At 42.0% G+C, this 115,343-nt stretch carries 91 protein-coding genes, 1 tRNA gene and 1 rRNA gene (1 of these 93 running past the window's edge); 37 read left to right on the top strand and 56 right to left on the bottom strand.

The genetic code is table 11. The features are described from left to right. From I5M19_RS14205 to I5M19_RS14195, 3 genes are all read right to left on the bottom strand, one after another. Positions 1-1,373 carry the 5' portion of a xylulokinase gene (locus I5M19_RS14205; RefSeq protein ID WP_200067022.1) on the bottom strand. Its footprint begins 112 nt before the window's first position, so the window shows 1,373 of its 1,485 coding nt (coding positions 1-1,373); the start codon lies at positions 1,371-1,373; its stop codon lies beyond the left edge, outside the window. A gap of 232 nt (positions 1,374-1,605) precedes the next feature. After that, positions 1,606-4,158 (bottom strand): hypothetical protein, encoded by a 2,553-nt coding sequence (locus I5M19_RS14200; RefSeq protein ID WP_200067021.1) that lies wholly within the window; start codon positions 4,156-4,158, stop codon positions 1,606-1,608. Between the two features lie 31 nt (positions 4,159-4,189). Continuing rightward, on the bottom strand, positions 4,190-4,447 hold the full coding sequence (locus I5M19_RS14195) for a hypothetical protein (protein WP_200067020.1): 258 nt from the start codon (positions 4,445-4,447) through the stop codon (positions 4,190-4,192). Between the two features lie 534 nt (positions 4,448-4,981). On the opposite strand from I5M19_RS14195, the gene I5M19_RS14190 reads away from it, so the two are divergent. The 4 genes from I5M19_RS14190 to I5M19_RS14175 are packed head-to-tail and all read left to right on the top strand — an operon-like array spanning position 4,982 to position 16,221. Continuing rightward, positions 4,982-12,883 carry a gliding motility-associated C-terminal domain-containing protein gene (locus I5M19_RS14190; RefSeq protein WP_200067019.1) on the top strand — a complete coding sequence of 2,634 codons (7,902 nt, stop codon included), beginning with the start codon at positions 4,982-4,984 and terminating at the stop codon, positions 12,881-12,883. Positions 12,884-12,918: 35 nt separating this feature from the next. Then, positions 12,919-13,920 carry a PorP/SprF family type IX secretion system membrane protein gene (locus tag I5M19_RS14185; protein WP_200067018.1) on the top strand — a complete coding sequence of 334 codons (1,002 nt, stop codon included), beginning with the start codon at positions 12,919-12,921 and terminating at the stop codon, positions 13,918-13,920. An 11-nt stretch (positions 13,921-13,931) separates the two neighbouring features. Then, positions 13,932-15,890 carry an OmpA family protein gene (locus I5M19_RS14180; RefSeq protein WP_200067017.1) on the top strand — a complete coding sequence of 653 codons (1,959 nt, stop codon included), beginning with the start codon at positions 13,932-13,934 and terminating at the stop codon, positions 15,888-15,890. 1 nt (position 15,891) lies between these two features. Next, the gene (locus I5M19_RS14175) at positions 15,892-16,221 is read left to right on the top strand and encodes a hypothetical protein (protein ID WP_200067016.1); all 330 of its coding nucleotides are present in this window, start codon (positions 15,892-15,894) and stop codon (positions 16,219-16,221) included. A gap of 62 nt (positions 16,222-16,283) precedes the next feature. Here I5M19_RS14175 and I5M19_RS14170 read toward each other — a convergent pair. The 5 genes from I5M19_RS14170 to I5M19_RS14150 all read right to left on the bottom strand — a co-directional run bounded on the left by I5M19_RS14170 (position 16,284) and on the right by I5M19_RS14150 (position 22,046). Beyond that, positions 16,284-16,357 (bottom strand) — tRNA-Ala (locus I5M19_RS14170). Between the two features lie 124 nt (positions 16,358-16,481). Beyond that, positions 16,482-18,635, bottom strand: a complete 2,154-nt coding sequence (locus I5M19_RS14165; RefSeq protein WP_200067015.1) for a xanthine dehydrogenase family protein molybdopterin-binding subunit — start codon at positions 18,633-18,635, stop codon at positions 16,482-16,484. 42 nt (positions 18,636-18,677) lie between these two features. Then, entirely contained in the window at positions 18,678-19,316 is a 639-nt protein-coding gene (locus tag I5M19_RS14160) for a hypothetical protein (RefSeq protein WP_235985853.1), read from the bottom strand. Between the two features lie 11 nt (positions 19,317-19,327). Beyond that, the gene (locus I5M19_RS14155) at positions 19,328-19,798 is read right to left on the bottom strand and encodes a (2Fe-2S)-binding protein (RefSeq protein WP_200067013.1); all 471 of its coding nucleotides are present in this window, start codon (positions 19,796-19,798) and stop codon (positions 19,328-19,330) included. Between the two features lie 115 nt (positions 19,799-19,913). Then, the gene (locus I5M19_RS14150; RefSeq protein ID WP_200067012.1) at positions 19,914-22,046 is read right to left on the bottom strand and encodes a xanthine dehydrogenase family protein molybdopterin-binding subunit; all 2,133 of its coding nucleotides are present in this window, start codon (positions 22,044-22,046) and stop codon (positions 19,914-19,916) included. A gap of 490 nt (positions 22,047-22,536) precedes the next feature. On the opposite strand from I5M19_RS14150, the gene I5M19_RS14145 reads away from it, so the two are divergent. The 4 genes from I5M19_RS14145 to I5M19_RS14135 all read left to right on the top strand — a co-directional run bounded on the left by I5M19_RS14145 (position 22,537) and on the right by I5M19_RS14135 (position 24,535). After that, a complete protein-coding gene (locus I5M19_RS14145; protein ID WP_235985852.1) occupies positions 22,537-23,748 on the top strand; it encodes an MFS transporter in 1,212 nt (403 codons plus the stop codon). A 233-nt stretch (positions 23,749-23,981) separates the two neighbouring features. Next, a complete protein-coding gene (locus I5M19_RS14140) occupies positions 23,982-24,158 on the top strand; it encodes a hypothetical protein (protein WP_200067011.1) in 177 nt (58 codons plus the stop codon). Between the two features lie 32 nt (positions 24,159-24,190). Then, on the top strand, positions 24,191-24,322 hold the full coding sequence (locus tag I5M19_RS18745) for a hypothetical protein (RefSeq protein WP_262895513.1): 132 nt from the start codon (positions 24,191-24,193) through the stop codon (positions 24,320-24,322). Positions 24,323-24,376: 54 nt separating this feature from the next. Beyond that, positions 24,377-24,535, top strand: coding sequence for a hypothetical protein (locus I5M19_RS14135; protein WP_200067010.1), 159 nt, complete (start codon positions 24,377-24,379; stop codon positions 24,533-24,535). A gap of 70 nt (positions 24,536-24,605) precedes the next feature. On the opposite strand, the gene lpxB is transcribed toward I5M19_RS14135, so the two are convergent. The 10 genes from lpxB to I5M19_RS14085 all read right to left on the bottom strand — a co-directional run bounded on the left by lpxB (position 24,606) and on the right by I5M19_RS14085 (position 34,379). Then, positions 24,606-25,718, bottom strand: coding sequence for a lipid-A-disaccharide synthase (lpxB, locus tag I5M19_RS14130; RefSeq protein WP_200067009.1), 1,113 nt, complete (start codon positions 25,716-25,718; stop codon positions 24,606-24,608). Beyond that, the gene (locus I5M19_RS14125; protein WP_200067008.1) at positions 25,715-25,993 is read right to left on the bottom strand and encodes a hypothetical protein; all 279 of its coding nucleotides are present in this window, start codon (positions 25,991-25,993) and stop codon (positions 25,715-25,717) included. Before I5M19_RS14125 ends, lpxB begins: the two co-directional genes overlap by 4 nt. Beyond that, positions 25,990-26,763, bottom strand: a complete 774-nt coding sequence (surE, locus tag I5M19_RS14120; protein ID WP_200067685.1) for a 5'/3'-nucleotidase SurE — start codon at positions 26,761-26,763, stop codon at positions 25,990-25,992. Before surE ends, I5M19_RS14125 begins: the two co-directional genes overlap by 4 nt. A gap of 101 nt (positions 26,764-26,864) precedes the next feature. Further along, on the bottom strand, positions 26,865-27,209 hold the full coding sequence (locus I5M19_RS14115; protein WP_200067007.1) for a hypothetical protein: 345 nt from the start codon (positions 27,207-27,209) through the stop codon (positions 26,865-26,867). 86 nt (positions 27,210-27,295) lie between these two features. Then, positions 27,296-28,162 (bottom strand): aldose 1-epimerase family protein, encoded by an 867-nt coding sequence (locus tag I5M19_RS14110; RefSeq protein ID WP_200067006.1) that lies wholly within the window; start codon positions 28,160-28,162, stop codon positions 27,296-27,298. Positions 28,163-28,192: 30 nt separating this feature from the next. Further along, the gene (locus tag I5M19_RS14105) at positions 28,193-30,637 is read right to left on the bottom strand and encodes a bifunctional YncE family protein/alkaline phosphatase family protein (protein ID WP_200067005.1); all 2,445 of its coding nucleotides are present in this window, start codon (positions 30,635-30,637) and stop codon (positions 28,193-28,195) included. Between the two features lie 103 nt (positions 30,638-30,740). Further along, complete coding sequence (locus tag I5M19_RS14100) at positions 30,741-31,544, bottom strand: 5'-nucleotidase, lipoprotein e(P4) family (protein ID WP_200067004.1); 804 nt, start codon at positions 31,542-31,544, stop codon at positions 30,741-30,743. A gap of 24 nt (positions 31,545-31,568) precedes the next feature. After that, positions 31,569-32,120: a peptide-methionine (S)-S-oxide reductase MsrA gene (gene msrA / locus I5M19_RS14095; RefSeq protein WP_200067003.1), complete on the bottom strand. Its 552-nt coding sequence runs from the start codon at positions 32,118-32,120 to the stop codon at positions 31,569-31,571. 418 nt (positions 32,121-32,538) lie between these two features. After that, positions 32,539-33,303, bottom strand: coding sequence for a LytR/AlgR family response regulator transcription factor (locus I5M19_RS14090; protein ID WP_200067002.1), 765 nt, complete (start codon positions 33,301-33,303; stop codon positions 32,539-32,541). Next, positions 33,300-34,379 (bottom strand): sensor histidine kinase, encoded by a 1,080-nt coding sequence (locus tag I5M19_RS14085; protein ID WP_200067001.1) that lies wholly within the window; start codon positions 34,377-34,379, stop codon positions 33,300-33,302. The genes I5M19_RS14090 and I5M19_RS14085 overlap by 4 nt, the downstream gene beginning before the upstream one ends. Positions 34,380-34,635: 256 nt before the next feature. Here I5M19_RS14085 and I5M19_RS14080 point away from each other — a divergent pair, with 256 nt between their 5' ends. Both I5M19_RS14080 and I5M19_RS14075 read left to right on the top strand, forming a co-directional pair. Further along, entirely contained in the window at positions 34,636-37,476 is a 2,841-nt protein-coding gene (locus tag I5M19_RS14080) for a TonB-dependent receptor (protein WP_200067000.1), read from the top strand. Positions 37,477-37,618: 142 nt separating this feature from the next. Further along, positions 37,619-38,020 carry a hypothetical protein gene (locus tag I5M19_RS14075; protein ID WP_200066999.1) on the top strand — a complete coding sequence of 134 codons (402 nt, stop codon included), beginning with the start codon at positions 37,619-37,621 and terminating at the stop codon, positions 38,018-38,020. Between the two features lie 144 nt (positions 38,021-38,164). Here the strand turns inward: I5M19_RS14075 and I5M19_RS14070 are convergent, their stop codons facing one another. The 7 genes from I5M19_RS14070 to rpmB form a co-directional block, all read right to left on the bottom strand. Beyond that, on the bottom strand, positions 38,165-39,238 hold the full coding sequence (locus I5M19_RS14070; protein WP_200066998.1) for an Ldh family oxidoreductase: 1,074 nt from the start codon (positions 39,236-39,238) through the stop codon (positions 38,165-38,167). Positions 39,239-39,274: 36 nt separating this feature from the next. After that, on the bottom strand, positions 39,275-40,891 hold the full coding sequence (bshC, locus tag I5M19_RS14065) for a bacillithiol biosynthesis cysteine-adding enzyme BshC (RefSeq protein WP_200066997.1): 1,617 nt from the start codon (positions 40,889-40,891) through the stop codon (positions 39,275-39,277). 102 nt (positions 40,892-40,993) lie between these two features. Beyond that, entirely contained in the window at positions 40,994-42,328 is a 1,335-nt protein-coding gene (gene rimO, locus I5M19_RS14060; RefSeq protein WP_200066996.1) for a 30S ribosomal protein S12 methylthiotransferase RimO, read from the bottom strand. 57 nt (positions 42,329-42,385) lie between these two features. Then, complete coding sequence (gene ftsY / locus I5M19_RS14055; protein ID WP_200066995.1) at positions 42,386-43,351, bottom strand: signal recognition particle-docking protein FtsY; 966 nt, start codon at positions 43,349-43,351, stop codon at positions 42,386-42,388. Positions 43,352-43,502: 151 nt separating this feature from the next. After that, positions 43,503-43,676 (bottom strand): DUF4295 domain-containing protein, encoded by a 174-nt coding sequence (locus I5M19_RS14050; protein ID WP_200066994.1) that lies wholly within the window; start codon positions 43,674-43,676, stop codon positions 43,503-43,505. 70 nt (positions 43,677-43,746) lie between these two features. After that, positions 43,747-43,929, bottom strand: coding sequence for a 50S ribosomal protein L33 (gene rpmG, locus I5M19_RS14045; protein WP_121246452.1), 183 nt, complete (start codon positions 43,927-43,929; stop codon positions 43,747-43,749). Between the two features lie 78 nt (positions 43,930-44,007). Further along, positions 44,008-44,241 (bottom strand): 50S ribosomal protein L28, encoded by a 234-nt coding sequence (gene rpmB, locus I5M19_RS14040; RefSeq protein ID WP_200066993.1) that lies wholly within the window; start codon positions 44,239-44,241, stop codon positions 44,008-44,010. Positions 44,242-44,402: 161 nt separating this feature from the next. Between rpmB and acs the strand changes: the two genes are divergently transcribed. Together acs and I5M19_RS14030 are read left to right on the top strand one after the other, a co-directional pair. Beyond that, positions 44,403-46,304, top strand: coding sequence for an acetate--CoA ligase (gene acs, locus I5M19_RS14035; protein WP_200066992.1), 1,902 nt, complete (start codon positions 44,403-44,405; stop codon positions 46,302-46,304). Between the two features lie 103 nt (positions 46,305-46,407). Then, the gene (locus I5M19_RS14030) at positions 46,408-46,593 is read left to right on the top strand and encodes a CsbD family protein (protein WP_200066991.1); all 186 of its coding nucleotides are present in this window, start codon (positions 46,408-46,410) and stop codon (positions 46,591-46,593) included. Between the two features lie 43 nt (positions 46,594-46,636). On the opposite strand, the gene I5M19_RS14025 is transcribed toward I5M19_RS14030, so the two are convergent. Both I5M19_RS14025 and I5M19_RS14020 read right to left on the bottom strand, forming a co-directional pair. Then, on the bottom strand, positions 46,637-49,387 hold the full coding sequence (locus I5M19_RS14025; RefSeq protein WP_200066990.1) for a DNA gyrase/topoisomerase IV subunit A: 2,751 nt from the start codon (positions 49,385-49,387) through the stop codon (positions 46,637-46,639). Between the two features lie 102 nt (positions 49,388-49,489). After that, positions 49,490-50,002, bottom strand: a complete 513-nt coding sequence (locus tag I5M19_RS14020) for a YdeI/OmpD-associated family protein (RefSeq protein ID WP_200066989.1) — start codon at positions 50,000-50,002, stop codon at positions 49,490-49,492. Between the two features lie 136 nt (positions 50,003-50,138). Between I5M19_RS14020 and I5M19_RS14015 the strand changes: the two genes are divergently transcribed. Then, entirely contained in the window at positions 50,139-50,567 is a 429-nt protein-coding gene (locus I5M19_RS14015) for a nuclear transport factor 2 family protein (protein WP_200066988.1), read from the top strand. 56 nt (positions 50,568-50,623) lie between these two features. Here I5M19_RS14015 and I5M19_RS14010 read toward each other — a convergent pair whose 3' ends face one another. The 5 genes from I5M19_RS14010 to I5M19_RS13990 form a co-directional block, all read right to left on the bottom strand. After that, positions 50,624-51,286, bottom strand: coding sequence for a GDSL-type esterase/lipase family protein (locus I5M19_RS14010; protein ID WP_200066987.1), 663 nt, complete (start codon positions 51,284-51,286; stop codon positions 50,624-50,626). Beyond that, complete coding sequence (locus tag I5M19_RS14005; protein WP_200066986.1) at positions 51,283-51,777, bottom strand: cytidine deaminase; 495 nt, start codon at positions 51,775-51,777, stop codon at positions 51,283-51,285. The genes I5M19_RS14010 and I5M19_RS14005 overlap by 4 nt, the downstream gene beginning before the upstream one ends. Positions 51,778-51,819: 42 nt before the next feature. Next, complete coding sequence (locus tag I5M19_RS14000) at positions 51,820-52,218, bottom strand: hypothetical protein (protein ID WP_200066985.1); 399 nt, start codon at positions 52,216-52,218, stop codon at positions 51,820-51,822. A gap of 2 nt (positions 52,219-52,220) precedes the next feature. Next, positions 52,221-54,113 (bottom strand): DNA topoisomerase IV subunit B, encoded by a 1,893-nt coding sequence (locus I5M19_RS13995; RefSeq protein ID WP_200066984.1) that lies wholly within the window; start codon positions 54,111-54,113, stop codon positions 52,221-52,223. 102 nt (positions 54,114-54,215) lie between these two features. Beyond that, the gene (locus I5M19_RS13990; RefSeq protein ID WP_200066983.1) at positions 54,216-54,866 is read right to left on the bottom strand and encodes a hypothetical protein; all 651 of its coding nucleotides are present in this window, start codon (positions 54,864-54,866) and stop codon (positions 54,216-54,218) included. Between the two features lie 112 nt (positions 54,867-54,978). On the opposite strand from I5M19_RS13990, the gene I5M19_RS13985 reads away from it, so the two are divergent. The 3 genes from I5M19_RS13985 (at position 54,979) to I5M19_RS13975 (ending at position 59,616) form a co-directional block, all read left to right on the top strand. Beyond that, positions 54,979-56,322, top strand: a complete 1,344-nt coding sequence (locus tag I5M19_RS13985; protein WP_200066982.1) for an APC family permease — start codon at positions 54,979-54,981, stop codon at positions 56,320-56,322. 3 nt (positions 56,323-56,325) lie between these two features. Next, a complete protein-coding gene (locus tag I5M19_RS13980; protein ID WP_200066981.1) occupies positions 56,326-57,492 on the top strand; it encodes a trans-sulfuration enzyme family protein in 1,167 nt (388 codons plus the stop codon). A 204-nt stretch (positions 57,493-57,696) separates the two neighbouring features. Continuing rightward, the gene (locus I5M19_RS13975; RefSeq protein WP_200066980.1) at positions 57,697-59,616 is read left to right on the top strand and encodes a glucosamine-6-phosphate deaminase; all 1,920 of its coding nucleotides are present in this window, start codon (positions 57,697-57,699) and stop codon (positions 59,614-59,616) included. 33 nt (positions 59,617-59,649) lie between these two features. Here the strand turns inward: I5M19_RS13975 and I5M19_RS13970 are convergent, their stop codons facing one another. Both I5M19_RS13970 and ftcD read right to left on the bottom strand, forming a co-directional pair. Further along, positions 59,650-60,213, bottom strand: a complete 564-nt coding sequence (locus tag I5M19_RS13970; protein ID WP_200066979.1) for a DUF4142 domain-containing protein — start codon at positions 60,211-60,213, stop codon at positions 59,650-59,652. 46 nt (positions 60,214-60,259) lie between these two features. Continuing rightward, positions 60,260-61,294 (bottom strand): glutamate formimidoyltransferase, encoded by a 1,035-nt coding sequence (ftcD, locus tag I5M19_RS13965; protein WP_200066978.1) that lies wholly within the window; start codon positions 61,292-61,294, stop codon positions 60,260-60,262. A 60-nt stretch (positions 61,295-61,354) separates the two neighbouring features. On the opposite strand from ftcD, the gene I5M19_RS13960 reads away from it, so the two are divergent. Beyond that, positions 61,355-62,026: a basic secretory protein-like protein gene (locus tag I5M19_RS13960; protein WP_200066977.1), complete on the top strand. Its 672-nt coding sequence runs from the start codon at positions 61,355-61,357 to the stop codon at positions 62,024-62,026. Positions 62,027-62,105: 79 nt separating this feature from the next. On the opposite strand, the gene atpG is transcribed toward I5M19_RS13960, so the two are convergent. From atpG to I5M19_RS13925, 7 genes are all read right to left on the bottom strand, one after another. After that, positions 62,106-62,996, bottom strand: coding sequence for an ATP synthase F1 subunit gamma (atpG, locus tag I5M19_RS13955; RefSeq protein WP_200066976.1), 891 nt, complete (start codon positions 62,994-62,996; stop codon positions 62,106-62,108). Positions 62,997-63,083: 87 nt separating this feature from the next. Beyond that, on the bottom strand, positions 63,084-64,661 hold the full coding sequence (gene atpA / locus I5M19_RS13950) for a F0F1 ATP synthase subunit alpha (protein ID WP_200066975.1): 1,578 nt from the start codon (positions 64,659-64,661) through the stop codon (positions 63,084-63,086). Positions 64,662-64,693: 32 nt separating this feature from the next. Next, positions 64,694-65,242, bottom strand: coding sequence for an ATP synthase F1 subunit delta (gene atpH / locus I5M19_RS13945; protein ID WP_200066974.1), 549 nt, complete (start codon positions 65,240-65,242; stop codon positions 64,694-64,696). Positions 65,243-65,309: 67 nt separating this feature from the next. Further along, on the bottom strand, positions 65,310-65,804 hold the full coding sequence (atpF, locus tag I5M19_RS13940) for a F0F1 ATP synthase subunit B (RefSeq protein ID WP_200066973.1): 495 nt from the start codon (positions 65,802-65,804) through the stop codon (positions 65,310-65,312). Positions 65,805-65,895: 91 nt separating this feature from the next. Beyond that, entirely contained in the window at positions 65,896-66,105 is a 210-nt protein-coding gene (gene atpE / locus I5M19_RS13935; protein ID WP_067062340.1) for an ATP synthase F0 subunit C, read from the bottom strand. 46 nt (positions 66,106-66,151) lie between these two features. Next, positions 66,152-67,222, bottom strand: a complete 1,071-nt coding sequence (gene atpB / locus I5M19_RS13930) for a F0F1 ATP synthase subunit A (RefSeq protein WP_317193234.1) — start codon at positions 67,220-67,222, stop codon at positions 66,152-66,154. Between the two features lie 415 nt (positions 67,223-67,637). Beyond that, entirely contained in the window at positions 67,638-67,868 is a 231-nt protein-coding gene (locus I5M19_RS13925; RefSeq protein ID WP_200066971.1) for an AtpZ/AtpI family protein, read from the bottom strand. A gap of 71 nt (positions 67,869-67,939) precedes the next feature. On the opposite strand from I5M19_RS13925, the gene porW reads away from it, so the two are divergent. The 3 genes from porW (at position 67,940) to uvrC (ending at position 74,903) form a co-directional block, all read left to right on the top strand. Continuing rightward, positions 67,940-70,753, top strand: coding sequence for a type IX secretion system periplasmic lipoprotein PorW/SprE (porW, locus tag I5M19_RS13920; RefSeq protein ID WP_200066970.1), 2,814 nt, complete (start codon positions 67,940-67,942; stop codon positions 70,751-70,753). Next, the gene (locus I5M19_RS13915; RefSeq protein ID WP_200066969.1) at positions 70,753-72,993 is read left to right on the top strand and encodes a penicillin-binding protein 1A; all 2,241 of its coding nucleotides are present in this window, start codon (positions 70,753-70,755) and stop codon (positions 72,991-72,993) included. The genes porW and I5M19_RS13915 overlap by 1 nt, the downstream gene beginning before the upstream one ends. A gap of 95 nt (positions 72,994-73,088) precedes the next feature. After that, complete coding sequence (gene uvrC / locus I5M19_RS13910) at positions 73,089-74,903, top strand: excinuclease ABC subunit UvrC (protein ID WP_200066968.1); 1,815 nt, start codon at positions 73,089-73,091, stop codon at positions 74,901-74,903. A gap of 52 nt (positions 74,904-74,955) precedes the next feature. Here the strand turns inward: uvrC and porN are convergent, their stop codons facing one another. From porN to I5M19_RS13880, 6 genes are all read right to left on the bottom strand, one after another. Beyond that, a complete protein-coding gene (gene porN, locus I5M19_RS13905; protein WP_200066967.1) occupies positions 74,956-75,810 on the bottom strand; it encodes a type IX secretion system ring subunit PorN/GldN in 855 nt (284 codons plus the stop codon). Positions 75,811-75,817: 7 nt separating this feature from the next. After that, the gene (gene porM / locus I5M19_RS13900; RefSeq protein ID WP_200066966.1) at positions 75,818-77,350 is read right to left on the bottom strand and encodes a type IX secretion system motor protein PorM/GldM; all 1,533 of its coding nucleotides are present in this window, start codon (positions 77,348-77,350) and stop codon (positions 75,818-75,820) included. A 36-nt stretch (positions 77,351-77,386) separates the two neighbouring features. Continuing rightward, positions 77,387-78,193 carry a type IX secretion system motor protein PorL/GldL gene (gene porL, locus I5M19_RS13895; RefSeq protein WP_200066965.1) on the bottom strand — a complete coding sequence of 269 codons (807 nt, stop codon included), beginning with the start codon at positions 78,191-78,193 and terminating at the stop codon, positions 77,387-77,389. Between the two features lie 42 nt (positions 78,194-78,235). Further along, positions 78,236-79,561 carry a T9SS ring complex lipoprotein PorK/GldK gene (gene porK, locus I5M19_RS13890; protein WP_200066964.1) on the bottom strand — a complete coding sequence of 442 codons (1,326 nt, stop codon included), beginning with the start codon at positions 79,559-79,561 and terminating at the stop codon, positions 78,236-78,238. A gap of 261 nt (positions 79,562-79,822) precedes the next feature. Beyond that, positions 79,823-80,587, bottom strand: coding sequence for a uroporphyrinogen-III synthase (locus I5M19_RS13885; RefSeq protein WP_200067684.1), 765 nt, complete (start codon positions 80,585-80,587; stop codon positions 79,823-79,825). An 8-nt stretch (positions 80,588-80,595) separates the two neighbouring features. Beyond that, the gene (locus I5M19_RS13880; RefSeq protein WP_200066963.1) at positions 80,596-81,579 is read right to left on the bottom strand and encodes a DUF4271 domain-containing protein; all 984 of its coding nucleotides are present in this window, start codon (positions 81,577-81,579) and stop codon (positions 80,596-80,598) included. A 109-nt stretch (positions 81,580-81,688) separates the two neighbouring features. Between I5M19_RS13880 and hemW the strand changes: the two genes are divergently transcribed. The 4 genes from hemW to I5M19_RS13860 all read left to right on the top strand — a co-directional run bounded on the left by hemW (position 81,689) and on the right by I5M19_RS13860 (position 85,516). Further along, positions 81,689-82,810, top strand: coding sequence for a radical SAM family heme chaperone HemW (gene hemW / locus I5M19_RS13875; protein ID WP_200066962.1), 1,122 nt, complete (start codon positions 81,689-81,691; stop codon positions 82,808-82,810). A 123-nt stretch (positions 82,811-82,933) separates the two neighbouring features. Beyond that, entirely contained in the window at positions 82,934-83,482 is a 549-nt protein-coding gene (locus I5M19_RS13870) for a fasciclin domain-containing protein (protein WP_200066961.1), read from the top strand. A gap of 162 nt (positions 83,483-83,644) precedes the next feature. Next, positions 83,645-84,526, top strand: coding sequence for a cupin-like domain-containing protein (locus tag I5M19_RS13865; RefSeq protein WP_200066960.1), 882 nt, complete (start codon positions 83,645-83,647; stop codon positions 84,524-84,526). 108 nt (positions 84,527-84,634) lie between these two features. After that, a complete protein-coding gene (locus I5M19_RS13860; RefSeq protein WP_200066959.1) occupies positions 84,635-85,516 on the top strand; it encodes a cupin-like domain-containing protein in 882 nt (293 codons plus the stop codon). Here I5M19_RS13860 and I5M19_RS13855 read toward each other — a convergent pair. Both I5M19_RS13855 and I5M19_RS13850 read right to left on the bottom strand, forming a co-directional pair. Further along, positions 85,513-89,328 (bottom strand): hybrid sensor histidine kinase/response regulator, encoded by a 3,816-nt coding sequence (locus I5M19_RS13855; protein ID WP_200066958.1) that lies wholly within the window; start codon positions 89,326-89,328, stop codon positions 85,513-85,515. The genes I5M19_RS13860 and I5M19_RS13855 overlap by 4 nt on opposite strands. A 132-nt stretch (positions 89,329-89,460) precedes the next feature. Further along, positions 89,461-89,880 (bottom strand): YybH family protein, encoded by a 420-nt coding sequence (locus I5M19_RS13850; protein WP_200066957.1) that lies wholly within the window; start codon positions 89,878-89,880, stop codon positions 89,461-89,463. 147 nt (positions 89,881-90,027) lie between these two features. Here I5M19_RS13850 and I5M19_RS13845 point away from each other — a divergent pair, with 147 nt between their 5' ends. From I5M19_RS13845 to I5M19_RS13820, 6 genes are all read left to right on the top strand, one after another. Further along, a complete protein-coding gene (locus I5M19_RS13845; RefSeq protein ID WP_200066956.1) occupies positions 90,028-90,906 on the top strand; it encodes a carbohydrate kinase family protein in 879 nt (292 codons plus the stop codon). A 121-nt stretch (positions 90,907-91,027) separates the two neighbouring features. Continuing rightward, positions 91,028-92,125 (top strand): vWA domain-containing protein, encoded by a 1,098-nt coding sequence (locus I5M19_RS13840; protein ID WP_200066955.1) that lies wholly within the window; start codon positions 91,028-91,030, stop codon positions 92,123-92,125. Between the two features lie 79 nt (positions 92,126-92,204). Continuing rightward, on the top strand, positions 92,205-93,707 hold the full coding sequence (locus I5M19_RS13835) for a sigma 54-interacting transcriptional regulator (protein WP_200066954.1): 1,503 nt from the start codon (positions 92,205-92,207) through the stop codon (positions 93,705-93,707). Positions 93,708-93,731: 24 nt separating this feature from the next. After that, positions 93,732-95,003 (top strand): metallophosphoesterase, encoded by a 1,272-nt coding sequence (locus I5M19_RS13830; RefSeq protein ID WP_200066953.1) that lies wholly within the window; start codon positions 93,732-93,734, stop codon positions 95,001-95,003. Between the two features lie 29 nt (positions 95,004-95,032). After that, positions 95,033-95,908: a UbiA prenyltransferase family protein gene (locus I5M19_RS13825; protein ID WP_235985851.1), complete on the top strand. Its 876-nt coding sequence runs from the start codon at positions 95,033-95,035 to the stop codon at positions 95,906-95,908. Then, positions 95,908-96,537 (top strand): class I SAM-dependent methyltransferase, encoded by a 630-nt coding sequence (locus I5M19_RS13820; protein WP_200066952.1) that lies wholly within the window; start codon positions 95,908-95,910, stop codon positions 96,535-96,537. Before I5M19_RS13825 ends, I5M19_RS13820 begins: the two co-directional genes overlap by 1 nt. Here the strand turns inward: I5M19_RS13820 and I5M19_RS13815 are convergent. From I5M19_RS13815 to I5M19_RS13805, 3 genes are read right to left on the bottom strand one after another with little or no spacing between them, the layout of a single operon-like run. Continuing rightward, on the bottom strand, positions 96,531-97,217 hold the full coding sequence (locus I5M19_RS13815) for a response regulator transcription factor (protein WP_200066951.1): 687 nt from the start codon (positions 97,215-97,217) through the stop codon (positions 96,531-96,533). The genes I5M19_RS13820 and I5M19_RS13815 overlap by 7 nt on opposite strands. Before the next feature lie 30 nt (positions 97,218-97,247). Continuing rightward, positions 97,248-98,891 (bottom strand): sensor histidine kinase, encoded by a 1,644-nt coding sequence (locus I5M19_RS13810; protein ID WP_200066950.1) that lies wholly within the window; start codon positions 98,889-98,891, stop codon positions 97,248-97,250. 5 nt (positions 98,892-98,896) lie between these two features. After that, positions 98,897-100,786: an alpha/beta hydrolase family protein gene (locus I5M19_RS13805; protein ID WP_200066949.1), complete on the bottom strand. Its 1,890-nt coding sequence runs from the start codon at positions 100,784-100,786 to the stop codon at positions 98,897-98,899. Between the two features lie 105 nt (positions 100,787-100,891). On the opposite strand from I5M19_RS13805, the gene I5M19_RS13800 reads away from it, so the two are divergent. The 5 genes from I5M19_RS13800 to I5M19_RS13780 all read left to right on the top strand — a co-directional run bounded on the left by I5M19_RS13800 (position 100,892) and on the right by I5M19_RS13780 (position 107,471). Further along, a complete protein-coding gene (locus I5M19_RS13800) occupies positions 100,892-102,727 on the top strand; it encodes a tetratricopeptide repeat protein (protein WP_200066948.1) in 1,836 nt (611 codons plus the stop codon). Between the two features lie 56 nt (positions 102,728-102,783). Then, positions 102,784-103,086 carry a DUF4286 family protein gene (locus I5M19_RS13795; RefSeq protein WP_200066947.1) on the top strand — a complete coding sequence of 101 codons (303 nt, stop codon included), beginning with the start codon at positions 102,784-102,786 and terminating at the stop codon, positions 103,084-103,086. Between the two features lies 1 nt (position 103,087). Continuing rightward, a complete protein-coding gene (gene rfbC, locus I5M19_RS13790; protein WP_200066946.1) occupies positions 103,088-103,642 on the top strand; it encodes a dTDP-4-dehydrorhamnose 3,5-epimerase in 555 nt (184 codons plus the stop codon). A 218-nt stretch (positions 103,643-103,860) separates the two neighbouring features. Beyond that, on the top strand, positions 103,861-106,662 hold the full coding sequence (locus I5M19_RS13785) for an outer membrane beta-barrel family protein (RefSeq protein ID WP_200066945.1): 2,802 nt from the start codon (positions 103,861-103,863) through the stop codon (positions 106,660-106,662). Between the two features lie 32 nt (positions 106,663-106,694). Further along, positions 106,695-107,471: a GLPGLI family protein gene (locus I5M19_RS13780; RefSeq protein ID WP_200066944.1), complete on the top strand. Its 777-nt coding sequence runs from the start codon at positions 106,695-106,697 to the stop codon at positions 107,469-107,471. A gap of 40 nt (positions 107,472-107,511) precedes the next feature. On the opposite strand, the gene I5M19_RS13775 is transcribed toward I5M19_RS13780, so the two are convergent. The 3 genes from I5M19_RS13775 to I5M19_RS13765 all read right to left on the bottom strand — a co-directional run bounded on the left by I5M19_RS13775 (position 107,512) and on the right by I5M19_RS13765 (position 110,221). Then, the gene (locus I5M19_RS13775; protein ID WP_200066943.1) at positions 107,512-108,381 is read right to left on the bottom strand and encodes a sugar phosphate isomerase/epimerase family protein; all 870 of its coding nucleotides are present in this window, start codon (positions 108,379-108,381) and stop codon (positions 107,512-107,514) included. A gap of 200 nt (positions 108,382-108,581) precedes the next feature. After that, a complete protein-coding gene (locus I5M19_RS13770) occupies positions 108,582-109,769 on the bottom strand; it encodes a Gfo/Idh/MocA family protein (protein ID WP_200066942.1) in 1,188 nt (395 codons plus the stop codon). Positions 109,770-109,984: 215 nt separating this feature from the next. Next, complete coding sequence (locus I5M19_RS13765) at positions 109,985-110,221, bottom strand: hypothetical protein (protein ID WP_200066941.1); 237 nt, start codon at positions 110,219-110,221, stop codon at positions 109,985-109,987. A gap of 302 nt (positions 110,222-110,523) precedes the next feature. Between I5M19_RS13765 and I5M19_RS13760 the strand changes: the two genes are divergently transcribed. Both I5M19_RS13760 and I5M19_RS13755 read left to right on the top strand, forming a co-directional pair. Beyond that, positions 110,524-113,676, top strand: a complete 3,153-nt coding sequence (locus I5M19_RS13760; protein ID WP_200066940.1) for a type ISP restriction/modification enzyme — start codon at positions 110,524-110,526, stop codon at positions 113,674-113,676. A 588-nt stretch (positions 113,677-114,264) separates the two neighbouring features. Continuing rightward, a complete protein-coding gene (locus I5M19_RS13755) occupies positions 114,265-114,921 on the top strand; it encodes a CGNR zinc finger domain-containing protein (protein ID WP_200066939.1) in 657 nt (218 codons plus the stop codon). A 168-nt stretch (positions 114,922-115,089) separates the two neighbouring features. Here I5M19_RS13755 and rrf read toward each other — a convergent pair. Then, positions 115,090-115,201, bottom strand: a 5S ribosomal RNA gene (gene rrf / locus I5M19_RS13750). Positions 115,202-115,343: the final 142 nt, after the last annotated feature.

Below are 115,343 nucleotides of genomic sequence, written 5' to 3'. Positions count from 1 at the left end.
GCCTCAGTTGGTGTTTTATAAACGCCAACACCTATTCCGGCGCCTAAGGCCGCTCCCACACTTCCGTCATTTTTATAGAATTCAACCGGTATACCTGTAAAATCAACAAAACTTTGCCCGAAAACCTCACTTAAAAACAGATTCGATAATCCAGACCGTATAATAGATGGCGACATACCGTTTTCGCGCATAATATCCAACCCATACCTGAAAGCGCAGGCTATACCTTCCTGCACTGCCCTGAAAATATGAGCCTGTGTATGTAAATTAAGGTCGATATGATGAAAGTGTACACCTATTTGTTTATTATTAAGCATACGTTCGGCACCGTTACCAAAAGGCAGTATGCGTAAACCATCGCTCCCCACTGGGATAGCTTTGGCCTGTTCGTTCATCTCCGTATAGGTTAGCGATTGACCAAACATATTTTTAGTCCAGCGGTTTAAACTACCGGTGCCATTAATACATAGCAAAACCCCTAATCGCTTTTGCTTCTTAATATAGTTTACATGTGCAAACGTATTCACCCGCGACTCCTTATCGTAAACCAATTGATCGCTCACCCCGTAAATTACACCTGATGTGCCCGCGGTAGCGGCAACCTCACCAGGCTTTAGTACATTTAAGGATAATGCGTTATTAGGCTGATCGCCGGCTTTGTAAGTCACTGGTATGCCCGTTTTAAGCTTCAGTTTTTGAGCAACAGTTGCCAAAACATTCCCGTGTACCGAAAATACGGGCAAAATATCAGGGAACAGGCTTTTATCAAAATCAAAATAGCTTATAATTTCTTGAGACAACGCATCCTTTTTAAAGTCATAAAAAACTCCTTCGGATAGCGCCGACACTGAGCTTGTAACATGGCCGGTTAGCTTTAAGGCGATAAAGTCACCTGGCAGCATTATTTTACTGATCCGTTTATAAATTTCGGGCTCGTTAGCTTTTACCCATGCCAGTTTAGAGGCGGTGAAATTACCGGGAGAGTTTAGCAGCGTTGATAAACATTTTTGCTCACCTATCGCGGCAAATGCCTGATTGCCTGTTTCTACGGCACGGCTATCACACCAAATAATACTATCGCGCAGGGCTTCGTTCTTTTCATCAACTATCACCAAACCGTGCATTTGATAAGCTATACCAATTGCGCCGATATCAGCTGGATCATAATTCCCCTTTTGGTGACAGAGCAGAATACCCTGCTGAACCTGATCCCACCACATATCGGGAGACTGTTCGGCCCAACCGCTTTTTAATGATTTTATGGGTGATTCCTCATCCGGATATTGAGCAGATGCTATCGATTGTTGAGAAACCGAATCTATGATGGAAATTTTTACCGATGAGGTTCCTAAATCTATTCCTAATAATAACATATAGTATAATTCGGCGGTTTACTAAATTGGTTGAACGAATTTAAATTATTATTTAAATATGCAATCGATTACATGTTTAAATAATAATTTTCAGACAAGATCACTATTTGCAAATTGATTCTTATTGAACAAAGACGCAGAAAGTTTGGCTTACTTATTATAAGCTTGATAATTTATACGCTACAACCTATACATATCGTATAGCTTTTGATTTAAATGCTATAATAGGTATTCAATCCTGGTAGCTGTTTAGCATTACGGGGTTGGTAAGCACCTCCTGATTCAGGCCGCTTTCCCGCAGCCATTTAGCATTTTGATAAGCTATTTTCTTATACATTTCCGGATGAGCAGCTTTAAACATTTTACTATTCAGCAGGTTTAGCGAGGCAAGCATTTGTGACAACCTGTTACCCGATTCATCACAAAACTGGTTAAATAAATTCCAGTTAAATGCAACGCATTGATAATTAGAGTTTGCTATTGCCATTTTAATTTTTAAACTATAAAAAACGGACCGGATAAATGGTGTTAACGATTTTTCCTCTGCAGTGTAGGCATTTTCCACCATTTGATATATTTCTTCCATCGAATCATATTTATTAGAGTCGAAATATGAGTCGGCCAGTAATATCTGAAGGTATAAATTATAAGCAAAAGTTTTATCTGAATGTGGCTTATCAATTTTATGCAGTGCAGCGATAAAGCGGGGTATTTTGGCTGGTCTTTTACAAATTGTTAAGGTATATGCAGCGAGTAAATAAATAAATCCTTTTGAATCATCCCCGGCCCCCTGAAATGTTTCTAATGGCGGATTAAAATAAAACCGGGTTAGTTCCGCAAAAAAATCCTTTTTAAATGCCCCATATTTAAAGTTTTGATAAATGGTATCAATACAATTTAGCGGATTTATGGGGAACTGCGTATAAACACCAGACGGAAAGCTTTTTAACTTGAACAGATATTCTTCAAGTTTATTAAGCTTTAGTTGTTGTATGGCTATGGCCGCTAAAGAGGTATATATAATTATCTTTTTATTATCGGTAAGTTCGAATTTTAATAATGCTTTTAATGTCTTCTTATAATCAGGGCTGATCAGTTCTAAATCAAAAAAGTAATTAAAAAGACGGTCAATACAATTCTGTTCATAATTGGGAACTATTGAAGATGCTTTACCCGCTAATGTATAAGCCCGTTCAAACATATCACCTAAAAATAAGATAAGATCCGATTTTTCATTAGGCTTCAATATTATTCCGGTGAGCACATCCAGGTTGTTTTGCTGGCTTGTTTTGCTCGCATATATGATACACCATTTTAATACGGAGAGTTTACGATGACTGTTTTCAAAATTGACATTAATCGCGTTTATCAATGCCTCATCAAAAATATCGTTATTATGATATAGCATTGTTTTTGCAATAGTAAACTCTAAAAAATTATCATTACAGAACGTTATATGTGTTTTATATTCCAGATCAACACTGCTATTTATTTCACGTATAAACCCAATACTAATTAATTCAGCGTAAGCATAATGATGCTTTTTTATAATTGGTAAAACTTTAAGCTTGCTAATGGTGTAATTATTAGTTTCCAGGCTCATAGCTTCTACAAAAGTATTGAGCAGTAGTAGCTTTTCGGCAGAATGTGTACCCAGATATATTTTTTTAGTTATAAAACTAATGATCAGGTTATACAGGCAAAATTGATCGATCTTATCAGGAGCGCATTCGTCCTTATATTCTTTATAGTAGTACTCAAAATATAATGGATAATTAAAGTTATTGGCAATTTCGAAAGTCAAAAAATTCTCTGCTGAAGGCTTTATGTTTTTAAAGAGCTGCTTTATTTCGCCAATACTTAATAAAGGCACGTTTGTAGCTTCGGTATCTACATTTAAAATAAACCCGTTAAACCATTTGTTTCTGTTGTTTTCAAATATGTGTTTATTATTTATCCATGAATAAGAACGCATTGTTAGGATAAGTTTAAACCACGGCAAGCCCTGATAAACTGAAAAAATATCCAACACATGATCAAGCAATAAATGAAATTGTTCATTTTTATAATAATGCTCATCAAAACCGTCAATAATAAAATAGAAATTACCTTCGGCTTTTTGTTTTGAGTTGATAAGCGCGTTGATGTTTTTATCAGTAGAATATCCTAACAAGCTTAGCAGCCAGTCGTTAATATTACTTCCGGAAAAAAAAGCGTTAATTAAAATGTTACCGCTAAAAAATAAGATCGTATCGTTACTGTTTTGTAATCTCTCCTCAATCCAATGGCAAATAGCTACAGTTTTTCCATACCCGGTTGGTGCTGATATAACCGTTGCGGTATAATTGTTATTGGAAAATTCATCCAGATGAGTATCAATGAAATTTCTTTTTATTGTTAAACTGTACGGTATACCGGTTTTGTTCTTTAACGCCTGTAAGGTCAGGTTCGTTATTTTTGTAGCATTAAGTTTAACAATATCCCAATTCGTATTTGTTTCCGGAGTTTTTACTGCTGCTGATTGCTGGCTTGTACAAAAATCGTCCCACCCTTCATAGCCACAATATTTGGCCATTACATCTATTGTAAACACCGAAGGATTAAATTTGGTATAGGCAAATCCGTATACCCTTTTCAGGGTAGTTTCGCTTAAGCTATTTTTGGTTTTTTCGAAAATTTTTAGCGATATAACTTTGCAATCGCACGGAGTAATAGTTTTAAATCCTGAAATATTAAGTACAGTTTCTTTTAACGAATCAAAGTATTTAGGGGAAAGTATCGTCATAAAATATATTATATTTTATTAGGGGTAGTTGTTAAATCAAAAATTGTATGCATTGCTTAACCGTGATGTTTTCTGAAATCGTTCCTTTTGCTATCTGCTTACCGGTGTTATATTCATCAGCAATAACTTGTAAGCGCCTTTCTAACAGTTCGCATCGGTTGTTCTTAGCCCTGAACCCTAAATTTTTCAATGGAATATCTGTTACCAGATTATATGGACGAGATGTGTTTAAACCACAAATTTTTAATATCTCGTATTTGATACAGTTGCTTATGTATACTTTTTCCATAAAAATTTTAAGGTAATCTCTGACTGATACGTAAATATAAATAATGAGTTGTTACCGGCATACCGCTGTGATTATTAAAATTAACATTTTGTTTACTTTTTAGGCAAAAAATGAATATATTTTAATCTATATATAATATACATCTACCTTAGGTATATATTATTAAATTAAAATATATTTTACCGACAATAAGCGTATAACTACGTGATTTTAAAATCACGTAGTTATACGCTATTCTTTTAGACGTTGAAAAGTGTCTTTTTCCAATAATATAACTGCATAGGTCAAAGGTTTATATTGGTGTACGCAAAAAACGAATAGAAGGTTTTGCGCAAATACCATGGCATAAACATTGTTTACCATATAGGAGTTTTAACCCTATTTTTTAAAAATAATGAACAAAATGAATAGCAAGTAAGGAGCCTGAACAAACTGATTCAGATGCGATACAAGTGAACAAACTGCTAAAAACGTTTTTTTTAGATGTTGCGTAGTTAAAGGCATATCCCCTTTATATAACCTAAAACTGCGCTTATGAAAAACTTTTCCTTTTTAAACAGGTATGTGCTAATTTGCCTGTTAATTTTTTATTCAGCATCAGCTTTTGCACAACGTAATTTTGCGACCAGCCAGGTAAGTAGTAATGGTGGGTTGTTATGTGTAGGATGTGTAGTAACTAATCAATCGGCAGCTGTAGATGGCAATCTTCAAACTGCATCGGTTTTAAATGTAACCCTCGGCATAGCGGCCCAAACTTATCAGGAGTTGATTTTCCCGGCTTCGGAGAAAGTATCCGCAGGCACCCCTGTTACCATTAAACTGGGTAGCGGAAATAATTTGCTTGACCTAACCGCTCTAGGAGCCATAAGCATAAGGCCATATAATGGCAATTCACCGGCTGGTTCAGCAATTACGGCCGCCACCTTGTTAACAGCTGCAAGTAATAATAACCAGGTTGAATTAACAATTGTCCCCAGCCAGCTTTATGACAGAGTACGTATTACATTAAACGGTGGTCTGATAGGGGCCCTAAGCAGCATTTATGTATATGGGGGCTTTTATTATGGCAATGCTCCGCTTGCCTGTAATAGTGCCTTTGATGAATTACACGGGATATCCGCAGGATTATTGAACCTTGGAGTGGATGTTGGCGGTGTTGCAAATCCACAAAATGCAATAGACGGCGATATCAATACGGCATCTACACTAAATGCAAGTATAGGAGCGGTAGGTGCCTATGCGCAGCAAACTATTATATTTCAGTCGCCCTCGGTAATAGGCGATTCGGTACGTTTAACATTATCTATACCACAGGCATTAATTGATGCGGGTGTGTTTTCAAATATTTCATTATCCACCTACAACGGTAATGCCAGTAATAATGATTCGCAAACACTTTCAGGCGCTTTATTAAGCGTGAGATTGCTGGATCTAAATGATAACAGGCGTAAGGTTACCGTTACATACGCTCCCACTAAATTATTTGACCGGGTGCAACTTCGTTTAGGTGGCGGAATAGCCAATGTACTGTCATCCGTTAATTTATATGAGGCAGAGAAATTAATACCACGTCCTGTAATAAAATACAATAATGTGGTTACTACTGATATTTCGGTATGTTCCGGCAGTACAGCCGCCTTAACGGCTAATACAATACCTAATACTACATTTAATTGGTACACCCATCAAACCGGAAGTACACCTGTTTTTACGGGGACTACTTTCACTACACCAGTTTTAACAGCTACCACCACCTATTATGTTGCGGCGATGCGATCAGGGTGTACCGATGAGTCTGAACGTACACCAATAACCATTAGCGTTAATCAGATCCCTGCTGCGCCGGTAGTGTCAAATGCTAATGTTACTATTTGTAAAGGCAGTACAGCTACTTTTAATGCTCAAAGTCAAACGGATATTACTGTAAACTGGTATACTGCGGCTACAGGCGGCACACCGGTGTTTACCGGAAATAGTTTTACTACCAATGCCTTATCACAAAACACCAGTTATTACGCCGAAGCTGTAGCGGGGGGTACTTGTATAAGCCCTGCACGTACACAAGTAACGGCAACAGTAAATGCGCCACCCGCAGCTCCTGCTTTAACCGACGCAAACGTAACTATTTGTGATGGCGATGTGGCTGTATTTTCTATAGACGCACCCGTTAGCGGCAATCTTTATAATTGGTATACAACTGCAGCAGGTGGCACTCCGGTATTTACAGGCGCTGATTTTACCACACCTGCCCTACATGCCAATACTACGTATTATGTAAGTACGGTTAATGCTACCGGATGCGAAAGTGATACACGTAGCCAGGCCAGCGCGGTAGTACAACCACAACCTGCCGATCCGGTTGTGGCGGCTAACAACTTAACCATAAATGCGGGGCAAACCGCCACTATAAACATTACTAATACGCAAACCGGTATAACTTATAACTGGTACACATCGGCTACAGCTTCCACTCCGGTTTTTTCGGGTACAAGTTATACCACACCTGCATTATTTGCTACCACTACTTATTATGTAAATGCAGTTAATGGTAGTGGCTGTACATCTGCAAATCGCACCCCGGTAACTATCAATGTAACTATAAATACCAATTCGCCATGCACGTTCGCAAATACCCAAAGCAATTCGGCAAATGGTATTTGCATAGGCTGTACAATTACAAACGGTGCTCTCGCTGCTGACGCTGATACTACTACGGCATCAACTATAAATGTATTGGCAGGATTGGTTGGCGGTTATGCCGATCAATACCTGCAATTTCAGCAACCGGGCTTTGCAGGCGATACAGTTAAGGCTGTTATTTCAACCCCGGTGGGCCTGGCCGATGTAAATGTTGCCGGGCGCATCTCGGTAGCACTTTATAACGGTACTACGCTGATTGACCGGTACCCGCTTGACAATGCCTTAGTTAAGGTTAGGTTGTTGGGAGGTAATAACCGCTACGCGGTTTTAGTGCCCGCAACCGCGGCATATGACAGAATAGAGGTAAGGCTAAATTCGGGAGTTGCCAGTTTACTAACATCTTTACAGATCTATTATGCCGCGCAACAATATCCTACACCTGTTTTCGATCCGCAAAGCCCCGAGGTTTGTAAGGGCAGCACAGCTCAGATCAATATTTCTTCTCCGGCTAACGGCACTTTCAATTGGTACACCACGCCAACCGCAGGTAGTTCGGTTTTCACGGGAACTAATTTTACCACGCCTCCGTTATCAGCCAATACAACTTATTATATAGAGTACAGTCGTAATGGTTGTGTTTCTCCTGCAAGGCAGGCTGTACAAGTATTGGTTAACGACCCGCCTGCAAAACCAGTGGTTATGCCTTCAACAGCTACTATTTTCAGCGGGCAAACAGCCTCGTTTACAGCACAGGCAACCAATAACGTTACTGTTAAATGGTACAGTGCCGCAACAGGTGGTACACCTTTGTTTACAGGTAAAACCTTTACCACACCACCGCTAACCACAGGCACCACCTATTATGCGGAGTCATCAATAGGTAATTGCGTTTCTGATGAAAGAACTCCTGCCACGGTTGTTGTAAATGCGGCTACCTTGCCTGATGTTACTGTAAATCCTCCTACACAGTCAGTCAATTCCGGCTCCCCCGCAACATTAACTGCATCTTCCACTACAGCGGGCGCGGTGTTTAACTGGTACACTACACCAACTGGAGGTACAAGTATATATACCGGCGCAACCTTTAATACGCCGGCTATATTTAATGATATTACTTATTACGCCGAAGCCACCATACCGGCAACCGGAGCAGTCTCTGCCACAAGGGCCGCTGGCGCTGTTACCGTTAATGCTATTGCGAATAATCCGGTTCCATGCGATGCAGCCATAGCTCAAACCAATACAACAAGTGGCTTAGCATGCGTGCTTTGCAGCATAAGTAATGCAAATGGCTCAGTTGATAACAACCGGGATAGCTTTTCACAATTGAACGTGCCAATTGGAATTGGCGGTGGCTATGCACAGCAAACATTACGTTTTGCGAATATCGCCCATGCCGGAGACAGCGTAGTGGTCGAGCTCGGTTTTCCGGCTACTTTGGCAGATGTTAGCGTACTTTCGCAGATCAGCCTTGCTACCTATAATGGCACAACATTTAACAATGATCGTTTTGCGATCGATGGCGCAGCCATAAGCATCAAGTTATTAAATGGGATCAGCCGTTTCCGCGTGGCCTTTAAAGCCGCGCAAGATTTTGACCGGGTGGAAACACGGCTGAACTCCGGTTTGGCCGGGGTGTTTAATTCACTGAATATTTATGATGCATCACAGGAAGTAGCTGCGCCTGTTATAAATGCGGCCAGCGTTACTGCCTGCCAAGGCACGCAGGCAACGTTAACCGCAACCGTTCCGGCGCACGTTACGGTAAAATGGTATACTACCGCATCAGGCGGTACACCTATATTTACCGGCACTACCTTTAATACACCGGCTTTAAATTCTACAACAACTTACTACGCTGAAGCCAGCAGAACAGCTGACGGATGTACACAAAGTGTACGTTCACCTGTACGGGTTAATATAACACCCATACCAGCGGCTCCTGTAGTTAATACAGCTACGGTAACTGTTTGCTCGAACCAGCCGGCAACATTCACTGCGGAGGCTGTAAGTGGCGTTACTTTTAATTGGTATACATTACCTGCAAGTTCAACTCCCGTATTTACAGGCAATCCGTTCACAACCGATCCGTTAACTATATCCACCGATTTTTATGTTGAGGCAGTTGGCAGCGGTGAATGCGGAAGTTCAATCCGTACAAAGGTAACTGCTAACGTCACTTCAACACCGTTGGTGCCAACTGTGTCACAATCCACAGTGGAAACCTGTTCGGGTTCTAACGCAACATTAAGCGCATCATCTTCACAATCAGGGATAACTTTTAATTGGTTCACTACACCAACTGGTGGCACACCAGTTTATACCGGAGCGCAATATACCACCCCGGTGCTTACATCAACTACATCTTATTATGTTGAAGCAGCTTCAGGCAGCTGCGTTAGCCCTGCAAGGGCAGAAGTTACGGTAACCGTTAATCCAGTGCCGATTGCGCCAACAATTACTGTTACACCATCGGGCGGGCAAATATCTTCGGGCCAAACGGCAACTTTAATGGCATCATCTACTACTGCAGGAGCAACCTTTAATTGGTATACCAGTGCAAGCGGGGGTACGCCTATTTTTACAGGCGCAACGTTTACCACTCCGGCTTTAACTTCAAATACTACCTATTATGTAGAAAGCATGCTGACTGCTACAGGCTGTACCAGCCCTGAACGAACTGCGGTTACCATTACAGTAAACCCGATATTTTCCACTTCGTGTGATTTTGCAGTAACCCAAACAACAGATGTAAATGGCTTATGTATAGGTTGTAGCATAAGCAACCCCAATAATGCTGTTGATGCCGATACTACCAGTTTTAGCCAGGTAAATGTGCCGGTAAGTGTTGTTGGTGCTTATGCGGCGCAAACGCTTATATTTAGTGAGGGTGGAGTAGTAGGTGATACCGTAAAAGTAAAGATTGGTATTCCGGTAAGTTTGCTTACTGCTGGTGTGTTAGATCAACTGCAGATAGCATCATACAATGGGGCCACTTATAACGGAGACAGGGTTAATTTAAGCAGCAGTGTTTTAAGGGTACAGATATTATCCGGCGGAAACACCGCGCTGGTAAAATTTGCGCCATCTGCCGTTTATGATCGTATCGAAGTGCGATTGAGCAGTAATATAGCGTCTCTCTTTAGTTCATTAAACTTATATTTTGCCACTAAACAGGTAGAGGCACCTGTACTTGATGCCACTACAGTAAATATATGCGCTGGTAATACAGCCACATTTACAATAGCTAATACCCGTACAGGTATAAGTTATAATTGGTATACATCTGCTACTGGTGGCACGCCTGTATTTACAGGCAATAGTTTTGTTACCGGCCCATTAACAGCAACTACTACTTATTACGTAGAAAGCAGCCGTACATCCAGCGGATGCGCAAATCCAAACCGGGTTGCCGCAACGGTAAATGTTACACCGTTACCTGCTAATCCGGTATTAGCACAGGCTGATATGGAAATATGCCAGGGCGAAAGCACAACACTTAGTGTGACAAATACCGCCGGCTCAATGGCAAAATGGTATGATGCCGCTGTGAACGGCACACTTTTATTTACCGGGGCAAACTATACGGTATCTCCGGTTACAACCAATAATTACTATGTTGAATTAACAAATGGTACGTGCAGCAGTTCAGTGCGCACGATTGCCACTGTAACGGTAAACCCCCGTCCGGCTAAGCCTGCTGTGGCATCTGCCAATGTTCAGGTTTGTGCAGGCAGTACAGCCAACTTACAGGTAATTTCACCGGAGGCCGGTGTTACCTATAACTGGTATACTGCAGCCACCGGTGGTACGGCAGTATTCAGCGGAAGCAACTTCACAACTGACGCCATTACGCAAAACACCACTTATTATGTTGAAGCGGCGAATACAACATCAGGCTGTAATAACAATGGAGACCGTACCGCGGTTAACGTAACCGTTAACGGACAGCTAAATACACCAACTTTAAGTGCTGCCCAAACAGAAGTTTGCAGCGGAGGAAGTGCTACACTTAGCGTGGTTAATCCGGTTTCAGGAGTGCAGTATAACTGGTATACCGCGGCAACCGGAGGCACCCTTGTACATACAGGCGTTACCTTTACAATAAATGATCTTACTGCTGATATTGCTTATTTCGTAGAAGCGGCAAATAACGGTTGTACCAGTGCAGCTCGTGCTGAGGCAGATATCACCGTATTACCCGTACCAACACCACCGCAATTGCAAATTCCATCCGGCGGGCTAACTGTTTGCATGGGCTCGTCCGCAACTATCGTTGTAGAAAACCCGCAAACGAATTTTGTATATCGTTGGTACGATGCACCAACTAACGGCACTCTTCTTTTCACCGGAACGCAGTTTACGACACCTGCCTTAACAGCAAATACGACATATTATGTTGAAGCTTCAAGTGCGGGTAATTGTAATCCATCAAGCAGAACTTCGGTAACCATTACTATTACTCCATTACCGCAGGACCCAACAGTTACTACTCCAAACGTGTTAGTTTGTAATGGCAGTTCTGCTACTCTGAGTATAAGTTCGCCGCAATCAGGAATCACTTACTTATGGTATGATTCGCCATCCCAAACAAACTTGCTGTTTACCGGCGAAACCTACGTAACAGATCCGATAACGGTTACTACTAACTTTTATGTGGTTGCCAGGAACGCCGGAGGATGTGCCAGTAATAACCTTGCACAGGTACAGGTTACTACAGAGCCTGCCCCTGACGCACCAGTTGTAGCCAATAATAACACAGCTACTACCTGCTCGGGCACACAGGCTACACTTAGTATAGATAATCCTGATGCAGGCTTTACTTATAATTGGTATGCTGTAGCGCACGGCGGCACAATTCTGCATAGCGGAACTGATTTTGTCACTCCGGGTTTATCTGCCAATACCACCTATTATGCCGAGGCGGTTAATGAAAATGGTTGTGTTTCAAATACAAGGACCGCGGTTTCCGTCACCGTAACTTCGCCGCCAAATGCTCCTGTGATAAATACCCAGGGATTATCGGTATGTCCCGGCGATATTGTAACAATTAATGCTACGGCCGGCAATAATACTACTATAAATTGGTATGCCAGTGCAACCGGAGGTACGCTTCTATTTACCGGGACATCATTTGTAACACCTGCTATAAACGCTACCACAACTTACTATGCAGAAGCTGTGAGTAATTCAAGCGGCTGTTCTTCTGCAACCCGCACAGCTGTTACGGTTAACATATTACAGCATCTCGCGGCTCCGGTAGTCACAGTTGGTAATACTACCTCCACAAGTATAACCTTTGAGTGGGGAGCTGTGCCGGATGCCACCGGATATGAAGTAAGCTTAGATAACGGACAAACATTTACGACACCCAGTTCAGGTTCTGCGGGCTTAATTCAGCTTGTGGTTGATCTGCAACCTGCAGAGTCAGTAACCATAATTGTACGGGCAGCAGGCAGCTCACCATGCCAGTTGAGCAGTAATTCCACAGCGGTTACAGGTACCACGGCCAATCCGTTTGGCGATGGCATATTTGTACCTAATGCCTTTACTCCTAACGGCGATGGCAACAATGATATTTTCCAGATATACGGTACCAGCATTAATCATGCTTCCTTTTGGATATACGATCAATGGGGCGAGTTACAATTCAAATCTACCAACAAATCAAACGGTTGGGACGGAACCTTTAAAGGAAGGCCACAGCCGGTTGGTGTGTATGTGTATTATGTTGAAGCTACCATGAATGACGGACAGGTGGTTAAGAAAAAGGGAACAGTTACCCTGTTAAGATAATTAAACGCGATACTAAAACCTATAAATATCTATATATGAAACGAGCAATTATAATAACTATGGCTGTTATACTACAGGTTGTAGTTGCGAGCACTTCGAAAGCGCAGATAGATCCGCACTTTTCGCAATACTATGCATATCCCTTATACCTGAACCCGGCTTTAACAGGAGTAATAAACGGAGATCTGCGCATAAATGCAAACTTTAAAAATCAATATGCTAATATAAACAATGCGTATCAAACCGGCGCGCTTTCATTAGATTATAAGCCCACTAATAAGGTAGGGCTGGGATTTAATGTGCTGAACCAGGCCGCCGGCGATATTGGTTACAATTATTTTACAGCTTATGGCTCTTTTGGCTACAACATCGCGGTTTCATATGACGGGTATAAAAAAGTAAGTTTTGGTGTACAGGCGGGAGTTATTAACCGAAGTTTTGATGCTACCAAGGCACAATTTGGAAGTCAGTTTAATCCAAGCAGCGGCTTTGACCCTACCCTGCCCAGTAATGAGAATTTCCTTAACACCAACGCAACCATCTTTGATGCAGGTGCCGGCGTTTTTTACTATGACGGCGACCCGCTGCATAGCGCTAATATTTTTGGTGGCTTAAGTGTATCACACCTGGCGCGTTCAAAAGATCCGTTCGCTACTGATGGCACCCAAAGCAAACTACCATTAAGATATACAGCACACGCGGGCGTGCGCCTTAAGGCGTCGGAGTACTTTGATGTAATTCCGCACGCCATTTTTATTAAACAGCAAAAAGCCGAAGAAAAAGCGATAGGCGCTTATTCTGAATTAAAGTTAAATAATGAAAAGGGACTGATACTGGGAGGTATGTATCGTTTTAAAGATGCTGCCGTAGCTAATGTGGGCTACCATGTAAATAGTTTAATAATTGGTGCCAGCTACGATTTTAACACCTCATCACTTAACCGGGCAACTTTTGGACAGGGCGGGATTGAACTGTCTGTAAGTTATGTTTTTCGTAAACATATCCAGGAACCGGAACCTGTTTGTCCACGACTATAATAACTATCAATATGAAAAAACTACTATTTACATTGATAATTGTTACGGCAGCGTTTAGCGCGGCTAAAGCACAATACAAAGACAATTCAACCGAACTTGGTGACAAAGCCTTTGAAAATAAAGATTATTATGAGGCAGCTTATTACTATAAAAAATCTGCAGAAGGATTAAGTCTCATAAAAAGAGAGGCCATACCATACCATTCAGGCACTAAGAATGTTAAAAAGGGAAATCCTAAAGATCGCGCATATATCAGCTACCGTCTGGCAGAATCCTATCGCGGATATGAAAACTATCTGGAGGCAGAAGGGTGGTATTATCAGGTTTTAGATGAAGGATATGAGTCCGGATATCCATTAACCAGGTACTGGTATGGCGTGTGCCTGCGGGCAAATCAACACTTTGATGAAGCCATTAAAGAACTTAAGATCTTTCAGCAAAATTATAAGGGTGAGGAAAAGTACAAAACCATGGCCGCCAAAGAGATCAAAAACTGCTTATTTGCACAAAACGAATATGAACACCCCTTTTTGTTGGAGGTAAAAAAGAGAAAGGGGGTGTGGAATTCTGATGGATCGGACTATGCCATAACCCATACAAATCAAAAAACATACTTTACTTCATCAAGATTTGTAAAAAACGACAAGACACATCTTAACAGGGTATATATGGCAGCAGGTGATGATTCACCACAGGTTATAAAGTTTAAAGATGATGACGGAATAAAGGATATAGAATACGGAACTCCTACGTTTAGTGCAGACGGACAAAGAATGTATTTTACCCGGTGGTATAAGGTGGGTAGCAAAATAACTCATGAAATTTATAGCAGCAATTTTGCAGGGAATGAATGGGGCAAGCCTCAAAAGCTTAATACGCATGTAAACGCCGATGGTTATAACTCCATTCAACCGTATATAACTGCCGATGGCAAAAAGCTATTCTTTACGTCAAACAAACCCGGTGGTTTAGGCGGGCAGGATATATGGGTAAGTGATCTGGACGCTGACGGAACGCCGTTAAATTCCAAAAATTTGGGCGACAAAATAAATACAGCAATGGATGAGCAAGCCGCTTATTATGATGTTGCTACGCGCAGATTAATATATAGTTCTAAAGGGTTCACTGGTTTAGGTGGCTTTGATTTTTTTGAGGCCAACAATAAGAATAACGTATGGTCTGTACCCCAAAATATGGGGTACCCGATCAATTCTGCCAAGGATGACCTTTATTATATGCCGGATACACATGACCAAAAGAAATTTTATATCAGCTCTGACAGGGAGTCGGAATGTTGTTTAAATCTCTTTGAAGTGTATGATAAATCATTTATAGTTAAAGGTATTGTAACCGATTGTGATACGCAAACCGCGTTGCCGGGGGTTAAGATAAGTTTGGTGGATTCGCTTTCCAAACAAACAATAGCGCATTTAATATCTGCTAAAGACGGTGTATATCAATTTAACATCGTAACCCATAGGCCGTACAACCTGGTATTAGAAAAAAGCGGCTACTTTACAAAAGTACTGCCTATGCCCGAATCAGGAAAGGTGTTGAACGACACACTCTATAGCCCGGATATTTGTTTGCAGGCATTTAAGGTTGATAAACCGATAATTATAAAAAATGTATTGTACGATTTTGACAAGGCTACCTTACGACCTGAGTCTAAACTGGTTTTGGATAAGGTGGTGACAATTCTTAAAGATAATCCTAAAATGAAAATTGAGTTGGCCGCGCATACCGACTCGGTAGGTACCGAAGCGTATAACAAAAAGCTATCGCAGCAACGTGCACAGGCATGTGTAGATTATCTTGTACAAAAAGGTATAAGTGAAAGCCGGGTTTATGCCAAAGGCTATGGTGAGCTAAAACCTATTGCACCAAATTCATTGCCTAACGGAAAGGATAACCCGGCAGGGCGGCAAATGAACAGGAGAACAGAGTTTACAGTTTTAAAAATTGAGTGATATGAATAACCAGGCATTTGTTACAACCCGCCCCAATTTAAAAACACGAAGATTTTCCACATTGCATATTGAGATATTTGAATATATATTACTGGGTAAAACAAACCGCGAATTAAATAGGATGCTGGGGTACACACGCCGCTCCCATGCGGTAGTTGACCATTCCAGAAAGGTTATGTTCAAATTGCTTGCCTTGGAGAACCTTTCCCGAAGAGATTTTACTGACAGAATAGTGTATCCAAGAAAATATCAATTCTGGTGGAAGAAGTTGCTTGATAAAAATAAAGCAGCTTTGTTAAAGGTAGCTATACCGCCGGAGTTTTACTCTTAAAGCATAAAGCTCAAAAATCTGCTATAGATTTTTGAGCTTTAATAACTTATGATTTTTATGAGTGGAGAATATCGGAGTCGAACCGATGACCTCTTGCATGCCATGCAAGCGCTCTAGCCAGCTGAGCTAATCCCCCGTCTGCGGATGGCAAAAGTAGCAAAAAGATGCAAATTGGCAATAGTTATGTTTAAAAATCAATTATACAAAAAACCAGGTGGTAATAACTCCTTAATTGAGTATAATGCAGCATAGCAAATCAATTAAACCGCGTTCATATCAAACGGCAATTTCCTGATGCGCTTCCCGGTAAGATCAAAAATCGCGTTGGTTAAGGCTGGCGAAAAAGCCGGCAAACCGGGTTCACCAACACCACCCGCATCTTCTGCATTATCCATCACATATACATCAATAGGTGGCATATCGGTGATTCGCGGCATTTTGTAATCATAAAAATTATGCTGTTGTGCCAGGCCATCTTTAAAGGTTATTTCCTGAATGGTTGCTGCGCCTAATGCCATCAATATACTACCTTCTACCTGCGCTTTAATAATATCAGGGTTTACATACCAGCCGCAATCCATTACCGCCCAAACGTGGTCTACCTTTATTTTACCTGCAGCAGTTTTAGATACTTTAACTATCTGGCCAACCGTACTCGAAAAACATTCGGTCATGGCCACACCATATCCGCCGTTTTTCTCCCTGCTTTTCCAGCCTGATACTTCTTCCATTTTATTAATAAGCCGTTGCAATCTGTCTTCGGGTAAATACTGCCGCCTAAAATCCAGCGGATCTTTACCGGCCGCGTGTGCCATTTCATCCATAAAACTCTCAAAGGCAAAGCCATTGGTAGAGGCATAAACCGATCGCCACCACATGGTTGGTATGGGTGTTTCGAATGGCACATCAGCAAAACTTATATTTTTTATAGTTTTAAAATACGGCTCCAAAAACCCTTCGGTAGTACTGCCATTCGCTTTGTCTTTCTTTCCACCCTGCCAATGATCCAAGTTCTGGCCAGCCATTCTGAATTTTATGGCACTGATATTTCCACTATCTACCACCCCTTCGGCACGGTACGAAATACCCGGCCGGAACGGGCCCTGCCTAACATCATCTTCCCTGCTCCACACAACCATAACGGGCGCACCCATTTCTTTTGATATCAGCGTAGCTTCATGCGGGTAATCCAAAAAAGCCTTTCTGCCAAAACCACCACCCAGAAACGTCATATTAACGATCACCTTATCTTTCGGCATATTAAATTGAGTGGTTATAAAATCCTGTACCCAGTCGGGGGCCTGTATAGGACCCCAAATCTCAATTTTGCTGTCTTGATAATGTGCTACGCAATTTAACGGTTCCATTGCACTGTGCGCCTGATACGGAGTTTCGTAAACTACGTCCAGTTTTTTAGCCGCATTTTTTAACAGGTTATCCGGGTCGCCAACTTTGCGAAAAGATAAGCCCTCTTTAGTTTGCAATTCCTGATTTTGCCTGCTGTATATTTCAGCGGTACTCAGGTGTTCAAATCCGGTGTCGTCCCACTCCACATGTAATGCTTTTCGGCCCTGCATAGCAGCCCAGGTTGAAGTGGCTACTACTGCAACCCCCTCCCTAATGGTGCTGTAAACCAGCATTTGCACTTTAAAAACTCTTTTAACACCCGGCACCTTAAGAGCAGCGGCATCATCAAAGCTTTTTACTTTGCCGCGCAGGCGCGGATTACGTTCTACCACCGCATACAGCATACCCGGCAGTCTAAAATCCAAACCAAAAACAGCGGCACCGTTTGTTTTTAAAGGTGTATCCTGCCGGTGAAGAGGTTTACGGATCAGCTTATATTCTGATATTTTTTTTAACGGTACATTTTTAGGCGTTTCTAATTTGGAGGCAGTTTCTACCAGCTCCCCGTAATGAAACTTTTTGCCTGACGGCCGATGAATAACATGCCCGGATTCTGCATAACATTCCGTGGCCGGCACCGCCCATTTATTGGCGGCAGCCTGTATAAGCATTACACGAGCAGTTGCCCCCAGCTTTAGCAAATTTTTATAAGATCCGCGTATGGTTGAACTGCCACCGGTTATCTGATTTCCGTACTTTTTATCGCCCCTGGCAAAAACAATATTCACGTTGTTCAGGTCAACCTCTAATTCCTCGGCCAATATCTGCGGTACGGACTGGTAGGAGCCCTGCCCCATTTCTGCACGGTGATCTACCAGCGTCACTTTACCATCTTTATCTATTTTTATCCAGGAGTTTAGCTCTATTCCTGAAGCTTCTTCATCACCAGCATTAAAAACTTCAGACTCTTTTGAACTGGCAGGAAAGTATAAGCCTAAACAAAGCGCCGTACCCGTAAGCCCGGCGGCCCTTAAAAAGTTCCTTCTTGATATATTACTTGTACTCATGGGTAAGCGAGTTAAGTTATTTATAATGTTTCAATAAGCCGTTTATTTGCCTTTGGGGGCATAAGCTCCGGTTGATAGCCAGGTAAGCCATGCCTTTTTAAACGCGGCGTGGCTCATAGGCGGAAGCGTACGCCCCTCGCCCGGATTCCAGGCGGCTTTTACCAGTGTATCATCCACATGTTCAATAAGCTGCTGCATGTTCTTATGCCCGTTTTGATCAGGATCCATAAGCTGTTTAGCCAACTGATGAGGTGTACGTCCCTGAAAAACCATTTTCATATCGGCCGGCGGCAAATGCCATTTCGGATTTCCCGGTGGCGTATGTAAGCCGGGCGTATTAGTTGCCTGGTGGCAGTTAGCACATTTCATAGCATAAACGCCCTTGCCATCAACACCCCTTTTGGGGAACATGGTATGCAGATGGCTATCATCCCCCTGCAAAGGGATATCTCCCGACGGATGGCAGTTCATACAACGGGCGCTCATTAAAACTGTATAAACCTGCTTAAAGGCTTTAACAGATGCTACGCTATCTTTTTTGACTACAAATAATTCCGGATCGGCTTTTCCGGATTTATCATCTTTGTGCAGAGTAAAAGCCATAATACCAATAGCGCTTAACAATACGGCGACAACAGCTACGGCTCTTACCGTTCCGTGATATTTTTTTATAACGTTCATTTGCATTTTCATTAGCTTTTAACCTCCTTTCTTTGCAGTTCGGCAGCTGTATGTATGGCTTTACGTATACGCAGATAGGTACCGCAACGGCATATATTACCCGCCATGGCATTATCAATATCTTCGTCTGTGGGATTTGGGTTATCCCGTAATAAAACCGCTGCTGACATGATCTGTCCCGAATGGCAATAGCCGCATTGCGGTACATTCTCCTCGTTCCAGGCAACTTGTGCAGGGTGATCATTATTTGCCGATAAGCCTTCAATAGTAGTTACCTGCTGCCCCTCTGCCCGGCTAACTTTGGTAACGCATGAACGCACCGCCTCGCCATTTAGATGCACTACGCAGGCACCGCATTGGGCCACACCACAACCATATTTAGTTCCGGTAAGGCCGATGATATCTCTTATCACCCATAACAAAGGCATGTTAGGGTCGGCATCAACCTGATATGCTTTCTGATTAACATTTAATGAGATCATAATTAATTAAATTAGGCATAAGTTTTATGAAGACACTTTAGCCGGGTAAACATTTTTTAGATTTATATAATTATCAACTACTTAGTAATAAGTGATATAGTTTATATTGTTCAAATTATATGTATTGCAGATCAAACGGCATTTTTCGGATGCGTTTGCCCGTTACAGCAAATATGGCATTGGCCAGTGCAGGCGCAAACGGAGGTAATCCCGGTTCGCCTACTCCTTTAATTTTTCCACCATCGGTAAGTATATGCACCTCTATTTTTGGCGCTTCATATATCCTAACTAAAGGGTTATCATAAAAATTATGCTCGGCAACCACACCATTTTTTAGGGTGATACCAGGTTTAGTTGCCGCGCCAAGCGCCATAATAATAGCTCCCTCCACCTGGTTAGCTACATTATCAGGATTAACCATCTCGCCCAGGTCTATCACCACAATGGCCTTGTCTACTTTAACTGATCTGTCTTTACTATAAGTAACTTCAACCACCTGCGCGCATAAGCCTGCAAAAAACTCCCATACGGCAACTCCCCTTCCTCGTCCTTTTGGCAGCGGCGTATCCCAACCGGAAAGTTCTTTTAGTTTAAGCAGCACCTTTTTAGTATCCGATGGTTTATGGAGTAAACTAATCCTGAACTCCATAGGGTCCATTTTTGCCTTATTAGCGAGCTCATCAATAAAGCATTCCTGTGCAAATGCCAAAGTTGAACTGGTAACAGATCGCCAGGCGCCCAGTGGCACATGGTAATCCGCCCTTACATAAGAGGTTTTTATGTTGGGGATCTCATAAGCTTGTTCGCCTATACCTTCCACCATGGTTCCGTCAACTTTGGCAATATTAAAATCCTTTCTGTTAGCTTCAGAATATGACGGACTGATCACTTTATGTTCAAATTGCACCAATTCTCCGTTTTCGGCAAAGCCGCCTTTTAATTGCGAAAAGGTCATCGGTCTGAACGTTCCCTGTTGGGTAGTATCCTCCCTTGACCATATCACCTTTACCGGTTTATTGATCTGTTTAGCCACCGATACCGCCTCATTCACATAATCAACACTTAACCGGCGGCCAAACCCTCCGCCAACAAATGTGGCATTCAGTTTTACGTTTTCGGGCTTAAAACCATCAATTTGCCCTCCGGTTATGGAACTGGGCACCTGGGTTGATGTCCATATCTCCACCTTATCTCCATTTACCTGTGCCACACAATTAAGTGGCTCTAAGGGATGATGCGCTATTTGCGGAGTTTCGTAAAAAGCTTCTATAATATTTTCCGGTTTTAAAGTAAGGGAGTCAACGTCACCCTTTTTCTTATCCAATAAACCCGGCTCATTTGCCATGCTGCGTAATTTTTCATCATAAGCCGATGAATTAAACGTTTCATAACCTCTGGTGTCCCAATCAACTTTCAGTTTTTTCCGCGCCTGCATAGCGTTCCAATAAGAATCCGCTATAACCGCGACACCTACAGACGAGTATCTGCCTATAACACGTTCTACCTCCGCTATTTTTACCACACCCGGCATTTTAAGCGCTTCGCCTGCATTAAAACTTTTTAGAGTGCCTCCCAGTACCGGACAGCGCTCAACCGTAGCATAAAGCATCCCGGGTAATTGTACGTCAATACCAAACACGGCATCGCCATTGGTTTTTAGTGGTATATCCGGCCTGTGCGCGGGTTTACCTAAAATTTTAAAATCTTTGGGATCTTTTAACTGTGGGTCTTTAGGTAAATCGAGTTTAGCGGCATCTCCTACCAGTTCGCCATAAGTGAAGCTTGCCTTAGTTGTACGGTTAATTACTTCGCCAGCTTCGGCGTAGCAATTTGTTGCATCTGTTTGCCAGCGGTTAGCAGCTGCTTTAATAAAAACCTCCCTTGCCGCTGCCCCAACTTTACGCAATTGCGTATAACTCCCCCTGATGGACGAACTTCCACCGGCAGATTGCCTGCCGAATTGTTTTTCGCCGTTGGTAAGTTTAATGGTGATATGATCTAACGATACTTCAAACTCCTCGGCTATTAATGCCGGGATAGATTGAAAGGTACCCTGCCCAATTTCGGGCTTGTTATTAAAAATGGTAATGTTACCGTTAGGTTCAACAAGAATAAAAGGGGAAAAATTCTCTGCAATTGCCGGATCAAGCGATTTTACGGTATCTCCTTTAGCAGATAAACCAAGCCAAAGTGCAACACCTAACGTACTTGTACTTTTAATAAAATAACGTCGAGATATGTCTTGCATGGTTAGTATGTTGGTTACTCGAATTTACGGAAAAAATATTATATCATTCTCGGTTTATTTACGCCCGAAGTTCTATAATCCTTATAAATATCAACCCCATTTATAACTAATGGTTTTATTTACAACAACAATGTAACAATTAATTTAACGAGCGGTATTCTAAGATGGTTTTTAAATGTCTGCCTGGTTAATAGTATAAGAAGTTTTTATTAAACCAAATTCTTTTAAAAAAGTAAAGCCCCTGATGGGCAGGGGCCTTTACTAACCAATTATAAACCTAAATTATGAGAAGACTTGTTTGTTATTTTTAATAGTGTAAAAGTAACACTAAGTTTTAATATTCAAAGAATTTTTTTGTAATTTTTTTGTAATCCTTTTAGCAATCCCTTTTTTCTGTTATTGCATTCACAAATATAGGTCATTTTCTTTGAAGATATTCCAATAAAATATGATTTTAGATTAACTAATTTGTAGAAATAGTTTAACATTTTTGCAATTCGATTTTATTTATATGCAGGCATCATCTATCGCTCATCCGCAGCTTACCAAGGCAACTTTATGGGTAATGACTATCACCACTGGTTTGGTAGTTGCTAATTTATACTATAACCAACCCCTGCTAAACGATATTGCTACTACTTTTCATGTAAGTAATGGTAAAGCCGGACAGGTATCTATGTACACGCAAATTGGTTATGCAGCGGGGATGTTTTTTATTGTACCCCTTGCAGATATGGTAAAGCGTAAACGCTTAATGCTGTTAGATTTTGCATTTGTTGTTGCTGCTCTTTTACTAACGGCCCTTGCTCCGGATATACATATATTAATATTGTCTGGCTTTTTATTAGGAGCGGCATCAATTATTCCGCAACTATTAATTCCTATGGCGGCTCATTTATCAAAACCTACGGAACGGGGTAAAAAAATAGGCTTTATAATGAGTGGTTTGCTTATAGGTATCTTACTATCGCGCACGTTAAGTGGTTTTATAGGCGCGCATTTCGGCTGGCGGGCCATGTTCTACATTGCAGCTGTTATTATGATATTGATGTGGGCACTTGTTTATTTTATGTTGCCTGAAGTTGAACCCGATTATAACGGCAACTACAAGCAACTAATGCGGTCGTTAATTGATCTGTTCAGGAATGAGCCTAAATTAAGACTGGCATCATTACGCGGAGCACTTTGTTTTGCCTGTTTCAGCGCTTTCTGGACGACTTTTGTTTTTCTGCTAAAACAGCAATTTAATTATGGCAGTGAGGTTGCCGGCGCCTTTGGCTTAGTAGGAGCATTTGGTGCGTTGGCTGCCGGGGTCATGGGTCGGCTGAATGATCGTATGGATGAGTTTAAACTCTCGGCTATCACACTTACGCTGATTGTTGTCTCCTTTATCCTGTTCTTGTTTTCTGCAAATAGCCTGGCCGGTTTAATTATCGGGGTCATTATTATGGATATGGGCGTGCAGTCAACCCACATCGCAAACCAGGCTATTATTTTTTCGCTGGATGCGCAGGCCCGCAACCGAATTAATACCATATATATGGTGTCTTATTTTATAGGCGGAGCGTTGGGCACTTTACTGGCCACAAAAATTTGGGATAGCTATCATTGGCCGGGTGTGTGTATTATAGGTATCACTTTATCGGCTATTGCACTAATTGTACACCTCAGTACACGTAAAACGATGCAGCGCACTGTCTGAAAACGTACACTTTTATAAAAACCGTACAGGTGTTGACTATTCTACCCAACAGTTTTTACTTATTTTTTGTACACCTTATTTTTCTATACCAAAACGCAAATCAGTATAAAAACCTAATTCACAGTGCTTTTTTATTCTGAATGTAAAAAAACGCACTCTTTATTGTAAATTTTTTTTGGGGCAACTCATTTTTTGGCATTGAATTGGAATAAGTATTATCAAACAGAGACAAAATGGAAACTCTAAAGAAGACCGAAAAACCGGGGGAAGAAAAAGAATGGGAAAACCCAGCTGAACCCGAAAAAACCTCTGATGACCGGGAGGAACAACAAATGCAAAGGCAATTAGAAGAGGCCAAACGCAGAAAAGAGAATCTTGAAGAAGACGAAAATAACGACAACAAAAACTAAAACACTAACATAAAAAACTAAAAATATCAACTATGAAAACTTACCAAAAACCAGCCACCAGCAAATTAGTTGCACGTTTCGACAAAGAACTGATGAACATTTTAATGAATGATCTGAAAACTATAAAAGCACTAAAAAATACCGGCCGTTTAACCGCTGCGTAATTTTAACTTAAACACACTATCTACCAAAAAAACTAACTACAAAAACATCTACCTATGAAAACCTATAAACAACCGGCTACAAGTAAATTACTGAAACGTTTTGATAACGAACTGAAAAATTTGTTAATGGAAGATCTAAGGTCTTTCAGAGGAAGAAACCCGTTTACAAAAAGCAACAAACAGGAAGCTGTGCAACAACTTTCAGCAGCCTGATCAACATATATTTACATCTATTTTTAAAACATCCCTTTGAGAACAATAAGGCTCGGCGAACTGCGGAGCCTTATTTTTTTGCGGCATATTTTATAATAAGTGCGGCAGTTTTAACCGACGCACCGGGCTCGCCCAGCTTTTCATCCAGGATATTATAATTATGAAGCATTTGCCCGCGATACGCTTTATTATTTATAAGGGCATTTAGCTCAGCATCGATATTTTCAGCAGTGCAGTCTTCCTGTATCAATTCCTTAACTATTAATCTGTCCATAATTAAATTCACCAGTGATATGAATTTTATTTTCACTAATAGCCTGGCAATGCTTATAGTAATGGCATTGCCTTTATATACTACTACCTGCGGCACATCAAATAAAGCGGTCTCTAACGTTGCCGTACCTGATGCCACTACTGCGGCTTCGGCATGGTGTAAAATATCATAAGTAGCGTTAAATATTACAGGAATATTTAAACCGTTTAAATACTGCTGATAGTATTCGGCGGTAAATGATGGCGCGCCTGCTATCAGAAATTGATGGTTGGGAAATTGCCTGGCCGCAGCTATCATTTGGGGCAATAAACGACTTATCTCCTGCCTGCGACTACCGGGTAACAGTGCTATTATATTTTTATTGTTAAGGTTATTTTTTTTAATAAAAACGGGATCTGGGGTAAAGGCGGTAACGGCATCTAATAAAGGGTTTCCTACGTAATCAATCTCCATCCCCCATTGCCGGTAAAAATCAACCTCAAATGGCAGGATACAAAACAGGTGATCTACCACTTTTTTTATTTTAAGTACCCGCTTTTGATTCCAGGCCCAAACTTTGGGGGAGATGTAATAACACACCAACAGGCCATTGCTTTTGGCAAATTCCGCTATTTTCAGGTTAAACCCCGGAAAATCTATCAGTATCAATACATCCGGATGATAAGCAAGAATGTCCTTTTTACAAGATCTCAGATTTTTGAGCACGGTATTCAGGTTGGCTACCACTTCCACAAAGCCCATAAAGGCCATGTCAGCATAGTGTTTCACCAACGTACCCCCCTCGGCCTGCATCAGGTCGCCGCCAAAAAAACGAAAATCAGCTTTTTCGTCAAGTGATTTTAATTCCTTTATCAAATTAGCGCCGTGCAGATCGCCGGAGGCTTCGCCCGCTACCAGATAATACTTCATGCGGATAACCTTATTTTAAACATAAAAACGAGCAGCAATATCATAAAAGTACTCATCATTATACCTTTGCCAGTTTTATCCTGATCATGAAGCACACTGTATCTTATCATCATTAAATTAATACAGATGGCTATTAAATAAGGCACTCCGGGCTTATTCATTATCATATCATCCGCCTGCAGCCAATACTCAAAAACTATCCATGTAATTAAAGGCAACACACATCCGCAAAGGAAACCCGCTATTAAATTATTTCTACTGCCTGCCAGCATCATACATTAAATTCCCAGTTATTTAATTCTTGCATGGCATAATGTGCCGTCATATCAAATTGTACAGGCACTACCGATGCATAGTGATGTTCCAATGCCCAAACATCGGTATCCTCCCCGCTATCATTTAACTGGAAAACACCCGTTAGCCAATAGTAAGGCCTGTTATGCGGATCCATCCTTTCATCAAATTCTTCTGCCCATTTGGCTTTTGCCTGGCGGCATATTTTAACACCTTTAATATTTGATGTAGCCGGGAAATTCACATTAAGCAACGTGCCCGGGGGTAAACCGTTCTTTAATACCTGTAACGATAATTGCTTCACAAATTTTAAACAAGGCTTAAAATTGGCTTGCAGGGTATAATCATCCAACGAGAACCCGATAGACGGAATACTCTCAATAGCACCTTCAACCGCGGCCGACATGGTACCTGAATAAAGTATATTGATGGAATTATTTAATCCATGATTAATGCCTGATACGCAAAGATCGGGTTTTTGCCCCTTAAATATTTTATTTACAGCCAGTTTTACGCAATCAACCGGGGTGCCCGAGCAACTGTACATTTCAATGCCTTCATAAATATCCACCTTATCCAACCGGAGCGGTTTACCTATAGTAATGGCATGCCCCATTCCCGATTGAGGGCTATCCGGCGCTACCACCACTACCCTCCCTATTTCTTTCATCACGTGCATCAGCGCCTTTATGCCGGGAGCCGTTATCCCGTCATCATTCACTACCAGTATATTGGGTTTATTTTTTGTCATCATCAACAAAAATAGAGATTTTGAAGCAAGGTGCTTTAAAAAGCAAATAAAAAAGGGGCAGCTATTAAGCTGCCCCTTTTTTATAATGGATTTTCTTCTGATTATAAGATCAGGATCAATACTAAGATGATGATGATGATAGCACCAACTGAAAGGTATACACCACCACTGGTAGCTGCTTGTGCTTCGTGCTTTAATTCTCTAAGCTCATGGCGCAATTCTTTTTTATCCTGACGGGTTAAATGAGATTTGTCCATGTGTTTGATTTCTTCCACACGGGTTTTAATTTCTTCCACACGAGCTTGTTTTTGCTCGTCGGTCATTTTCGCAAATTCCTCTTTGTAATCCTTCTTGTCTTTACCACCTTCGAAGGTAGCGGCATTACTGTTAAATGCGGTAATACTTAACAGCATGGTTACGGCGATTAGATAAATTTTCTTTTTCATAGCATTTAATTGTTTAGTGAGTAATTTTTATTGATAATCACAAAATCAAATCAAATGTTTTAAAAAAATATAAAAAAATTTACTTTTTAAATACTAATGAAGTAGGATGCCTCAAAAACATGTCCTACATCAGTCATTTGAATGGCCTCTTTCTTATTGATATCCACCTGATTATTAACGGTGTCAGCACAGCCAAGCCATGGCTCAATGCATACAAAGTCGGCCCCGGGCTTAGCCCAAAGGCCTAAATAATTAAAATGAGGAAATTCAACTGACAGACTTTTATCATGCAAATTGCTTTTTATGGTCACCATACGCGACAGTAGGTTTTTAAACACCAGCGCATCCTCGGCAAACAGTTCTCGTGTGAGCTGCAACTTGTTGCCTTCCATAGTTACATGATGTTCTTCACCGGTAAAAAAGCCTTCTGCTGATAGCTGATGAGTTTTCAACTCTTCGTGAACCTCAAACTCCAGATAATAATCTTCATACCTTTCCCCTGTGTTAAAAGGCACGTTAAAAGCCGGATGTCCGCCAACTGAAAAATAAACCGGCTGCTTATCACGGTTAATCAATTTATAAGTTACACGAAGTGCGTTATCAATTAAAGTGTACATCACCTGAAAATCAAACTTGTAAGGATATACTTCGAGTGTTTTTTCACAATAAGGTTTTGAAAAACTTGCATGTACTTCACTCGTTTCCAACAAAATAAACTCCGATTGACGTGCAAACCCGTGCCTTTTCATGGCATAAGCTTTACCATCAACCATCAGTTCATCGTTAATCAGTCCGCCAACTACCGGGAAAAGGTTTGGCGCATGCCACGGCCATACATCGGGGTTGGCCTGCCATAAATGTTCTGTATTGGTTTTTTTGTTAAAAAAAGAAGTAAGCTGCGCGCCTTTAGTACCGGCAGATACTTTTAAAAATTCATTTTCAAGAATAGCCATCAGGATAGTGTTTGGTTCAAGGTAAACAAATCAATCATCATCCTGTTTCTTTTTCTTCTCCAAAATAACAAAGGCACTGCGTTTTGGCGCTGGCATAATGGAGTTTTCTCCTTTTACTGATTTCCAAACTACTTCGTTCAGATCAAGATCAGGCGCGGCATCTTCCTTAGCGAGATTAAAGCTTTCGGAACGGCGACTGCTTTCGTTATCAGCAATATTGCGTGCATCCAGATCAACCTGTGCGGGTTTAACCACATATGGTGTAAAGTCGGGATTATTGGTAAAGCAGGCATATAGCGGCATCGCCGATGCATCATACTGGCTCATTGGCGGTAATCCCAAGATCAATTCAATGGTACGCAATACACCCGATGTAGAGTACATGCCATGGATAACCGCGTTACGTTTTACATACGGGCCGGCTAAAAATACCGGGGAGCGGTGAGCGTCTACATGGTCGGGGCCGTTTTGGGCATCGTCCTCTAAAACAATCACTACAGATTCTTTCCAGATGGGGCTGTGCGACAGATGTTCTATCAACCTGCCTACCGCCAAATCATTATCTGCAACGCAAGCTATAGGTGTACGTGCGCCCTTACGCTGCCCACTGGTATGATCGTTAGATATCCGGATGGAATTGAATTGCGGTACCTGGTTTATGGTAAGTAACGAGTCAAAATCATGCGCCCAAACTTCCTCACGTTTAAGGTCCATTACGCTCATATCAAACCCTGGTGATTGTTTACAAAAGTGTCCTTCTAAAGATTTAAGACTGGCTTTAGCATTTTCGCCGTCGGTAACAAACTCCCCATAGGTGCGGTAACTAACACCGGCACGTTTACAATAATCCCATATAAAACCATCGCGCGGGTATGCCGCGAAGCGTGTTCCTTCAAAATCATAATTACCTCCACGGCCGCCATAGCTGGTAGGCCACGTCTTTTCCACAAAATCGGTAGCGTAGGCAGCTGTGCTCCAGTTATGTCCATCGGCGCTTACTTCGGCATCTACATAAAAGTTATCCAGCAATACATAGTTTTTGGCAATGGCGTGCAAATTTGGTGTAACGGTTTTGCCGAATATACAAAGTGATGTATCACCGTTACCTTCGGCAACATCACCCATTACCTGATCGTATGTACGGTTTTCCTTAATAATGTAAAACACATGCTTTATAGGCGATTTCTCACCTTGCTTACGAGGGATAGGATTACCCGCTTCGCCAGGCGCTTCAGCAGCTATTTTATCGTTGAATGGTGTATTAGCGTAAACCTGCTTTGTGTAGGCCTTTAACTGTGCTTCATCAGGCGCATTAATAAAGGAAAGAGTACCTTTAAACAAACCGCCTATATATTGCTCCTTCCTGTTTGTAGATCCTATCTGATACCCGCTGTTATCCGTTTTCTTAACAGGCTGCGGCCCGTTAGGGTTAGCCATTGACTTAAAACCTTTACCATTGCTCACTAATATTTTTTTGCCCAGCATTTTAACATTGGTAGGATACCAACCTACCGGTATAAAACCACGGCTCTGACTGTTGGCAGGTTGCGATACATCAAAAACGGCCAAACAATTATTATCGGCATTGGCTATATAAAGCGTTTTTTGGTTTGATGATAAGGCAAATCCGTTAGTGGTTGATCCTGTTAAATGTGTTGGATATAATGCGGTTGAAACCGTCTCTAAAATTTTATGCGTAGCTGTGTTAATAATAGATACCGAATTATCATTAGCATTAGCCACAAACAACAGTGTTCCTTTTTTATTCAGTAATAACTCATTTGGGTGGCTGCCTGCCTGTATACTGGTTAAAGTTTGGGTAGATGTATTGTAGAAAGCCACTTTATTTCCTCCCCATAAAGAGATATACAGCGTTTTCTCGTCGGGTGATAAAACACAGCTATAAGCCTCGGCGCTTAGTTTAACTCTTTTCAGTATGTTTTTCCTGGCAGGATCAATAATATAGAGTGTGCTGTCCTCCTTGGTTACCGTGTATAGTATGGTATTTTTTTTGTTGACCGCGATACCTGTAGGACATATTTTATTTTTTGGCCAGGCAGCCCCTAACCTTATAGTATCGGGCTTACCCAGTTTGCTGTTACTGATATGAAAATCAAGAATAATATTATCGTTACCCCCTGAAGCATACAGCTCCTTTTCGTCGCGGCTAAAAGCTATACCATACCATGATTTTTTCAGTTCCTGCTCGTCCAGCAATTTTTCGCTTTTAGGATCTATCAGCTGCAGCGACTGCACACTTTGCCCGTTATTGGTAACGGCCAGATATTTACCGGATGAGGACAGCTGCATATTTAATGGCAGATCGCCCAGAGGCAGAGACCTCCCCGCAGGGCTCAATTTCCAGCCATTGGGTAATAAAACCTGTTCTGTCTGTGCTATTTTACCCGGTGTTTGAGCAAAGGATTGGAAAGTTACAGCAATTGCCGCTATGGAAAGTAGGAGTTTCTGTTTCATAATAAAACATTGAAACTCAAAAATACATATTACCCGCGGGTATCAGCAGAGTTAACAAAAACTTAACACGTCAAATAATTGATACAATCAGATACAGTCTGGATTATTGCTTATCCACCTTTAGCTTTGCACGCATCACCGAATCTTTTTGAGCGTGGGTGAGTTTATAATCGTAGTTGAATAAGGCTCCTTCCCAATCACCATACGATGGATTGGGCAATACAATATATTTATCGCCAAACTCTTTCTTCAACTGTTCTGTAATAGCGCTTCGGTTTTCCTCTGTGGGGTGGCTGTCATACAAGGCGTCAAAATCGGGCAGATTATCACCACACAGTAAAACAATATTATAGGTTGATAAAACAGTTAGCCTGCGGCTTTCTTTACTGGAGTTGCCCTGCTTTAAAAACAAGTGTGATTCATCAGCATCCGGCAAATTGAATTTCTTTAAATTTTTTAAAGTGCCGGCCATCTCATCCTGATCGCGGTTGGTGATGTAAAATACGGCTACTCCTTTTGATGCCGCATATTTCAGGAATGAAGGCGCACCGGGCACCGTATCGGCTTGCGCTTTGGCTGTCCACGCTTTCCAGGTTTCACCGGTATATTCCTGGTTTTGGGCAGCGCGCATAGCATCATAAGGGCTATTATCTAATAAGGTCTCGTCAATATCGGTAACTATAGCTAAAGGCTTACCACCAGGTTGGCGGACAGCCTCGTTTAAGCGCAGCCGGGCAATGTTATACGCCTGGAAACACAACGCCTTATATTCTGCCGCGCGTTGCTGCCAAAGCGCCGACCAGATTTTGCCGCCGTTGGCCAGTGAAGTGCTCTCTGTTTTTTTTGTAGTGGCGCAGGCGCTCAGTAAAATGATGCCTGCCAAGAGGCCGGTAATGTTCTTTTTCATAATTGCTGTTGGCAAATATGGGCATTATAACAGTTCCGGTTTTAACTTTTCTGTAAATTCTTTGGCAAACTTGTTTAGTTTAGGCTGTATAACAAAGGCGCAATAAGGCTTCATGGGGTTATCGCTAAAATAATTCTGATGATAATCCTCTGCCTTATAAAACTCGCTTGCAGGTGTTATTTCTGTTACTATGGGTTTATCAAAAACCTGCTCGTCCGTTAGCTTTTTCACCATCGCTTCGGCTTGTTGCTTTTGCTCATCAGTATAATAAAATATAGCCGAACGGTATTGTGTACCTACATCATTCCCCTGCCTGTTTAATGTAGTAGGGTTATGTGTTTTAAAAAACACCAAAAGCAGTTCCTCAAAGCTAACTGCATCGGCATCGTACTCCAAGCTTATCACCTCGGCATGACCGGTATCGCCATTGCATATTTCCATATACGTAGGGTTTTGAGTATGCCCACCCATATAACCCGACTCCACTTTGCTTACTCCTTTAACATTTTGAAAGATGGCCTCGGTGCACCAAAAGCAACCGCTGCCAAAAGTTATTTTCTGAATATTTTGTGCCATTATATTTAACGCTTTTATAATACAAATTTACTTAATTGGTAAGTGAAAATTTGTGTGGAATGTTTTGGAAGCGTCATTTATTTGGCTGAATTTATGGAGAAATAAATTTTATCAGCTAATCAATTTTTTCTTTTTATAACTAACCCTGCCTCTAAAGGTTGGATTCGCTTCATTTACATATAATCCAAATATCAATAGAATTGTACTACAAACTAATCCAATTTTACAAGATAATATCCCATTTAAAATAGATTGCTGATGTTGATCAAGTATCTCACCTGCAAATACACTATCCTGTACCTCATATTTATAGCTTATCAGGCTATTCATCCAACCAAAACCAAACAACAAAATAAGGATGGTTAAAACTATAAGAATTGAAGAGAGCACCTTTTGATTTATAGTAAAAAACATTCCCTTAAGTCCACTTACTTAAAAACTGGTTGAAGGCGTCTTTATACTGGTCGCCTACGGTGATGTTTATTTTACCTATTTGCAGGGCGTTGCGGGTAATGGAGTTTATTTTATCGAGCGATACAATATACGAGCGATGTACACGCATAAAACGCCTGGCAGGGAGTTTCTCTTCCAGGGCCTTCAGGCTGCTCAGGGTAAGCAATGGCTTTTCCACATTCCGCATGTATACCTTTACATAATCTTTCAGGCTCTCCAGGTATAAAATATCATTGAACGCTATACGTACCAGTTGATATTCAACTTTTATAAACAGATATTCATCCTCCGGCTTTTCTGTAGCGGCAGGTGAGGCAGTGGTAGCAAAAACAGCAGGCGCGGTGTTGGAACGTTCCACCAGTTCGGCATAAGCCAGAGCCTTATTGGCCGCGTGCAAAAATTCCTCGTAATTAAAAGGTTTCAGCAGGTAATCCAGCGCGTCAACCCGGTAGCCCTCCAGCGCAAACTGATTATAAGCCGTGGTGAAAATTATCCGCGGGCGGTTAGGGCCGCGACTATCCAGCACACGGGCAAGCTCAATACCGTTTAAGTTAGGCATTTGTATATCTAAAAGCAGCAGATCAACTTTGTGCTGCTGCAAGCCGCCCAAAGCTTCTACCGCGCTGTTGTACCGGCCCACCAAATTCAAGAATGGTGTTTGCTCAATAAATGAACATATCAGCCCAAGGGCTAAAGGCTCGTCGTCAACAGCTATACAATTTATGATCATGCCAAATTCAACGTTAAAGTTACCGTATATAAATTTGCTTCGGTATTGTTATCCACGCTTAAGGTATGCTTTTTAGGGTACAAAAGGGCAAGCCGGCGTATCGTATTATTAAGCCCGATCCCTTTATTCTCCTCCAGGCTAACACCCTGCACATTAAATACTGCGTTTTGTACTATCAGCGTAAGTTTATCGTCCTCCTGCTCAATACTGATATTTACATTACTGGGCAGCGTATCGCTGATGCCGTGTTTAAAAGCATTCTCTACAAAGGGTAAAAACAGCATTGGCGCCACCTGGTACTCCTTTAATGGTGTGGGGTAATTAAAATTCACCGATACCTTATCTGTTAAACGTAATTGCATCAGGCTGATATAATCCTTTACAAAGGCCACCTCCTGGCTCAGCAGGGCAGTAGTATTTTGGGTATCGTACAACACATACCTCATCATACGCGATAATTGATGCAGGGCCGTGCGCGATGTTTCCACATTCACCAGCGTAAGCGCGTATATATTATTTAACGTGTTAAAAAAGAAATGCGGATTTATCTGCGCCTTTAAGAACGACAACTCGGAGCTTATTTTATCCTGCTCCATTTTCTGCTGTTGCTGCTTGCCCTTTTTCCAGGTTTGCGTAGTGGTTATACTGGTACTGATACCGAGTACTAACGCCACTACCGTAAAGGTAAGTGTATCAAAACCGCGCCTGCCACCGGCACCGCCTGCCTTAGGGGGACCATGCTTACGAAAGGCTGCTTCCATTAAACGGTGCATATGCAACCATTTATCAATATAGCCGGTTAGCAAAACAATTACAATTACAATGGCTACCAGCAGTAAAAAGTAAATGCCGATCCGGTTTTTTAATAAAAACTTAGGCACCAGTAAATATGCATTTAAATAATAAGCTGATATCAGCATACTTAAAATAAGGAACTGCTTTATCCAGAACTGGTATGGAACCTGAATGTTCCATGATAATGGTTGATAGAACAATAACAGCAGGCCCAGCACTCCCCATATTAGTATATGGATAAGTATAGTTACCAGCGTGCTTTTTGATTTCTGAATGATCATTTCTTTAGCGCCCCATTTAAAGGGTGATACAATATTACAAATCAAATAATTACAAGGCAATCATAATCTACCGGGACGCCGGTTTTATCTGCCAGCAGCTAAATTTCACCCCCGAAAAGACACTTTTTGTTTTAAAGGCTGCATTTTAACTTTTATAGGTTAAAAATGGCTTTCTGTCTGCACATATTGCCTACCCGTCTATTGCGTTTTTTTAAGCTGGGCTATAAGTATTGTTTTGTACATCAGTAATTAAAAAATGAAAGCAAAATATTTTATAATCACCTCCTTATTAATATTAACCCTGCGGGCTTACAGCCAAACACCCCGCGATGTGAGAGGAATAGTTAAGGACTCTACCGGCGTTACCCTGCCAGGTACAAGTGTTAAATTATTAAACGGGAAAGACAGTTCTACAACGGTTACAGATGCCAACGGCCGGTTTGTATTCCAATCTGTAGCGGTAAAGGAATTCAGTTTAGTAGTACAGTCAATAGGCTACCAGCCCGTTAAACGCCACTTTATTTTGGACGACGGCACAAAGCCTGCAGACCTGGCTCCTATCATTTTAAAAACCGATACGCACATGCTTAATACGGTGAATATTGTGGATGTGAACCCTGTTAGATTAAAGGAAGATACTGTTGAGTTTAACGCCGCTGCTTATCCGGTACGCGAAGGGGCGCCTGTTGAGGATGTGATCAAGAAATTGCCGGGAGTTGATGTAGATAAAGATGGCAACATAACCGCTGAAGGTAAATCTATAAATAAGGTGAGGGTGAACGGCAAGGATTTTTTTGGCGGAGATGTAAAAACTGCTACTAAAAACCTGCCTGCTGATGTTGTTCAAAACATACAGATCATTGATGATTACGGCGATCAGGCAAATATTACCGGGGTAAAAACCGGCGACCCTGAGAAGATCCTGAACATTAATATCAAACCAAGTAAAAATTACGGCTATTTCGGGCAGGCCAGTGTAGGCGACGGCGCGGATATGATTCCCGGCGTATCAAGCGACAAAGAGGGAAACCGATATGTTGCACAGGCTAACCTTTTCAGTTTTAACGGTAACAGGCAGATAGCGGTTTTGGGCAATTTAAATAACACCAATACTAACCTGTTCAGCTTTGGCGGCAGAGGTGGCGGCGGCGGTCCTGGTGGCGGCCCGCGTGGCGGGGGTAACAGCGGCAATAACAACGGTATAACTACCGCGCGCAGCATTGGCCTTAACTACCGCGACCAGTGGGGTAAAAAAATATCTGCCTATGGCAGTTACAGCTTTGCGGATAATGACGTTAATACTACCAGTACTACTATACAAAATAACATCTCGCTAAACAACCCTACGGTAAATAACCAAAGCAGCACACAGCAGGATAATAATGTAAACCACCGTTTTAACTTTAATATTGAATATAAGCCGGATACGGTTAACTATATAAAAATAACCCCGTCGTACTCCTACGCCAGTACCAATACCATACAAAATGGTGCAAGTAAATTATTAAACAGTTCCGAAACGGTATCCGATTATACATTTAACTCGCTAAGTAATTCAACTGCCCCCAACTATGGCGCAAATGTTTTATTTAATCACCGCTTCAGCACTAAGGGGCGCAACTTCAGTATAAACTTCGGTGCAGGATCATACAGTACCAACAAATATCAAAACCCGGTATATACTTACATTGAAGGAGCTGCAAACGCGCCGCTTAACCAGTATATCAGTACGGATAGCCGTACTGATAGTATAGGTGCTAATCTTTCCTATCTGGAACCGCTGTCAAAAAAGTCGTATCTGGAACTTACTTATGGCTTTAAACATGCTTATACCACTGCTGATAAATTAACAGATACCTTAAATACATTTGATAACACCATTGACCGTTACGACCTGCTAAGCAACAGTTATAATTATACTTATATCACTAACCGTTTCGGGCTTAACTATCGGTTTATTGATAAAAAGTACAACTACACCTTAGGTGTTTTAGCACAACCGGTTACATTACAAGGCAGTTCTCGCGTTAGTGGCAACACACAGGTAAATACCTTTAACATTGCCCCTACCGCCCGGTTCATCTATAATTTCTCGCGCAATAAATCATTAAGCTTAAACTATAACAGCTCAAGCAATCAGCCCACTTATACCGAATTACAACCGATAACCGATTTTTCTAACGCCTCTTACCCGGTTACCGGTAACCCTGACCTGAAACCGGAGTTCAGCAATGTTTTATCAGCACGATTCAATAATTTCAATTTCGAGTCAGGAAACGTATTTTTCAGCAACCTGTCGTTCACGCAAACCGATCATAAAATTGTGGCCAACACCATTACTTATCCAAAAGTGTACACCCCGGATAGTAAATTGGCAGGTACCATATCTACTCAATACTTAAATTCCGACGGATATTACGCGGCCAATGCCTTTTATGTATTTGCCAAGCCCTGGGAGAAACGTAAGTACAATTTATTCTTTACAGGTAATGTTAACTATGCGAACAACATCTCCTATATCAGCAACGTAGCCGCCGATACTTATGAAATGACCACCGAGAAAAACATCTCTAAAAACCTGGTGCTTTCTCAAGGCTTACGTTTCAGAACAAATATTACCGATATTATTGATGCCGAAGCCAGCACTACTTATAGTATTAACCGCTCAACCAACTCAATTGAACAGGCTGATATTAACAACAAATTCAGTACGCTTAATATTGGCTTAAACGGTAAAAATTACTTTTTTAAAGACTGGACGTTAAGTTATGATTACTCTAAACAAATATACTACGGCTACCAGGGTGCAACTAACCCTAACATCCTTAATGCTTATGTAGAACGCCGTTTCTTAAAAGGCAATGTAGGTACGCTTCGCTTTTCGGTTAACGATGTATTTAACGAAAATACAGGCTATACCACCACACAAAGCGGCAGCTATATTACACAAACCAGTGCTAATCGTTTAGGCAGATATTATTTGCTCACGTTTACCCTAAGGCTGCAGAAATTTGCAGGTGCCAGGCCAACAGGGCCGGGCAGAGGCGGTCCGGGCGGCCCTCCTCCGGGTGAAGGCCCGGGTGGCCCTCCTATGTAATACCCCCCTGCTGAATATAATATTTCACAATGGCACCGTAGCTGGTGCCATTGTTTTTTACAGCCAATTATATATTTGGCTTTTAAGTAATTAGCATTAACTTTAATTACTTAATTGTTTAAATCTGATCTTTTCCCCTATCATGAAAAAAACTGTGTTATTTGCCCGTATTCTGCTCGGTCTTATTTTCTTAACATTTAGCATTGATGCAGTTCTGCATTTTTTTTCAGAAAATATCCTCGAAATACCAGACCTCAATAAAAAATCAAATATTTTTCTGAAAGCACTAATTGATACCAATTATTTTTTCCCTTCATTAAAAGTGATCGAAATTATCAGCGCTGTGTTTTTGATCATTAATCGTTATACGGCATTTTTCATCGCCTTATTATTTCCGGTAACATTAAACATTTTTTTATTCGATATTTTTTTAGGTACTCCCTTATTGCCTTTAGGTATACTAATGTTTATTTTGAACGCCTTTCTGCTGTATGCCTATCGCAGGTATTACAGCGCCGTATTTACTACTGTGCCTACGGTATAAATTTAAAAAATATTGAATAAAGGCGGCAACCGGGTATCTAAATGCCAATTATCGTAAAGCTTTCCGTGACCTGGCGCCGGCTATTGTACAGGCAAAGCCAAGGTCCGCAACCTTAACAGGTTTAACGCCTGCAAGCAAGTAATGCTATAAAGTATCTATTCCGAATTTAAGTGCAAGTTCATTCAGGTCATTTACAACGGCATCCACTAAAGGGATGCCATTTTTTATCCTGTCGATTTCGGCTTCAAGTTCCGGCTCACCGGGTATGATCACTTTCTTATCCGCATCAATGGTAGGGGCCGATTTAAAACGGGCTATCCAATTATCCATATCCGCTTTATACTCCTCAGCAGGGCGGAAACCATCCACCCGCATTGCACCTAAAAAATGGCCGATACCCTTACCCGGTGGATTAGCAGGAGGCTCCAGAAAAGCCACAAACGGCGGCACCCAAGGCCCGTACCCCGCCCCCGACAATACACCCGAAAGGATATCAACAGTAGCGCTCAGGCCGAATCCTTTATGGCTGCCATGCTCCTTATCGCTTCCTAATGGCAGCAGTGCCCCGCCGGATTTTAATGCAAAAGGGTCGGTAGTAAAATTCCCGGCGTTATCCTGCAGCCAGCCTTCTGGCACCTGCTTACCCGCACGCTGGGCTATCTCGAGCTTGCCGTTTGCCGCGGCAGAGGTGGCCATATCCACCACCACGGGTGGATATTTCCCTGCAGGGAAAGCATAACACATAGGATTAGTGCCTAATAAGCGCTCGCTTGAAAATGTCGGTGCCACCAGCGGACTGGCATTGGTCATGGCGAAACCGATCATATCCTGTTCAACCGCCATAAGCGCATGGTAACCCGCTATACCAAAATGATTAGAATTACGTACTGACACCCAACCCGAACCGTACTTTTCGGCCTTTTGTATAGCCACTTGCATAGCAAAGGGGGCAACAACCAACCCCAGGCCGGCATCACCATCAATGGTGGCTGTAGTGTACGACTCGTGTACAATTTTAATATCCGGCTGAGTGTTGATGCGTTGTTTCTCCCAAAGCCGCACATAGCCGCTTAAACGGGCCACACCATGCGAATCGATCCCCCGCAGATCCGACCTTAATAATACATCGGCAGCCAGTGTAGCATGATCCTCACTGCAGCCCATCGCCATAAAAATATCCAGTGTAAATTTTCGGAGTTTGGATTCGGAAATTAGCATAGAAGCAAATATACGGTAAGTATATTATTGTTAATCCTACTCCGTCAGCACGGTAAACTTAAAATCGAGTGGTTCAAAATTAAGGATGAGTTCATCGATAAAGAACTGCCCCCATTTTACATAGCTTAAGCCAAAATTTTCGGTACGCTCCTGCAAGCTATTCTTGGGGAAAAGATCTTTTTTTATGTGTTCTATTTGTTCTAACCGTATGTGATAGTTCTTCTTTTCGGCTTTTACCAGCTTTTTCTCCAGGTTATCCAACGCATGCTTTAAGCGGGCCTGTACAGCCGCTGCTGATGGTTCAAGTGTAGGGTCGATCTTATGGGAGCGCAGTTTTATTTTTTCAAAAACGCATTGTATCTCGCGCCACTCCTCATTCAGGGTAAGATCGTGGCTGCTGTGCTTTTTTACCCAGGTGCTTTTTATTTCGTCGGTTGGTTTAAATATGTCCGCCGCATTTAGTTCCATTGCCGCTATTTTAGCCGCAGTATCCTTGCGGATAACCAGTCCAGAGTTACGCAGTATCAGTATCGGAAAATCAACCCCATAAAAATCAAAGTTCGATTTCAGTTCCAGCCAGTACACTACTTCGGCACCACCGCCTACATAAGCTATATTGGGCAAAATGCACTCCTGATATAAGGGGCGCATCACCACATTCGGGCTAAAGCGTTCCGGTGCAGATTTTATTTCCTGCCGTAGTTCATCTTCACTGAAACTAATGTCCGTATTCAGCACACTATAGCGCCCTTCCTCAAACACCAACCGTTCGCGCATATTGTCCTTCAGGTAAAAAAAGTTTATCTCTCTTGGGTTTACCTGCGCGTGCACACCCAATTGCTGTAATTGCCCAATGGCTTCATTAATATTTTTAAAGCTGTTCTGCTCAATAATATCACGCTCCATTATGGGTGCGAATTGCTGTTTCAGCTGATGGTCATCGGCGTCAATAATTACTAAACCATATTGCCCGAACAGGGCATTAACCAAATAACGGGTAGCATCGGCCAGCTTATCAAATTTGGTATAGGCCGTTTCCACCATTTCTCCCAGTTCGGAAGAGTGCCCTTCTAAACCCAAAACACCTTTATATTGATTAATAGCCTGGCGCATGGTATCGGGGTTGATACGGCCGGTGGCACCGGTAGCCTCGTACCACCAGTGTACTTTTTTACCGCCTATGTTGGTATAATTGATCTCCGCGAAATCATGATCCTCAGAGGCCATCCAGTAAACGGGGACAAAATTCTTATCAGGGAAAGCGGCTTTTAGCTGGCGGCACAGTTTAATGGCCGTTACTATTTTATATATAAAATAAAGGGGGCCCGTAAATATATTAAGCTGATGTCCGGTAGTAACGGTATATGTATTGTCAGCCCCTAAAAGCCGAATGTTAGCATTTACTATACCGGCATAGGGTAAGGCCGGTGTGGCGTTATTTTGCCCGCCTGCTTTGCTGTATTGCGCGTTTAATACCTGCACCAGCAGATCACGGTTAGTGGTTACCTTTTTGTGTTCAAACAGTTCAGCAAAACCCTGCATATCCGGGCGGTAGCTGTAAAACGATCGCAGTTCCGGCACATTATCCAGGTAATCGGTAACAGTAGATGAAAAAAATCCGGTTTCTTTATAGTCTATACAGTCAGCGTCCATTTGTTTCAAATTTCGAAGGTTAATATGGTGTTTCACCTCCAATACTAAATTCGAATTTAGATTTTAAAATCCTAAAACTGACATCGTGAAAGTAAAATCGGTTTATTTTACAATTTGTCCATAAAGGTCAAAGTCTTCGGCATTGTCAATTTTCACATTAACAAAACTGCCGACGGCAGCGTAATCCATTCTGGCATCTATCAAAACCTCATTATCTACCTCGGGCGAGTCGTATTCAGTACGCCCTACAAAATAGTCGCCGTCTTTTTTGTCGATGAGCACTTTATAGGTATGCCCTATCTTCTCCTGGTTCTTTTCGAACGATATCCCCTGCTGTATTTCCATTATGGCATCGGCACGTTCCTGTTTTACTTCTTCGGGGATATTGTCTTCTAATGTATGTGCATGCGTTTTTTCCTCATGCGAGTAGGTGAAGCAACCTAAGCGGTCAAATCGGGTATCCTCAACCCATTGCGCCATATCTTCAAAATCCTGCTGAGTTTCGCCAGGATACCCTGTTATCAGTGTGGTACGTAATGCTATAGTCGGCACCTTGTCGCGAATGGCATTTACCAGATCAATGGTTTTTTGTTTGGTAATACCCCGGCGCATCGATTTAAGCATATTATCACTGATGTGCTGTAAAGGCATATCAAGGTAATTGCAGATATTTGAACGTTCGTTCATCACATCTAATACCTCCATCGGGAAACCGGAAGGGTATGCATATTGCAGCCTTATCCATTCCACCCCGTTTACGTCAGATAAGCGACGAAGCAACTCATCCAGGTTACGCTTTCCGTATAAGTCGAGCCCGTAATAGGTCAGGTCCTGCGCTATCAATATCAGTTCTTTGGTGCCGTTCTTTACCAGGCTTTCGGCGTTTTTTACCAATTCATCTATTGGTGTACTTAAATGCTTGCCACGCATTAGCGGTATAGCGCAAAAAGAACACGGGCGATTGCAGCCCTCGGCAATTTTAAAATAAGCAAAATGCGAGGGTGTGGTAAGCAGACGTTCGCCTATTAGTTCGTGCCGGTAATCGGCACCTATATTTTGAAGGATATTTTGCAGATCGTTTGTGCCAAAATAAGCATCAACATTAGTTATCTCGGCTTCCAGTTCGGGTTTATAACGTTCGCTAAGGCAACCGGTAACAATTACCTTACCCACTTTACCCTGCTCTTTTAACTCGCTGTACTGGAGTATGGTATCAATTGATTCCTGCTTGGCATTATCAATAAAGCCGCAGGTATTAATCACAATAATATCATCGCTGTTTACCTGCTCAGCCTCGTGTACCACATTAAAGGCGTTACCTTTAAGCTGGCCCATCAGCACTTCGCTGTCATAAATATTTTTGGAGCAGCCCAGGGTAACTACGTTTACACGTGGTTTTTGGTTAAGTATCGGCTTGCTTATTTCTTTCGTCCTCATATTGTCTCGTATAATCTCCTTCACTCCCCTATAGCGAGCAGTTTGTGCCTGTAAGGCTTAATTCTTAAACAGCGTATCTACAAATGCTTTTCTGTCGAAGAGTTGTAAATGATCTACCCCCTCGCCCACGCCAATATATTTTACGGGTATCTTAAACTGATCAGATATGCCAATTACTACCCCGCCCTTGGCCGTACCATCTAATTTTGTAAGTGCTAACGCGTTAACCGCGGTTGCCTCGGTAAACTGCTTACACTGTTCAATAGCGTTTTGCCCTGTTGAGGCATCAAGTACCAGCAAAATTTCATGTGGTGCGCCCGGCACTACTTTTTGCATCACATTTTTTATTTTGGTAAGCTCGTTCATCAACCCTACCTTGTTATGTAAACGGCCCGCCGTATCAATTATAGCCACATCATCACCATTGGAAACGGCTGAACGCAGGGTATCAAACGCTACCGAAGCCGGGTCGGAACCCATTGCCTGCGCCACTACTTTAACATCTACACGCTGCCCCCATAGTTTTAACTGATCTACCGCGGCAGCTCTAAAGGTATCCGCAGCGCCAAGCACCACCTGGTTACCAGCCTGTTTTAATTTATGTGCCAACTTACCAATGGTAGTGGTTTTACCTACACCATTTACCCCCACAACCATTATTACATAAGGTTTATGGTTACCGTATTCAAAATTCTGAAAATCGTTACTGTTATTCTCGGCCAGCAGTTGCTGTATCTCATCTTTTAACAAGGTGTTAAGATCAGCCGTATTTACATATTTATCCCGTGCTACGCGGGCCTGTATGCGTTCAATTATTTTAAGCGTGGTACTTACGCCCACATCCGAAGTTACCAGCACTTCTTCCAGGTCATCCAGCACATCATCGTCAACCGTTGAACGGCCTGCAATAACTTTAGTTATTTTTGAAAAGAAGTTGTCCTTAGTTTTTTCCAGTCCCGTGTCAAGTGCCTGTTGCTCCTGCTCGGTACTTTCCTTTTTTTTGAAAAAATCAAATAAGCCCATAGGTAATGTGCGGATAATAATTATGCTGATCGCAAATTAATGATTTTCAGGTTAAGATGCCATAAGTGCGGGCTCATGTACATCCTGTTGTTTAACAAAAAAAGCCCTCTCGTTAAAAACAAGACGGCTTTTATATTTCGGTCAAAAATTATTAAACCAGCGGAAGTGGTTTACCATCAATCACATCCTTAACAAATTCGTTAGGTACGATTTGCTCTTTGAATGAGTAAGCACCTGTTTTAGGTGATTTACGCATGGTAATAACTTTTGAAAACTCTTTGCCTGCTCCTGCTACTTTCAGCGTTGCAACTACTTTCTTTGCCATTTCTTTATTATTTTAATAATTGAGTGTTATTATACAAGCAATGCCGCCTTACAAATAACGCTCAACCAAATTATTTAATCTCTTTGTGTAAAGTTACTTTTCTTAAAACCGGATTGAATTTTTTCATCTCCAGTCTTTCAGTTGTATTCTTTTTGTTCTTGGTGGTAATATAACGAGACATACCGGGCATACCACTTGTTTTATGCTCTGTACATTCTAAAATTACCTGAACTCTGTTACCTTTCTTAGCCATCTTTTTATGTGTTGAAAGTTATGAGTTGTAAATTATTAGCGACATTATTGCAACTTATAATCTACAAACTACAACCTGTTATATATATCCTTTTTTTACAAACTTGTTGATGCAGGCTGTTATACCGTTTTTGCTGATAGTTTTAACAGCAGAAGTAGATACTTTTAAAGTTATCCATTTATCTTCTTCAGGGATATAAAACCTTTTAAGCTTCAAGTTTGGATAAAATTTACGTTTGGTTTTAGCGTTTGAGTTAGAAACGTTATTACCATTCATGTAGCCTTTTCCTGTTAAATCACAAATTCTTGACATGACAAATATTTTTTAATTCTTGCCCTTTTCCTAAAAAGAGTTTGCAAATATCAGGTTTTTAAGTGAAAAAGACAACAGTGTTTTCAATTATTTTCAAAAAACTTTTTTACTTACATTCTTCAACGTAAAATTGTAATTTACACGACCATACATAACCTATTATGCAAGTTAAATCATTTGAAGAATACCAGCAGGTATACCGCAAAAGCGTTGAACAGCCAGAAAAATTTTGGGATGAAATTGCTAACAATTTTTTATGGAAGAAAAAATGGGACAAGGTAGTAGAATGGAACTTTGTTGAACCTAATATAAAATGGTTTAAAGGAGCCAAGCTTAATATTACCGAGAATTGCCTTGACCGGCACCTCGAAAAAAATGGTGATACGCCGGCTATTATATGGGAACCTAACGACCCTACCGAGCACCATCGCATTTTAACCTATCGCCAGCTATATAATAAGGTTTGCCAGTTTGCCAATGTGTTAAAAAACAACGGCGCTAAAAAAGGCGACCGCATATGTATATATATGCCAATGGTGCCCGAACTGGAAATAGCGGTGTTAGCCTGTGCACGTATAGGCGCCGTGCACTCCGTTGTATTTGGCGGTTTTTCGGCGCAATCCATAGCCGACAGAATTAAAGATGCCGATTGCAATATCGTAATTACTGCTGATGGTGGTTTCCGGGGAAATAAAGTGATCGACCTGAAATCAATTATTGATGATGCGCTGGTTCAATGTCCGTCAGTTGAAAAGGTGGTGGTATTAACGCGTACCCGCACCCCTGTATCTATGCTTAAAGGGCGCGATGTGTGGTGGGAAGATGAAATAAAAAAGGTAGAGACCCAGGGAAATACGGAGTGCCCGGCCGAAGAAATGGATGCTGAGGATATGCTTTTTATCCTGTACACTTCGGGCTCAACAGGTAAACCCAAAGGCGTGGTACATACCTGTGGCGGCTATATGGTTTATACCGGTTATACCTTTAGCAATGCCTTTCAGTATGAGCCGGGCGAGGTTTATTTTTGTACCGCGGATATCGGCTGGATAACCGGTCACTCCTATATCGCGTACGGACCTTTATCGCAAGGAGCCACAAGTGTATTATTTGAAGGTATACCTACCTGGCCAAATAGCAGCCGATTTTGGGATATTGTAGAAAAATTTAAGGTAAATATTTTATACACAGCCCCTACTGCCATTAGATCCTTAATGAGCTTTGGCGACGAGGCATTAAAGGGAAAGGATCTGAGTTCATTAAAAAAACTGGGGTCAGTAGGCGAGCCAATTAACGAAGAGGCATGGCATTGGTTTGATGAAAAAATTGGCCACGGCAATTGCCCTATAGTTGATACCTGGTGGCAAACTGAAACCGGCGGATTCATGATATCGCCTATAGCGGGTGTAACCCCTACCAAACCCGGATACGCTACATTGCCATTGCCGGGCATACAACCCATATTGGTCGATGAGAATGGCAAAGAGGTAAAGGGTAATGGTGTAAGCGGGAATTTATGCATCCGCTTTCCATGGCCGGGCATGCTGCGTACTACCTACGGCGACCATGAACGTTGCCGCACTACTTATTTTGCGGCATACCCTAACCTGTATTTTACGGGCGATGGTTGTCTGCGTGACGAGGACGGATATTACCGCATCACCGGCCGTGTAGATGATGTGCTGAACGTGTCCGGACACCGCATTGGAACTGCCGAAGTGGAAAACGCTATAAATATGCACAGCAGCGTGGTTGAATCAGCAGTAGTTGGTTATCCGCATGATATAAAAGGACAAGGAGTATATGCATTTGTGATATGCCCAGACCAGGAGCATGAGCCTGAACTGACACGTAAGGATATATTGATGACCGTATCGCGAATTATCGGGCCTATTGCTAAGCCTGATAAGATCCAGTTTGTAAGCGGATTGCCTAAAACACGTTCCGGTAAAATTATGCGCCGTATTTTACGTAAAATAGCCGAAGGCGATACCAGTAACCTGGGGGATACTTCTACATTACTTGATCCGGGGGTGGTTGATGAAATTAAAGCGGGAGCCCTATGATTTCAGGGTCAATCATTAACTAATAGTTGTTTTTTATTACATAGAACCAAACTTTTTTCTGTTTAGCATGTTATCTATATACAACATCTAAATAGAAAACATTATGGACAAATTAGAATTAAAAGGTAGCTGGAACGAAATAAAAGGTAAAATCAAACAAAGCTACGGCGACATAACCGACGATGATTTAACAAGAGCTGAAGGTAAAGACGACGAAATGTTGGGTAAACTTCAGAAAAAAACAGGCAAAACCAGAGACGAATTAGTTTCGTGGATAAACAGCCTATAAAATTTAGTAAAAAGGGAGCTTAAAGCTCCCTTTTTTTATTTGTCTAAAATAATCCTAACTGCCCCTTATCATCCATATCTATATCATCCGGATTAGTAATTTCAAGATCGATCTTTTTTACCGTAGGGGGAGGCTCCGCTTGCTTAGGCTTTACCTCTTCATCCTGTATGTCCGGTTTAGTTTCCGGTTCAATATCTTTTTGCTTTTTTGATTCCGAAGTAATGATGATCTCAGTTTCCTCTACAGAATCAGGAGCAGGATCGGGTACATCACTCTCATCATCGTGTTCGGCAATAAGCTCCACACTTTTTATTTGATGAACCGATAAACGGTTGCCCATGGCTTTCATTCCCTTTACATCAATCAGGTCAGCCAAATTCAATTCCACAACTTCAGGTATCTGGGTTTTGCCTTTTAACTGTTCCACCTTTACCATAGGCTGTGCCGCTCCGGATAAAATGATCAGTTTAGATCCGCTTTCTTCGCTAATGATGCTGGTTTGTTTTCCAAGTACAGTATTATCAAAGGTAAACCGTTTGATCATGTAGTTTTTTGATTTACCATCATAATGCACAGCTGCGAATACTTTATCCGCATCATATTTTTCTATAAGTAAAAGCTTATCATCAAAATGATTATTGAGATCAAAATTACTTAGCTCATACAGGCCCGTACTCAGTACATTTAATATACGATCCTCCCCATCAAACTCGCCTAAATATTTACCCCTGCCATCTGCATTAAGGCGCTTTAAAATATCATCATACCAAATTTTACGCCCGGCCAAAGTAGATACTCCTTTACTTTTCAGCACTACTTTTTTTACAGGATACTTGGTAACCATATTACCTATGGAGTTACGTCCTTTTATAGCAAGCGAGGCAAAGTCTTCATCAAACTGCAGCTTTTTAAGTTTAGAATGAGGTTTAAGCTGCACATTTACCACCTCGGCCTCGCCGTTAGGGTTGGCGGTAAAGTATAATACTTTTGAACCCTTACTGCCTTTTGTAAGGTCGTATTCCTTATCGCGGGTAACCCCCGTAACCGAAAATCTTTTAATGTAACTTACACCGCTTTGCCCGTCTTTGTAGATCATGTTATAAACGGTACGTTCGTCATTCTTTTTAAACACCGCTACATGCAATATGTCCTTACCTACAAAAACCTTGTCCTGCACCTTGGTAACGCTGAATTTACCATCCGCTCTAAAAACAATAATATCATCAATATCCGAACAATCGCATACAAATTCATCTTTCTTTAAGCCAGTTCCTACAAAACCATCCTCCCGGTTAACATATAGCTTAGCATTATTTAAAGCCACCTGTGCGGCCTCTACTCTGTCAAAAGTGCGCAACTCTGTTTTACGTTCGCGGCCTTTACCGTACTTTTCCTTTAGTTTTTCGAACCAGGCAATAGTGTAATCGGTAAGGTGTTTAAGGTGATGCTTTACCTGTTTAATTTCCTGTTCCAGATTTTTGATCTGCTCGTCCGTTTTTTTAACATCAAAACGGGTAATACTGCTCATTGGCTTATCAATAAGCTTTTTATAATCTTCGGGCAAAATCTCGCGGTAAAACTGCGGGAAGAACGGCTCAAACAAGCGATTCAATACAGCAACCACATTGTCAAAATCCGATGAACTTTCATAATCCGGATGCTTATACATCCCTTCCTGGATAAATATTTTCAGCAACGAGCTGAAAAATATTTTCTCCATCAGCTCCTTTAATTTAATTTCAAGTTCCTGCTTTAAAAGCTCACGCGTTTTGTGGGTGCTCTCCGTCAGCATATCATTCACGCTCATAAAACGCGGCCTGTCGTCCTGGATAACGCAGGTATTGGGCGATATCGATACCTCGCAGGAGGTAAAAGCGTAAAGGGCGTCAATGGTAACATCAGGCGATATGCCCGGTGCCAGATGCACAACGATCTCTACATCCTGAGCGGTATTATCTTCAATCTTTTTAATCTTGATCTTGCCCTTATCATTGGCAGCTATTACGCTATCAATTAAACTGCCGGTAGTTGTAGTAAAGGGTATTTCAGTTATGACCAGCGTCTTTTTATCGCGTTCAACTATTTTTGCCCTAACCCTTATACGTCCGCCACGCTGACCCTCGTTATACGCAGATGCGTCAGCCATGCCCCCGGTGGAAAAATCGGGTAGCAGGTTGGGGCGTTCACCCTTTAAAACTAATATAGATGCATCAATCAGTTCAACAAAATTATGCGGTAATATTTTGGTGGCCAAACCCACAGCTATACCTTCGGCTCCCTGTGCAAGCAGTAACGGAAACTTAACCGGCAGGGTTATCGGCTCCCGGTTACGGCCATCATAACTTGCCTGCCATTCGGTGGTATCGGGGTTAAAAACTACATCCAGCGCAAATTTAGAGAGCCGTGCTTCTATATATCTCGGCGCTGCGGCAGAGTCACCGGTAACCGGATCGCCCCAGTTGCCCTGGCAATCTATCAGCAGATCTTTCTGGCCTATTTGCACCATGGCATCACCAATTGATGCATCACCATGCGGATGATATTTCATGGTGTTACCAATAACGTTAGCCGCCTTATTAAAACGGCCGTCATCCATCTCTTTTAAAGAGTGCAGTATGCGTCGCTGAACAGGCTTCAGACCGTCATTGATATGCGGAACTGCGCGGTCAAGTATTACATACGAGGCATAATCTAAAAACCAATTCTCATATAGTCCGCCAAGTGGTGTTACCTTATTAAGTTTCTTTTCTTCGTTATTTTCTGATGTATTATTTTGCTCAGTCTCTTCACTCATGCTTAGCTAAAAATTTGGGATTGGTAAAGATAAATATAATGTAAACAACTGCTGATTTGATTAAAAATTAAATGTTAACATTCCATGATATAACTAAGAAGTTTATCCCCTGAGTTTCTTTAGCTCCCGTATCATCATGGCGTAATCCATCCTGCGCGACATAGCGTTAATGGTGCTCACCACACGCCTGGCACGTGTTTCAGCCGTTTTGGCACTATTTATCCATTTAATAAAATAAACCTGATGTGATGGTGCAAGGCTATTATAATAAGCATATGCTTCTGCGTCAAAGTCGAAACACTCCTGCAGGTCATCCGGAACTTCCACCTTAAAGTGCTTGTCATGTTCTATCCTTACACGAAGCATAGCACCTTTGTTTTTCCTGATGCCTTTACGTATCTCCTGCCGCAGGGCCATAATAAAATTCCCATCACCCATTGGCATAAGGGCCATGCCTTTAACCGGAAAATCATCCAGATATCCCTTCACCCTGAATGATTTTTTATTATCCGGTTTTAACTGCTGCGCAATATCGGCAGGTATCTCAATGTAGGTCCACCCGGTCTTTTCTCCTTGTTCAGCAAATTGCAGTATAATGGTATTAAATTCAACCATGTTCAAATATATGGCATTGCTGCATTATATGTTAAATGTTTGTTAAATGACCAATTTTAACACATTTCCGTGTAACACAAACCCACATTGCAGCATCTTATCAGTGTACTTTAATAAAAACATCAATACCAATATCATGAAAAACTTAAAATCAATCATCCTTGGCCTGGCCTTACTCATAACCTGCGGAACTGTTAATGCCGGAACCAAAACAGAAGGTGAAAACCTTACAAAAAATTACGCCATTAATACGTATGTAGATGCCATGACCCGCGGTAAATTAAGCGGACTTGACGAAGTGTTGGACAGATCAGTAAAATTCAGCATGCTGCGCGGAAAAAACATGCTTAGCTTCAACAAAAAAGAGATGTTGAACTATCTTAAAAAGACAGGAAATGTTGAACAGGCTTGTACTACCAGCACCCGTATCGTTGAAAGTAACGCCGATCTTGCACTTATCAGGGTTGATATGAAATTCGAAAATTTTGTACGCAGTAATTATTTAACTGTTGCCAATACCGGCAACGGCTGGAAAATCACCAATGTGTACAGTGTGTTTAAGTAAGTTTATAGTTTAGTGTTAGTTTAGTGTGAAAGGGGCCTCTGTAAAAAGAGGCTTCTTTATTTTACATAGGGTTGCAAAACTTTCTGCCATTTGTCATACCCCGTACTGTTAAGGTGCAGCATATCTTCTAAAAACAAAGACTTATCCGGCTGATGTGTAACAGGGTTTAGTATAGGGGTGGCCACATCCAGATAATGTCCTTTCTTTTTGGTTTTTAAAAAATCCTTTATCAACGCGTTAGCTATTTTTACTTCGGTAAAGTATTCTGCACGGCTTGGACTCGGCTTTATAGCCATAAAATATATTTCGACGTAGGGCAGCTTTTGCCTTATCATGGTCCATAGCTTATAAAACTCGCTTGCGGTAAACTTGCCTGTTTTGCCTGCGGCGATATCATTTTCACCTGCATATATAAATATTTTACGGGGATGATAAGGGAACATGATGTATGGTGTATAGTAATTAACCACCTGCTCTATAGTGCATCCACCTACACCACGCCGTATAATAGGCTCATTGCTAAACCGTTGCTCCAAATCCGTCCATTTACGGATAGAGGAACTGCCTATAAATAATATTCCGTTTTTAGGCGGAAAATTTAAACTATCCTGGTGCTTAAATGCTTGGATCTCGTTATCAAACGGAAAACCTTGCTGTGCACGGGCGGTAGTAACACCACTTAATGCTATAATAAGAAATACCAGTAACTTTAATTTCATGATGGTAATGTTAATCGTTCTTCAAAAAATAAAAATGGCAGCAGGCTGTCAACCCCGTCAATAACCCATACCGGCCCGTTCTGGCAATATAAAATTATTTTAATTTTCTTATCCTGCATCTTTTCATATTCCGCCAATACCTGCAGACAGGAGCCACATGGCGTCACAGGTTTCAATATCGAGAAATCATCCGTTTGCGCCGTTATGGCCATACTTTCAATAGGATCATCAGGATGGTTGGCTCCCCAGTGGAACAAAGCAACCCGCTCTGCGCAAAGGCCCGACGGGTAAGCTACATTCTCCTGGTTACTGCCATATATAATTTTACCGCTATGCAAGCGCATGGCCGCGCCTACCCTGAACTTTGAATAAGGCGAATGGGAGTTTTTTAAAGCCCTTATTGCCTCGCTGCATAAAGCGCTATCTGCCTGGTCTAATTCTTCAACTGCGTTATATTCTTTAAAGGCTATTTTTATCTCGTGTTTTATCATTATTTAAGCCCCTCTGAAAAAGAAGGGGAAACAAGATAAGGGTTAATTGTTAAATTTCCAAAATTTAGCAGTATCTGCTCCCTGTGATATCATCAGCATGGTATCATTAACAAAAGCAAGTTTAGCGCGGTAAGTATAATCCGGATAATAAATGGTTATTGAATCATTCGTTAAAGCATATTTATAATTCTTGCGATCCTCGACATACAAAACAGAATCTCCTTTGAAATTGAAACTCGCATTTTGCGTGTTTCCGTCCGTCCATATACCGGATAGCTTTTGCTTTAAGTTGGCTTGTGTCTTCCCTGCATCCATCAAAGCCTGTTGCTGGCTGTTCTGCAACGAATCATTATCAGACACATCACTTTCGGTCGCATTATGGCACCCGAGTGCAAAACATGCAATCATGACCAGTCCTGTTTTTATATTAAATATCTTCATGATTATACAGCTACAGGTAATTCAACGGTTTCGCCCTTTTCGGTTAACAAAGGGTTTACGCTTTCGTCGTCCTTCTCTATCCTCAGGTTATTTACAATATGTTGCTGGCGGGCCGGTGTGTTTTTACCCATAAAATATTCCAGCAAATTTTTAACATTCGCATCCTTTAATATAACCGGATCAAGACGAATATTCTCCCCTATAAACAATCCGAATTCATCCGGCGATATTTCTCCTAATCCTTTAAAGCGGGTTATTTCGGGTTTGCTACCCAGTTTGGCTATAGCATTGCGTCGCTCTTCGTCGCTGTAACAATAAATGGTTTCCTTTTTATTGCGCACCCTGAATAGCGGGGTTTGTAAAATATACACGTGCCCGGCCTTCACCAGATCCGGAAAAAACTGCAGGAAGAAGGTCATTAAAAGCAAGCGAATGTGCATACCATCCACATCAGCATCGGTAGCTATCACAATATTATTATATCGCAGGCTATCAATGCCATCCTCAATGTTCAGCGCGTGTTGCAGTAAGTTAAACTCCTCATTCTCATACACCACTTTTTTTGTTAATCCAAAGCAATTCAACGGCTTACCTTTTAAGCTAAATACTGCCTGAGTTTGCACATCGCGCGATTTGGTTATTGAGCCGCTGGCCGAATCTCCCTCAGTAATAAAAAGCGTAGTATCTTGTCTGCGTTCGTGGTTATCATCAAAGTGCAGTTTGCAGTCGCGCAGCTTGCGGTTATGTAACGATGCTTTTTTGGCCCTGTCATTAGCCAGTTTTTTTATGCCTGCAATATCCTTCCGCTCCCTTTCTGATTGCAGTATGCGTTTTAGTAAGGCGTCGGCAACTACAGGGTTTTTGTGCAGATAATCGTCCAGTTCTTTCTTTAAAAAATCATTCACGAAAGCACGAACGGAAGGCCCTTCCGGCCCAACGTTTTGCGAACCTAATTTGGTTTTGGTCTGCGATTCAAAAACCGGCTCCTGTACCTTTATGGCAATTGCTGCCACAATGGAAGCCCTGATATCGGCCGCGTCAAACTCTTTTTTATAAAACTCGCGGATAGTTTTTACAACTGCTTCGCGGAACGCCGCCTGATGAGTTCCACCCTGTGTGGTGTGCTGTCCGTTAACAAACGAGTAATATTCCTCGCCGTATTGCTGGCCATGCGCCATAGCAACCTCAATATCATCTCCTTTTAGATGGATGATCGGGTAACGCAGGTTTTCGGCATCAGTGTTACGCACCAGCAGGTCGTAAAGACCGCGTTCAGATAAAAATTTGGTGCCGTTAAAGTTTATGGTAAGGCCTGAGTTCAGGAAAACATAATTCCATATCATGTTTTCTACAAACTCCGGAATAAAACGATAATGCTTAAAAATGGTATCATCAGGTATAAAATTGATAGCTGTTCCATTACGTTGCGAAGTTTCCTTTTCGGGTTCATCCCTTACCAGTTCACCTTTCTGGAATTCGGCTATCTTTGTACGTCCATCGCGGTAGCTTTGTACAGTAAATGTATTGGAAAGCGCGTTTACCGCCTTTGTACCAACACCATTCAATCCTACTGATTTCTGGAAAGCTTTGCTATCGTACTTACCACCGGTATTTATTTTTGATACGCAATCTATTACCTTACCCAAAGGTATGCCCCGCCCGTAATCACGTATAGCTACCTTATGTTCGCTCATGTTTATTTCAATGGTTTTACCGGCACCCATCACAAACTCGTCTATGGAGTTATCAACTATCTCTTTCAGTAAAACATAAACGCCATCATCATACGCCGAGCCATCTCCTAATTTGCCAATATACATCCCCGGCCGCAACCGGATGTGTTCTTTCCAATCAAGCGAACGTATACTGTCATCATTATAATTTACTTCTGCCATGTTTAGTTTTAATGTTATAAAGGGGTAATAATAAAATGTAAAAATAAAGTTCCGCCATTTAAATCAATATTTAAATGTGTTAACTTATTAACATTCCCGTGCTCAGGGTTCAAATTTTATGCAATTACTTGCCTTATTCATATTGTTAAAAAATTCCGGGCCTTTTTCGTTGGAGAAACAAACAGCCAGTATTGTGCCCATATGGTCTTTTTGAAGAGTAATAAGCAAAGCGTATTTATAATGCTTTGTAATAGGCATATCAAGTAAAGTAAGCAGATAAGATTTCCCGGCATCTGCATTATAACGGGCTGCAACACGCTGCGGAATACTACGGGTAAAGTAATCTCTGCCACCGGTAAAAGCAATAGCATTGGCAGTGCCTAAACCCAGATAAAGTGAATCCGGATTGGCAAGTCTTGTATTTTTATCATTAAGCGTTCGCTGGTAACTTGCCCAATTTTCCTTTTGCGATTTCACCAAAAACCATATCTCAAAATCCTTACCGGGCAGTTCCATGGCGTAGTCAAAAGAAAAATCTTCGTTATCAGGAGCTTTAATCTCTTTAAACCCTTTAGGAAAGGTGAATATAATGTTAGCAGCGGCAGCTTTCTTTTTAAATTTTTTAAGCGACGCACTCCAAGATTGCCCGATATCATGGTTTTTTAACGTATTTGGTTGTTTGTCCTGAGCAATAGAAGGCAATATGCAAAACAAGAATATCCCAATAAGTAATAATTTCTTAATTTGCTTCACAATAGAATAGTTAAAAAGGCAGATAAATAACAAAACGAATTTAAATGATTTAACGCATATACAAAAAATAAAATTATAATATAGATTTAAAAAATAAACAATTAGATAATAAATGACAATAAAACCCCGGCTTAGCCGCTTCGATCTAAGTATGATCGTGATCAGCCTGGTAATAGGCATGGGCATATTTGGCACTCCAAGTGATGTTGCTGTAAAAGCCGGCAACGAGTGGATATTTTTCGGAGCATGGATATTCGGAGGTATAGTTACCATATGCGGCGCCTTAACTTTCGCCGAAATTGGCGCACGCTATCCTACAACGGGTGGTTTCTATAAAGTTTTCTCGTACTGTTTTCATCCGGCTTTTGCCTTCATGATCAATTGGGTGCTGGTTATCAGTAACGCGGCATCAGTTGCTGCTGTAGCCCTCCTTGGCGCTGAATATATTAACCCAATTTTACTTCCGCATAACTATCAAAACAGCACCGGAACCAAAATTACCACAATAGTAACGGTGCTTATTCTGTACTTCATCAATTTTTTAGGTATAAAACTGAGCGCCCGTGCACAAAACGTGCTTACTATTTTTAAAGCTGCCATGATCGTATTGTTATGTACCGCTGTGTTTAAAACTGATGCATCGGCATCGGCGGCAATCCCTGCAGTACCTCATGCAGGCAGTGCCATAACTGCGTTTGGACTAAGCCTGGTGGCTGTTTTTTTCACTTACGGCGGCTACCAGCAAACCATCAACTTCGGCGGGGATATCATCAATGCAAAAAATAATATTCCGAAAGCTATTTTCTTTGGCATGGTGGTTATCATTTCTTTATATATGGCCATAAACTATGCGTATTATTACGTAATGGGCATAGGTGGCCTGCAGCAAACACATACTTTGGCCGCCAAAATGGCGGGCGTTATATTTGGTGCAACAGGATATAAAATAACATCAATACTGATGTTTGTATCGGTATTAGCTTATGTTAATGTTAATATTCTGGCCAACCCCAGAGTATACTATGCCATGGCAGAAGATGGCATATTACCCCCCATATTTAAAAAAGTGAACAGTAAAACACAGGTGCAGGAATTTGGCATGACCTTTTTTGTAGCAGCTGCACTTGTAATATTATTCTTTGTAAATTCTTTTAGCGAGATGTTAAAATATGTGATGTTTTTTGATACCATAGGATTATCCCTGGCTGCTGTTTCTATCTTTATCCTGCGAAAAAAAACCAGGGATTTAGACACCCGTGATATATATACTATTAAATGGTTCCCGGTAATACCTCTGATATTTATACTGTCTTACTGGTTTGTTACCATAAATATATTCATCACTTTTAAAGAGAATCCATATGCCGCATTGCTTTGCCTGGCTGCCTATGCTTTAGGTTTAATTATTTATTATGTAGGCGTACGCAAACGGAAACCAATTCTTCCAGATAATTAAAAAATGGACATATCCTACATATTAAATGAACTTGGCGAGGAACGTGAAAATTACTATAACGCGGTTTCGCCTCCTATTATTCAAAGCAGCAACTTTACCTTTAAAACTGTAAATGAATTCCGGGAAGCATTAGCCGACGAATTTAAGGCTAACTTATATTCGCGCGGGCAAAATCCCACATTAAATATTCTAAGGCAGAAACTCGCCGCTCTTGATGGCGCCGAGGATGCTTTGGTTTTTAGCAGCGGTATTGCCGCTATTACCATTCCCATTCTGGCACTGTTAAAACAAGGCGATCATGTGGTATCCGTGGAGAACCCCTACAGTTGGACAATAAAACTGTTTAACAACTTCCTTAGTAAGTTTGGTATCGCCACCACATTTGTAAATGGAACCAGTGTGCAGGAGATTCAAAATGCCATTAATCCGGCTACTAAGCTTATTTACCTGGAAAGCCCGAACACTTTCAGTTACGATCTGCAGGATATGGAAGCTATCGCGGCCATCGCCAAAGCACGTGGCATTATTACCATGGCGGATAACAGCTATTGCACGCCGCTTTACCAAAAACCCATTAAAATGGGGATAGATCTGGTGGCGCAGTCTGCTACCAAATATATAGGTGGCCATTCCGATGTGGTGGCGGGTGTAGTTACAGGTTGTAAAGCGTTGATTAAACGCATATTCGAACATGAGTTCATGAACACAGGAGCATCGCTTTCCCCTCATTCTGCCTGGTTGCTTATCAGAGGCTTGCGTACCCTGCCATTGCGCCTGCAGCGAAGTTTTGAAACAACCGCCAAAGTTATTGCATGGCTTAAATTACAGCTACAGGTAGATAAAATTCTATGGCCCTTTGACGAAGATTTTAAACAAGCCGAACTGGCAAAAAAACAGATGCAGGGCTGTGGCGGCTTGTTTAGTTTTACCTTAAAAGATTCTTCTCTGGAAAAAATAGAGACCTTTTGCAATGGGTTACAGCATATTTTAATGGCGGTATCCTGGGGAGGGCATGAAAGTTTGATCATTCCATCAATAGCTGGTATCCCTGTAAACGAATATGACGCTGATAATTTGCGACATCAGTTGATAAGAATGTATGTAGGATTAGAAGCCCCCGATTATCTGACCGACGATTTAAACAGGGGCTTCAATAATATATCTTTTTAAAATATTTTAAAAAGTATTTTTATTTCCAAAAATACTTTACTAAGTTTGTACTGATGATAGCAGTAACATCATTCAAAACAGCTTACTCCTTTCTCCATACGGGGAATTTAAACTTTATAGTTAATTGGTTTATAAATCCTCGCTTCGGTGGGGATTTTTTTTGCCCTTTATTCATTAAAAAATTATACTTAACCAAATTATATTATGGCGAGATTAAACTTACTGGAATCGACAAGATATGAGAAGCTGCCGGTAACGGTGTATCCCGATCAGCGCAGCGCCTCGCTGGCCGTGGCCGCAAGGATAGCAAAGCTGATCAGGGAGAAACAGGCTTTGGGTAAGCCTGCTGTTTTAGGGCTGGCTACCGGGGTTACCCCCATCCAGGTTTATGCCGAACTGGTACGCCTGCACCGGGAGGAAGGTCTGTCCTTTGCTAATGTGATCACCTTTAACCTGGATGAATATTATCCCATGCTGCCGGAAGCGGCTCAAAGCTATGTTACTTTCATGAATGAGCATCTGTTCGCGCATATTGATATCAGCAGGGCTAACATCCATATCCCTGACGGTACCCTTGCTCCGGATGCCGTGGCTCCCTTTTGCCTGGCTTATGAGAAACAGATCGAGGAGCTGGGCGGACTGGACCTGCAGCTCCTGGGGATAGGACGTACCGGGCACATCGGGTTCAATGAACCGGGCTCGGCGCCTAACTCGGGTACCCGGCTGGTGACCCTGGATGACCTGACCCGCAGGGATGCTTCCCGCGATTTCGGCGGCAAGCAGAATGTGCCGGTCAAGGCTATCACCATGGGTATCGGTACCATCTTTAAGGCCCGCGAGATCATCCTGATGGCCTGGAGCCGTAAAAAGGCGCCGATCATCCGCAAGGCGGTGGAAGGGGAACTCTCCGGGGAGGTGCCGGCTACTTACCTGCAGCTTTCGGATCATGTGGAGTTTGTGCTGGATGAGGGGGCGGCTTCTGAGCTGACCCGTTTTGATACTCCATGGCTGGTGAAGGATTGTGTGTGGGATAATATGTTAATTAAAAAAGCGGTGATCTGGCTTTCGTGTACGGTGGGCAAGCCTATCCTGAAGCTGACCGAGGAGGATTACAACAGTCATGGCATGGCCCAGCTGGCCGTGGAGAAGGGCCCGGTCTACCAGATCAATATCGATATCTTTAACCAGGTGCAGCATACCATTACGGGCTGGCCGGGGGGTAAGCCGGGGGCCGATGACAGTCAGCGTCCGGAAAGGGCCGAACCGGCACGCAAGCGGTCTATCGTCTTCTCTCCGCATCCGGATGATGATGTGATCTCTATGGGGGGTACGTTTATCCGCCTGGTTGATCAGGGGCATGAGGTGCATGTAGCTTACCAGACCTCGGGGAACACGGCTGTATGGGATGATGATGTATTACGTTATGTGGAGTTCGCTATTGACTTTAAGGAAAGCGTGGGGGAGGATACGGCTAAGCTGAGGGGGATCTATGAGGACATGCGTACTTTTATTGAGGCGAAGCTGCCTAACCAGATCGATACCCGCGAGATCAGGGATGTGAAGGGTTTTATCCGTAAGACGGAGGCTATTGCGGGTGCCCGCTATGCGGGGGTACCGGACAGTAATATTCATTTCCAGGCTTTGCCTTTTTATGAAACGGGAAAAACTAAAAAAAATACGGTGGGCGAGGAGGATATCGCCATCACCATGGAGCTGCTGCAGAGGGTGAGGCCTCATCAGGTGTTTGCCGCGGGTGATTTCGCGGATCCGAACGGGACGCACCTGGTGTGTTTTAACATTATCCTGGCGGCGCTGAACCGCCTGAAGGAATCCGAGGACTGGGTGAAGGATTGCTGGCTGTGGCTTTACCGCGGGGCATGGCATGAGTTTGCTACTCATGAGATCGAGATGGCCGTGCCGCTTTCTCCGGCTGAGGTGTTGCGCAAGCGCAACGCTATCTTTAAGCATCAGTCTCAAAAGGACCGCCCGGTGTTCCCCGGTGATGATGAACGGGAGTTCTGGGTCCGGGCCGAGGATCGTAACCGCGAAACTGCACTGAATTATGATAAACTTGGTATGGCCGAATATGCTGCCATGGAGGCTTTTGTAAGATACAGGTTTTAAAAAAAGACGGGTGCCAATTGCACCCTTCTTTTTTTATTTTATTGCTGTCTCCGTATTTTTTGCCATTTGCAAATGCTCTTCCAACACCGGCACATGCGCGCTGGCAAAGGCTTTTAACTGTTCGTCATTACCGCTTTCCGCTTCTTTTTTAAACTCCTCTATGTCCTGGGTATGATCTTTTATCATAAACGCTATGTATGCTCTGTCAAAATCATCTCCATTTTCTTTTGAAAGGTCGTTGTAATCCTTTTGAAGATCCTGACCCAAAACAGTAGGCAGGTCAATATTATTAGATTTTGCAAAAGCCCTAAGTTCCGCGCCTGATCTGGTATGATCGGCTATCATCGTTTTGCCAAATTCCTTTACTTTATTTGATGATGCTCTTTTTTGAGCCAACATGCCCAAAGCAACCTCAAGCATACTACCATTGGAAGCCTCCACTACAAAATTGGCATCTCCTTTCATTTCAGGAGAACTAAGCGCATTTTTATTGGTATCAATAATAGCAGTATCATCTGCTGAGCTGGAATTACTATTACACGATACTATGGTTATAAACATAACAGTTAAAAGTGCGGTGTATAATATGTTTTTCATGTTTTCAGGTTTAAATCCAATCCAGTTTTGCCCAATAACTATGCCATTATAAGGGCATATTAGCACTTAAAACATATTCCATAATACGTTTTCCGGCATCAAAAGGCACTAATTCATCCAAACCCATGGCACGTACGGCAACAGCTATCAGTTCCGTTTCGCTCAACCCGGTATTGCCGTTTTGCCGGGTCGAAAAATAACGTCCGGCGTTCAGCATCGCATCTAATGGAATAAGCCCTATCAACTCGCTGCCCGTAACTTTTAACCCGCGTTGCTGCGCCTTTTTACAAATCTCCTCAAAAACAATATGAATGGGAGTTTCTATAATATTGGTTAAATTCATAGATACCTGAGCATGACCGTACTCTTCGATATACCACCCTATGGCTTTAACATATTTCAATGAGCCATGCACAATCTTTGCAGAGCCATCCTTTGTGCGCAGCATTCTTCCTGACTCCCTTACCTCAGCAGCAATAGCGCTTGCCGCCGGTACCGAACGCGTATTTAAGTTAACATTATAGGCTATTAAAAAATCGCGTGCGCCTATTACCGTGGCCCCCCGTTTGGCATCAAATTCTGCCGGACCATAATCAGGCGCCCAACCGGGTTGTTTTATCTTATCAAAAAAGCCTTCATACTCACCCGCTCTGATCACTGATAGGTTATTCCGCTTTTTATCCGGCTGCGAATGCTCATACAAATAAACCGGAATACCCAGTCCCCCTACGCGTTTAGCAAGTTCATCCGCGTAAACTACTACTTCCTGCATACTGATATTACTTACCGGAATAAGCGGACACACATCTGTTGACCCCATACGCGGATGCTCACCCTTTTGCCTGCTCATATCAATCAACTCCCCCGCCTTTCTGATCGCTAAAAAGGCCGCGTCTACAACAGCCTCCGGAGATCCGGCAAAAGTCATTACTGTTCGGTTGGTAGCCTTACCCGGGTCAACATTCAACAGCATCACTCCTTTTACAGATCTTATTTCGGCTGCTATCTGTTTAATAACAGCAGTATCTACACCTTCACTAAAATTAGGTACGCATTCAATTATTTGCAATTTATTCGTCATTGCTATCCTATTAAAGCCCTATAGTAGACAAAATTCTACAATAAAACTTATTTTAGGCCCATGAAAAAATTAACATTATTAGCTATAATATTATTCGCCGTTTCTGCCAAAGCAGCATTAGCCGGTGATATCGACACTTTAAAAAAAGGGGGATATACCCTTATTGTATCCGGCAACGACGAGCATTTTGATGATGCCATCAAACAAAAACTTATCAGCACTTTCTTTACCGTTTATCCCAAGATCGCTAAAGAATATAATAAGAACACGCTTAAGGAAGTAAAATTCTTTATTGATACAGCCTATCATGGCGTTGCAGCTACAGACAATGGTCGTGTGGTTTTCAGCTCGGCTTACATGACCAAACACCCTAATGATATTGATGTTGTTACCCACGAGGTAATGCATATAGTACAGGACTACGGTAATACCAACGGACCATGGTGGGTAACCGAAGGCATTGCCGATTATGTACGTAATGAGTTTGGTGTAGCAAACGCGGCCGCTAACTGGACACTCCCGGCTTATAAGCCTACTCAAAATTATGATAATAGCTACCGTGTAACCGCCCGTTTCCTGATATGGATAGAGAAGAACGTGAAAAAAGGCACTGTGAAAAAATTAGATGCTATAATGCGTGCCCACACTTATACTGATGATACCTGGAAACAGCTTACCGGAAAAACCGTAGCTGAACTTTGGAAAGACTATTCACAAAATCCTGCTATTTAATGTAGGTTTGATACTAACAAGAAAGGCTTTCCAAATTGGAAAGCCTTTCTTGTTTAAGATATTTAAACAATGATATTTATCATCCGCCTAATGCTGCCGCACCGCTTACTATCTCGGTAAGCTCGGTAGTAATAGCTGCCTGGCGTGCCTGATTATAAGAAAGCTTAAGGGCTTTCAGCAAATCACCTGCGTTATCGGTAGCTTTATCCATCGCGGTCATTCGCGCACCATGTTCTGATGCATTAGAATCCAGCACAGCACGGTACAGTTGAATCTTAATATTTTTGGGGATAAGTTGTTCTACTATCTCCTCTTTTGATGGCTCCAGTATATAATCAACCTGTACATTTTTACTATCATCCGCAACCTCTTTCTTTTCCGTTTTTGGAACAGGCAATAACTGTTCGGCTATCAGGAACTGAACTGCGGCGTTTTTAAAGTGATTGTAAACCAGCTCAACCCTGTCAAATTTCCCGTCAACAAAACCCTGCATTATCTCTTCAGTTATTTTTGAAGCATTCGCAAAGTTCAGATCAAGGTAAAGGTCATTATTGTTACCTATTACATTATATTTTCTGCGCTGATAATACTCCTGGCTTTTTTTACCGATAGCTACTATTGATACATTACCTGCTCTTAACTGCTCACTATATTTTTCGGCTATCAGGTTATTGGCTGTTTTAATTACGTTGGCGTTAAAAGCACCTGCCAAACCACGGTTTGATGATACTACAACTATCAACACACGCACCGGCTCGCGTTGCTGAAGATAAGGCGATGCCCCATCCTCTAAACTTGCCGATAAATTAGCCAGCAGATCTTTCAACTTGTTGGCGTAAGGGCGTAATTGTACAATAGCGTTAGTAGCCCTTTTCAGCTTAGCCGCCGAAACCATTTTCATAGCTTTGGTGATCTGCTGTGTAGAGGTTACAGATGCTATCCTGTTTCTTACTTCTTTTAAATTAGCCATTCTATTCTTTTAGTATCAAGCACCGGGTAACAAGCATTAAGATAAACCACCTATACTTGATACCTGATACAAATTACTTATTACTAATTAATTATACTTTCCCGCTAACTCTTTGGCTACGGTTTCCAATACGCCTGTTAACTGGTCATCAAATTTACCTGCTTTAAGTGCGGCCAACACTTCCGGGTGGCGCAACTCTAACTGGCTGGTATATTCAGCTTCAAATTCTTTTATCTTATTTACAGGTACGTTACGCATCAGGTTTTTAGTACCCAGGTAAATAATAGCTACCTGTTTTTCAACCGTTACCGGCGAATACTGACCTTGCTTTAATATCTCCACGTTACGTGCACCTTTATCAATTACTGTTTTGGTTGAAGCATCCAGATCCGATCCGAATTTAGAGAAAGCCTCTAACTCACGGTATTGGGCCTGGTCAAGCTTTAACGTACCCGCAACCTTTTTCATTGATTTGATCTGCGCGTTACCACCCACACGTGATACCGAAATACCCACGTTAATAGCCGGACGAATACCCGCAAGGAACAAGTTAGATTCCAGGAATATCTGACCATCGGTAATAGAAATTACGTTGGTTGGAATATATGCTGATACGTCACCCGCCTGTGTTTCGATAATTGGCAATGCTGTTAATGAACCACCGCCTTTTACAATACCTTTGATAGATTCGGGCAGATCATTCATTTGCTGTGCTATAGAATCGTTATTGTTGATCTTAGCGGCACGCTCTAATAAACGGCTGTGCAGGTAAAATACGTCACCCGGGTAAGCCTCACGGCCCGGTGGACGACGAAGCAATAAAGATACTTCGCGATAAGCAACCGCCTGTTTTGAAAGATCATCATAAATGATCAAAGCAGGGCGACCGGTGTCACGGAAGTATTCACCAATAGCAGCACCTGCAAATGGTGAAAAGAATTGCATGGTAGCCGAGTCGGAAGCATTAGCCGCAACAACAATAGAGTATGGCATGGCACCGTTCTCTTCAAGTGTGCGTACAATGTTTGCAACAGTTGAGGCTTTTTGGCCGCAAGCTACATATATACAAATAACCGGTTCACCGGCATCATAAAATTCTTTTTGATTGATGATGGTATCAATACAAACCGCGGTTTTACCGGTTTGGCGGTCACCAATTACCAGCTCACGTTGTCCGCGACCAATAGGGATCATGGCATCAATAGCCTTAATACCGGTTTGTAACGGCTCGGTTACCGGCTGACGGAAAATTACACCGGGTGCTTTACGCTCCAATGGCATTTCGTAAGTTTCACCGGTGATGGGGCCTTTACCATCAATAGGGTTACCTAAGGTGTCAACCACACGGCCAAGCATACCTTCACCTACATTGATAGATGCAATACGCTTAGTACGTTTAACGGTATCACCTTCTTTAATATCGTCAGATTTACCTAACAATACCACACCCACGTTATCTTCTTCAAGGTTAAGTACGATACCTTGTAAACCGTTGTCAAATTCCACGAGTTCACCTGATTGTACTTTAGTTAATCCGTAAACACGTGCAATACCATCACCCACCTGGAGCACGGTACCTACTTCTTCTAATTCAGATTCTGACTTGAAGCCTGCTAACTGCTGACGCAATATGGCTGATACTTCATCTGGTCTTACCTCTACCATTTTAACTTATTTTAGAGTTTTTATATTTAATATTATTGGGCTGCAACCTGTGCAAATTCCTTTTTTAATTTATTTAAATCATTGGCAATGCTGGTATCAATCTGCCTGTCGCCAACTGTTAGCACAAAGCCACCTATCAGTGATGGATCAACCTTATCCGCCAGCTTAACAGTACCACCTATGGCTTGTTGTATATCGGCAAGCATTTTCTGCTTATTCTCTGCTGATAAAGGGGCAGCTGTTACCACCCTTGCCTTGGTAATATGCTCTTTAACATCGTAAAGGTTTATATACTCATGGGCGGTAGTATATAATACCTCGCCACGGCCTTTATTTACCATGATGTTAAAAAAACCGATGGTTACTTTATTAACTTTGCCGCCAAATATATCACCCAGTATATGCACCTTTTTACTATGCGATATAATAGGATTAGCTAAAACCGCAGTCAGTTCCGGACTTGCCTTTAAAGTTTTCAGAAACAGCTCCATATCATTTTTAACCTCCTCAACAGTGTTCTGCTCCTGAGCAAGGTCAATTAATGCTTTCGCGTATCTTAATGCTACTGTTACTTCTGACATATTTTGTTAATGGTGAATGGCGAATAATAAGATGAATACCTTATTTATAACCATTCAGTACTTACTATTATAATTTCACTTCTTTAAGCAGGTCAGCAACCAATTCGTCTTGCTGATTCTGATCTTCGAACTGTTTGCGTAATACTTTCTCTGCTATCTCTAATGATAAAGAGGCCACCTGGTTTTTAACATCCGCCATTGCAATAGCTTTTTGGTTGTTAATTTCAATGCGGGCAAGCTCTATCATACGGGCGCCTTCTTTTTGCGCGCTTTCCTTAGCCTCGCCAACTATCTGATCTTTCACCTTTTTAGCTTCCTGTAATATCAGGTCGCGTTCGGCACGGGCACGTTTAAGTAAAGCATCGTTTTCGCTGGTTAAACGGGCCATCTCTTCTTTAGCTGCTTCAGCCCTTGTAATCGAGTCCTCTATAAAACGCTCGCGCTCATTAAGTGCAGCCATAATAGGTTTCCAGGCAAACTTAGCAAGCAGTAAAAGCAACACGGCAAACGATACGGTGGTCCAAAAAACCAGGCCTATATCGGGGGTAACCAATGGATTCATTATTATATGATAATATATTTAAAAATCAATTAATAATCGTTCCTGCGGCCAATCGCAACAGGAACGATTAAGTTTTGTCCTAAAGCAGAAATTATTTTAAGCCAAGGAATGATACAACCACAGCGAACAGCGCAACACCTTCTACAAGGGCTGCAGCAATGATCATTGCAGTTTGGATTTTCGAAGCAGCTTCTGGTTGACGGGCAATACCTTCACAGGCTTTACCACCAATTTGACCGATACCGATACCGGCACCAATTACTGCTAAACCTGCACCAAGTGCAGCAATACTTCCAATCATGGTTCTAAATTTAAAGTGAATATATATATATAATTATTTACAAATTTTAATGATGATGTTCTTCAATAGCTGTGCCTATAAACAATGCTGTTAGCAATGTAAATATAAAAGCCTGTAATGCCGCAACCAGCAATTCAAGTACATCCATAAATACCACAAACGCGATAGATACCGGTGCAATAGCAAATGATTGAAAAACAAATATCAACGATATTAAGCTCAACACAATAATGTGCCCGGCAGTGATGTTGGCAAATAGACGTATCATTAAAGCGAAAGGCTTTGAAATAATACCTACCAGCTCAATAACCCACCATAATGGCCATATCCATACCGGAACATCAGCCGGGATAAAAATATGCGACCAGTAATGTTTATTACCGTTTAAATTAACCACTATTAAGGTTATAACCGAAAGCACCAGCGTTACTGCAATGTTACCGGTTAAATTTGCACCGCCCGGAAAAAAGGGAACAAGACCTATCAGGTTATTTATCCAGATAAAAAAGAAAACCGTTAATAACAGCGGCATAAAGCGCTGATGTTTATACCCGATATTTGGACGGGCTATATCATCCCTCACAAAAACAATAAGCGGCTCAACAAATGCCTGCAAACCCTTAGGGGCTTTACCCGCACGCTTTTTATAGGAAGAGGATACGCTGATAAAAATAATAAGCAGCAGAATAACAGACATCCACATACTTACCACGTTTTTAGTGATGGAAAAATCATAAAGACCGCTTGTAGCCGCTTCATCAATTTCACCGGCGTTGTTAACTATCTTAACCTTATCATTAACCAGTTTGTAGTTATAATTACTGCCATGATATATACCTTCTTCTTCATGTCCTCCCGCCTCATCAGCAAATTTTGCCGATGAAAACATTTCCAAACCTTTGCTTGTATAAACAATAACAGGTAGCGGCAAATGCGTATGACCGATGATGTGCAATGAATGTGAATCAGCAATGTGCTCTAAAACAACCTTGCTCGTTTCAAACTTCTCTCCTGTGCCTTCTGCATGCTCTTCCTGTGAAAAAGCGGAGGTCGAAAAAGCGGCCAGCGTTAAAAAAACGGCACAAATTCGTAAAAGGGTAAAAATTTTTGATTTCAAAATCGAGCTGTTATACATCTAAATAAAGTTTTTTACTTTAAATTTTGGTTGCGCAAGTTACGCAACAAAACATAAACTTCAAAGGCCGTATTCAACAAATATAAGTAAAAGAAATCCGCTATAAAAACGCCCTTTTCAACCCTTATTTTCATTATAAAAACAACCAAAAATGCGAGGCAGCCGAGTATTTTAAAAACGGTTACGGCCAAAAATGTCTGAGCGTAATTTTCGGGATTTATTTTTTGCGTAACCATCATGGCAATAAGCACTAAAAAAGTTAAGCCCGTTATGTAACTAAACATTCCCCAAAAATGGGGAACAAGCCATTTTGAATTGCCCGAAAAGCTCACATAGGCCGGAGCAATAATAAGGACCAACAAAAAAACCGAAAAAGAGGTAAGGGTTGGTATTAACTTCAATTTCTTACAGATCTGATAGCGATGAATAATGATATAAAAACGCCCGATAACGACATTACTGCTGTTACCCATTGAGTGGTATGCCCCATAGCCGTGTCTATTTTATAGCCGGCAAAAGTAAACAACCCTATAATGGCCACCATCTGAAAGCCAAGTCCGGTGTACTTAATATAATTGTTTACCGCCTTGCCGCCGGTACCTTTTTCTTCCTGTTCATTTTTTGCCATCTGCAAATTTATTAATCCTATTGCATACTATTTAGTAAATTAGCAATTGCTTTTATAAACAACATTCTACTTTGACGCGAGCTTTACTACATCTGTTCCGGAAATACTATTATCTCCTGCTTTTTGCTATACCGCTCATGGGTATTGCAGGCTGCTCACTCGAAAAAAAAACTAAAGTTAACAGGTTATTACAAAACCTCACCGCGCATTACAACATATTATTTAATGCCAACCAGTTGCTACAACAAAAGCAGGCGGCCTATACAGCAGCATACGTAGATGATTATAACAACATTTTACCTGTTTATACCGATACCGCCGCAAAAACGCCTGAGCCAGATAAGGATCTGGAAGAAGTGAAGGCAAAAGCCAATAAAATTATAAGCATTAAAGAGCAAAGCCACTATATAGGCGACGCTTACCTGTTATTAGGGAAAGCGAGTTACCTTGAGCAAAATTATTTTGATGCTGCTGAATACTTTAGTTATGTTATACGCTCTTACGGAGATAATGAAGACCTTAAACAGGAAGCATTGGTTTGGAAAGCCCGTTCTTTACTTTACCTGAACCGGTTAGAAGACGCGAAAAACGTACTGGATACTGCCCTGCAAAACATAAAACCTAAAAAAAATATTACTGCTGACGTTTATGCCTCCAAATTACAATATGATATAAACGTAAGCGATTATACCGATGCCGAAGAAATGGCGAAACTGGCAGTACAATACGCCAGTACAAAACCACAGGAATTACGGTGGACCTTTATTTTGGCCCAATTGCAGGAATTGAACGGCAAACCTGCCGACGCTATTGAGAACTATTCGCGCATTGTTAAAAGCAATGCATCATTTAACATGGCCTTTAATGCCGACCTTAACCGCATCCGTATCGCTGACAATCAGGATGGGGTTAAAATAAGCCGTATAGATCGCCTTCGGGATCTGTTGCGAAATCAGAATAATGATGAATTCACTGATCAGATCTACTTTCAGATAGGAGAATTGCAATATGCCGGTAAGGATATTGATAAAGCCATAGATAGCTACAATCAGTCTGTTAAAAACAGCGTAGCTAACCAAAACCAAAAAGGCCTGTCCTATCTGCGGCTGGCCGATATCTACTTTAATGATAAAGCCGACTACCCAACTGCTAAGAATTATTATGACAGCACTTTAATTAACCTGTCGCCTACCTATCCGGGTTATGTTACTATAAAAAAGAAAAGCGATAACCTGCAGGTACTCACCAATCAGTTAAGTATAATTGCCCGGGAAGATACGCTGCAACAACTGGCCCGGCTTGATGAAGCCACCCGTAATGCCCGGATTGATGAAATGGTGAATCGTAAAACCTTACAGCAATCCACAGCATACAATGCCTTGCCTGTTATTAACAACATATCGCCGGTAAACCAGGCTGCACAGGTGAGCACACCAACCGGCAGCAGTTTCTATTTTTATAATAATAAGGCCATAAGTCAGGGCATTATTGATTTTAAACGTATTTGGGGTAACCGCAGGCTGGAAGATAACTGGCGTATAAGCAGCAATTCCGGCACGGCACAACCAACTAATTTATTAAATACCAACCAAAACTATGACCCGGATGCCTTGCCGGGCGAAATACAGCGTAGTTCCGGCGCAATAACAGCGACCAATTACAGGCAGGAATTATTACAAAACTTACCGCTTACTCCCCCGCTGCTCACGCAATCAAATCTTCGCCGTTATAACGCCTATACCGAAATTGCTAATTTTTACCGCGATGTACTTGGCGATAAAGCAGGTGCTATTGCCGCCTATCAAAAACTACTGCAGCTTTTTCCTGATGATGCTAATAAGCCCGCCATTTATTATAACCTGTATCGCCTGTACGATGAGAACAACCAGGCGCTGTCTGATAAATACAAAAATCTATTAGTAACGCAGTATCCGGAAACTCCGTTTGCGCGTATTATTACCAACCCGGGGTTTGCGGGGCAAACCCGTAGTGATGATAACGAGTTAAGTAATTTATATAATAACGTTTATGACCTGTACGCGGCAAAAAAATATGCTCAGGTAATTACCGCTGCGGATAGTTTATTAAATAAATACCCTGATAACCGTTTTGCCGCGCAATTACATTATTTACGTGCTTTTGCAGCAGGCCACAATGAAACGGTCGATCCCTTCAATAATGAATTACAGCAAATAGTTAGTAAATATCCCGACGATAAGCTTATTACGCCATTAGTAAAACAGCATCTGGAGTACATCGGTATCAACCGCGCCGAACTTGCCGCACGTGATGTTGTATTAACAGATAACGATGCAGACACCACTCGGTTTACTATCCCTATAATTTATCAGCAGCAAACCAATTACCGTGTTCCTTTTACCGGGAGCGTTACCATAGTACCCGACAAACGAAAACCGGAAAAAGAATTACTTACCCCACCAGCGCAGGCTAACGCACCGAAAACCGCGCAACAGGTTATTGAAAAAAATGTGCAGCAGGTGGAGCTAACTCCCTCCATATTTAATATGCGCGATAGTACCAACTACTATTTTGTAGTAAATGTTAGCTCCGGTACAACTAATCTGGCTTCATCACGTTTTGGTATCGGGCAGTTTAACCGGGTAAATTTTGCAAATGGTACTATTAAACACCAGTTAAAAAATGTTGGCCCTAATAATCAGTTAATATATGTCGGCCGTTTTTACAGCCTTGAAACCGTGAAGGATTATGCACGGGCTATTATCCCGCTAATGCCGGATATTATGAAGGTACCGAAGGATAAATACAGCTTTTTTATTATAACCCAGGAAAATCTGAATAAATTAGCCGACAAAATAACGTTAGATAGCTATATTGACTATTATCAAAAAAACTACTTAAAATAATGATCGTTAAACTTTCTCCGCAAGATATAAGACGTTACAACTGGTACATATGGCGCTTTTTTATAGGGTGCTTTGCCATACTTGCAATAATGTTGCTGCTGGTAGCTTTTCAGGTATTTGGCCCGCTGCCATCCTTCCGGGAACTGGAAAATCCAAAAAGCGATCAGGCCTCCGAAGTTATCTCGTCCGATAAAAAGGTAATAGGTAAATATTATGTTAAAAACCGTACAAGCGTATCCTTTAAAGAGATCTCACCCAATGTAATAAATGCGTTGGTTGCTACCGAGGATTCAAGATTTTACGAACACTCCGGGATAGATTTTCAACGCACATTCAGTATTATCGCCTATAACCTCATCGGTAAAAAACAAGGGGGAAGTACCATTACCCAACAATTGGCGCTCAATCTGTTTTCAGAAAGATCACATAATCCTGTTAAGCGGATTATCCAAAAACTGCAGGAATGGATCACCGCGGTTAAACTCGAGCGTAATTACACCAAAGAAGAAATACTTACCCTGTATTTAAACACGGTAGATTTCGGTGCGTATAATACTTATGGCATCCACTCCGCGGCTCGTACCTATTTTAACACCACACCAGATAAGTTAACACCCGACCAGGCAGCCCTGTTAATGGGTATGATAAACGGCCCCGGGTTATATTCGCCTATTAATCATCCAAAAAATGCGCTTAGCCGCCGTAACTTTGTGTTACGCCGTATGGACGAGGAGGGATATTTAAGCGCAGGCCAGGCAGAAGAATACAAACAAAAGCCACTGGGATTGAATTTTCACCCGATTGACCATAATGATGGCCTGGCCACTTATTTCAGGGCGGTTCTTAAAAGGGAGGTTCAAAAATTGCTGGTTGATAAGGCTATCTTTAAATCTGACGGTGTAACACCGTACGATCTTGACCGCGACGGCCTTAAAATATATACCACTATTAATGCTACCATGCAGCAATATGCCGAAGAAGCGCAAAGAACCTACATGCGCGATTTGCAGGCACAATTTAACGCCCACTGGAAAGGAGTAAGCCTGTGGAAAAGCATCCCAACTTTTAAAAGCCTGCTGGATAAAGGTATGCGCCAGTCTGACAGGTATGCTTCTTTAAAGCAGCAGGGCAAAACCGAAGACGAGATCAAAAAAGATTTTGACACGCCCACAGAGTTGAATCTGTTTACCTGGAAGGGTGATATTGATACGGTAATGAAACCCATCGATTCCATTGTTTATAACAAAATGCTTTTACGGAATGCCTTAATGAGTATGGACCCAACCACAGGTTATATAAAGGCTTGGGTTGGCGGTACAAACTTTGAGCATTTCAAATACGACCAAGTAAAAATGGGTACCCGGCAGGTGGGGTCAACGGCTAAACCATTCACTTACGCCGTAGCTATTGATGATGGCTTTTCGCCATGCATGCAAATTGCAAACCAACCGGTAACCATAACAGGCTACGGTGACGATTGGACACCGCGTTCCTCTCCGTCAGAAACCATCCCCGGCATGGTTACCCTGCGCAAGGGATTAGCCCACTCGCAAAACTGGATAACCGCGGCACTTATGGATCTGGTTAAGCCCGTGCCTGTAATGGAGCTGATCAAGAAAATGGGGATCACCAGTACTGTTCCCCCCTATCCGTCAATCTGCCTTGGCACTTTTGATGCCTCGGTTTATGATATGACGGGGGCTTACTCCGCCTTTGCCAATCAGGGTATTTGGACGGAGCCGACATTTTTGTTAAGGATTGAGGATAAAAATGGCAACACCTTATATTCAAACACACCTAAAGTAGTACAGGCCCTTAACCCCCAAACCGCTTATGTAATGACCTATATGCTGAAAGCGGTGGTTGAGGAGGGCACCGGTCATCGTCTGCAGTGGAAGTATGGCTTAAATAATCCTATTGGTGGTAAAACAGGTACCACACAAGATAATTCCGACGGCTGGTTTATGGGCATTACCCCTCAATTGGTAACCGGTGTATGGACAGGCTGCGAAGACCGCGCTATCCATTTCCGGTCAACCCGGTTGGGTGAAGGTGCAAATACAGCACTGCCTATCTTTGCCCTTTACATGAAAAAGATTTATAACAATCCCGAGTTAGGAATTCAAAAAAATGTAGATTTTGCCCCGCCTAAATCCGGTGTGAACATTACGCTGGATTGCAACGCGTACAGCCAGCAGCAACAAGGCATTAACGAGGTAGATAAAAAGCTGGGATTTTAGCAATTTGTTGCAGACAGAGTTTGCAGGTCGGCTGTTTCGTTAATATTTAACGAAACGAACCAAATTTGTAAATTTCGACCGATTGGCCAAAATACATGGAGAAGTTTGATTACAGAGAGGCGTTAAAGAAAATACCCCATAAACCGGGCGTATATCAATATTGGGACAGCGAAAAGCAGTTAATATATATTGGTAAAGCTAAGGATCTGCGGAATCGTGTAGGCTCCTATTTTAACAAGGACACACAGATAAATGCCAAAACACGGGTTTTGGTATCCAAGATCCGCAATATTACATTTACTATTGTTGATACCGAGGTGGATGCCTGGCTGCTCGAGAACAGCCTGATAAAAAAGCATCAGCCCAGATACAATGTGATGCTTAAGGATGATAAAACCTACCCCTGGATCATCATCAAGAACGAAAACTATCCGCGCATTTACTGGACCCGCCGCATCATCCGCGACGGATCAAAGTATCTCGGCCCTTATGCATCGGTAAGCATGATGCACACTATATTGGGATTAATAAAAGAAACCTATCCCCTCCGTACCTGTAACCTGGCTCTAACCCGCCAAAATATCGAGAAAGGTCAATTTAAGGTTTGTTTAGAGTATCAGTTAGGTAACTGCAAAGGCCCCTGTCAGGATTACCAGTCGGAAGAGGATTACAATCATAATATTGAAGAGATAAAGGATATCCTTAACGGCAAAATAACCGGCGTGTTACGCAACATGAAAGCGGATATGGAAAACGCCGCTGCTGAAATGAATTTTGAACTGGCACACCGCCTAAAAAGAAAATTCGACCTGCTGGAGAATTACCAAAGTAAATCAACCGTAGTAAATTCATCCATTACCGATGTTGATGTATTCAGCATAGCATCCGAAGAAAAGTATGCCTTTGTAAATTACCTGAAAGTAATGAATGGTACCATCATCCAAACACAAACCATTGAGCTTAAAAAGCGGCTGGATGAAAGCGATGAAGAGTTACTTACCATTGCCATTACCGAGTTCCGGAGCCGGTATAGCAGTCACTCTAAAGAGATCATTGTTCCTTTTGACATTGATCTGGATGATGAATCCATAAAATTCACGGTACCCAAACTTGGTGAGAAACGTAAACTCCTCGACCTGTCCGAAAAGAATGTGCGCTTCTTCAAAAAAGAAAAAATAGACCAGTACGAAAAACTGAATCCGGAAGTAAGAACGGAGCGCCTGCTTACACAAATGATGAAGGATTTGCGTTTGAACCAGTTGCCAAGACATATCGAGTGCTTTGATAACTCTAACTTTCAGGGTAAATATCCTGTATCAGCCATTGTTGTTTTTAAGGATGGTAAACCCTCCAAAAAGGATTACCGGCATTTTAACGTGAAGACCGTTGTTGGCCCTGATGATTTTGCTACGATGGAAGAAGCAGTGTTAAGGCGCTACCGCAGGGTGCTGGATGAAGATACCGGTTTACCGCAGCTTATTGTTATTGATGGCGGCAAGGGGCAGCTTTCGTCTGCAGTGAAAAGCTTAAAATTATTGGGTATAGATAAACAGGTGACCATTATTGGCATTGCCAAACGCCTCGAAGAAATATATTACCCGGGCGACCAGTACCCGATGTACCTGGATAAACGATCGGAAACCTTAAAGGTAATACAGCAGCTGCGGGACGAAGCTCACCGCTTTGGCATAACCTTTCACCGTAAAAAACGCGACAAAGGCACGCTGGCTACAGAACTGGAACTTATTGATGGCATAGGAAAAACCACTGCAGAAAAATTGCTGAAGTATTTCAGGTCTGTTAAAAAGATCCGTGAGGCTACCGAATCAGAATTGCAGGAAGTAGTAAATTTAAAACAGGCCAAAGCCATAACGCAGTACTTTAACCCGGCAATAAGTAAGATAATGTAAAAGCCCAAACTGTTCGGTTTGGGCTTTATAATATTTTAGAAGATACTTGCTTTTAGTACGACCATAAATTCAGTTCCCAATCCATCAGGTTCTTCTTAATTCTGTCCGATTCGTAAAGCTTATCAATCCCCTGTGCGTAATCGCGTATACGTTCGTCCTTGTCGTTTGATTCTTTTACGATATAACTGCTGAATAACCTCTTTACAAAGGCATCATCAAAACTTAGCCCGGTAGCATCGTTGTTACGGCTAACCACTTCTTTGGTAGCCAAAATAGCGCGCGCCTCAGGAAAATAAACCCAAAAAGCGGGCTGGTAGTCCAGATCAAGACCGGCGGCTTTAGGTTTAACAAGCGGTGCTATGCCAATTATACGTGGTTCAAAAATAGACCTTTGCCTGTCAAACACCCAGTCTTCCTTTATTCTGAACTTTACTACACTATCCGGATTAAACTCGCCCGCAACTATTTTCGAGCCTGTTTTGTTTCCATCAGCATCAAACTGATCTACTATGCTGCTATCGGCCATTCGGTTACGCGCCTGCCCCTGGGCAAGCGGACGGGTAAAACTATCGCCTCCCGGATCATCCTTCGTAGGAGTGGGATCGTAAGCTGTTAATTCACCGGCATCAATAGCGTTCAATAAAACATCTATCAATCGTTCCTTAGGCGATGCCAGGTACTGATTCATCTTTTCGCGTACATCTATTTCGCGCCACACACGTTTAGCAAATACAACGTCAGCTTCGCGCAGATTAGGGTATGGGGTTACACGTGCACTTAAAATGCTGGTTTTTTTGTAATAACCATCCAAAGGGCGGTCAAAAGGCTTTGCAGCGGTATCTGCAGTTTGCGCAAATGTAGTGCTGCAGGCCAGGCATAGTACGATGCTCAAAAGTCTTGTTCTCATATCTACTTTAATTAGCCGATAAAACAATTGGATCAAGTCCGCGCTGTGACCCATCCGGACCAACAGCAATAATATCTTTAAATACCACAGTAGTACCCGGTGTAACACTGCTCATAGCTGAACGCATAGCACCTGATAACTCACTACCCGTTGTTGAATAAGTAATAGCATCCTGACGTGGCTTTATTATAATAAGGGTAAACCGCGTTACATTAAATTTAGCGTCAAATTCAAAATCATCCAATTTGGCAAACACCCTGTCCTGCGCACGTATATTTGCAGCGCTGGTATTACCGCCGCTTTTACCGGCAAACATAGGCCGCGGATCAGGTATACGTTTAACACGGAACAATGTTGAGCCCAGGTTTTGTACCTTACCCGGAGCCAATTCGCCCGAAACTGAAATAGTGGCTGTACCCGTTGTAGTAACGTTAGCGGTATAATGTCCGGCCGATCCGCTTATGGAACCACCGGAAATACTTACCCTTAATTTTTCTTTAGGGATACCTGGTGATGATACCGATACGGGGTTAGGTATACCAATATATAATACGTTCATTTTATCCGGCGATACCACTGCCGATGGCCTGGCAACCTGATACGTTTGCGGTGGTGTTGTGTATACCTTTGGGTTCCCGTCGGCATCCTTCACCTTAATAGTTGCTGTCCAGGTAAATATACCTTCCGAACTGGTATTAACCGTATATTTTCCTTTACCTTGCGACACTGCAATATTTGAGCCATTAATACTGATCTCCGGTTTAGATTCAGAAGCGTATGCAGTTAGAAAAACATCTGCAGTATAAGGCTGACCTGCTATAACGTAACTTGTTGGAGCTACTGCCACAGCCGAAAATTTATCAAGATTTATTTTCGCCTCATCAATTTCGCCCAATATTTGCTTAACTACTTCGTTTTCAGCATTTTTATTATCAGCCTGTATTTTAGCTAATGTGGTTAAGGATGCACCCAATGGTATACCGTCACCGAAATTAGATTCCTGCCAGGTCTTTTGGCCATCACGCCCTTTTGGCGGATCAACCGCATTTAAAGAGAAATTCACTCCGGCTCTTTCTTTCGTATTTAATAGCGCAAACAATTTTGTGCGCGTATCATCTATCATTTTTCGAAGTTTGTCAGCATTCTTGTCTTCGATCATTATACGAGGGGATATATCTAAATTATCCCTTCCATCCACATCGTTAATTTCAGGATTAATTCCACCACCCTCTTTTATTAACAAAGCTTTTAATGATTCAATGTAAGTATTAAGGTCATTAGTTATTTTACTTGCCTGTTTAGCTCGTTTATAAAGTATATCCGCTTTTACAGGCTGTTCCTTTAACTTAGTTTGCTCAAAAGCGCTGTAGGTATTTTGTATACCCGTATTGACGTTATTTCGTGACTTATCTAAACTATTCGTAATATTTTTAAATGCATCCAGCAAACTATCCGGTACATTTAGTGCAATAAGCCCTAAAAGCACCAGGTAAAGTATACCTATCATTCGCTGTCTGGGTGTTTCCTTACCTCCGGCCATGTATATTTATCCTTTTTTTGGTTTGATGAACTATTATTAGCTTACTCTTGGTTGGTTCATAGCAGTAAGCATATTGCCGTATATAGAATTCAGCGATGCCAGATTTTTGGCTAAACGCCCAACTTCATCCTTAAACTGTTTAGAATCATCTAACGACTCGTTAAAGTTGTTCATGGTGAGCGAAAGGTTCTTATAAAAGCTATTCATTGCCTTTAAGTGCGCGCTTGAATCCTGTAGTTCCAGTTCATAAACCGCGTTTAAAGCCGACAGATTTTTTGCAAGTATATTTACCTGATCGTGATACGCTTTTGAATCTACATTGGAGTTAGCCATTTCTGATAAGTTGGCGGATGCTTTTTCAAAAGAATCACTTAATTTATCGTAACTGGCAGTTGCCGATTTTACTTTTTGGGTAAATGCCATAGTAGCCTCGCCCGCATCAGTTACCTTTGATATGGCGTTCACCTTATCACCAAAAGTTCTTAAACCTTCACCCAGGCTGCCAATCAGTTCCGGGCCTATCTTAGCATCAGAGAGCATTTTATCTAAAGCAGCCGTGTTTGAAAAGTTATCGCCAACTGCAACAGGTCTTGCTGATGCTTTAGGTAACTCTCCTTTAAATTCCTCGTCCAGTTCAGGGTATACACGTACCCAGTCAATGTCCTTATCCTCACGTTGAAAGCCTAATATAAAAAACAGAGCGGCCTCGGTCAACAATCCTACGGTAATAAACTCAGTAGCATATTTCCAGTGCTGAATTTTAAACAGTAATCCTATAATAACTACGGTAGCTCCCCATGACACGATATTCCCAACTCCGTAAGGTTTTTTCTTTCCAGCCATAAATTTTAGTGAATTATAATTTTATAATTAGTTTTTGTTTGTTTATCGTTTGTCCCTGATATCGCGACCATTGTAAGGCATTACACAACGGAATCCGATGTAAGATTTTGCAGTATCCTGATACTCGTAGGTTTTGGTAGAGTTTTGCAGAAAGTAACCAACGTCTTTCCATGAACCTCCGCGAACCACTTTTCTTTTCAGCACCTCAGGATCTGTAGATTTAGCTTCGTAATTAAATGTAGGGGCAAGATCATGCACAAATGTAGAGGCAGATTCATCGTAAGCAGATGATGTCCATTCGGCCACGTTACCCGCCATGTTGTATAAGCCATAATCATTAGGGAAATAAGAGCGGACGTTTACCGTATAGGCGCCTCCGTCATCGGTATAATTACCACGGCCGGGTTTAAAGTTTGCCAGCAGGCAACCTTTTGCATTTTTTATGTACGGACCACCCCAAGGGTAATCGGTACCTATTCTGCCTCCGCGTGCTGCATATTCAAACTGCGCATCGTTAGGTAAGGCATAAGGCGGGTTATAGGGCTGATGATGCTTATCTTTAGCGCCCTCGCTAAGCCGCGTTCGCCAAACGGTAAACGCCCGGGCCTGCCGCCAGGTAACACCCACAACCGGGTAATTACGATAAGCGGGGTGAGAAAAATACCCCTCAACCATCGGCTCATTAGCCGCGTACGAGAAATCGCTCAGCCATACCAGCGTGTCCGGATATACCGGAACGGTATCACGTAAAATAAAATCAGAACGCTTTTTGGTTTTATCATTGCGATAATCAGCTGCATCACGCAACACCATTAATGAGTAGTTGTATTTTAATAATCTTACATCTACCTCATCACGATCAAAAACACGGTCATCTCCCTGATAGTATAGTCCTTGCAGCTTTGAAGCATTAGCCGCTGCATTTTTACCCCTTGTACTGAACACCGGGTTTTTGGCTACATAATCCCAATTAATAAATTTTTTCCCGTTAGGGTTGGGCGATGATCCTTTTCTTGGCTGAACGTAATATTTATCATCATTTAGATAATTGGTAATAGCGATAGAATCGCGTACCCAAAAAACGAACTGTTTATATTTGGTGTTCGACAGCTCTGTTTCATCCATAAAAAACGGCGGAATTGTAACCTGTTTAGTTTGAGAAGTTTGAGAAAATGTAATATCCTGATCAGTTTGCCCCATTAAGAAAGAACCGCCCGGAACATAAACCATGTTTAATGGCACCGTTGCCCGAAACTGCCTCTGAGGCACTCCTGTAACCTCGCCATTACTACCCCCGCCCCCGGCTAAAAAACACCCTGATAATAAAGTGCCGGCTAAAACCACTATCAGAAAGTATATTTGTTTCATTTTTGTATACAAAATCAATTATCCCGCTATAAAATTAAGCAATAAACGCACCCTCGAATATATTAAATATACTTCATTCAAAGGTAAATAATGTTTGTCAAAATCAAATTAACATCATTTTAAGTTAAAAAGATAAAAATTATCAAACTATTTAACAATAAAAATCAAGGTAAGTGTGTAAACCCTACCAAACAGGTCATTTATACGTGGATGATTTAAGAATGTTGCAAACTTTTATAACGCAAAAAAAACAACTTGCTGTTATTTGTTCACCTGCTTAACGTATTCGTCAATAGCCATGGTCATTGAAGGGGCATCGGGCATTGGCGCGGGTATATCAAGAATAAGACCCGCTTCCAAAACAGCCTTGTGCGTAGTGGCTCCAAAAGCGGCAATACGTGTATCATTCTGTTTAAAGTCCGGGAAGTTCTTGTATAAGGATTGTATGCTTGATGGGCTAAAGAAAGCGATAATGTCATAAAAAACATCTGCAAGATCGCTAAGATCGCTGCACACGGTACGGAATAGTACTGCCGGCGTAAAATCATAACCATTATCAAGCAAAAAGCGTTGTGTTTCTTCTGCTGCCACATCAGAGCACGGATATAAAAACCGTTCGTCTGCATGTTTTTTTAACACTTCAGCCAGGTCTACAGCGGTTTGTTTACCAAAAAATATTTTACGCTTACGATATTGGATGTATTTCTGCAGGTAAAGAGCTATAGTTTCTGAAAGGCAGAAATATTTCATATCTGACGGAACATCATAGCGCATTTCCTCACATATTCTGAAAAAATGGTCAGCAGAATTACGACTTGTAAATATAACTGCGGTAAAATCTGCAAGGTTGATCTTATCCTTACGAAATTCTTTCGCAGGTACACCCTCAACATGAATAAACGACCTGAAGTCAATTTTCAAATTGAGTTTCTTTGCCAGATCTGAGTAGGGGTTTTTGTCATTTTCAGGCTTCGGTAATGTAACTAATATACTCTTAACCTTTTTCTTTCTATCTTCCAATGCTATACTTATAACTACCTAAATCCAATATTAAGTGCCTTAATTAGTATTAATATAGGGCAAATTTCAAGGGCACAAAGATAGAGAAATAAATAAAACTTATGAAACCTAAACGTAGAAATAATACTGACGCTGCTGCGTACATACTGCCAAATGAAAATACCAAGCACTAATAATAGGGTGATAACCAACAGGTAAGGAATAAATTTATCGGCAATTAAGCTGAAACATACCGCAACGGGCAAAAACACAAAAGTGACATTAAAATATGTAAGCGATAAAACGGATATATATCCGTTTATCAGTTTATTGATATCAAAAATGAACCCTAAAAATTTCAATACTAAAAATTTCCCGGCAAACAGCGCAATGATCACTAATGACAGTGTAAAAAAAAGTTGGATACCTCCAACAGGGTAATAAACCTTATAATATCCGGTTGTTAGCAGGTATAGAAATATCCCCGATGTGAACCCAAAAAGCAGAAACAGACCAATAAACGACCATGTATTAACGGGTGCATCCTCTTTAGCCCCCTGAGTCCTGCTGCCCACGCTAAAAAGTGATTGAAAAACGTATCCTACATCGTTATTGGAATAAATATTTACCACAGCGGTAAAAAGCAACAAAAATATAATAACCCCTATAACCCAAACATCACGTGATGGGCGGGCGTGTCCATACCCTAAATTGTTTTTTTTTCGTCCCGATGAAAGACTCAGAAAATTATCTCCCTTATAAACACTGCTTTTTAATACACTATCAACAAACAGGTTAATGCGCCCCGGGTCGGGTTTTTTAACATATAGTATAGCTAAGGAGTCGGCAATTTCTTTTTGCCTTACGGCCAGCGCCTGCGCAACAGAATCAAGCAGCGGCAGCCTGGTAACAGCCGGCTTATACGTTACACTATCATTATTAACGGGTAGAGTATCCTGCTGCGCACTGGCAACAAAAGCAATAAACGTTAAAAAAAACAGGCAGATGTAAAATCTCATGCGTAATATCCTTCAACCGCAAAAATACCTTAATATTTAAAGTTTTGTAATTGCTGCGCAAATTTTATTACAAATGCAACCTGCCTTTTAAATAATTTATATTTGCGGCATGGCAGGTATCTATATTCACATTCCTTTTTGTAAGCAGGCCTGCCATTACTGCGATTTCCATTTTAGTACATCGTTAAAGTATAAGGATGATATGCTGCAGGCTATCATCAAAGAAATAAAACTTCGCCGCGATTATTTAGGTGAGGAAACTATAAACACCATCTACTTTGGCGGCGGCACCCCATCGGTATTAACTGCTGATGAAATAAACCGCCTGCTTGATACCATTACACAACATTATGACGTTGAGATCGGCACCGAAGTAACACTGGAGGCCAACCCGGACGATCTGCACCAACAAAAAATAGCCGCCTTAAGGCAAACTGCCATCAATCGCTTTAGTATCGGCATTCAGTCTTTCTTTGATGAGGATCTACTATGGATGAACCGTGTACACCGCGCTACCGAAGCCGAAGCATCGGTTAAACGTGCGCAGGATGCCGGGTTTGAGAACATCACCGCCGATCTTATTTACGGCTACCCCCTACTAAGCGATTTCAAATGGAATTATAACCTGAATAAAATTTTTGAGCTGGATATACCCCATGTATCCGCCTATTCCATGACGGTGGAGCCGCAAACCGCTCTGGCTGCATTCATCAGCAAAAAAAAACAACCGCCCATGAGCGAGCAGCAGAGTGCGGAACAATTTGCTATATTAACCGATGCCATGCTGCAAAAGGGTTTTGAACATTATGAGATCTCCAATTTCTGCAAACCCGGGCATTACTCCAGGCACAACTCCAACTACTGGAAAGGAGTAAATTACCTGGGCATTGGCCCATCGGCACATTCTTTTAACGGCCACAGCAGGCAATGGAATATAGCAAACAATGCCACCTACCTGCGCTCACTTACTGAAAACAACATCCCCGCGGAGATTGAAATATTGTCCGAAGCAGATCGCCTTAACGAATACATCATGACCTCGTTACGTACCATGTGGGGGCTTGATATGGATAAGCTTGACACCATCTCGGCTTCGGCGTCTGCCGGGTTATTAAAAAACGCTAAAGTTTACCTGGATAACGGCAACCTTCAAATCTCACATAACATACTAACACTAAGCAGCAGCGGCAAGCTTTATGCTGATGCAATAGCAGCAGCACTCTTCTTTTAATATTTATAAATATAATCTTTCCAAACAGTTTGTATAGCCGCTCGTTGTACTATTATGAACTCCGGGAAAAACCGAACGCGCTGCTACGGCGTATCTTTCAATAACTAACATACCTACAGAAAAATGAAAAAATTACTTATCGCAGCGTTTGCCTTAGCAGCTATCGCAATCGCTCCAAACACGTACGCACAAACAAAAATGGTAGGCGGTGCAGCCATGTACCCAACTAAAAATATTGTACAAAACGCAATAAATTCAAAAGACCACACCACGCTGGTTGCAGCCGTTAAAGCCGCCGGCCTGGTCGAGACACTGGAATCAAAAGGCCCATTCACGGTATTTGCCCCAACTAATGAGGCTTTCGACAAATTATCTAAAGGAACTGTGGAAACCTTATTAAAGCCTGAAAATAAAGCAGCACTTACTAAAATATTAACCTACCATGTAGTAGCCGGCAAATTAAGCGCCGCAGACCTTATGGCAAAAATTAAAGAAGGCGGCGGTAAGGCTGAATTAAATACCGTTAGCGGTGGAATACTAACCGCTATGATGCAAGGCAAAAAAATATACCTGGTTGATGAAAAAGGCGGAAAATCATGGGTAACTATTGCCGATGTTAATCAAAGCAATGGCGTTATACATGTAGTTAACAGTGTATTAATGCCCAACTAATAACGTGGTTGTATAGCTTCTGAAAACATTTTTATCTACCTATAAAATAACCCGGCTGCAAGCATGCACCGGGTTTTATTTTGTCAAAAAAACATCAAAAAAAATATAGGATAATATTATTTTTCCTATTTTTTTAATTTTGCATGTTAAGGAATTGTAAATATGAGTTTGTCTTTATCTCCTATTGACAGGGTTGATCACATCAGTAAAGAGGATTTTATTAATAATTATTTAAAGCCTCGCAAACCTTTGGTAATAACCAAAGCTACAGAAAGCTGGCCGGCTTTAAACAAGTGGACCTTTGATTATTTAAAGGAAGTGGTAGGTGAAAAAATAGTGCCTTTGTATGATAGCTCAAAGGCCGACCCATCCAAACCGATAAATGCAGCCGCTGCCGAAATGAAGTTTGGCGATTATATTGACCTGATACAAAAAGGCCCTACCGACCTGCGCATATTTTTATTCGACCCTATAAAACACGCCCCTCAATTGCTGGATGATTACCGCTCCCCTACCGATCTGATGGGTGGCTTTCTGGACAAGTACCCTAATATGTTTTTTGGCGGCCAGGGTTCAGTTACGTTTTTACATTACGATATCGACCTCGCTCATATTTTTCATACGCATTTTAATGGCCGCAAACATGTGATACTTTTCGATCAGGAATGGAGCGAACGCCTTTACTGCATTCCATTTGCTACATACGCCCTGGAAGATTATGATATCGAAGATCCTGATTTTGATAAATTCCCTGCGCTAAACGGAGTAGAAGGAATTGAGGCATATCTGGAACATGGCGACACGCTGTTTATGCCTACCGGCTACTGGCATTGGATGAAATACCTGGATGGTTCTTTTTCCATATCATTACGGGCCTGGGACAGATCATGGGGGATAAAAGCAAAAAGCCTTTATAATTTAACCATACAGCGCAAGTTTGATGATATAATGAAGAAGAATTACAAAACACGCTATATGAGCTGGAAAGAACAACTGGCGATAAAACGCGCCAATAAGGCGTTAACAGACGGCAGGCCCGCATAAAAATTTACTTTAACCGGATAACTATTGCTTTTTTATTTCGTTATTTGATGGCGTTAAAGCTATTGACCGTATTTATCCGGTTAAAATGCAAATGCTTACACATCAAATATGAGCTTCTTACTGCGCCCTATCGACACGGTTGATAATATTAGTCCGGAGGACTTTAAAAATAATTATTTAAAACCGCGACGGCCGCTGGTAATAAAAGGCCTGACCAATAGCTGGCCCGCCCGTGAAAAGTGGACCCCGGAATATTTAAAACAGGTAGTAGGTAAAAAGATAGTCCCATTATACGATAACTCAAAGGCCGATCCGTCAAAACCCATTAATTCATCAGCAAAGGAAATGCCTTTTGATGAATATATCGACCTGATACGCTCCACCCCAACAGAACTGCGCATATTCTTCTTCAATATTTTTAAGCAGGCCCCGCAATTACTGGATGATATTGTTTTACCTAAAGACCTTATGGGTGGATTTTTGGAAAGCATGCCCGCCATGTTTTTCGGTGGTTCAAACTCGGTAACCTTTTTACATTACGATATTGACCTGCCGCACATCTTCCATACCCACTTTGGCGGGCGCAAACATGTTATCCTTTTTGAAAATAAATGGAAACGCCGCCTATATTGTATCCCCAACGCTACTTACGCGCTGGAGGATTATGATGTGCAAAACCCCGATATCAAGAAATTCCCCGCGCTGGAAGGTGTGGAAGGCACCGAAGTATTTTTGGAACACGGCGATACCCTGTTTATGCCTACCGGCTACTGGCATTGGATGAAATATATTGATGGCTCATACTCGTTAAGTTTGCGTGCCTGGGATGCCTCAGTTAGCCGCAAAGCCGCCAGTTTATATAACCTGGCTGTTAAAGGCGGGGTTGATAGTTTATTAAAAATGGCTTTTAAAACGAATTACGCTAAATACCGCGAAGACCTGGCCATTAAATGGGCCAATAAAGAGCTGGCTGCAGGTAAGCCTTATTAATTTATAGCGGCGTTTTTAATTACATGGGCGTAAGCCTTTTCCAGATTGATATGTAATTCCGCAAAGCCTATAGGTTTCGACATAAAGTAATCCATCCCGGCATTCAGGCACATTATCTTATCCTCAGGCATGGCGCTTGCTGTCATGGCAATAATTACCGGTTGAGGCCTCTGTTGTTTTCTTATTTGCCGGGTAGCCTCTAATCCGTCAAGCTCCGGCATTTGTACATCCATCAGTATCAGATCAAATTGCCGAATTTGCAAAACATCAACAGCTTCGCGGCCATTATTTACCACATGTGGCTGGTAGCCAAATTTCTTAAGCATTTGCTGTATAACCTTCTGGTTAACCATATTATCCTCAGCTATCAGTATTTGTAACGGGCATTTGGCGGCAAAATTAACCGATATCACTTCCTGCGGCTGATGTGTTGCTGCAACAACCTGCGGTATCTGCGCAACATTACTGATCTCACACTCCATTTCAAAAGCAACTTTTGTACCCTTATCCTGTTCACTTTCAACATATATGGCGCCGCCGAGTAACTCTACCAAACGTTTGCATATTACTAATCCTAAGCCTGTACCGCCATACTTACGAGTAGTTGACGAATCGCCCTGAGAAAACGGCTTGAACAAACGTGCAAGTTTATCTGCCGAGATACCGATGCCGGTATCCGTAACTTCAAAACCCAGCTTTAACCGGCCGGCTCCGGCATGTATTACTTTTACGGATATGTTTACTACACCCTGTTTAGTGAACTTTAATGCGTTGCCAACAAGGTTGATCAGCACTTGCTTCAGCCTTAACTTATCACTGATAATATCGTTCGGAATATTTTCACCTATTGTATAAGTGAGCTTAATGCTCTTTTTTAAAGCCTGCCCTGCAAAAAGCTTCAACACTTCTTCAATACATTCCCGCAAACTAAACTCATGCACATCAAGCACCATCTCTCCCGATTCTATTTTCGAAAAATCAAGTATATCATTGATCACATTGATGAGGCTTTCGCCGCTCATACGTATGGTTTCGGCATATTCCCTTTGTTCAGGGTCAAGCTCCGTTTCGCATAATAACGACGCCATTCCCATAACGCCGTTCATCGGGGTACGTATCTCGTGGCTCATGGTAGCCAAAAATACACTCTTGGCTTTGTTAGCTCTTTCGGCTTCCATACGCGCCTTTTGTTCCTGCTCACGCTGATCTATCAGCTCTTCGGATTGTGCCTGCAATTCCTCATTTATAGCGGTCAACTCTTCCGACTGATCCTGCAACCTGTTTGCCTGCTCTGCTATTTCTGCTGTTCGTTTTTTAACCAGTTGTTCCAGCTTAGTTTTTTTAGCTTCAATTTCGTAGAGGCGGTATCTGTAAAAACCAAATAAAATGCCGGCAATTATTAATGTTATCAAAACTTTAAACCACCAGGTCATCCAGAACGGAGCTATTACAATTATTTTTATCTGTGTGGACTGTGGGCTCCATAGCCCGTCATTATTAGCTGCTTTTACTTTAAAGGTATATTCACCGGGGTCAAGATTGGTGTAAGTAGCTTCGCGTTGTGTGCCTACATAATTCCAATCCTTTTCAAAGCCTTCCAACACGTAAGCGTATTGATTAAGGCTGGGTAAGGTAAAATTCAATGCGGTATAAGCTATGGTAAAAACCGATTGATCGTAATTAAGGCGGATTTCCTGCGTTTGGCTTGCCACCTTGGTTAAAGGCGAATCCCCTCCTACCGGTACCGCTTTATTGAACAGCTGAAACCCGCTTATGATCACCTGTGGTATATTTTTGTTTACAGGTAACCTTTCCGGATCTATTATATTAAACCCGTCAAGGCCGCCAAATAACAATTCACCGTTTTTAGTGAGCAGACTTGCGCCTTTAGAAAATTCCGGGCCCTGCAAACCGTTCAGTACATTAAAATGCCTGAATTCCTTAGTACCGGCCTTAAAACGCACCAATCCGTTAGTAGTACTCACCCATAGGTATCCGTACTTATCTTCAAGCACCCCGTTAATTATAGAATATATTGAGCCATTGGGAAAATGATACCCTGCCAGTTTTTTGGTTTTCGGGTTGTAAAGGTTTAATCCCCCGCCTATGGTTCCTATCCATAAATTCCCCCGGCTGTCCTCAAAAATATCTGAGATGGTGTTGTGTGTTAGCCCTGTATTAAAAACTTTATAATGGGTAAAGTTATCTCTCTTCCTGTTATATAAGTTTAAGCCGTCATACGTCCCTATCCATATATTATTCGCCCGGTCACGATAAATTATTCTTACATCGTTGTTACTCAGGCTATGTACTGTATCCCGGCTATCATAACGGTAACGTTTGGTTATGGTGCCGTTATGTATAATATCAACTCCACCCTCGTCATAACCTACCCAAACGTCGCCGTTGCTATCCTGAGCCAACGAAAATATGATGTCATTACTTAAGCCTTCCACCGAATTCCCCTTACTGTAATGCTTTATTTTGCGTGTTTTGCTTTCAACAACATCCAGTCCGTCGCCATAGGTGCCTAACCAGAGTTTTTTATCTTTATCTTTTAATATCGTGAGTACCTTACTATTGCTTAAACCGGTATTATCATGTGTTATTTTTTGAGTGGTTTTATCCAGATAATTAAGCCCACCGCCATCAGTACCTATCCAGATATCATTGCCCACCTCCGCAAATGATAATATATGATTATTGGTAAGCCCGTCAGGAACATTGCCCGGGTTTGAGAACTGCACAAACGAGGGGATATTGTTATCATACTTTAAAACCCCCGAACCAAATGTGCCAACGCGTAAAATATTTTCCTTATCCAGCACATAATTAACAGAGTTTATTTTTTTGTTGAACGTGTTATACTGATGTTCAAATTTTTGAGTGGATTTATTAAAAACATCCAGCCCTTCTTCAGTACCAACCCATAATTTATTATTTGCTGCCGTGGCAATGGTAAAAACAGAATTACTTATTATACTGCCATTATTTCCTGCCTGGTGAGTATAATGTTTAAATGTGTGACTTTGGTGTTCAAAAAGATCCAGGCCCTTATCGGCAGTGGCAATCCACAAATCACCATTGGGCTCCATCAATAGCCCCCGTATATAATTACTGGCTATACTTTGCGGGTCAGCATCATTATGTGTGTATTTCTTATGGGTATGTGTTTTTGTGTCAAATAATACCAGTCCGCCTTCGGTGCCGAGCCATAATTTACCGGAATTATCTTTTGCTATGGCATAAATATGCCTGTCAGGAATATAATCCTTATCCTTTTCATAAAAAAACCTTTCAAAGGTGCGTGTTTTAAGGTTTAACCTGTTTAAACCGGAATAGGTACCAACCCATATATCATTATTATCATCCTGATACATGCAGGTAACGTCATCATTTGATATAGTGGTGATGTCGTTTTTATTCGGACCAAAATTGGTGAACGAATCTAAATCCCTGTTGTATAAACTTACCCCGCCACCGCCGGTGCCTATCCATAAATCACCGTTGTTATCCTCAAAAATGGTATTGATATTATTAGCCCTGAGCGAGTGCTTATCATTTTTTTTATGACGGTATACCTTAAACGAATAACCGTCATACCGGTTTAAACCATCATCAGTAGCTAACCAAACATAGCCGGTTTTATCCTTTAAAATAAACTTAACGTTACTGTGCGACAGCCCTTCGTTTATGGTTAAAGCGGTTTTATAAGCGTTTTGATACTGGGCCCATGCACCTTGCGCTGTAAATAATACAACGTTTATAAAAATAAAACAGGCTGATTTTAATAAATATAAACGTTTACGCATGTACACTCTACAGAACGGTTAGGGATATTATTGACTATGTGGTGCTTACGACAAAATAAGCATAAAAGTTTTATTATTATTAAAAAGCGTTAATAATAAGTTGCCTATATATATAATATTTGATCACCCAACTTAACTTGTGTGATCGCAAACTATCTTCCACTCCCCATCTATTTTCCTGAACCATAGGGTAAAGTACCCACCGGGTTCGTCACCTTCCCGCTTCAAATGCCACGCACCCATTACAAAGGCATCTCTTTTTCCTAACAATTCCACCTTATCAATCCGGAAAGTAAGTTGTCCCATAGCGGCTTTATCGGGGTAGCCGCGTTTATAATTATCCAATGTTTGCTGCCAGCCATAGGTTGGGCCATTTTTACCAATGAACATTAACGAGTCCGACTTCCAATACCCTTGCATAAACCCGGGTATATCGCCGTTATTCCAGGCAATTTGCTGTTGGTTCATCAGTTTTATAATGGCTTGCCTGTCTTGCCCGAAACAGCAACACGTAAAAACAAGCAAAAGGCAGGATAAGGTTATTTTTTTCATAGTATAAATATAAAAAGGTTTTACAATTTCAGAAAGGTAGTGCATAATTAATAAAAGGCTGTGTATCAGGCTTATCTTATAAAGTCTAAATCGCTATTCGGTTATCGCTAAAAAAGGTTTAGCTTTACAAAATTAGTGGTTATATATATGAGCAAGCAGGTTTTATCTTTTGGCGAGGTTTTGTGGGATACTTTTGACGACGGTAAAAAAGCCGGCGGAGCGCCCATGAATGTTGCCCGCCACCTGGTACAGCAGGGCATTAATGCATTATTTGCCAGCAGTATAGGTACTGATTCCGCAGGTGCCGAGCTCGGCAAATTTTTAAAGAAAAATGGTTTGCACAGCAAGCTTATACAGCGCGATGAAAAACTGCCCACCTGTGAGGTAACTGTTGAACTTGACGAGAAAAATCAGGCTACATACACTATTCCCAAGCCGGTTTCATGGGATAACATCAAGTTTACCCACGATCTGGAAGCAGCTTCTAAAAAATTTGATGCCATTGTTTTTGGCAGCTTAGCCTGCCGCAGCAAAACCAGTTTCGAAACCCTGCTGAATGTACTTGATGAAAATAACGGTTTAAAGGTTTTTGATGTAAACCTGCGGCCGCCGCACTTTGATATTTCTACCATCGAGAGTTTGGTTGCCAGGGCCAACGTGATAAAGATGAACGAGGAAGAGGCCGAATTACTGATACATGGCAGCAACGGCGATCTGAAACAAAAAATAAAAGAGTTTCAGAAAAAATTTCACAGCCAAACCATTTGTGTAACACGGGGCGAAAACGGCGCAATAATCTGGCACGATAATGAATTTTATGAACATCCGGGTTTTACCGTTAAGGTAGAAGATACCGTTGGGGCAGGCGATGCATTTTTAGCAACTTTTATAGCCGGTTTACTTAATGAAGAACCCCTGCAACCTTTGCTGGAAAAAGCTTGCGCCGTTGGCGCGTATGTTACCAGCCAGCGCGGCGCTAACCCGGTTTATAAAATAGAAGATATTACCGCTACCATGTTTGCGTAAGGCACATACCGTATCTACCCATTCAGGTTTGTCATTTTTGCCTAACAATTGCTTTAATATGGCAGGTATTTCAAACTTTTAAACCAAATTTACCGTTAAGTTTAATTAAGAAAGGTAAAGCATGCGCGGTTATGGATTTTCAAAGTTTAAACCCAACCAGATACCCAAAGGCGGGTTTGAAGAATTACTAAAATTATTTCTGGAATTACTTAACTACACCGCCGGCGATGCAGGGGAGGCTTTGGCGTGGCTTAATGAGCTGGATAAACAATACAATATCACCAATGACGAATACGGCATGGGTGATTTTATTGACGAGCTTAAACAAAAAGGCTATCTGGATGAGGATAAACAGGGCGGCGGTTTTAACATTACCGCTAAAACTGAGCAAAGCATCCGCCAATCAGCATTAGAAGAGATTTTCGGTAAGTTAAAAAAATCGGGGAAGGGTAATCACCGCTCACCGCAAAGCGGGCAAGGTGATGAAAAAAATGCCGAACGCCGCGAATTTGAATTCGGCGACAGCCTGGATCAGATAGATATGACGCAATCTATCCACAACGCGCAGGTAAACCACGGTATAGGCGATTTTATGATGACCGAGCGTGATCTGGAAGTAGAGGAAATGGATTATAAAACCCTTACCTCTACGGTGCTGATGATAGATATATCGCACTCCATGATATTATACGGCGAGGACAGGATAACCCCGGCCAAAAAAGTGGCCATGGCATTGGCTGAACTGATACGCACCAAATACCCTAAAGATACTTTGGATATTGTTGTTTTTGGTAACGACGCGTGGCCTATAACCTTGCAGGATCTGCCTTATTTACAGGTAGGCCCTTACCACACCAATACCTACGCCGGTCTTGAACTGGCTACCGATCTGCTGCGCAGGCGCAAAACACACAACAAACAAATATTTATGATAACTGATGGTAAGCCTACTTGCTTAAAAGAGGGAACGCGTTATTATAAGAACAGCATAGGGCTCGACCGTAAGGTGGTTAACAAAACGCTTAACATGGCCGCGCAATGCAAAAGGCTCAAAATACCTATCACCACTTTTATGATAGCTAAAGACCCTTACCTGCAACAGTTTGTACGCAAATTTACCGAAACTAACGGCGGCAAGGCTTTTTACAGCTCGCTTAACGGATTGGGCGAATACATTTTTGAGGACTATATAAAAAACAGAAGAAGAACAGTACGGTAATTGAATAACGAGGGAGATGGCCGGTTTAATATCAGCTTAATTTTTAAACCTTCAAGTTATCAGATTTTCAAATTGAAACATGGATCATAAAAATATAAAAACACTGGGGCAGCTAAAAAAAACAGCTTATACAAGCCGCTCTGTAAAAGATGAATTAAGGGCTAACCTTATAACACAGCTAAAAAACAAGGATGCAGGATTCGAAGGCATCGTTGGTTTTGAGGATACCGTTATCCCCGACCTGCAAACCGCTATACTCTCGCGCCATAATATTTTATTGCTGGGTTTACGCGGGCAGGCAAAAACACGTATAGCACGCCTGCTGGTTAACCTGCTGGATGAATATGTACCCTATATAGAAGGTTCCGAATTATTTGATGATCCGTTAAATCCCATATCGTGGTACGGGCATACCACTATAGAAACAAAGGGCGATGATACCCCTATTGCATGGGTACACCGAAGCGAACGCTATACTGAAAAACTGGCCACTCCGGATGTTACCGTTGCCGACCTGATAGGTGATGTTGACCCTATTAAGGCCGCTACCATGAAACTTACCTATTCTGATGAACGGGTGATCCATTTCGGGCTTATTCCGCGTGCACACAGAGGTATTTTTGTGATAAACGAACTGCCCGATCTGCAGGCACGCATACAGGTATCCCTGTTTAACATACTGCAGGAACGCGACATACAGATACGTGGTTTTAAACTGCGCCTTCCGCTCGACCTTCAGTTTGTATTCACCGCCAACCCGGAAGATTACACTAACCGTGGCTCCATTGTTACACCGTTAAAAGACCGTATAGAAAGCCAGATACTTACCCACTACCCGCGTTCGGTAGAGATCTCGCGCAAGATCACCCAACAGGAAGCGCAACTATCGCCTGAACAGCGTAGCGCTGTTGAGGCTGACGGACTGGTAAAGGATCTGGTAGAACAAATTGCTTTTGAAGCACGTAACTCTGAATATATTGATAAAAAATCAGGAGTATCTGCACGTTTAACCATATCGGCTTATGAAAACCTGATCAGCAATGCGGAAAGGCGAATGATCCTGAATGGTGAAAGCACCACGTTTGTACGTATATCTGATTTTCTGGGCGTTATCCCGGCCATTACCGGCAAAATTGAACTGGTTTATGAAGGTGAGCTGGAAGGCCCCGGCAAAGTGGCCAACATATTAATAGGCAAGGCGGTTAAAACGCTGCTATTGCAGTTTTTCCCTGATCCTGAAAAATCTAAAAAAGGGAAAACACCAAATCCTTATGCATCCATCATTAACTGGTTCGGCGATGGCAACACGCTGTCATTAGTTGATGACCTGCCCTTTAAGGAATATAAAAAATCATTAAATTTGGTTCCCGGTTTAAAAGATGTAGTAAAGAAATTCCATCCTAACCTTAGCGAAAATCAGCAACTACTGTTAATGGAATTTATTTTACACGGCCTTGCGGAGTTTTCACAACTCAACAAAGGCTTCCTGGACAATGGCTTCGCTTTCTCAGATATGTTCAATAGCTTATTTAACTTAGAACCTGATGACGAGGACCTTGACCTTGATGACGACCGGTACTAATTTTAAAAATCGTTAAAACCACTAATGCAAGGACAAGTCCTTAAGATCGCGCTTATAATTATTGTACTTTTTGCTGCCGATGCCTACATTTTTAAAGGCATACAGGTAGCATTCAAAAAAAAACGGTTCGCTAAAAAAAGGTGGTTCAAACTATTTTATTGGGGAACGTCAATCTTCTTTATAACAGGGCTCATCTTAAGCATTTACACTAAACTTTCAGTTGGTTTAAGGGCAGCCTTTTTATTTGGTTTCTTCCTGGCCGCTATCTTTAAAATAGTTTACCTGTTATTTTTGCTGGCAGATGATGCAAGGCGGCTTATAATTTTCATTGTCAGAAAAAACAAGCCGGCAAAACCATTGCCGGCCAACCCTGAAGCAGAAACCATTCCGCGTTCAGCCTTTTTAATGAAGGCCGGCTTGCTGGCAGGTGCAATCCCACTGGCAGCGTTAAAGATCAACATGTCAAAAGGATTGTATGACTATCGCATAAAAAACTGCACGCTCTTTTTGCCTAACCTGCCAAAAGCATTTGATGGGATGCGCATCGGGCAGATATCAGATATTCACTCCGGCAGTTTCTTTAACAAAAAAGCGGTAATGGGCGGCGTAGATATGCTGTTACGCCAAAAAACTGATGTTATATTTTTTACAGGCGATCTGGTAAACGGCCGATCGTCTGAGATCAATAATTATTTCGATATTTTTAATAAAGTGAAGGCCCCGCTTGGTGTTTACTCCATTTTGGGCAATCATGATTATGGCGATTACGGCACCTGGCCATCTGAAGCAGCCAAACAAAAAAACTTTGCTGATATGCTCACCGCGCACAAAGAGCTGGGATGGGATCTGCTGGTAGATAAAAACCGCCGTTTAAAGGTTGATGGTGAAGAAATAGGTATTTTAGGTATTGGCAACTGGGGCGAGCTGAGCCGTTTCCCCAGATACGGACGCATGGATCTGGCTGTAAAAAACACCGATGATCTGCCGGTGAAGTTACTGCTATCGCACGATCCTTCGCACTGGCGGGCGCAGGTTTTACCCCAATATCCGCAAATTGACGCCATGTTTTCTGGACACACCCACGGCATGCAGTTTGGTGTACGTACGGATGATTTTCAATGGAGCCCTATTGAATATGTGTATAAAGAATGGGCCGGGTTATACCGCGAAAGTCACCAGCAGCTATACGTAAATGTAGGTTACGGCTTTTTAGGTTACCCCGGCAGGATTGGAATATTGCCGGAGATTACGATATTTGAACTAAAGGCCGCGACCGATCCAAATTATAAAGCTTAAGCACCGCGGACCAGCCACTAAGGTCATAAATGAAAAATTTATTCAGGTCTGTATTTGATTTTCTTCTGTTCAGCAACATCTTCATGTCGTTATGTGCGGTTGCGCAAGCCCTGGTAACCTTTGCACTAATCTACTCAAAACCTGTTTTTACAGTAACCTGTTTATTATTCACCTCTACTTTAGGTATTTACAACTTCAGCATATTACTTACCAAACCCAAGCACCCCGAAGAATCGGCGTATAAACGAGTCCGGTGGTTTTTTGCACATTACCGCCTGATGGTTACATTTACCATTGTATCCCTGCTATCGCTCATCCCTTTGTTTTTCCTGCTCTCTATCGAATCCCGGATTTTACTGGTCTTCCTGTCCGTTTTATCCTTTGGATACAGCCTGCCTCTCTTTTCCATAGGCGAGCAAAGGTTTGGATTACGTAATATACCCGGCTTAAAATCATTGCTGATCACCTTTGTGTGGACACTAAGTTGCGTATTACTACCTGTATTGGAAGCACAGGACCTGCATCTGGCCGATGTATCCATACGCAATTTAACTATACTGGTAGCTAAACGTTTTCTGTTCATAGGAGCGTTAACTATTCCTTTCGACATCCGCGATCTTTTCCACGACAGGCAAACCGGCGTTAAAACCATCCCTGTGGCCTGGGGCGAAAAAAATGCCATATTATTTTGTCAGCTATTACTTGGTAGTTATATCGTTCTGTTATTCATGTTCAGGAACAGCGGTTTTAATGCCGATTTTTTGGCCCTATCCTTATCGGCAGTGTTAACAGGCTGGCTCATTTTTAAATCGAAATGGGAACGTAACGAATACTACTACTTCTTTTTTATGGATGGCGTTTTGATATTACAGTATTTGTTATTGGTGGTTTTTAACCTGTTTTAATGGGAGGCAATTACGATAACTCCGCACCGTTTTATGACCGCTTATCGCGCCTTGTTTATGGCAATGCTTTAATAAATGCGCAAAGTTGCTTCTTATCACTTATACCGCCAAACTCTCGGATATTGATAGTTGGCGGTGGTACGGGCTATATACTCGAAAAAATTACTGATATACATCCTGCCGGGTTATTCATTACCTATGTAGAAATATCAGCTAAAATGACCGCTATTGCCCAAAAACGTAATATAAAAAACAACACGGTGAGTTTTATAAACAAAGCAATTGAGGACACCAATATAGCGGATGAATTTGATGTGGTGATAACTCCCTTTTTATTTGATAATTATACTGATGAATACCTACCCAAAATGTTCGGGAGTATCCATCAAATGCTAAAACCCGGCGGTATATGGCTTAATACCGACTTTCAGCTCACCGGAAAATGGTGGCAATACCTGTTACTGAACAGCATGATCATTTTTTTCAAGCTGCTCTGCGGAGTTGAATCATGGCGTTTGCCGCATATCCAAAAACAGTTTGCACAGCATCGCTACAAATTAACCAACCAGCAGTGCTTTTATGGCGATTTTGTTAAAACATTTGCCTACCGTAAAGCTAATGGTCAATAAACAAACTTATAGCCAATGCCCCTTACCGTTTGCAGGTATAAAGGCGAATCGGGGTTATTTTCTATCTTTTTGCGCAGCCTTACAATGTGCATATCTAAAGTACGGGTATTTACATCCGCGTTATAACCCCACACTTCCATCATCAGTTCCTCTCGGTTGATCACTTTGTTCTTGTTCTTCAGAAAATAAAGCAATATGCGGTTCTCCAATATGGTAAGTTCGGTTTTGCGGCCATCCTTAATCAGCAAATGGGTATTGGGCAGGTGCTCCATATTACCAAACTTATGCGATTCGGTCTTTTCGTTATTTAACGAGAATTTTATCTTGTTATCTATCATTGCCACCAGCACATCCATATTAAATGGTTTAGTGATGTAATCAGATACGCCAAAGTTATAAGCGTCTATCTTATCAATATCCTGGGCTTTGGCGGTCATCATGATCACCAGTTTATCAAAACCCTTTTCGCGTATGCTGCTGCACACCTCAGATCCCTGCTTCCCCGGCAGCATCCAATCCAAAAGTACAATATCAGGCTGTTCAGCATGTATCATTTTCTCCGCCTCTTCGCCGTTACCGGCTTCCAAAACCTTATATCCTTCTGTTTGCAAACGCTCGGCCACTAAAAACCTCAAATTTTCGTCGTCCTCAACCAATGCAATTTTAATTTCTTTATTCATATCAATTACAATAAACTAATCAATTCCGGGTTAGCTTTCCAATGGCAAGTTTACAACAAATGTCGAACCTTCGTTAATTTTACTTACCACACTTATTTCGCCGTCCATAAAATTAACTAATTCTTTGCAAAAAGCTAAACCCAGTCCAACGCTGCCATTTTGGTTATATTGGTTCTCTATCCGGTAAAACTTCTTGAACACATCGCCCTGCTCATTCCTGGCCATCCCGATGCCTTTATCAGCAAATGAAAATACAATATGTTTTCTTTCCTGCTTAATGTTAATATTCAGTTCCTTTTTTCCCGGATGCGAGTATTTGTACGCGTTCTCCATCAGGTTCTGAAAAATACTCCCCAACAGCACCGGGTCGCTGTAAAAAGTACTTACATGGTCAACCTTTAATTCCATCTTAAAATCAGGGTACTTTATCTTAAAGGTATCCATATATCTTTTCGCAAATGCGTGCAGGTCAATCTCTTCCCGTTTAATATGTATCGACCGGTTTTCGAGTTGTGTGAATGATAACAACTTATTCATCAGCTCATTCAGCTTATCAGCTTCCTCATCCAGTATTTTACCGTAATGTTTGCGCTGCCTGTCGCTAAGTTCGGCATCGCCACGTAAATTCGATCCGGCTATCTTTATTACACTCACCGGGGTTTTAAACTCATGGGTAAAGTTATTGATAAAATCGTATTGCAGTTTAAACACCTTAAGGTTGGTGCTCAGGTTGCGGTATATCAGCCAGCTAATAAGCACCAGAAAAAAATAGATAAGCAATACAATAGCTCCAATAGGTAAAAAACGGCGGTTTATTTCGCGCCGCAGATGCTCTCGGGTAGTGCTGAAATATAATTTATAGTTAGAAAAAGCGCCCGGCAGGGCCACCTCCGTAACTTTCTTTTCGCCTTCTATATCCAGCGGATCATACACTACGGGTTGTATCGTCACATCCTGGTAAAGCTCCGGATGCGAATTGCTTAACTTTAAATTTTTAGGGTCAAGCATAAACGTAAGCATGTTTTGCTTGTAAAAGGCAGCCGAATGCTTATTCTTTAATAACGACCGGTAAATTTTTATATCCTCGCGGCGCGGGATGTTCTGGTAAATGATCTTATCAGGCTTAACATCATAAAACGTGCGGAATATCTCATCCTGCGTAGGTAAGCGGGTGGTATCGGCAACGCGTATAAAGCTGCTCAATTTTAGCGCCATCTGCCTGAAATCATCATTATTAGCTGCCGACATATCCTTTTCACCGTAAACACTACCCCGTTTGGGCTTATATTGGTATACCGCTTTTACAGATATCCCCACATCGTCACCTGATCTTTCCACCACGGTGGAGTCGCCAATCTGGATATCATAGAACAGCACCTTACTTACAAACGGATAATCCTTAAATACCGTTGCAGAATAGTTAGCCGCCGAAGCGGAGTCAAGAAACCCCTGGTACGAGGTGATCTCCGGAATTCTGATCTGAAAAAAATCATTGTAGGGTTTAATAGTTTGCTCCAGCACTTCTATTTTTTTGGAAGCAAATTCATTCTCTACATACTTCTCGGTGAGTTTATACGAAATAAATACAGCTATAATGAGGGTTACAGTTATAAGTACCAAAAAAGCTATGATGAGCGAAAAGCTTTTACGGTAAATGGTTTTCTGTACTTTCATTACCCTTAGGGTTTAACCTGCATGTTGGTATTCAGGAACTTCTCTATTTCGTCGTACATCTGCGTACGGTTGTGTTCACTTTTAAAATACGACCGTTCGTTCTCCTTTAAGCGATACGTTACCGGCACATTGCGCTTTTTCAGCTCGCGCACAAACTGGTTAAGCTCGCTGATATTTGCCCGTGGATCTTTAGCTCCCTGAAATATTAATAACGGACTTTTTATTTTATCCGTATGAAATACCGGGGATATGGCTCTCAGCTGCTCGGCATCAGTTTCCGGGTTGCCTACCATCTCATATATCATTTTTAAATACGGTTTAAAAAACGGAGGCACATCCTTTAAATAGGTAAAGAAATTAATAAGGCCGTATTGTACAATGGCGCAGTTATACAATTCCGGATGAAACGATACACCATACAGCGCCGAAAACCCGCCAAAGCCACCGCCAAATATGGCTATCTTTTTAGGATTGGCAATTTTATTATCAATAAGCCAGTGCACCCCGTCCGTAATATCGTCCTGAATTTTGCCGCCCACCTGTTTAAAACCTGCCTTGCGGAAAGCCTTGCCATATCCGGTTGATCCGCGATAGTTCACCTGGAAAACCGCATAGCCCCGGTTAGCTAAAAATTGCACCTCAGCATCATACCCCCAGGAGTCGCGGCTCCAAGGCCCGCCGTGCGGCATTACCACAACAGGCAAATTTTTCTTCTCTTTACCCAAAGGCACAGTAAGGTAGCCGTTTATCAGCAGGCCATCGCTGGCTTTAAAAGATACGGGCTCCATAGTACACAGCTCATTAGGGCTAATATCGGGGTTAATATCAGCCAGTTTTAACAGTTTATCGCCGCTGCGTTCATATAAATAATAAGTACCGGGGTTTCTGTCAGTATAGGTATAAACAATAAAATTGTTTTGCGCGCTGTCGCGGTCAACAATTTCCATTTCGGTACCTTTTAGTTTTTTATAAAGAGAACTGTACAACCGCTTTGCATCATCATTCAGGAAATGCTTCTGCGGCTTGGCCTCCTCCCATGATACCAGCTCTATGCAGCGCTTGTTCTTGGAGTAGCTTACATCAAGTATATCGGCCTTATCGCTCGCGAACACTACCTTATCTTCGTTACCGTTCTCCGCGTTTATTTTTACCAGGGCGGTTTTATCCCGATTAATGTTTGATAGGGCATAAAAATAATTCTTATCACCCGTAAACGCCACCGGATCCACCCGGTCGTTAAAATTGCTTTTTATAATGGGCCTAAATGCCGCCTTATCATTAGCGCGGTAAAGTATGGTTTCGTTAACCCCGTCTGATGCTTTAGCCAAACGTATCTTTCCCTCCGCATCAGGATACCAGCGGGTAACATTCCCGGGATTGATTATATACGGTTTTAACTCCCCCGTTTTAACATTTAAACGGTAAACATCAAAATTAGCAGGATCGCGCCTGTTCATGTTCACCGTAATAATATCCGGATTTTTACGGTTACGGTTAAGTATGTGTACCCTTACCTTGTTCAGGTTGAGCAGGCTCCTTATTTTCAGGGTAGCCACATCAAGGGCAAAAAGCTTGTAAACATCATCAGCGATAATATCCTGGGTAAATACGATCTGGTTACTGTAAGTCCATGAATAATCACGTACCGAGTAATCAGTAAAAGAAGTGGCCATCTGCTCCTTGCCGCTCGCTAAGGTTTTGATGTATATATTTTGCTTATCTTTATAAGGCTTTAAATAAGATATATATTTACCGTCAGGAGATATCCGGAAGAATGTTTTTTCAGGAGTTTTAAAAAAATCATTTACAGGTATTTGCCTTACCTGATTTTGCTTACAGGCAGATAGCAAAGCTATAGCAGCAATTAATAAAAATGATCTTAAACGGCCGGGCATCAATATTAGGCTTAAATAATAAAACAGAGGTCAAATTAGTTAATTTCATTAATCTTTAATCAATGTCACTACAATTTTACCCTGTTGCAACGTTATAAAAAATACATGCGGGTTCCTAAATATATAAAAATAAAAAGGCATTTATGCATACTGATTTTAGTATTATTTAGCTGTAGCAACCACCTGTTTGCACAGGCAAATGAACTGCAGCTGGCCAGGCAGTATATGGGTAACGGCGAACCTCAAAAGGCCCTGGATATTTACCAGAAGCTTTACCGGCAGGATAACGAGCTTTATTACCCGCAATACCTTAACGGCCTGTTAGGCAACAAAAAATTCGACGACGCCGAGGCTGTTACCAAAAAAATGATCCGCAAGCATCCTGAAGACAGCCAATACAAAATAGATCTGGGTGCTGTGTATACGCAACAGGGAAATACCGATAAAGCAGATGCGGTATATACCGATCTGATAAAAAACCTCCCGGCCAATCAAAACGAGATCTCGCGCCTGGCTGCGCAGTTCTATCAAAACTCCAATGTGGATTATGCCATACGCATATTTGAGCAGGGCCGTAAAATACTGAATAACGACGCTTTATTTAGTTTTGAACTTATTAACCTGTTCAGGTACAAGCATGATAAAGCCCGTTTAACCGAGGAGTATCTTAATTTTTTACCGGCTAATCCTGTATTTATAAACCAGGCGGAGAACATGCTTTCATCGGTTTACGAAGGCAGCGAAGATTATGATATACTGCGTTCGGCGCTGTTAAAAAAGATCCAAAAAGATCCTCAGCAAACTATTTTCATTAACCTGCTCATATGGCAATATTTGCAGCAAAAGGAATTTGACCAGGCGCTTAACCAGCAATTAGCGCTTAGCCGCAGGCAGAACGATGATGGCAATGGCGTATTTGAACTATGCCGCACCCTAACAAATAATAATGCTTATGATGCCGCCATCAGGGGGTACGAGTACGTGATAAGTAAAGGAAAAGAAAACAGCAACTATGTTCCTGCAAAGATCGAACTCATCAACACCAAAAACCTCAAGATAACATCAGGCCTATATACGCAGGCAGATCTGTTAGGCCTTGAGGCAGATTATAAGCAGTTGCTTACGGAATTTGGCAGTAACCGCGGCACAGTGTTCGCCATGCAAAAACTGGCCAACCTGCAGGCCTTTAAACTGCATAAACTGGATGATGCCCAGGCTTTGCTCGAAAAAGCTGTTGCCGTAAACGGTGTACGCAGCAGTTTACTTGCCGATTGCAAGCTCGATCTGGGTGATATTTACTTACTTAACAACCGCCCATGGGATGCCACCCTGCTATACAGCCAGGTAGAAAAAGACAACCCTAACACCAACGTAGCACAGGACGCCCTTTTGCGCAACGCCAGGCTGGCCTACTACACCGGCGATTTTAACTGGTCGCGGCGGCAGCTGGACGTATTAAAGGCGGCAACTTCGCAGTTGATAGCCAACGACGCGCTTAACCTCTCACTGCTGATATCGGATAATTTAGCGGCAGATAGTAGCGGCGCGGCACTCAAAATGTACGCACGGGCCGATCTGCTGATATTTGCAGGCCAAACAGATAAGGCGTTACTTACCCTGGATAGTATTGATAAGAAGTATCCGGGCAATGCGTTGGTTGCCGATATACTAATGGCCAAAACCAAAATACGGCTGCAGCAAAAAGACTATGCCAATGCGGTGGTGCTATTAAAAAACATTGCCGAACAGTATTCCTATAGCTTATGGGCTGATGATGCCGTATTTATGCTGGGCGATATCTACGAGCATCAGCTGGCCAATCCAACTCTTGCAAAAACCTATTATCAAAAAATAATTTCTGATTATCCCGGCAGCCTGTGGCTTAATGATGCCCGAAAACGTTTCCGTGTATTACGTGGCGATAAAGGTGAAGCTTTGTAACGGCGCAAACTAAATGAGGCAGGTACATAATCAAAATCATTCCTTATTTTTGCCGCATGATCATCTATAACGATACCGTAATTTTAGAGGAAAGCACCGAGCAGGAGTGGTTAACCTGGATAAAGGAAGTGCACATACCGGCTGTTATGGCTACAGGCTGCTTTAGCTCCTACCAAATATTAACCATTATTGATTCGCCTAATGATGGCATTACCTATTGTATACAATACAATGCCGATACCATTGAGCAGTTTCAGGAATATTACAGTAAATACCTGTTCAAGTTTCAGGATATTCATCAGGAACGTTTTGCCGATAAGTTTGTAATGTTTAACACTTTAATGAAAACAGTTGAATAGCATGAAGGTAACAGAAACTATCATTCCGGGTGTTTTAATTTTAGAACCTAAAGTATTTACCGACGAAAGGGGCTATTTCTATGAAAGCTATAGTAAACGTACCTTAGCTGAAGTGGGTATCGATGCAGATTTTGTACAGGATAACCAGTCGCTTTCGCAAAAGGGAATAGTTCGCGGCTTACATGCGCAAGCGCCCCCGTTTGCACAGGGCAAACTGGTGCGGGTATTACAAGGCAGTGTAATGGATGTAGCTGTTGACGCACGCCTTGGCTCCCCTACTTATGGCAGGCACGTTGCCGTTGAGCTTACTGCCGCTAATTATTTACAGTTATGGGTACCTCCGGGTTGCCTGCATGGCTTTGTAACTTTAGAAGATAATACCATATTTACCTATAAGGTAACCAATTATTATGATAAAGAATCGGAAACTGGTGTGATATGGAACGACCCTGAGCTGGCTATTGGCTGGGGCATAAATGAACAAGACGCCATTCTTTCCGGAAAAGATCAGATACTGCCTGATTTTGCATCCTTCAAAAGTCCGTTTAAATATTAACTTTTTTAGTTATAAAAATAAAAGCGATGCGGAAACCGTATCGCTTTTATTTTGCACTGATTTAAGCATGTCCCGGTATTTATAAACGGAAAAACATCCCTTGGCATTACTGTGAGGCATCTATTTAACATTATTATGTCAAATTTTAACACAATTTAACATACAGGATTTTAACTCCTAAAATTTTAGTTATATCTTGCTGCCACAAAAACCATTATATGAGGATCACAATTATTGCACTGGCATTTTTCTGCTTTTGCACCATTTCTTTAAAAGCTCAACAAACTTATTCTGTTAAAGGTACCGCCGTAGATTCCGTTGCGAACGCTAAGCTTGTAAACACATCGGTTAGTGTATTAAATGCTAAGGATTCAACCCTGGTTAATTTTACAAGAGCCGATGCCAATGGCGCTTTCAACGTAAGCAAGCTGCACAAAGGCGACTTTATTTTACTGGTAACCTATCCCGGATATGCCGATTATGTAGAACGCTTTACGCTCGACTCGGTTAACACCACGCATACTTTTGGTGTGATTGACATGCAGTTAAAATCGCGTCTGCTAAAAGAGGTGATGATAAAAGGAACAGCTGCTGCTATAAAAATAAAAGGTGATACCACTGAGTATAATGCTGCCGCGTTTAAAATAGAACCTAATTCCAAGGTGGAAGATCTGTTAAGGCAATTGCCGGGCATTCAGGTTGATAAAGACGGTAAAATTACCGCTCAGGGCCAATCCGTACCAAAGGTACTGGTTGATGGTGAGGAGTTTTTTGGCGATGACCCTACCCTGGTTACCAAAAACATACGTGCCGATATGGTAGATAAGGTGCAGCTTTATGATAAAAAAAGCGACCAGGCTACCTTTACCGGTATTGATGACGGCGAAAAAACCAAAACCATCAACATTAAATTAAAGGAAGATAAAAAGAACGGCTACTTTGGCAAAGTAACAGGTGGAGTTGGTACAGACGGGTATTACGACAGCCAGGCCCTTTTCAATAAATTCAAGGGGAAAATGAAATTTTCCGCCTATGGTACACTTAGTAACACCGGCAAAACAGGCTTGGGATGGGAAGACAACAGTAAACTGGGTACCGGCGGAAATATGGACTTTACCGACGATGGCGGTATTATTATTTACGGTGGCGGCGGTGATGACCTCGACTCGTTCGATGGCCGTTACAACGGGCAGGGTATCCCTGTTGCACGTACCGGTGGTTTGCATTATGATAACAAATGGGATGGCGATAAACAATCGATCAATACCAATTATAAAGTAGGATCAATTGAGGTTACGGGCAACAACAACACCTTAACCCAAAACACCCTGCCCGACAGGATCATAAACAGCAACTCCGACCAAACATATGATAACTTCCTGTTCAGGCAAAAACTGGATGCGATATATCAGTTAAAAATAGATACAACCTCAAACCTTAAACTTACTGTAAGCGGAACTTTAAGAAATGGAGATACGCGCAGCGATTACGACGCAACAAGCTACAGGAGTACTACAGATTCGCTGCTGAATAAAAACAACCGCAGTGTAACCAATCATACCGACGGGCAGCAGTTTAACGCTACAGCATTTTACAACAAAAAATTTAAAAAGAAAGGGCGTACCTTTTCATTAAACGTAAATACTGCCGTTAACAACACCAAATCTAACGGTTTCCTTAACTCTGAGATTGATTATTACAACAAACAGAGCCAGTTAGACAGTAGTCAGGTTATTGATCAGTTAAAAACTACCAATATTAAAAGCACAACGTTATTTACTAATGCTACTTATACCGAACCTATTACACAATCATTGTCGCTGGTGTTAAACTATGGCATCAGTTTAAATAACAGTAATGCCAACCGTTTATCATATGATAAGGCCGGAAACCTCTACAACGTGCTGAACGACTCATTGAGCAGCGATTATAAGTTCAATCAGTTCTCTAACCAGGGTGGTGTAATGTTCAATTATAAAAAAGGAAAAAACATCTTAAACTTTGGTACCAAGGTAGCGGCTGTACAATTTAAACAGATCGATATTTTTAATAACACCGAATATAAACGCAACTTTACTAACTGGACCCCGCAGGCTTCCTACCAATATAAAATATCACAGCAACAATCGTTAAGGTTAAGCTACTACGGAAATCCAACTCAGCCTACTATAGATCAGATACAACCAGTACGCGTAAATGATGACCCGCTTAATATTACGCTGGGTAACCCGGATCTTGGTCCGTCATTTACGCATCGTTTTTATGGTAATTACAATTCATATAAAGTGCTAAGCGGACAGTCTATCTGGCTTAATGGTTCTTACTCGTTCACTACCAACCCTATAGTAAACAACATCACTACTGATAGTACAGGTAAAACAACTATACAGTACCTAAATCTGGCTGGTAAAAAACCATCTAATTATTACACCAGTATTTATTTAGACCGTAAGATCAGCCTGTTTGATATGAACATAGGAGTTAATTTTAATTTAAACGGAAATACTTATTACAGTTTAAAGAACAGTGAGCTGAATACTACCAAATCCAACACTTTCCGCGGAGGATTAAACATCAACAAATACGTTCAAAAGAAATATTACTTCAGGCTAAATGCAGGGCCGAGCTATACAGTTGGCAAATCATCATTAAATCCTGATATTAACAACAACGGCAGAGGCTTTAATGCCAGCGGTAGTTTCAATGTATACCTGCCGGGCAAATTCCAGATAGGCGCCGATGGTGATTATACCTACCAGGCGGCAACACAATCATTTGCTACAGATTTTAAACAATTTATACTGAATGCTAACATCACCAAATCGTTCCTTAAATCCGAAGGGTTAAAGATCATCCTCAGCGGAAATGACCTGCTTAACCAAAACAAAGGATTTAGTAGAAACTCCAACGGACAAAACTTTACCCAAAGCACTTATACTACCATTAAACGGTACTTTATGTTCTCGGTAAGCTGGGATTTCAGCGGCTTTGGCAAGGGCACAACTCCAAAAGCAAACTAAAAAGGCATCATTCAGAAAAAAGAAACACCAACATGAAAACACCAATCATATCCCTGTTAATTGTGCTGCTTTGCGGAAGCAGCCTGCTGGCTCAGAACCAACACTTCACCACATCGGGCACCATTGAATTCGAGAGAAGGGTAAATATGTTCGCCATTATTAAAAAAAGCATCAATGCCGATAACGAAACCTGGTACGGCCCGGCCTTCGAGAACTATAAAAAAACACAGCCGCAGTTTAAAACCATGACCAGCACCCTTAGCTTTGCTAATAATAAAACGCTGTTCACACCTGCGCCACCGGCAGAAACTCAAACCAACAGCTGGTTCTCAAATGATCCGGCCGGTAAACAGATCAATACCGTTTATACCGATCTTAATACGCATATAAGCACTACCCAGAAACAGGTTTTTGAAGAACAATTTCTGGTAAAGGATACTACCCGCAAGATCACCTGGAAAATCACCGACGAAACCCGCGAAATTGCAGGTTATACCTGCCGCAGGGCCAACGCGCTGGTAATGGACTCCATATACGTTGTAGCCTTTTATACCGACGAAATTGCCGTATCCGGCGGGCCCGAATCATTCACAGGGCTGCCCGGCATGATACTGGGACTTGCCCTGCCGCACGAAAATATCACCTGGTTTGCTACAAAAGTAGTAGACACCTCCCTGCCCGAAGGAACGGTTAAAGCACCTACAAAAGGCAAAGCCGTTAACGATCAGGAACTGGAGAAAACGCTGAAATCTGCCATTAAGAACTGGGGCGACGAAGCACAATCCTATTACAAGGCCTTTCTGCTCTAAAAATACTCGCTCTACCTTATTATCAATTTAAAATGCGACCCTAAACCAGTCGCATTTTTTGCATATAGCTGATATTGGCTTTGGCGCTTTGCAAAGGTGTTTCATGGTAAAAGCGGCTTTGCTCTACAAAAAAGTAGTGCATACCCACCGCCTGCCCGGCCGCTATCAGCTTAGGGAAGTTAAGGATACCCTGCCCCATATCGCAGGCCGATTCTTCCTCACTGCCTTTAGGTAAACGCTGCTTTAATACGTCGCGCATGTGCATCAGCTTAAAGCGGTTGCCATATTTTTTCAGATAAGCGTAGGGGTCCTGCCCTTCGGTTACGGTGTAGTACACATCCAGCTGAAAATCTACCAGCGCAGGATCGGTATGATCAAGCAGCACGTTAACGGGGAGTTGCCCGTCTACCGGTTTATAAGGATAATCATGTGGATGATAGCCGAAGCGCAGTCCGTGCTTTTTACAGATGGCGCCACGTTTATTAAAATCATCCGCAAAGTGTTTAAAAGCATCAATATGCGGTTGAGGGCCAAGCCAGGGGCATATCAGGTACTTCATGCCGATTGAGGCGGCCTGCCCTGCAAGTTGATCAAACTCAGCAAGGGTACAGGGATTATAGTGCGTACTAACCAGCGTTAAGCCATAGCCCGCGGCAAGTTTTTTAAATTCCGCAGGGGTATAGCCCCAGAAAATCCCCTTATCGCTGCCGTAACTTTCTAATTGGCGGTAGCCCATAGCGCCCAGTTGCTTTAGCGTACCGGCGGCATCGCGCGCCATATCCTCCTTCACCATGTAAAGCTGGATACCCGGGGTAATAGCAGTAGCCGCTTCCGCAAATGCAGATTTTCCGGCTATTGCCGATGCGGCTGTAAGCATCGCCGTGTTGTATAAAAAGTTTCTTCGGTTCATTGGGTTAATTGTAAATCCTGAATTATAAATTCTAAACTCTAAAAATCTAAACGCTAAAAAGCTATGTGCTTTGATCTTTCCGCTTTAAGCTAAAAAACTCCCCCTATCATTCCGAACGATAGTGAGGAACCTTGTACGCCGCTATACATAATCAATCGTTTAAGTCATCACTCCCGCACCCGCTCTCATCTTCTCTCCCCCTACAAATCCTTTACTATTACTTCTCCGGTTTGTTTATCCTTCAGGATCAGTTTACGGTCGCCGTGCGGAAGTATCTCCTCCTTAATTAAATAATACTGATCGTTATAGATAGCATAGGCAGCCTCGCGGGTAACCTCGTTATTGCCCCGCCAGTCGCTAAGTTGAACGGCTTCCCACTGTCCGCTTTTGGCCGAAGCGTAGGCCGCATCAATAATGGCATTCACCACGTAACCATCGTAAAAGGTTTCGGCAGGCTCGCGCTTGCCATCAATAGCCTCAAACATATCCGTAAACATGTGGTTGTAGCCCAGCTCGTTCACCTCATCCCCCACCGGGAAAAGCCATCCGCTATTGCTTTCGGCCTTTTCGGCCACATAGCCGCCGCCCTTGCCGGTAGTGAACATATCAAACCCGGTACGCAAAAAATTATTCGTCCAGATGGTGCCCTCGGTACCCATCACCTCATCGCGCAGATCCATCCCTCCCCTAAAACACCAGCTCACCTCAAACTGCCCTATGGCGCCGTTGGCATATTTAACCAGCCCTATAGCGTTATCCTCCGCATCAATAGGATGCACCTGGGTTGATGCCCAGCACATCACCTCCACCGGTTTCACCTCCTTACCAATAAAGTTCCGTGCGATCTCGATACAGTGGCAGCCCAGATCAACAATGGCGCCGCCGCCGCTCTGCTCCTTGTTCCAGAACCAGTTGCTGTGCGGGCCGGGGTGTGCCTCGCGGCTTTTGGCCCACAATATGCGCCCCAAACTGCCTGCCTTTATGCTCGCTAACGATTTAATGAACTTGGGCGAATAGCACAGATCCTCCAGGTAGCCGCCCATTACCCCCGCCTGCTCCACCATATCCAGCATTTGCTTAGCCTCGGCAGCGGTACGCCCCAGAGGTTTGGTACACAGCACATGCTTACCCGCTTTGGCACAGGCCTCCACGGCGGCCAGGTGCAGATCATTCGGCAGCGATATCACCACCACATCCACCTCAGGGTGGCTCACCACCTCCTGCATATCGGTACTGTAAAAAGGCAGGTTATACTCCTGCGCAAAGGCTTTGGCCTTATCCGCATTGCGCGAATACACGGCGTGTAAAGTATCGGTACGGCGGTGCCCTATCAGCGAATCGGCATAAAAACGCGCAATAAAGCCCGAGCCAAGCATAGCAATTTTCATAAGTTATAAATATGGATTTTGGTTTACGGAGTTAAGATAGGATTAGATGTGCAGATATGCAAATGCGGAGACGATGTGCGATATGTAGATGTCCAGATCTGCATGATGTGCGGATGTGCCTCCTGATTTGGGGAGACCGCATAATTTAGGGGTACCTGTACCGTCAAACTTTTATTCCGGTTTGATGAATACGAGTACCCCCGGGTTATCGCCGCTTAGGCGTGTATAATATCTTCCAGATCGTCCACGTCCGATTTGTGTTTCTTCATCTTCTGGCGTTTCTCTTTCAGGTAATCCTGCGCATGCTCTTTAAGGCGTGCGGCTTCGGCTTCAATATCCGCCTTACGTTTAATATACAGATAGGTTATTGCCCCGGCGAAAATGGCGCCAAGCGCTAAACCTGCTATTAATTTATTGCTGTTGTCGTGATGTTTGTGAAATGGATTTTTCATAGTCGTTGTTTTTATAAACAACAGCCCCGCGGCGGTTTGGTTTGTTTTATTGAAAATTGACAGCAGGGGCGATGGGTGCGCAGCTGATTCATAAGCCCACTCCCTACCCTGTCATTCCGAACGACAGTGAGGAAACCTATACTTTTTTGTCATTCCGAACAACAGTGAGGAATCTTATACGCCACGCTAAATATTGTTACAAGCCTTCGCCATCACGCATTTAAAACAAGAAAATTGATAACCCTCCCCTTCCTAAAGCATCGTTTATTTTACTACCTTGCTTTATAATACCACCTATACCCATGACCATTTCGCAATATATTGATCACCTGCAAGCCCATTACCGTACAGGTATCGCTACCGAACATACCTACCGGGGTTATCTGCAATCCCTGTTAGAGAGTATTGCCCAGGGGGTAGCCGTTACCAACGAGCCTGCCCGCATAAAATGTGGTGCGCCCGATTATATTATTACCCGCAACCAAATACCTGTGGGCTATATCGAAGCTAAAGATATAGGCAAGGATATACAGCATAAAGATTATAAAGAACAATTTAACCGTTACCGCAAAAGCCTCGATAATTTAATTATTACCGACTACCTGGAGTTTGAATTATATATTGATGGTGAGCTTAAAACCAAAATAAGCATAGCCAAAATTGAGGGAAACCATATAACACCCCTGCCACAAAACTTTGAGGCCTTTACCGCATTAATACGCAGCTTTTGCACCTATGTGGGGCAAACCATTAAATCATCCCAAAAGCTGGCGGTAATGATGGCCGATAAAGCCAAACTACTGTCGCAGGTAATTGAAAACGCCCTCAGCAGCGATGTGGAAACCGAGGCTAACAGCTCCCTTAAAGAGCAGATGCACGCCTTTAAGGATATACTGATACATGATATTAAACCCCGCGAGTTTGCCGATATTTATGCCCAAACCATTGCCTACGGCATGTTTGCGGCCCGCCTGCACGACCCAACCCTGGCCACCTTTTCGCGACAGGAAGCTGCCGAACTGATACCGAAAACCAATCCCTTTTTGCGCAAGCTGTTCCAGTACATTGCCGGGTACGATTTAGATACCCGCATTGTTTGGATAGTGGATGCCCTTGCCGATATTTTCCGCGCAACGGATGTAGCCGCCCTGCTGCACAACTTTGGTAAGGCCACCCAAACCAACGACCCCATCATCCATTTTTACGAAACTTTTTTGGCCGAGTATGACCCTGCACTACGCAAGGCACGCGGCGTTTGGTACACGCCCGAACCGGTGGTAAACTTTATAGTACGCGCAGTTGATGATATCCTGAAAACCGAATTTAACCTGCCTATGGGCCTTGCCGATAGCAGCAAAATAAAGGTAAAGCGCAAAGCCTTCACACAAGCCACCACCGACAGGCGCTCTGTTGTAAAGGAAGTGGAAACCGAGGTAGAGGTACACAAGGTACAGATACTCGACCCTGCCACCGGTACGGGCACCTTTTTAGCCGAGGCCATAAAACATATTTATAAACGCTTTGCCGGGCAGCAGGGCATTTGGAGCAACTATGTAGAAAACCACCTCATTCCCCGTTTAAACGGGTTTGAATTGCTAATGGCCAGCTATGCTATGGCACATTTAAAGCTGGATATGCTGCTTACCGAAACCGGGTACAAGGCCACCCGCGACCAGCGCTTTCGCGTATATCTCACCAATAGTTTAGAGGAACACCATGCCGATACTGGTACCCTGTTTGCCAACTGGCTGAGCAGCGAAGCCAACGAGGCCAACCACATTAAACGCGATACCCCCGTAATGGTGGTAATGGGCAACCCTCCGTATAGCGTGAGTAGCAATAATAAAAGTGAATGGATTGAAAAATTAACAGCTGATTATAAAAAGGATTTAAATGAACGCAACATACAGCCACTAAGCGATGATTATATAAAATTCATACGTTTTGGACAGCATTTTATTAATAAGAACGGCGAGGGGATTTTAGCTTATATATCTAATAATAGCTTTTTGGATGGAATAATTCATAGGCAGATGCGTAAGCATTTGTTAGAAAGCTTTGATAAGATTTATATAATAAATTTACATGGGGACTCAAAGAAGAAAGAAATTGCGATAGATGGTTCATCAGACCAAAATGTATTTGATATCATGCAGGGAGTTAGCATAAATATTTTCATAAAAAAAACTAAAAAAGAAGTCAATGCAAAAACAGAGATTTTTAGTATAGATTTTACAGGTAAGAGGAATGTTAAATATATACTTCTTGAAAAATCTCTGAAGGAATTGCCTTTTGAAAAATTGAATCCACATAGCCCACATTATTATTTCACAAAAAAGAACTTTTATAATTTTAAGGATTATTCCAACTTCATATCGGTAAAAACAATATTTAAAGAAGATAATTCCGGTGTTCAAACAGAATTTGACGCATTGGCAATAAATGAAGACACCGAAATATTGAAAGATAGAGTATTAAATCTGACTAAAAATACTGCAGAAGTAGCCGCTTATAATATGGGCTTCTCATCTGAGTACTTAAAAAAAATTATTAATGCTAAGAATGATATCCTAAATAATAAATTTCAAATAATAGATTATAATTATCGTGCATTTGATAAACAAAAAGCAATTTATACAGGTTATTCTAATGGGATTATGGGAAGACCGAGGGGGAAAACAATGGTGAATTTCTTTCACCAAAATATTGGGTTGATACTACCAAAGCAAGTCTATCCTGATTTTAAGCATGTATTTATTACAGATTGTGCCTGTGATGCTAATTTTATAGCTTCTGCAAAAAAATTTGGATGTGGTAACGTTTTCCCTTTGTATTTATATTATAATGATAATTCTAAACAGATAAGTCTTGAACAATCCCTGGCTCGCACGCCCAACCTTAACAAAGAAACCGTACACCAAATTGCCACAGGTTTAGGCTTAACTTTTACCAACGAAAAAGAAACCACCGAAGGTACCTTTGCCCCAATTGATATTTTAGATTACATCTATGCCGTACTGCACAGCCCGGCCTATCGCGAAAAGTATAAGGAGTTTTTAAAGATAGATTTTCCGCGTGTACCCTACCCAAAAGATGCAGCCAAATTTTGTCAGTTGGTAAAACTGGGCGGCGAGTTAAGGCAACTGCATTTACTGGAGAGCCACGAGGTAGATAATTACATAACCACCTACCCGCAGGATGGCGATAACATAGTTGTAAAGCCCGAGTATAAAGCCGGCAGGGTGTACATTAACCCCACCCAATACTTTGAGGGCGTACCGGAAGGCACCTGGCAATTTTATATAGGCGGTTACCAGCCGGCCCAAAAATGGCTTAAAGACCGCAAAGGCCGCGAACTGAGTTTTGACGACATACTGCACTACCAGCGCATGATAGTAGCCCTCACCCAAACCCAACACCTCATGCTCGAAATTGACAAAGTAGGCGTAGAGTGATCAGCAGTTTTACACTCCCCATCCTGTCATTCCGAACGACAGTGAGAAATCTTATACGCTTTTGTCATTTCGAACGATAGAGAGGAATTTTATACGCCACGTAAGTAGCCGCTTATACAAGTTTTTTTCACTCCGTTCAAGAGATAGTTCTCTTCGCTGCCGCTCATTCGAAATGACAAAAATAGATACTCCCCTCTCGAGAGGGGTTAGGGGTGTGTTTAATAAAGCACCCTCAAAATAAAACCGCTTCCATATATCAAGAATATTCTGTATATTTACATTGCAATTACTACCGGGTTATCCTGCGTTCTGCAGCATTCAACCCGGGCATTACACGCTGTTCACTTTCAAAAACATCAAAAAATCGTTCTTTTGTTTTGGCACACGGATTGCTTCAGCAGCAAACCATAGTGCAAAAAACCGCCTGTACATGCTGAAATCCAAGTTTTTAGCATAAAAGCCACCTAAAACAGCCGCAGTAAAAGGCATCAAATTCAGTCGGGCAAAAACACGTATTGCCTATCCACCTGCATTATTTAAGACCGGTAAACCCCGCTTTACCCTATACACCATTAAATTTTAAGACCCATGCAAACCTCTATTGGCGGTGCCATGAACCGCTTTTACGCGCACTGCCAGCAAAAGAACTTCGCTGACGCGCCTTTCCACGGTAATGCCGCCGTGCTCAACTTTATCAATACCGCCAAAAACTCCAGGCGGCATGATTACCTCCCCAGCTACGATGCTTTCCTGTACTGGTGCCGCGAGGGTGGGGTGATTGATGGCAGCACGTACCTCACGCTGGAGTTTGAGGCCTATTGTAACCCCATAGAAATTCAGGAACTGCACAGGCAGGTTATAGAACTCCGCGAAACCCTTACCGAACTGTTTACCGCCCTGCTCCACAAAACCGAATTACCCGTTTATGCCATGCCGCGCATTAACCGCTGGCTGGCCACGGCCAGGCAGCACCTCAGCTACCAGGTAATAAACGGCAGGCCCGCAACACAATGGATAAACATCCACGAGGAACTGGCCTTCCCCCTGTGGGTGTTGGTACTGGAAGCGCAGGAACTGTTTGACCCTGTATGGCTGGCCAAACTAAAACAATGCCGGGGCTGCGGCGCGCTGTATCTGGATGTAAGCAAATGCCGCACCCGCACCTGGTGCAGCGCCAACGCCTGCGGCAAAAAACTGCGCAACCGCAGATACTATAAAAAGAAGGTATTAGGGAATAATGCTTAAAGCGAAAGGAGAAACCAGAAAGTATTTTAGTATTTCTACTTTAGAGTTTAGATTTTAGGATTTAGAATGTCACATCCGGACTTTCTGTCTTGCGGACTTTACTGACTTCGCGGACTGTATAAAAACAAAGAAACCCCTCAACTTTAGGTTGAAGGGTTTAACTTTAAGATTGGGCACCGACCTACTCTCCCACATTTTACTGCAGTACCATCGGCTCTGGCGGGCTTAACTTCTCTGTTCGGAATGGGAAGAGGTGGACACCGCCGATATAGGCACCTGAATATTTTTATGTTGATTGGTGCAAGTGTGGGTAACGGGTGCGGGATATGATCCTCTGGCACTGGTTACCGGCTCTGTACACCGGTACAACAATGACATATTATTGAAAGAAGTAAGTATCAGAGAAAACAACAGCTTTGTGT

Source organism: Mucilaginibacter segetis, from assembly GCF_016522075.1.
In the GTDB taxonomy this organism is placed as follows: Bacteria; Bacteroidota; Bacteroidia; order Sphingobacteriales; family Sphingobacteriaceae; genus Mucilaginibacter; species Mucilaginibacter segetis.
This window is presented reverse-complemented; position numbering and strand designations above follow the sequence as displayed.

Coding starts and splice junctions, on each gene's coding strand:
- I5M19_RS14200 (WP_200067021.1), bottom strand. CDS start 4,158: ATGACGATACTTTCCCCTAAATACTTTGATTCGTTAAAAGAAACTGTA.
- I5M19_RS14195 (WP_200067020.1), bottom strand. CDS start 4,447: ATGGAAAAAGTATACATAAGCAACTGTATCAAATACGAGATATTAAAA.
- I5M19_RS14190 (WP_200067019.1), top strand. CDS start 4,982: ATGAAAAACTTTTCCTTTTTAAACAGGTATGTGCTAATTTGCCTGTTA.
- I5M19_RS14185 (WP_200067018.1), top strand. CDS start 12,919: ATGAAACGAGCAATTATAATAACTATGGCTGTTATACTACAGGTTGTA.
- I5M19_RS14180 (WP_200067017.1), top strand. CDS start 13,932: ATGAAAAAACTACTATTTACATTGATAATTGTTACGGCAGCGTTTAGC.
- I5M19_RS14175 (WP_200067016.1), top strand. CDS start 15,892: ATGAATAACCAGGCATTTGTTACAACCCGCCCCAATTTAAAAACACGA.
- I5M19_RS14165 (WP_200067015.1), bottom strand. CDS start 18,635: ATGAGTACAAGTAATATATCAAGAAGGAACTTTTTAAGGGCCGCCGGG.
- I5M19_RS14160 (WP_235985853.1), bottom strand. CDS start 19,316: ATGAACGTTATAAAAAAATATCACGGAACGGTAAGAGCCGTAGCTGTT.
- I5M19_RS14155 (WP_200067013.1), bottom strand. CDS start 19,798: ATGATCTCATTAAATGTTAATCAGAAAGCATATCAGGTTGATGCCGAC.
- I5M19_RS14150 (WP_200067012.1), bottom strand. CDS start 22,046: ATGCAAGACATATCTCGACGTTATTTTATTAAAAGTACAAGTACGTTA.
- I5M19_RS14140 (WP_200067011.1), top strand. CDS start 23,982: ATGGAAACTCTAAAGAAGACCGAAAAACCGGGGGAAGAAAAAGAATGG.
- I5M19_RS18745 (WP_262895513.1), top strand. CDS start 24,191: ATGAAAACTTACCAAAAACCAGCCACCAGCAAATTAGTTGCACGTTTC.
- I5M19_RS14135 (WP_200067010.1), top strand. CDS start 24,377: ATGAAAACCTATAAACAACCGGCTACAAGTAAATTACTGAAACGTTTT.
- lpxB (WP_200067009.1), bottom strand. CDS start 25,718: ATGAAGTATTATCTGGTAGCGGGCGAAGCCTCCGGCGATCTGCACGGC.
- I5M19_RS14125 (WP_200067008.1), bottom strand. CDS start 25,993: ATGATGCTGGCAGGCAGTAGAAATAATTTAATAGCGGGTTTCCTTTGC.
- surE (WP_200067685.1), bottom strand. CDS start 26,763: ATGACAAAAAATAAACCCAATATACTGGTAGTGAATGATGACGGGATA.
- I5M19_RS14115 (WP_200067007.1), bottom strand. CDS start 27,209: ATGAAAAAGAAAATTTATCTAATCGCCGTAACCATGCTGTTAAGTATT.
- I5M19_RS14110 (WP_200067006.1), bottom strand. CDS start 28,162: ATGGCTATTCTTGAAAATGAATTTTTAAAAGTATCTGCCGGTACTAAA.
- I5M19_RS14105 (WP_200067005.1), bottom strand. CDS start 30,637: ATGAAACAGAAACTCCTACTTTCCATAGCGGCAATTGCTGTAACTTTC.
- I5M19_RS14100 (WP_200067004.1), bottom strand. CDS start 31,544: ATGAAAAAGAACATTACCGGCCTCTTGGCAGGCATCATTTTACTGAGC.
- msrA (WP_200067003.1), bottom strand. CDS start 32,120: ATGGCACAAAATATTCAGAAAATAACTTTTGGCAGCGGTTGCTTTTGG.
- I5M19_RS14090 (WP_200067002.1), bottom strand. CDS start 33,303: ATGATCATAAATTGTATAGCTGTTGACGACGAGCCTTTAGCCCTTGGG.
- I5M19_RS14085 (WP_200067001.1), bottom strand. CDS start 34,379: ATGATCATTCAGAAATCAAAAAGCACGCTGGTAACTATACTTATCCAT.
- I5M19_RS14080 (WP_200067000.1), top strand. CDS start 34,636: ATGAAAGCAAAATATTTTATAATCACCTCCTTATTAATATTAACCCTG.
- I5M19_RS14075 (WP_200066999.1), top strand. CDS start 37,619: ATGAAAAAAACTGTGTTATTTGCCCGTATTCTGCTCGGTCTTATTTTC.
- I5M19_RS14070 (WP_200066998.1), bottom strand. CDS start 39,238: ATGCTAATTTCCGAATCCAAACTCCGAAAATTTACACTGGATATTTTT.
- bshC (WP_200066997.1), bottom strand. CDS start 40,891: ATGGACGCTGACTGTATAGACTATAAAGAAACCGGATTTTTTTCATCT.
- rimO (WP_200066996.1), bottom strand. CDS start 42,328: ATGAGGACGAAAGAAATAAGCAAGCCGATACTTAACCAAAAACCACGT.
- ftsY (WP_200066995.1), bottom strand. CDS start 43,351: ATGGGCTTATTTGATTTTTTCAAAAAAAAGGAAAGTACCGAGCAGGAG.
- I5M19_RS14050 (WP_200066994.1), bottom strand. CDS start 43,676: ATGGCAAAGAAAGTAGTTGCAACGCTGAAAGTAGCAGGAGCAGGCAAA.
- rpmG (WP_121246452.1), bottom strand. CDS start 43,929: ATGGCTAAGAAAGGTAACAGAGTTCAGGTAATTTTAGAATGTACAGAG.
- rpmB (WP_200066993.1), bottom strand. CDS start 44,241: ATGTCAAGAATTTGTGATTTAACAGGAAAAGGCTACATGAATGGTAAT.
- acs (WP_200066992.1), top strand. CDS start 44,403: ATGCAAGTTAAATCATTTGAAGAATACCAGCAGGTATACCGCAAAAGC.
- I5M19_RS14030 (WP_200066991.1), top strand. CDS start 46,408: ATGGACAAATTAGAATTAAAAGGTAGCTGGAACGAAATAAAAGGTAAA.
- I5M19_RS14025 (WP_200066990.1), bottom strand. CDS start 49,387: ATGAGTGAAGAGACTGAGCAAAATAATACATCAGAAAATAACGAAGAA.
- I5M19_RS14020 (WP_200066989.1), bottom strand. CDS start 50,002: ATGGTTGAATTTAATACCATTATACTGCAATTTGCTGAACAAGGAGAA.
- I5M19_RS14015 (WP_200066988.1), top strand. CDS start 50,139: ATGAAAAACTTAAAATCAATCATCCTTGGCCTGGCCTTACTCATAACC.
- I5M19_RS14010 (WP_200066987.1), bottom strand. CDS start 51,286: ATGAAATTAAAGTTACTGGTATTTCTTATTATAGCATTAAGTGGTGTT.
- I5M19_RS14005 (WP_200066986.1), bottom strand. CDS start 51,777: ATGATAAAACACGAGATAAAAATAGCCTTTAAAGAATATAACGCAGTT.
- I5M19_RS14000 (WP_200066985.1), bottom strand. CDS start 52,218: ATGAAGATATTTAATATAAAAACAGGACTGGTCATGATTGCATGTTTT.
- I5M19_RS13995 (WP_200066984.1), bottom strand. CDS start 54,113: ATGGCAGAAGTAAATTATAATGATGACAGTATACGTTCGCTTGATTGG.
- I5M19_RS13985 (WP_200066982.1), top strand. CDS start 54,979: ATGACAATAAAACCCCGGCTTAGCCGCTTCGATCTAAGTATGATCGTG.
- I5M19_RS13980 (WP_200066981.1), top strand. CDS start 56,326: ATGGACATATCCTACATATTAAATGAACTTGGCGAGGAACGTGAAAAT.
- I5M19_RS13975 (WP_200066980.1), top strand. CDS start 57,697: ATGGCGAGATTAAACTTACTGGAATCGACAAGATATGAGAAGCTGCCG.
- I5M19_RS13970 (WP_200066979.1), bottom strand. CDS start 60,213: ATGAAAAACATATTATACACCGCACTTTTAACTGTTATGTTTATAACC.
- ftcD (WP_200066978.1), bottom strand. CDS start 61,294: ATGACGAATAAATTGCAAATAATTGAATGCGTACCTAATTTTAGTGAA.
- I5M19_RS13960 (WP_200066977.1), top strand. CDS start 61,355: ATGAAAAAATTAACATTATTAGCTATAATATTATTCGCCGTTTCTGCC.
- atpG (WP_200066976.1), bottom strand. CDS start 62,996: ATGGCTAATTTAAAAGAAGTAAGAAACAGGATAGCATCTGTAACCTCT.
- atpA (WP_200066975.1), bottom strand. CDS start 64,661: ATGGTAGAGGTAAGACCAGATGAAGTATCAGCCATATTGCGTCAGCAG.
- atpH (WP_200066974.1), bottom strand. CDS start 65,242: ATGTCAGAAGTAACAGTAGCATTAAGATACGCGAAAGCATTAATTGAC.
- atpF (WP_200066973.1), bottom strand. CDS start 65,804: ATGAATCCATTGGTTACCCCCGATATAGGCCTGGTTTTTTGGACCACC.
- atpE (WP_067062340.1), bottom strand. CDS start 66,105: ATGATTGGAAGTATTGCTGCACTTGGTGCAGGTTTAGCAGTAATTGGT.
- I5M19_RS13925 (WP_200066971.1), bottom strand. CDS start 67,868: ATGGCAAAAAATGAACAGGAAGAAAAAGGTACCGGCGGCAAGGCGGTA.
- I5M19_RS13915 (WP_200066969.1), top strand. CDS start 70,753: ATGATCGTTAAACTTTCTCCGCAAGATATAAGACGTTACAACTGGTAC.
- uvrC (WP_200066968.1), top strand. CDS start 73,089: ATGGAGAAGTTTGATTACAGAGAGGCGTTAAAGAAAATACCCCATAAA.
- porN (WP_200066967.1), bottom strand. CDS start 75,810: ATGAGAACAAGACTTTTGAGCATCGTACTATGCCTGGCCTGCAGCACT.
- porM (WP_200066966.1), bottom strand. CDS start 77,350: ATGGCCGGAGGTAAGGAAACACCCAGACAGCGAATGATAGGTATACTT.
- porL (WP_200066965.1), bottom strand. CDS start 78,193: ATGGCTGGAAAGAAAAAACCTTACGGAGTTGGGAATATCGTGTCATGG.
- porK (WP_200066964.1), bottom strand. CDS start 79,561: ATGAAACAAATATACTTTCTGATAGTGGTTTTAGCCGGCACTTTATTA.
- I5M19_RS13880 (WP_200066963.1), bottom strand. CDS start 81,579: ATGAGATTTTACATCTGCCTGTTTTTTTTAACGTTTATTGCTTTTGTT.
- hemW (WP_200066962.1), top strand. CDS start 81,689: ATGGCAGGTATCTATATTCACATTCCTTTTTGTAAGCAGGCCTGCCAT.
- I5M19_RS13870 (WP_200066961.1), top strand. CDS start 82,934: ATGAAAAAATTACTTATCGCAGCGTTTGCCTTAGCAGCTATCGCAATC.
- I5M19_RS13865 (WP_200066960.1), top strand. CDS start 83,645: ATGAGTTTGTCTTTATCTCCTATTGACAGGGTTGATCACATCAGTAAA.
- I5M19_RS13860 (WP_200066959.1), top strand. CDS start 84,635: ATGAGCTTCTTACTGCGCCCTATCGACACGGTTGATAATATTAGTCCG.
- I5M19_RS13855 (WP_200066958.1), bottom strand. CDS start 89,328: ATGCGTAAACGTTTATATTTATTAAAATCAGCCTGTTTTATTTTTATA.
- I5M19_RS13850 (WP_200066957.1), bottom strand. CDS start 89,880: ATGAAAAAAATAACCTTATCCTGCCTTTTGCTTGTTTTTACGTGTTGC.
- I5M19_RS13845 (WP_200066956.1), top strand. CDS start 90,028: ATGAGCAAGCAGGTTTTATCTTTTGGCGAGGTTTTGTGGGATACTTTT.
- I5M19_RS13840 (WP_200066955.1), top strand. CDS start 91,028: ATGCGCGGTTATGGATTTTCAAAGTTTAAACCCAACCAGATACCCAAA.
- I5M19_RS13835 (WP_200066954.1), top strand. CDS start 92,205: ATGGATCATAAAAATATAAAAACACTGGGGCAGCTAAAAAAAACAGCT.
- I5M19_RS13830 (WP_200066953.1), top strand. CDS start 93,732: ATGCAAGGACAAGTCCTTAAGATCGCGCTTATAATTATTGTACTTTTT.
- I5M19_RS13825 (WP_235985851.1), top strand. CDS start 95,033: ATGAAAAATTTATTCAGGTCTGTATTTGATTTTCTTCTGTTCAGCAAC.
- I5M19_RS13820 (WP_200066952.1), top strand. CDS start 95,908: ATGGGAGGCAATTACGATAACTCCGCACCGTTTTATGACCGCTTATCG.
- I5M19_RS13815 (WP_200066951.1), bottom strand. CDS start 97,217: ATGAATAAAGAAATTAAAATTGCATTGGTTGAGGACGACGAAAATTTG.
- I5M19_RS13810 (WP_200066950.1), bottom strand. CDS start 98,891: ATGAAAGTACAGAAAACCATTTACCGTAAAAGCTTTTCGCTCATCATA.
- I5M19_RS13805 (WP_200066949.1), bottom strand. CDS start 100,786: ATGCCCGGCCGTTTAAGATCATTTTTATTAATTGCTGCTATAGCTTTG.
- I5M19_RS13800 (WP_200066948.1), top strand. CDS start 100,892: ATGCGGGTTCCTAAATATATAAAAATAAAAAGGCATTTATGCATACTG.
- I5M19_RS13795 (WP_200066947.1), top strand. CDS start 102,784: ATGATCATCTATAACGATACCGTAATTTTAGAGGAAAGCACCGAGCAG.
- rfbC (WP_200066946.1), top strand. CDS start 103,088: ATGAAGGTAACAGAAACTATCATTCCGGGTGTTTTAATTTTAGAACCT.
- I5M19_RS13785 (WP_200066945.1), top strand. CDS start 103,861: ATGAGGATCACAATTATTGCACTGGCATTTTTCTGCTTTTGCACCATT.
- I5M19_RS13780 (WP_200066944.1), top strand. CDS start 106,695: ATGAAAACACCAATCATATCCCTGTTAATTGTGCTGCTTTGCGGAAGC.
- I5M19_RS13775 (WP_200066943.1), bottom strand. CDS start 108,381: ATGAACCGAAGAAACTTTTTATACAACACGGCGATGCTTACAGCCGCA.
- I5M19_RS13770 (WP_200066942.1), bottom strand. CDS start 109,769: ATGAAAATTGCTATGCTTGGCTCGGGCTTTATTGCGCGTTTTTATGCC.
- I5M19_RS13765 (WP_200066941.1), bottom strand. CDS start 110,221: ATGAAAAATCCATTTCACAAACATCACGACAACAGCAATAAATTAATA.
- I5M19_RS13760 (WP_200066940.1), top strand. CDS start 110,524: ATGACCATTTCGCAATATATTGATCACCTGCAAGCCCATTACCGTACA.
- I5M19_RS13755 (WP_200066939.1), top strand. CDS start 114,265: ATGCAAACCTCTATTGGCGGTGCCATGAACCGCTTTTACGCGCACTGC.